The sequence below is a fragment of the Burkholderia sp. IO2 genome, assembly GCF_029522185.1.
GTDB classification, from domain to species: domain Bacteria; phylum Pseudomonadota; class Gammaproteobacteria; order Burkholderiales; family Burkholderiaceae; genus Burkholderia; species Burkholderia cenocepacia.
Map to the genome: position 1 here is coordinate 1 of NZ_JAKWFH010000008.1, position 112,183 is coordinate 112,183.

Below are 112,183 nucleotides of genomic sequence, written 5' to 3' on the forward strand. Positions count from 1 at the left end.
GCCGCTCGCGGCCACCGCCGCGTGGCCGACCGCGAGCGCGGCGCGCACGACGGGGCCCGTGCGACGCCGCTCGGCGGACGGCAGCCCGGCGGGCGGCGGCAGTTCGGTGCGGGCGGCCGCGTAGGGCGCGCGGCCCGCGAGCACGTCGGCCGCGTGCGGCCAGTCGGTCAATCCCGGCCCGACGAGGCCGATGCTCTCGATGAACGCGGTGAGTGTCATGGCGGGCCTCAACGGCGGGCGCGACCGGCCACGTGCCGGGCGCGGCCGAGGATCAGGCTGCAATTCGTGCCGCCGAAGCCGAACGAATTGGAGAGGACGGCGCGCACGCGCGTGTCGCGGCTCGCGAGCACGTAGTCGGCGACGAGCGCCGGGTCGGGCTGCGTCGTGTTGACGCCGGCCGGCACGAACTGCTCCTGCAGCGCGAGCGCGGCGACGATCGCCTCCAGCGCACCGGCCGCGCCCAGCGTGTGGCCGGTCGCGCCCTTCGTCGAGCTGCACGGCGTGCGGGCGAACAGCGCGCCGAGCGCGCGGCTTTCCGCTGCATCGTTGCTCGGGGTCGCGGTGCCGTGCAGGTTCACGTAGTCGATATCGTGCGCGCCGAGGCCGGCGGATGCGAGCGCCTGCTCGATCGCGGCGCGCGCGCCGAGCCCTTCCGGATGCGGCGACGACATGTGATGCGCATCGCTCGATTCGCCGATGCCGAGCAGCAGGATCGCGTCGTCGTCGAGCGCAGCGGGCGGGTCGGGCACACGTTCGACGAGCGCGAACGCGGCGGCCTCGCCGATCGAGATGCCGTCGCGTGCCGTGTCGAACGGCCGGCATGGCCGGCGCGACAGCAGTTCGAGCGAATTGAAGCCGTACAGCGTCGTCAGGCACAGCGAATCGACGCCGCCGACGACGGCCGCGTCGATCAGCCCGGCCTCGATCATGCGGCGCGCGGAGCCGAACGCCTTCGCGCCGGACGAACACGCGGACGAGATCGCCATCGCCGGCCCGCGCAGCGCGAAATACGCGCGCACGAACGCGGCCGGCGAATACGGGTTGTGCGTGTGCGCATAGCGGAAATCGGCCGGCAGCGCGCCGCTCGCCGGATCGCGGCGCTGGTACGCACGTTCGGTTTCGAGGATGCCGGCCGTGCTCGTGCCGACGAATACGCCGATGCGTGCGGCGCCGTAGCGCGCGGCGGCCGCCGCGACGCGGGCGTCGAAGCCGTCCTGCGTCAGGCCGAGTTGCGCGAGGCGGTTGTTGCGGCATTCGAAGTCGGCGAGATCGGCGCGCACGGGGTGCGCATCGACGCCGTCCACCGCGCCGATCCACGTGTCGAGATCCGCGCGCTCGAAGTTGCACGGCACGAGCCCGCCGCGGGCGCGGCGCAGCGCATCGAGGGTCGCGTCGAGGCCGCGGCCGATGCAGCTGGTGGCGGTGAAGTGCGAGAGCAGGAGAGGGTTCACGAGGGTCGCATCCGGTGGCCGGAACGGGCGCCGCAGCAGAGCTGGCAGGCGCGCCGTTCGCGGTCAGATTTTATCAAACGGGGGTGCCGGCACGCGCGGCTGGCCGGGCGGTTCGGGCGGTTCAGGCGCGAGCGCCGCGCGCAACGTGGTCCAGTGCAACTGCGCGTCGGCGGCCGCGCGCAGCACCGCGTGCAGCACGTCGAGCACGACCGGTTCGCCGCGCGCATCGCGTGCGGCATGACCGTCGTGGACCAGCAGGATGTCGCGCGCCTCGAGGCCGTGCAGCAGGCGGCGCGTGACGGTCGCGGCGTCGCGCGCCCGCGTGTCGAAGCCGCGCCGCGTCCAGCTCGCCAGTTGCAGCCCGAATTCGCACAGCACCGGTTCGAGAAACGGATTGCGCAGGCCGGCCGGCGCGCGGAAGAACAGCGGGCGCGTGCCGGCGATGTCGGTCAGCGTCTGCTGCGCGGCCGCGATCTCGCGCCGCAGCGCGGCCGGCCCCGACAGCGAGAACGTATGGCGGTGCCGCTGACTGTGGTTCTCCACCGCGTGACCACGCGCGACGATCGCCTCGATCCACCGCGGATGGCGGCGCGCGAGATCGCCGATGCAGAAGAACGTCGCACGCGCGTCGTAACGGTCGAGCAGGTCGAGCACGCGCGGTGTGACGTCCGGGTCCGGGCCGTCGTCGATCGTCAGCGCGATGCGGCGGCCCGCGCCGGCCGGCAGGCGCGTCCAGTTCGGGCCGAGCAGCGTGCTGCGCGGCCACAGGCCCGCCGCGGTCAGCGCGAGATGCGATGCGACCGCGCCACCGACGGCCCACGGCCACGTGGCCGGTTGCGCGACCACGGCGGCGGCCGCGCCCGCGTGCAGTGCCGCGGCGCCCGCGATCAGCGGCGTCGGCTTCCAGCGGCGTGCGTCGCCGGCGTGGCGCGGCGGCATGGACGACGACGCGTTCATGCGCGGCCTCCGCGTTCGCCATGACCGATCGTCGCCGCGGCGCGCGGCGCGAGAATCGCCGCGAACGCGAGCGCGAGCATCGCGCCGGGGCCGACGGTCAGCCCGAAGGTTTCGAGCAGCGGCACGCGCGACAGCGCGAGCAGCCCGAAGCCGGCGACCGTCGCGAGGTTCGCGATCAGCAGCGATACCAGCGTGTACGGCGTGACGGGCTGCGCATCCGCGCGCCGGCAGAAGAACAGCGCGTAGTTCGAGCCGACCGCGACGATCAGCAGCATCCCGACCAGGTGCAGGATCGTCAGTTGCACGCCGGCGAGCGCGAAGCCGGCCGTCACGACCAGCACGGCCGCGACGAGTGGCGCAAGGGCGCGCGCGGCGCGGCGCGGCGAGCGCAGCGCGATCAGCAGCAGCACGGCGATCGCGGCGAACCCCGCGAGCGACAGCCGGATGTCCTCGTGCACGTAGCTCACGTACAGGCGATCGGCTTCGGCCTTCATGTCGACGAACAGCGCATCGGGCACGCCCGCGCGCGCGACGGCGGCGCGAATCGGCGTCGCATCGAGGCTCGACGCCGGTTGCGCGGTGCGTGCGGCGTCCGGCGCACGCAGCGGCAGCATCGCGCTCCAGCGGCCGTCGCGTTCGGTCAGCAGCGCGTCGACGGCGAGCGCCATCGACGTGCCGTGCAGGTCCGCGCGCGTCAGCAGCGGCGCGTGACGCGCGGCGTCGACGTCGGTGAGGAACGGCGCGAACAGGTCGGGCTTCACCGCGATCGGCTGGTGCGCGACGGCATCACGCATCCGCGCGGCAAGCGTGTTCGCATCCGGCAGGCTCGCCTGGCGGGCGCGCTGCGCGGCGTCGCTCGGCAGGTAGCGGGCCGGATTGTCGAAACCGCCGAGCGTGCCGCGCTCGACGAGCGGCTGCAATTGCGCGGCCACTTTTTCCGCGCCTTCTAGTGCGGCCTGTTCGGTCGGCGCGGTAATCACGACGAGGTAGCGCACGTCGGGCGCGCCGACGTCGGCGCGCAGCCGGGCGTCGAGCGCCTGCGCCGGTGCCGGTACGGGGCTGAGCGCGGCGAGCTCGCGGCTCCACAGGCCGTCGCGATGCAGCGCGAGCGTCGCGCAGGCGGCGACCACGAGCACCGCGAGCGGCCAGCGCAGCCGCGGCGCGGCGTCGGCCGCGCGCGCGAGCACGGCGCCGACGCGCGAGACGTCGCGGATCGCGACATGCTCGCCGCGCAGGTGCGGCAGCACGAAGCGCGTGACGAGCGCGGCGGCCGTCAGGCCGACGATCGAATACAGCCCGAGCTGCACGAGGCCCGGGAAGCCGGAGAACAGCATCGACGCGAACCCGCACACCGACGTCAGCACGCCGAGCCGGATCGTCGGCCAGTACGCGGCGACCCACGCGCGCGTCGCGTCGGCCGGGTGTGCCGTGCCGCGCGTGCCGGCCTGCGCCGATTGCACGAACAGGTAGATCGAATAGTCGACGGCTTCGCCGATCAGCGTCGTACCGAACCCGAGCGTCAGCCCGTGGACCGTGCCGAACGCGATGCTGACCGCCGCGATCCCGGCCGCGACGCCCGTCAGCACCGGCAGCAGGCCGAGCGCGAGCGTGCGCGGCGACCGGTACAGCGTGAGCAGCAGCGCGACGATCAGCACGACGCTCGCCGTCGACAGCCGCTCGACGTCGTGCCGGATCGTGTCCCGCGTGTCGACCGAGAACACGCCGGGGCCGGTCATCGCGAGCGTGGTGCCGGCCGCATTCGGCACGGCCTGCGTCGCGGCCGCGAACGCGCGGCGCACGGCGTCGATCGCGCGGGCCTGCGCATCGGTATCGGAGCCGGCGGCGGCCGTCTGCACGACCAGCACCGCGCGCGTGCCGTCGCGCGACGCCCACACGCCGTCGCGGCTCGCCGGTTCGGCCGCGCTGTCGAGCCCGTCGACGAGCGCGGCGACTTCGCCGGTCGGGTCGCGCGGCAGCATCGCCTTCGCGACGAGGCCGGCCGACGAACTCAGCAGGTCGAGGCTGTCGCCGAGCGCCTGGTGCAGGCCGTCGGCGCTGAAGCGCTGCGGCGTGACGGCCGGGCTCAGCAGGTAGCGATGAGCGAAGACGAATTGCCGGTCGCGCGCGTCGTTCGCGGCTTCGCCGTTGTGCACGGCCGCGAACCGCGGATCGGTGCGCAGCGTGCCGGCGACGCGCCGCGACAGCGCGGCGCGCGTGCCGGCATCGCCGCCGTCGATCGCGACGAGGATCAGGCGCGACACGATGCCGTCGCGCAACTGGTCGACGAGCACGCGCTGCCCGGCGCTCGGCGCATTCGGCAGGAACGCGGACAGGTCGGCCGTGAACTGCGCGCGCCCGATCGCGACGCCGCACGCGACGAGCGCGAGCAGCCACACGAGCACCGCGCGCTGCCGCCACGCGGGTGGGCGACGCGTGACGGGCGAGGGGCGCGTACGATCGTCCATCAGTTCGCGTGCGCCGCGACGGGTTGCAGGCGCATCACCGAACGATCGCCGTCGGCCTGCCGGATCGCGACGCTGCGCAACACGTCGCGCGTGCCGTCGAGCGTGATCGTGCTGACGACCTTCAGCATCCGCGAGTCGAGCGGCGTGAGCGTCAGCGTCCAGTCGTCGCCGCGTCCGGCAAGGGCGACCTTGTACACCTGTTCGAGCGCGAAGCGGTTGCCGGCGAGCGTCGCGCGGATGCTGTCGATGAACGCGCCGAGTTCCGGATAGCGCGCGAGCGCGAGCGTGTATTTGCGGTTGTTGCGCTCGACGGTGAGCATGTCGCCGTCGACGACGAGGTGTTCGGGCGTCGGGCGCAGCGTGTGCTTTTCCAGATGATCCGGCGCGACGAACACCAGTTCGCCCGACGATTCGATCGGCTGCGTGGCGATCGACAGGGTCTTCGTCTCGGTGAAGGTCGCGCGGCCCGACTTGTGCTGCGCGAGCGTCGACATCAGCCGGTCGAGGGTCCAGGCCGTTCCGGTATCGGCCGCGTGCGCGGGCACGGCCAGCGCGATCGCGGCGGCGGTGGCGGCGACCACGCGGATAACACCGGCGATGCGGGGCGACGAAAACGGGAGCAGGCAGCGGCGAACGGCGGTCATGCGTCGGAATCCCTCGTGGCGGGCAGGTCGGCGCCGGCGTGCGCCGCCTCGCGGCGCGCGGTTGCGGCCACGGCATCGCCGCCTTGCCAGAAATCGAAATAGTTGAACCAGTTGTACGGCGCCGCGCGGCAGTACCGGTCGAGCAGCGCGACGTAGCGCGCGAGCGCCGCGTCGACCGCCGCCGCGCGCGCATCGCGCCGCACGTCGGAGAAATCGGCGAGCGTCTCGAAGTGCACATCGTAGCGGTTGCCGTCGCGATAGAGGCCCGTCATGAAGATCACCGGGCGCTTCAGCATCGCGGCCATGTAAAGCGGCCCGAGCGGGAACGCGGCCGGCGCGCCGAGCAGCGGCACGCGCCGCAGCGACGCGGCCGCGTCGTCGAGCAGCGTGCGGTCGGCGAGCATGCCGACCATGCAGTTCGCGTCGAGGCGCTCGCGTACCTTCAGCATCGAGTCGACCTGGCCGAGCGGAATCACCTCCGGCTGCGCGGCCGGGTTCACCGCCGCGAGCGTCGCGTTGATCTTGCGCGCGTTCTTCTCGTACATCGTGACGACCACGCGCAGGTCCGGATGCGTGCGGCCGATCGCGCGCACGACTTCGAAGCTGCCGAGATGCGCGCCCATCAGGAACGCGCCACGTCCGCCCGCGAGCGCATCGTCGACGAGCGTTTCGCCGTGCAGCCGGATGTCGAACAGGTCGAAGCGCCCGTTCATCAGATACACGCGATCGTGGATCGTCGCCGCGAACGTGAACACGTGCCGATAGACGTCGCGCCAGCGCGCGGGGCGCCCGAGCACGCGGCGCAGGTAGTCGCGCGACGCCGCGCACGCGGCCGGCGAGAACAGCACGAAATACGTCGCGATCAGGTGCAGCACGATACGCGCGCGCGGCCGGCCGAAGCGCAGCGAGATCCACGTCATCACGCGCAGCAAGCCCGCGTTGCTGCGCTCCTGGCGTTCGGCCCATGCGGTGCGCTTCATGGCTGCGCGCCATCCTGCACGGACGGTGGTGCTGACAGCACGCCGGTCGCGACCTCGCGCGACCCGGTGCGCACCGTGAAACGGATCGCGCCGCTGGCCGCCGCGTCGTACGCGAGATCGAGCGGTTCGCCGGGCGCGACCGGGCTCAGGAATTTCGCGGACCCGAGCCGCCACGCATGCAGCGGACGGTTCATCGCCGCGCCGATCATGTGGATCGCGTGATCGAGCAGCACGACGCCCGGCACGACCGGATGGCCGGGGAAGTGGCCGGGCAGCGCGGGGTGATCGGCGGCAATCGTGAACGCGAGCGCGGACGAGGGCGTGCGGGCCGGGCCGCGTCCGGCAGGCGGCGTGGGCGTCGCGCCCGCGGCACGCGCATGTTGCGCCACGAGCGCCGCCAGCACGTCGCGCGGCAGCTTGCCCGTTTCGTTGCGCGGCAGCGCATCGACGAACACGAGCGGGCGCGGCATGAACGCCGGATCGATCCGCTCGCGCAGCGCGCGTTGCAGATCGGCGGCCGAGAGCGTCGGCGCGACGACCAGCGCGACGAGCCGCGTGACCGGCTCGAGGGCGGTGTCGCCGTGCGCCGGCGCGGCTTCGTCCGGCATGAAGAACACGCCGTCGACCACCTCCGCGATCGCGTTGAGCTGATGGTTCAGGTACGCGAGCGACGTGCGCTTGCCGGCGATGTTGACGAGGTCGGCCTTGCGGCCGTGCAGCAGGAACCGGCCGTCGCCGAGCAGTTCGAGCGCATCGCCCATCGGCACGGGCGCCTCGACGTGCCCGCCCGATACCCACACGGTCGGCCCGCTGTCGTCGCCGTCCGGTGCGTCGCGGGCATCGAGCCGGATGTCCGGGAACCGTTCCCACGCCGCGCCTTGCGACGTGCGACGGGTCGCGATCTGACCGGTCTCGGTGCTGCCGTAGATCTCGACGAGCGGCGCGTCGAGCGCGGCCTCGGCTTCGCACGCGAGCTTTTCCGACAGCGGCGCGGTGGCCGACAGCACCAGCGCCGCGCGCGGCAGCGCATGGCCGGCGGACAGCAGCGCGCGCAGGTGGATCGGCGACGTGACGAGCACGCGCGGCTGCGGGAGCGCGTCGAGTTCGTCGCGAATGTCGCTCGGGTAGAACGGCTGGCGGTTGCTGAACGCGAGGCCGCCGATCAGCGCGAGCAGCACCGTCGACTCGAAACCGTACATGTGTTGCGCGGGCACCGTGCCGATCAGCGTCGCCGCACGGCCGTCGAGCAGCCCGAGCCGCTCGGCCGCCGCGCGCACGCAGCCGACCAGGAAGCCCCAGGTCTTGCGGTGCGGCACCGGCGCGCCGGTCGAGCCGGACGTGAACACGTAGGCCATGATCCGCGCCGCGTCGATTTGCGGGACGGCGAACGGCGCATCGGCCGCCGGTTCGCCCGGCGCGGCGTCGGGATACGCGAAGCGCGGCAGGTCGATCGCGCAGTCGGGCGCATCGTGCAGGCAGAACGCATCGGGCGCGAACGACGCGAGCTGGCGGACCATTTCCGGCGTGTGCGTCGACGGCAGCAGGCTGATCTTGCCGGCGACGAGCGCCGCGCACAGGCTGACCGCGAAGCGATAGCGGTCGCGGCACACGTTGAACACGTGGCCGCCGGCGGGCAGCGCGGCGGCCACGCGCGCGACGTCGGCGACGAACGCGCGCACGGTGACGGGCGAGCCGTCGCGCCAGGCAATCGTCTGGTCGGGCGAGGAATGGAATACCAGCGGGTGAGTCGGCATAAATCGGTCAAGACGGGAACGAAGGCCGGCGCGGCCATGGAGCCGCGCCGGTCATGAATTCATCGCGAGGCCTGCGATGCGTGGGTCGACGCGCGATACGCGCGCACCGCGTCGACCATTCGCGGCCGCGGCTCGTGCGGCAGCGCGACACGTCGGCACGCATGCTCGGCGGCGAACATCACGGCGACGAGCGGCAGCGACAGGTAGTTCGCGAAAGTCGACCACGTGACGATCGGCGCGGTCGCGAACAGCAGCGTCGACACGGCGGCGGTCGCGACGAAGAACAGCGTCCACGCGAGCGTGATCCGGCGCGTGTAGCGCGCGACGGCCGGCGTGACGGTGCCGTGGATCATCGCGGCGAAGCGGGTGCACAGCGGCACGTCGCCGGCCACGAGCGTGCGGCCGAACAGCAGCGCCATCGCGACGTTGAAGCTCGCGTGCTCAAGATACAGGCCCCATTCGAAGTGCTGAGCGAGCGGCGCGCGCGCGGCCCACAACGCGGCGGCGGCCAGCAGCCATGCCGGCACGAGCCACGCGCGCCGCGGCGAGCGCAGCGCCACGCCGAGCGCGAGCAGCAGCGGCGGCACGAGCGCCATCGCGAGGCCGACGCCGTGCGCGCCCGGTGTCGCGCTCGCGTAGTGCGCGCCAATCTGGTACGCGGCCACGGCGCCGACCGCTGCGACGCCGCGCACGACGGGCAGCAGCCGGCTCATCGACGGCCTCCGGGCGCACGGCGCGCGCACCGGCCGGCGGCCGGGCTGCGGCGGCTGACGGGCGGGCGAACCGGAACGGGGCGCAAGGGCGGACGCGGCATCACTGGAAACATCGGGCGGATCGTGGCCGGACGCGGGGTCGGGCCGTCAAACATCATATGAATGGCGGCCGGGACGCGAGTCCGGGCCGATGGTCGGGCACGCTCATTTTAGGGCCGCGGCGGGGCGGCTTCGGGCCGCCCGCGACCGGGTTTTGTAACCGATTGTATGGCACCGGGCGAACGGTTTCGCGGGGTCGGTCCATTTCCACCCAAAGCGGCTCAAGCGTCTCGTCCATTCCCGTGCGCAACGGGCCGCGGCGCCGGCTAGCGAGTCTGTAACCATTCGCGGTATACGACCCGATACCCATCGTCTAGAATCCGCGTAACTTTTACAAACGATCCCCACATGACGCAGGCGGGGAAGCCGGCAGACGCCGGAGGGACGGAGATTTGCACGCGCCGGGCGTGCACGACGGTTGCCGTTTCCGGGCGCCTCCCGCTGCCATGGGCCGCCTGCCCGCACGCATGATGAACGCACTGGAACAAGAGCTCGCCACGCTGATCATCGGCGAACTGAATCTCGAAGACGTCCCGCTCGAAACAGTGACGGCCGACACCCCGCTGTATGGCGAAGGTTTCGGGCTCGACTCCATCGACATCCTGGAAATCGCGCTGCTGATCTCGAAGAAATACGGCTTCGAACTGCGCTCGGACAATCCGGACAACCAGACGATCTTTGCGACGCTCGGTGCGCTGGCTGCCTACGTCGCCGCGCATCGCACGAAGTGACGGCGTCGCTCGGCGGACGATGCGCGACGGCATCGATCGAGGGGAAAACGCGATGAACGGAGCAAGGCGATGCGGGCGCTCGTGACGGGCGGCAGCGGTGTGCTGGGGCAGGCGATCTGCACGGCGCTCGCGCAGGCCGGCCATGAAGTGTGGGTGCATGCGAACCGCCATCTCGCGCAGGCGGAGGCGGTCGCGCAGCAGATCGTCGCGGCCGGCGGCGCCGCGCACGCGATCGCGTTCGACGTGACCGACGCCGACGCGACGCTCGCCGCGCTGCAGCCGTTCATCGACGATGCGCCGGTGCAGATCCTCGTCAACAACGCTGGCATCCACGACGACGCGCCGATGGCCGGCATGTCGCGCCGGCAATGGCACAGCGTGATCGACGTGACGCTCAACGGCTTTTTCAACGTCACGCAGCCGTTGCTGCTGCCGATGATCCGCACGCGGCGCGGACGGATCGTCAACATCGCATCGGTGGCCGGCGTGACGGGCAATCGCGGGCAGGCCAACTACGCGGCCGCGAAGGCGGGGCTGATCGGCGCGACGAAGTCGCTGTCGCTGGAGCTCGCGTCGCGCGGCATCACCGTGAACGCGGTGGCGCCGGGCATCATCGCGTCGCCGATGGCCGAACAGGCGTTTCCCGCCGAACGCATCAAGCAGCTCGTGCCCGCGCAGCGCGCGGGCCGGCCCGACGAAGTCGCGGCGATGGTCGCGTATCTCGTGTCCGACGCCGCGGCCTATGTGACGGGGCAGGTGTTGTCCGTCAACGGCGGGCTCGCATGACGAAGCGCGCCGCGTGGGCCTGACGTAACGCAACGCGGTGCAGGGCCGCGTGATCGCGCGGCCCGTGCCGCATCGTGAGGAAATCGAAGTGTCCGTGCATCCAGTCGACGCCGAACGGCGTCCGTGTCCGATGTTGCCCGCCGCCGCGCCTGCGGCCGCGCCGTTCGCGCACGGCGGCGGCCGCGCGCTGCGGCTCGTCCAGGCGAGCCATGCGAGGCTCGTCGCGCTGCTGCACGATGCGCGCGGCCGGGATGACGGATTCGATCGCGTGTTTCCCGGCGCGCTGGGCGCGGTGTGCATCGGCGCGGCGGGAACACCGGACGCATCGCGCGCGGCCGCCATGGCGCGGATGCTGACCGATGCCGCGCCCGGCCTGCCGGTCGCACCGGTACAGATGGCGCTGCTCGGCGCCGACGTCGCACCGGACGATGCGGTCTGCGAAGTGTGGCAATGCGATGCGCACGACCTGCGCAGCGAACGGCGCGGTGCGCTGCATTACCGCTACAGCGAAGCGGCGGGGCTCGTGTTCGGCAGCCTCGTCGTGCACGAGACGGATGCGGCGGACGACGCGCCGCGCGACGGCGGCACGCCGCTCGAACGCGCGACGTTCGACGCGTACCGCGCGCTGTTCGAGCTGCTCGATACGCTGGGCATGCCGCATCCGCTGCGGATCTGGAACACCGTGCCGGCAATCAATGCGGTGCAGTTCGGGATCGAGCGCTATCGTCAGTTCAATATCGGCCGTCAGCAGGCGTTCGACGCGTGCCGCCGCGCACTGACGGGCGGCGTGCCGGCCGCGTGCGCGCTCGGCTCGGTCGTGCCGGTCGCCGGCGATGCGTCGCCGGCCGCGCCGCTCGCGATCCATTTCCTCGCGAGCCGCACGCCGGCCGATTCCATCGAGAATCCGCGCCAGGTGAGCGCCTATCACTATCCGGCGCAGTACGGCCCGCGCGCGCCGACGTTCGCGCGCGCCGCCGCGTGGGCCGACGGCGACGCGACGCCGGTGCTGTTCGTCTCGGGCACCGCGAGCATCGTCGGGCACCGCACCGTGCATCGCGGCGACGTCGTCGCGCAGACGCGCGAGACGGTCGCGAACCTCGCGGCGGTGCTCGAGCAGGCCGCGCGGCAGGGGCACGGCCCGTTCTCGCTCGCGGACCTCGGCTATCGCGTCTACGTGCGCGATGCAGGCGACCCCGCGGCGCTGGCCGCGATCGGCCGCGTGCTGCGCGAGGCCGCCGGTCCTCACGTGCGGCCGCTGTTCGTGCATGCGGACGTGTGCCGCGACGACCTGCTGGTCGAGATCGAGGCCAGCGCCGGTCATGCGATGGAGTGGCTGTCATGAAGCGCGAGAGCCTCACGATCCGGCCACCGGTCGGGCAGGCGGCCGGGGTCGACGAAGCGTGCCGGCGTTCGTCGGCCGGTCATACACTTTTGTCAGGATCCCCGTCTTCGTCATCGGCTGTTTCCATGTTCAAGCTGCACGCGTCGCCCACTCATCTCGTCCTGATTCCGAGCTACAACCCGGGCGCCAAGGTCGACACGACCGTGCGCCATGCGCGCGCGCAGTGGAACCCGGTGTGGGTCGTCGTCGACGGCAGCACCGACGGCAGCGCCGAACGGCTGCAGGCGATGGCCGAGCGCGATCCCGGCTTGCGCGTGATCGTGCTGCCGGAGAATCGCGGCAAGGGCGCCGCGGTGCTCGCGGGGCTCGACGCGGCGGCCGCGAGCGGCTTCACGCACGTGCTGACGATGGATTCCGACGGCCAGCATCCGGCCGACCTGATTCCCGCCTTCATGGCGGCATCGCAGGCCGCGCCCGATGCGATGGTGCTCGGCGTGCCGAAGTTCGACGCGAGCGCGCCGCAGTTGCGCGTGCAGGGGCGCCGGCTGTCGAACGCGTGGGCCGACCTCGAGACGCTGTGGGCCGGGATCGGCGATTCGCTGTACGGTTTTCGCGTGTATCCGGTCGCGCCGCTGGCGGCGATCATGCGGCGCCAGCCGTGGATGCGCGGCTTCGACTTCGATCCCGAAGCCGCCGTGCGGCTGTGCTGGGCCGGCGTGCGGCCGATCCGCATCGACGCGCCGGTGCGCTATTTCGGCCGGGACGAAGGCGGCGTGTCGCACTTTCACTACGGCCGCGACAACGCGCTGCTCGCGTGGATGCACCTGCGCCTGTTCGCCGGCTTCGCGATGCGGCTGCCGATGCTGGTCGCCCGGCGTCTGACGCGGCGGCACGACCAGACGGCCTGAGCGAAGAGCCGGCCGTTTCCTTCGCGGTCGCCGCCCCGCGTGCGGCGATTACCCTGCTTTTCGTCGCCAATCCGGTGCCGGATCGCCGCGTCATGTCAATCCACCGAGTAATGAACGTGTCATCCGATGTAAACATCTGGTAATTTTCTGCCGGATTATGCAAAATCGCCGCTCCCAAATACAACTATCGAGGGATTCCGGGATGCAACTCAAGAAAGCGGTGGCGGCGTGTGGCGTGGCGTTTCTGTTGAGCGCATGCGGCGGGGTACAGAGCCTTGACGCGAACAGCCTGACGTCGGCGGGGACCAACCTGTACAAGGCAGCGACGCTGTCGGACAGCGACATCGCCGCGCTGTCGAACGAATCGTGCAAGTCGAGCGACGCCGAATCGAAGATCGCGCCGGCGAACAGCGCCTACGCGAAGCGCCTGACGAAGGTGATGAAGGGCTTCGGCGACATGACGCTGAACGGCCAGAAGATCAACTACAAGGTCTACCTGACCAAGGACGTCAACGCGTGGGCGATGGGCAACGGCTGCGTGCGCGTGTACAGCGGCCTGATGGACATGATGAACGACGACGAGCTGCGCGGCGTGATCGGCCATGAAATGGGCCACGTCGCACTCGGCCACTCGAAGAAGGCGATGCAGACCGCATACGCGGTGAGCGCGGCGCGCAGCGCGGCCGGCGCGGCCTCGCCGGGCGTGGCGGCACTGTCGAGCTCGCAGCTCGGCGACATCACCGAGAAGTTCATCAACGCGCAGTTCTCGCAGTCGCAGGAAAGCGCGGCCGACGACTACTCGTTCGACCTGATGAAGCAGAAGGGCATGAGCCAGAAGGGCCTCGTCACCGGCTTCCAGAAGCTCGCGCAGATGGACGGCGGCCAGAGCTCGATGATGAGCTCGCACCCGTCGTCGGCGAGCCGCGCGCAGCACATCCAGGATCGCATCGCGAAGGGCAGCTGATCGCGCGGCGGAGCGCCGGCCGTTCGCGCCGGCGATCGGCAAGCGACATGAAAAACCCCACGCTCGTGGTTCGGGCGTGGGGTTTTGTTTCGGGCCGTGCCTGCGCGCCGCTTACGGCACCATCCCCGGCAGCACGTACGCCTGCACGAGCGTGATCAGCCCGACGATCACCGCGAACAGCAGGCTGTGCCGCACCGTGAAGCGGAACAGCTCGGATTCCTTGCCGACGAGGCCCGTCGCCGCGCACGCGACCGCGATCGATTGCGGCGAGATCATCTTCGCGGTCACGCCGCCCGTCGTGTTCGCGGCGACCGCGAGCGTCTCCGGCACGCCGAGCTGATGGGCGGTGGCCTGCTGCAGCGAGCAGAACAGCGCGTTCGACGACGTGTCCGAGCCGGTCAGGAACACGCCGAGCCAGCCGAGGAACGGCGAGAAGAACGGGAACGCGGCGCCGGTCCCGGCTAGCATCAGCGCGAGCGTCGACGACATCCCCGAGTAGTTCGCGACGAACGCGAACGCGAGCACGAGGCCGATCGACAGGATCGGGCGCGTCAGTTCCTTCAGCGTCTCGCCGAACGTGACGCAGGCGTCGCGCGGCTTCATCCGCAACAGCGCCATCGAGATCAGCGCGGTCACGAGAATCGCGCTGCCGACCGCCGACACGAGATCGATCTTCAGCACCGCGTCGAGCGCCTTCGGCGTCGCGGCGATCGGCGCGGTCTTCACGACGAGCTGGTCGAGCCCGGCCACGTGAAATTTCAGCACGGTCGACGCGAGCGCGCCGTGCGCGGCGAACAGCGCCTTGAACGGTGCGATGCTCCACACGGTGACGACGGCCGTCAGGATCAGGAACGGCGACCACGCGCGCACGGTCTGCGCGAGCGTGTACGGCGACGGCTGGCGGCTCGTGCCGGAGCCGTTGCCGCCTGTACCGAACCCCGCGAGCGCCGCACCGCCGCCGGACGCGACGATGCCGCCCGCCGTCTGCTTCGCGCGGCTCGGCTGCCAGACCTTCAGGAACGCGGCGAGCGCGACGAGGCTGACGAGCGACGACGTGATGTCCGGCAGCTCGGGCCCGATGTGGTTCGACGTGAAGTACTGCGTCACCGCGAAGCTGCCGCCCGCCACGAGCGCGGCCGGCCAGGTCTGCCGCACGCCGCGCAGCCCGTCCATCATGAACACGAGCCAGAACGGCACCGCGAGCGACAGCAGCGGCAACTGGCGGCCGGCCATCGCGCCGATGTGGAACGCATCGATGCCCGTCACCTGCCCGGCGACGATGATCGGGATGCCCATCGCGCCGAACGCGACCGGCGCGGTGTTCGCGATCAGGCACAGCCCGGCCGCGTGCAGCGGCTTGAAGCCGAGGCCGACGAGCAGCGCGGCGGTGATCGCGACGGGCGCGCCGAAGCCGGCCGCGCCTTCGAGGAACGCGCCGAACGAGAAGCCGATCAGCAGCATTTGCAGGCGCTGGTCGTCGGTGATCGACAGCACGGACGCGCGGATGATGTCGAACTGGCCGGTCTTCACGACGATCTTGTACAGGAACACGGCCGCGACGATGATCCACGCGATCGGCCACAGGCCGTACGCGAAGCCGAAGCCGGCGGCCGCGAGCGCCTGCGGCACGGGCATCCCGTACGCGAGAATCGCGACGCCGAGCGACAGCAGCAGCGTGATCGCGGCCGCGACGTGGCCCTTCATCCGCAGCGCGGCCAGCGCGACGAAAAAGAAGATGATCGGAATCGCGGCGACGAACGCCGACAGCCCGAGGCTGCCGAGCGGGGTGTAGATCTGGTGCCAAACCTGCATGGGTGTCTCCTCCATGGATTTATCGGGGTACGGGTTTGAAAGCGGGTGCTATTCGGGCTGGCCGCGTGCGCGCAGCAGGTCGGACAGGCTGCGCGGCGCCGGTTCGAGCGGCGTGCGGTGCTGCGTCCAGCCCATCTGTTTCGCGGGCGTCAGCGCGCGCAGGCGCGTCGCGGTCCAGCGGAAGGCGCGGTACGCACGCGGATGCGCGAACGCACCCGACCAGAAGCGCCACACGAGTTCTTCCGCGCGGTGGTAGTTCGCGCCCTGGCCGCGCAACGGATGCGCGACCGGCTCGTCGGGCTTGCGGTTCGCTTCGGTGCGCAGCCGCACGAGCAGTTGCGGGATCGGGATCCGCACCGGGCACACCTCGCCGCAGGCGCCGCACAGCGTCGACGCGGTCGGCAGGTCGGCCGTCGCGTCGAGGCCGAGCAGGTGCGGCGAGATGATCTTGCCGATCGGGCCCGGGTAGGTCGTGCCATACGCGTGGCCGCCGATGCGCGTATAGACGGGGCAGTGATTCATGCACGCGCCGCAGCGGATGCACTGCAGCGTCGCGCGCAGTTGTTCGTCCGCGTACGCCTGCGTGCGGCCGTTGTCGAGCAGCACGAGATGCAGCTCGCGCGGGCCGTCGCGTTCGCCGTCGCGGCGCGGGCCGGAGATCAGGTTGAAGTAGGTCGTGATCGCCTGGCCGGTGGCCGAGCGCGTGAGCAGGCTCGACAGCGGCACGATGTGCTCGAGCTTCTCGACGACCTTCTCGATTCCCATGATCGCCACGTGCGTGTCGGGCACCGTCGTCGACAGGCGGCCGTTGCCTTCGTTCTCGACGAGCCACAGCGTGCCCGTGTCGGCGGCCGCGAAGTTCACGCCCGACAGGCCGATGTCGGCTTCGGCGAACGCACGGCGCAGCGCGCGCCGGCCGGTCTGGATCAGTTCGTCGACGTCTTCCGTGTAGCGCGTGCCGGGCAGGTGCGCCGCGAACAGTTCGGCGATGTCGCCGCGGGTCTTGTGGATCGCCGGCATCACGATATGCGACGGCTTTTCGCCCGCGAGCTGCACGATGAATTCGCCCATGTCGGATTCGATGCAGTCGACGCCGTGCTCCGCGAGGTAATGGTTCAGCTCGATTTCCTCGCTCGCCATCGACTTGCCCTTGATCACGCGGCGCGCCTTCTTTGCCTGCGCGATGCCGAGCACGATCGCGTTCGCGTCGGCGGCGGTCTCGGCCCAGTGCACGTGCACGCCGGCTTCGGTGAGCTTCGTCTCCAGCCGTTCGAGCAGCACGGGCAGTTGCGCGAGCGCATGCTGCCGCACGGCTTCGCCGAGATCGCGCAACCGTTGCAGCTCGGTGTCGTCGGGGAACTGCGTCGCACGCTTGCCCTGCAGGAAGTCCATCGCGCCGCGAAAGCTCTGGCGCAGCGCCGGATCGTCGAGCGCGGCGCGCGCACGGGTCTTGAAGTCGCCGGGGGCGACGAATTGCAGCGGGTGGTTGCTCATCGCGGCAGGTCCTCGCAGGCGGGGGCGGCCGGCGGCGCGGCCGAATCGGTGACGATCACGACCCACAGGCGGCGCGGGCCGTGTGCGCCATAGGCGAGCGTCTGCTGGATGTCGGACGTCTTCGACGGGCCCGATACCAGCACGAGATTGGTCGGCATGCCGGCTTGCCAGCGTTCCGCGTGCACGGCGGCGTGCAGGTCCGCATGCACCGTGTTCGCGTGAACGAGCGCGATGTGCAGCGGCGGCACCAGCGACACCGTGCGCGGCGTGCCGGCATCGGGCGCGAGCACGACGGTGCCGGTGGCCGCGATGCCCGAGCGCGCGACGGTGAAGCCGGCGTCGATCGTGTCGAACAGTTCGGCCTTCCATGCGTCGATCGGCCGGTCGAACGGTACGGGTGCGACCGTCTCGGGCAGCGCGCGGGCGAGCGCCGCGGATTCGGCGCGGGCCGGGTCGAGCAGCAGGCGGCGCACGCCGGCGTCGGCGAGCCGCGCGGCCAGCTGCGCGGGCCATGCGTCGGCGCTCGCGCACCAGACGTCCGCGTGCGAGGCGGCGAGCGCGGTCTGCATCGTCTGCGCGAGTGCCAGAGGATCGGGCGCGACCCGCGTACGCCGTGCCGCGTAGTGTGTGTCGATGCGCGCGTCGAGTGCAGCGGCCGCGTTCGTCGCGACATCCGGGGCGGCCGCGCGCAGCCGCGCGAGGATCGCGTCGCGCGCGCTCATTGCGATTCTCCGCGCAGCGAGCCGGCGCCGGCCGTGCGGCGCCACAGGAAGCTCGCGAGATGTTCGACCGGCAGCGGCGCGCCGGCCTTGGCCGCGGCGTGGCCGATGTTCAGCAGGCAGCCGCAGTCGGCGGACACGAGCCGGTCGCAGCCGGTCGCGCAGGCCGACGCGACCTTGTCGCGCACCATCGCGCCGGAGATGTCCGGATGCTTCAGCGAGAACGTGCCGCCGAAGCCGCAGCATTCGGATTCGCGTTCGTGTTCGATGCGCGTCACACCCGGCAGCGCGTCGACGAGCGCGACGCCGTGCACGCGCGTGCCCATCTCGCGCCGCGCCGCGCACGACGTGTGCAGCACGACGCGTTCGTCGGGCCCGGCGCCGGCCGCGATCGCGTCGAGCCGTACGTCGAGCACGTGGACGAGGAATTCGGCGAGTTCGTAGGTCCGCTCCGCGATCGCGCGCGCCTTCGGGCCGTGAACGGGATCGTCGGCGAACAGCGCCGGCCAGTGGTGCCGGATCATGCCCGCGCACGAGCCGGACGGCACGATCACCGGCCACGGTTGCGCGAACAGGTCGAGCTGCGCGGCCGCGACGCGGCGCGCTTCGTCGGGGTTGCCGCTGCTGTAGGCCGGTTGCCCGCAGCAGCTCTGGCCGCGTGGATAGTGGACCGTCAGGCCCTCGCGTTCCAGCAGGCGGACCGCGTCGAGTCCCGCTTCGGGGACGAACAGGTCGACCAGGCAGGTCGCGAACAGATAGACGTGCGCGGGGGCGGTGGGGTACGGCCTTGGGTTCATGTCTCGCTCCAAAGGCGACGGCCCGGCATGCGGAGCGTCGATTTCGCTGCATAATTCCCGCGTCCGCGCCGTAGCTCAAATTGGTTGGGCCAATCGGCGCGGCACGCATTCCGCGGGGAGACGCGACGATGGCAGCGATGACGGCACGGGGCCGGACCGAAGTGGTGATGCGCAAGATCGAGACGGCGCTGCTCGACGGCACGTGGCCGGCCGGCGCGCGGCTGCCGGCCGAGCGCGTGCTCGCGCAGCAGTACGGCGTCGCGCGCAATACGGTGCGCGAGGCGACCCAGCGGCTCGTCGCGCGCGGGCTGCTGCAGAGCCGGCGCGGCGCGGGCGTCTACGCGACGGACCAGTTGCGCGCCGGCATCGCGTCGCCGTGGGGCCAGCTGGTCGCCGATCATCCGGCGCTGCGCGACGACATCCTCGAATTCCGCCGCGTGCTGGAAGGGGCGACCGCCTATTTCGCCGCGCTGCGGGCCGATGCGAACGACCGGCGCCGGATCCGCGCGCTGCTGCGCGAGCTCGAAACCGCGCACGCGAACGACGACGCGGCCGTCGAGGCCGCGACCGACGCGAAGCTGCACGAGGCGATCGCGCTCGCGTCGCACAACACGATGTTCCTGCACCTGCATACGAGCGTGATCGGAATGTTGCGCGAGCACATTTCGATCAACGTGGCCGGGATGACGATGGAGGACGAGCAGGCATCCGAGTTGCTCTTGCTGCAGCACCGGGTCGTGTGCGAGGCGATCTGCGCGCAGCGGCCCGAGGAGGCGCGCACCGCGATGCAGACGCATATCGACTATGTGCGCAGCCATTTCGAACGCAGCGGCGATACGTCGTGAGATTGGTCGGACCAGTGACGGCGGCAGCCCGCGCGGCGGCCGGTCGCGCATCGCGCGCCACCCTGCCCGGCGCGCGGTGCGGCTGCGCGGCCCGCGCGATTGACCGGTTCGTCGGGCGCCTACTAGAATCGACCGGAACCGCTTGTCAGCCGCGCGCCGCGGCGATGACGTGCCCATTGATCCGACTGTCGAGGAAGCTTCCGTGCTCACGTCCTTGATCCGGCGCGCACCGGTCGCGCTGTCGTGGCGCGCCGCCTGCCGCCAGGCCCGCGCGCTGGTCGTCTGCGCGCTGCTGCCGCTCGCTGCGTGCGCGACGCATCCGCCCGCCACCTCGCTCGATCGCCCGGTCTCCCACGCGTTGTCCGCCGATACCGCGACGCCGCTGCGCGATGCGCTGGCCGCGCCGGAAGCCGCGCATCCGGGGCAGTCGGGCTTCCGGCTGCTGGCCGACGGCGCCATCGCGTTGCAGATGCGCATCGCGCTCGCGCGAGCGGCGACGAAGACGCTCGACATGCAGTACTACATCGCGACCGAGGATACGACCGGCAAGCTGCTGCTCGGCGCCGCGCTGTACGCGGCCGATCGCGGCGTACGCGTGCGGATGCTGGTCGACGACCTGAACTTCGACGATATCGACCGCGTGATGGCCGCGCTGAATACGCACCGGAACATCGAGATCCGCGTGTTCAACCCGTTCGGCGCGTCGCAGCGCGGCATGGTCGAGCGCACGACCAACTTCTTCACGCGGATCGACAGCTTCACGCGCCGGATGCACAACAAGGCGATGATCGCCGACAACCAGATCGCGATCGTCGGCGGCCGCAATCTCGGCGACGAATACTTCAGCGCGAGCCCGACGCTGCAGTTCCGCGATCTCGACGTGCTCGCGGCCGGCCCGGTGACGAACGACATCTCGAAGAGCTTCGACGACTACTGGGCGAGCGCGAGCAGCTATCCGTTGCGCGTGCTCAATCATCAGACGTTCGATCCGAAGGATCTCGACGCGATGCGCGACGAGCTGCGCGACCACTGGCGCAAGAACGCCGATCCGTACAACGCGAAACCGCTGAACGCGACGCCGCTCGCCCGGCAGATCGCGCGCGACGAACTCGAGCTCGTGTGGGCGCCGGCCGAATTCGAGGTCGATGCGCCGGACAAGGTCGCGCGGCCGACCGGCACCTACGTGAGCCCGCCGATGCAGCGCCTGGCCGAGCTGACGCGCGGCGCGCAGAAGGAATTCCTCGCGTTCTCGCCGTACTTCGTGCCGCACGACGCCGGCGTGAAGATCCTCGGCGACACGACCGCGCGCGGCGTGCGCGTCGCGATCGTCACGAATTCGCTCGCGGCGACCGACGCGGTCGCGGTGCAGGCCGGCTATGCGCCGTATCGCATGCCGTTGCTGCAGCGCGGCGTCGAGCTGTACGAGTTCAAGTCGCAGCCGGACCAGCAGCCCGCGCGGCTGTTCGGTTCGCGCTCGCGCGCGAGCCTGCATGCGAAGGCGTACGTGATCGACCGGCAAATCCTCGTGATCGGCTCGCTGAACCTCGACCCGCGTTCCGCGTACCTGAACACCGAGCTCGCGCTCGTGATCCACAGCCCGGTGCTCGCGCAGCAGGCCGCGGCGATCTTCGCGCGCGTGACGCAGCCGGACGAAAGCTACCGCGTCACGCTCGCGAAGCGGACCGACGGCAGCCCGCCCGCGCTCGAATGGACGGGCACCGACGGCGGCCAGCCCACCACCTATCACGTCGACCCGCATGCGGGGCTGCTGCGCAACGTGATGACGGGCATCTTCACGCTGCTGCCGGTCGACGACCAGTTGTAAGGGCGGGAACGGCTCCGGCAAAACCCGCGATACCGGTGCGCGGGGAAAGGTGATATGGTTGTGCGCGCAACGATATGTGAATCGTGAGGGCGCCGCCGGTCCGCTCGCACCATGCGGGCCGGAACGCGCCGAACGGCGTGCCGCCGCACGGGCGTGTACGCACCGCGCGCGCCGGCACACGATGGACGATGCGCGCCGCCATTCGCCCGGGGCCGCGCGCCCTCGCAACCGGAGTTCCTCATGCTACGTGTACCGAACCAGCCGTTCACGCGTCCCGCGCGCTTCTCCGAAGCCGAATGGCAGGCGCGGGTGCAGCTCGCGGCCGCCTACCGCATCTTCGATCATCTGGGCTGGACCGAGCTGATCTATAACCACATCTCGTTGCGCGTGCCCGGCGAGGACGGTCATTTCCTGATCAACCCGTTCGGGCTCCATTACCGCGAGGTATGCGCGTCGAATCTCGTGAAGATCGACATCGACGGCAACGTGATCGGTCATTCCGACTGGCCGATCAATCCGGCCGGCTTCACGTTCCACAGCGCGATCCATGCGGCGCTGCCCGATGCGCACTGCGTGATGCACGTGCACACGACGCCGACGATGGCCGTGTGCTGTTCGCGCGACGGGCTGTCGTTCTCGAATTTCTATTCGGCGCAGCTGTACGGGAAGATCGCGTATCACGACTTCGAAGGCATCACCGTGCATCTCGAGGAAGGCCGGCGCATCGTCGGGAGTGCGGGCGGGCGGCCCGTGCTGCTGTTGCGCAACCACGGACCGGTGACGATCGGTGCGACGCTCGCGCAGACGTTTTCGCTGATGTGGCTGCTCAACCGCGCATGCGAGGTGCAGGTCGCGACGCATGCGATCGGCGACGCATTGCCGATCGCGCCGCCAGTGCTCGAAGGGTGCGTGCGCGATTCGCTGAATTTCGATCCGAAGCATGGCGCGGGACAGGACGCGTTCGACGCGCTGCAGCGTATCGTCGACCGGATCGATCCGGGCTACCGCGCGTGACGCGGGCGGTAGCCTGATGAGGGTGCCGGGCTAGAACCGGTAGCCGACGCCGGCCTGGATCACGTCGGTGTCGCGGTCGTAGCGCGTGACCACGCGGTTCCAGGTGACGCGCGTGAGCCAGCGGTCGGAGATCCGGTAACTGGCCGAGATCGACACGATGCCGGAGAACCGGCCGTCACCCGGGCCCGGCTGGCCTTCGCGGTTGCGCTGGTTGACGGTGAAATACGCGCCGGCGCCGGCCGACAGCGTGACCTTGTCGTTCAGGAACGCGCGCGTGAGCCACAGCTCGGACGCGATGCCGTTGCGGCGAACCGACTGCTTCGCGCCTTCGTACATCCACGTCGCGGTCCAGTCGAGCGAACGCGTGAGGCCGCGCCGGTATTCGATGCTGCCGCCGAGCGTCGACGGCGACGAGCGGCTGTTCAGAATCGTCTCGCCGAGCATCGCCGTGACTTCGTTGTGCGTGACCTTGCGCGTGCGCGGCAACGCGGTGTCGCGCGGGCCCGGCGTGTCGGGCGCATCGAGCTGATAGCCGACGCCGAACATCACCGACGTCGTGTCGGGCCCGCCGAACACCTGCGCGCGGTTGACCTGAAGCTGCGCGATCCAGCGGTGCGACGTGTAGTACGCGGCGCGCACGCTCATCAGCACGCCCCAGCCATGCGTATTCGAGTAGCCGCGGCCTTCGGCGGCCGGCACCGTGTCGAAGTAGCGATACGGGCCCGCGCCGGCCGACAGCACCAGGCGGCGGTTCGCGAGCGGCACGCGGCCCCAGAACTGCACTGCCTGGCCGTCGCGGTGATGATTCGGAATGTGCCCTTCGTTGTACCACGTGAAGCCGAGCGCGGTATGCGGGCTCAAGCCTTCCTGGTAATCGAACGCCCAGGAATACGTGCGTTGGCCGCCGCCCCACAGCGGGCCGGTGAACAGCGCGAATTCCTGTGCGTCGACGGGCGCGCCGTAGAGCGCGGCGACGGAGCAGAGACCGGCCACCAGCGGGCGGACACGGGCGGGGCGGGTCGGGCAGGACATCGGGAGACGGGCCGGCACGGTTCACTTCTTTCCAGTCACGACAACACGCGGTCATTGTCCTGCGCACGAAAACACGTGTCGACCCGGCTGCGCGCAATAACGTATTACGCACATCGGGACAACATGCGGGTTGCGGTAGTGGTCGACACGCGTTTCGATCGCGACGTGTGCGCGACGAAGCATGATTCGTCCTGCTTGATGATAAGCAGGGCCAAAACGCGGCGTTCGCGCGCGGCATTCCGCTTGCCGTTCGAGACACGCAAAAAAAACGCGACCGGGGTGGCCGCGTGAATACTCGCAGACTCCTTCGGACGAAGGAAACAAGCAACTGTGAAACGAAGTGTAGCGAAAGCCCGTGCACGGATTCAGGGGCCGTGCTGCAAAGGTCTCTTCCAGGTTTCGGCAGGCTGCCGGAGCGGGCGCCGATCGACTACCATCACGGGTGACGCCGCCGCCCGGGCGGCGTACCACGTCGTACAAGGAGAATCCATGCTCAAGCTGCGTTTGCTCCAGGTCGCGTTATGCGCGGGCGTGCTGGCGGCCGGCAGCGCCGCTGCCGAAACGGTGCGCCTGTCCGCCAGCCTGCAGCCGTCGAGCGAAGTGCCGCCGACGGCGACCAAGGGCTCGGGCGCCGTCGCCGCCACCTACGACACGGCCACCCACATGCTGCAGTGGACGGTCACTTACGAACACCTCACGGGGCCGGCCACGGCCGCGCATTTCCACGGGCCCGCGCCGGTCGGCCAGAACGCCGGCGTGCAGGTGCCGATTCCGAAGGACGAGCTGGCGAGCCCGATCAAGGGTTCGAAGGCGCTCACCGACGCGCAGGTCACCGACCTGATGGGCGGCAAGTGGTACTTCAACATTCATACGAAGGAACACCCGTCCGGCGAGATCCGCGGCCAGGTGATGCCGGCGAACTGAGCGCCGGCGTTTGATATAGAGGCACCTGTCGAGCGACGCGGGAGCGTTCGCACGTACCATCGTCACACTGCGATGACGGAGTGCGTCCGATGAGTTGGCAAAGCAAGTTCGCCTGCTGGCTGCTGCGCTGGCAGTTTCGTCCGGAAACCATGCGCGAGGTGCTCGACCCCGCGCGTGCCCGGCGCTTCACCGACCTGCGGATGTTCGTGCCGCGCCGCCCGCCGTCGGGCTACCGGCTGCGGCAGTGCTATGGCGCCGGGGACGCGCCGCTGCGCGGCGAATGGCTCGAGCGCACCGACACGGGCGCGGGCCGCGGGCCCGGCCGTACGCTGCTGTATTTCCACGGCGGCGGTTACTACTTCTGTTCGACGAAGACCCACCGACCACTGGTGTTCGGCCTGACGAAGCGCGCGGGCGTCCGTTCGTTCTCGCTCGACTACCGGCTCGCACCCGAAAACCGTTTCCCCGCCGCGCTCGACGATGCGCTCGCCGCCTATCGGCAACTGCTGGCGCTCGGCACGCCGCCCGAATCGATCGTGCTCGGCGGCGATTCGGCGGGCGGCGGCCTCGCGCTCGCGACGCTCGTCGCGCTGCGTGATCGCGGCGAGCCGCTGCCGGCCGGCGCGATCCTGTTCTCGCCGTGGACCGACCTGGCCGGCACTGGCGGCACGATGCGCAGCAACGACGGCGTCGATCCGATGTTCGCGGCCGCGGCGCTGCCGAAGGCGGCGAAGCTGTATCTCGGCGACGAGCCCGCGACGAATCCGTACGCATCGCCGCTCTACGCGGACTTCACGGGCCTGCCGCCGCTGTACATCCAGGCCGGCAGCACAGAAGTGCTGCTCGACGATTCACGCCGCGTCGCCGAGAAGGCAAAGGCGGCCGGCGTTCAGGTCGAAATCGAGGTGTGGCCCGACATGCCGCACGTGTGGCAGCTGTACGCACCGATGGTGCCGGAAGCGCGCGACGCGCTCGATCGCGCGGCCGCGTTCCTGCGCCGCGTCGCGGTCGAGCGCGCGGTTCAGCGCGTGGGCGAGGCGTCGATCGCCTGATAGGCGGCCTTGACGGCCACCGAGCCGTACTTGCGTTCGAGCCGGCGCACGGTGAAGTGGCCGTGCGCCATCTGCTGGAAGTGGTCGATGAACAGCGTGTTGACGGTCGCGCCGAGCACGGCGCCGATCGCCGGGATCGACTTCGCGGCCATCTGTTCGGTCACCTGCACCGAGAAGCGCGAGGCCACCGTCTGCACGAGCTTGAACACGGCCGCCGAGCTGTGCGCGGCGATGCCTTTCGCCGTGATGTCCGACGACGCCTTCGAGATCGCCTGCGCGAGCGCGCCGCGCAGCACGAAATAGCCGAGATCGGCGTCTTCCTCCTGCTTGTCCGGGTTGCCGCCCATGCCGAGCACGGCCAGGCACTGCAACTGCGTATCGACCGACGTCAGGTCCTCGCCCTCGCTGCGCGCGATGTCGCACACCGAGCGGAAGATCAGCGTGGTCGTCACCGGCAGCTCGACCGGCAGCGCGAGAAAACCGAACGCGCCGCCCGCCGCGCCGGTCGTCGCGACCGCGAGCTTGTGCAGCAGGTTACTGGGTTTCTCGGGCTCCGCGTCCGGCGCCTGCGGCTTGCCGAGCGTGCGCAGCGCGATGTTCAGGCACTTGCGCAGCGCGAGCTGCGTCGCGTCGTTGATCTTGCCGGTCGCGAAGTCCGGCAGCCGCGCGATCATCTTCTCGACCGGCGCGCCGAGCACGCCCGTCAGCTTCATCGTCAGCGACGGGCTTTCCAGCACCTGTTTCGCGCGCCGCAGCGCGTCCCGATCCTCCGGCGACAGCGCCGTCGCGGGGGTGATTGAAATCGGTTCCATCTTTCTCCTTGGCCTGAGCGGGCCCTGAACCATCGCCAGCCTAGATTACTCCGGCATGCTAGAATTTTGAGATTCTTTGACTCGGCAAAAGTTGCGTCGACAAAAAATGGCCGTTCACACCGCCGCCCACCATTCGAGCGGGCAAGTCCTGCCGTTCCGCGAGTCGCTGCTGGCGATGATCGGGATCTCGTTCGTCACCATGCTGGTCGCGCTGGACCAGACGGTCGTCGGCACGGCGCTGCCGACCATCGTCGCCGAACTCCGCGGCTTCGACCTGTACGCGTGGGTCGCGACCTCGTACCTGCTCAGTTCCGTGATCACGGTGCCGATCTTCGGCCGGCTCGGCGACTATTACGGCCGCAAGCCGTTCGTGATCGCGTCGATCGTCGTGTTCACCGGCGCGTCGGTGCTGTGCGGGATGGCCAACGACATGCTGACCCTCGTGCTCGCGCGCGGACTGCAGGGAATCGGCGGCGGGATGCTGGTCGGCACCGCGTTCGCGTGCATTCCCGATCTGTTCCCCGATTCCGTCGTGCGGCTGCGCTGGCAGGTGCTGATGAGTTCCGCGTTCGGCATCGCGAACGCGGTCGGCCCGTCGCTCGGCGGGTTCCTGACCCAGTCGTTCGGCTGGCGCTCGGTGTTCTACGTCAACCTGCCGATCGGCATCCTGTCGCTGATTTTCGTGTGGCGCTACCTGCCGCACCTGCGCCACGTCGAACACGATCGCAAGATGCGGCTCGACTGGCCGGGCGCGCTCTTGATCGCGCTGTCGCTCGGTGCGCTGCAACTGTTCGTCGAATGGCTGCCGAAGTACGGCGTCATGAGCTGGGCGTCGCTGCTGCTCGTCGTCTCGGTCGCGGCGGGCGTCGGCCTGTGGCACTGGGAGAAACGCTGCGCGCAACCGATTTTGCCGTTCGACATGTTCGGCAACCGTGCGCTGTCGGCGCTGTTCGTGCTCGCGATCCTCGCCGGTTTCTCGATGTTCTCGCTGCTGTTCTACGCGCCGCTGCTGTTCCAGGGCGGCTTCGGGATGTCGCCGAAGGAGGCCGGGCTCGTGATCACGCCGCTCGTCGTGTTCATCACGATCGGCAGCATCATGAACGGCCGCGTCGTCACGCGCATCCGCAACCCGAACGCAATGCTGCACGTCGGCTTCGTGCTGTTCGCCGTCGCGTGCGCGGGCATCGTCGTGGCGACCCACACGACGCCGGCCTGGATGCTGATGGCGCTGATGGTCGCAGGCGGCATCGGGCTCGGTTTCGTGTTGCCGAACCTCACCGTGTTCGCGCAGCAGACGGCCGGCCGCGAGCATCTCGGCATCGCGACGGCGCTCTTGCAGTCGCTGCGGATGGTCGGCGGGATGCTGGGCACCGCGCTGACGGGCACGCTCGTCAACCAGATGTATTCGAGCGGTGTGCGCAACGCGCTGTCGGCCGACCACGCGATGCAGTGGCACGCGCGGCTCGCCGATCCGCAGATCCTGATCGATCGCGCGGCGCAGGGCGGTCTCGTCGCGGAGTTGACGCGTGCCGGGCATAATGGCGCGCTGCTGCTGGAAGCGGCCCGCGAATCGCTGGTCGGCGCGATTCACCTGGGGGTCGCGATGGCGGCCGTCGTCGCCGTGGTGTCGGTGTGGCAGTGCCGTCGCGTGCCGCCGATCGCGCTGCGGCGCAAGATCGAACCGCACGTCGCGGCCGACTGACCGGTCAGGCGATCGAGCGATTCGACGACTCAACGATTCACCGGAACGAAATCAGCGCATGGAAGAACAGGACCGCGTCGCGATCTTGCAGCAATTCGGACGCACGTATCGCGCCTTCATGACCGCGTTCGAAGCGCACGTCGGGCAGCCGATGCCGCGCTGGCGCATCATGGTCGCGCTGCACACGATGGACGGGCATGCGTCGCAGAAGAAGCTCGTCGAAGTGCTGCGCATCGATCCGGGCGCGCTCACGCGCCAGTTGAAGTCGCTCGACGCGCTCGGCTGGATCGAGCGCGAATCGGACGCACGGGACAACCGCGTGACCAACGTCACGCTGACGGAAGCCGGCCGCGCGGCGTTCGACGCGTGCCTGCCGCGCCGCAAGGCGTTTCTCGACCAGACGATGGCGCAGTTGCCGGACGATGTGCTGAATGCGCTGTCGGGTGCGCTCGCGATGCTGGAATCGCGGATCGCGGACGTCGGGTCGACGCCGGTCGCGCGTTGATGCGCGGGGCCGGCGGTACTTGAGCGCCGCCGGCCGCCGCTTCATTTCATTCTGATCAGGTAACGGTTTACAGCTCGATGCGCGTGCCGAGCAACGCGAGGAACTGCGCGAGCCAGGCCGGATGCGCAGGCCACGCGGGCGCGGTGACGAACGGCGCGTCGGTCACGGCCGCGTCGACCGGGATGTCCGCGTATTCGCCGCCCGCGAGCTTCACTTCCGGCGCGCAGGCCGGGTAGGCCGAAATGCGCTTGCCGCGGATCACGTCGGCGGCCGCGAGCAGTTGCGCCGCGTGGCAGATCGCCGCGATCGGCTTGCCGGCCTCGGCGAACTCGCGCACGAGCGAGATCACCTTCGGATCGAGTCGCAGGTATTCGGGCGCACGGCCGCCCGCGATCGCGAGCGCGTCGTAGCGCGCCGCATCGACGTCGTCGAATGCCGCATTCAACGTGAACTGGTGGCCGGGCTTCTCGGTGTAGGTCTGGTCGCCTTCGAAATCGTGGATCGCGGTCTTGATCTTGTCGCCCGCGCGCTTGCCCGGGCAGACTGCATCGACGTGGTGGCCGACGGCCTGCAGCGCCTGGAACGGCACCATCGTTTCGTAGTCTTCGGCGAAATCGCCGGTCAGGAACAGGATCTTCTTCGCGGCCATGGCTTTCTCCAGTGAAGCAGCGTTGAAGGCCCGGTCGCGCCGTGCATGACGGCGGCGACGGGCCCCGAGGACGAAAGCGCAGTGTACTCCGGCAGATTGAAGCGCGCGTGACGGCCGCCCCGCGCGAGCGGCAGGGCGGCGCCGCGCGCGGCGTGCGTCAGAAGAAGGTCTCGACGACTTCCGTCACGCGGAACTGCGGATCGAGCACGAGCACCTGGCGCCACTTGTCGAACGTCAGGCACGGGTGCGAGATGTCGAACGCGACCATGTCGCCGACCTTCACGTCCGCGCCCGGCGGGATCTGCAGGTATGCGTGCTGGTCCATCATCCCGGTGACGGCCCAGCCTTCGGTGGCGGCGACGTCGCGCGGCGCGCTGTCGCGGCCCGGGCGGAAGTGGCGCGCCGGCTCGGGCAGGCCCGCGTCGAACGCCGCATCGCGCTTGCCGAGCGCGACGATCGCGCGATCGGGCTCCGGCACCGACTGCACGTACGCCCACAGCTGCAGCGCCGGCAGCAGCCCTTCGCCCATCGAGCGGGCGATCGGGTTGCGCGCGAACACGTCACTCTGCGCCTTCTTGTAGATGCCGACGTCGTGCGTCAGGTAGCAGCCCGGACGCAGCACGACTTCCGCGAAGCCCGCGTCGGACGCCTTCCGGAATTCTTCCGCGACCACGTCGTACCACGCCGAACCGGCGCCGGACAGGATCGCCGGCGTGCGCGCGAAGCGGCCGGCTTCGGCCAGCTCGCGCGTGAGCGCGACCGCCTGCTGCAGGAACGCGCGGATCTCGCCTTCCTCTTTCAGCACGCCTTCATAGAGCTCGATGCCGGCCAGCTTCAGCGTGTCCGGATAGCGCGCGATCGCGGCCAGCACGGCCTCGCGCTGCGCGGCATCGCGCACGCCCGCGCGGCCGCCCGGCACGCCGAGCTCGATCAGCACGTTCAGCGACTTCTGCGCGGCGCCGAAGAAGCGGCCGAGCTGGTCGACGCTCTCCGCGGAATCGACGAGACAGAAGAACTCGAAATCGGGATCGGACAGCAGCCCCGCGATGATCGTCATGTTCTGGCGGCCGACCAGCTGGTTCGCGAGCAGCACGCGCCGCACGCCGCCGTGATACGCGGCCTGCGTCTGGTGCGCGGTCGCGAGCGTGATGCCCCACGCGCCGGCGTCGAGCTGGCGGCGGAACAGTTGCGGCGCCATCGTCGTCTTGCCGTGCGGCGCGAACTTGACGCCGTATTTCTGCACGAACGCCTGCATCCAGTTCAGGTTGTGCTCGACGCGATCCTCGTAAAGCACGGCGGCCGGCAGGCTGACGTCTTCCGCGAGCAGGTTCCATTCGAGCCGGCCCGCGTCGCCGAGCGGCACGCTCGCGCTCGGCAGATTGCCCAGGCCCTTGCCGAACGGATCGATCGTCGCTTCCTGATAGTTTGTAACTTTCATGTCATCCCGCTCCATCATCACTATGCATTGCACTGAAGTTGACATGCAGATGGTACAGAAAGTAGCATCGGCGCGGTGATGTTATTTAATAACATCCGGCCTCGCACCCTTTTCCGCAGATGAATACGCCCGCTTCCCCGTCCGCTCCGCCAGCCGCCGAGCCCTATCCGGCTCAGGCCGCTCCGCCGGTCCTCGACATCGTCGCGCGGATCGCCGAATGCGCGCCCGAGTTGCGCGAGGCCGAGCGCAAGGTCGCCGCGTTCATCCTCGCCGATCTGGCCCGCGCCGCGCATGCGAGCATCGGGGCGCTCGCGCGCGACGCGGAGGTCAGCGTCGCGACGGTCACGCGTTTCGCGAAGGCCGTCGGCTGTCGCGACGTGCGCGAACTGAAGGTGCTCGTCGCGCAGGCGGCGGCCGTCGGCCAGCGCTTCCTGGTGCCGTCCGACGACACGCCGGCCGACGACGCGAGTCCCGCGTCGATGGTCTACGACGAGATCCGCGTGGCGCTCGCCCACAATCACCAGCTGTTGCGCAACACGTCGTTCGACGCGGCGGCCGACCTGCTCGCCGGCGCGAAGATGACGTACGTGTACGGGCAGGGCGGCGGCTCGACCGCGCTCGCCGACGAGCTGCGCTTCCGGCTCGTGCGCTTCGGCCGGCCGGTCGCGAGCTACCAGGACAGCCTGCTGCAGCGGATGGTGGCCGCGACGCTGTCGGGCGACACCGTCGTCGTCGCGTTGTCGGTGAGCGGGCGCGTGCCCGAGCTGCTCGAGAGCTGCCGGCTCGCGAAGCGCTACGGCGCGAAGCTGATCGCGATCACCGCGCCGGCGTCGCCGCTCGCGAAGCTCGCCGACCACCTGATCCCGGTCGTCGCGTTCGAAACCGATTTCATTTACAAGCCGTCGACCTCGCGCTACGCGATGATGATGGCGATCGACGTGCTCGTCACCGGCGTCGCATTGCGGCTCGGCGATGCGGGCCGGGAATCGCTGCGCCGCATCAAACACGCGCTTGACGCGCACCGCGGCGGCGGCGACCGTCAACCGGTAGGAGACTGACCATGCATTCGCATCCCGAAGCGGCCGATACGCTGATCGTCGGCGCGCAACTGTACGACGGCACCGGCGCGCCGCCCGTCACGCGCGACGTCGCGATCCGCAACGGCCTGATCGCGGCGATCGGCAACCTGTCGAACTGGCTCGCGGAGCACGTCGTCGACGCGAACGGCCGGGCGCTCGCGCCGGGTTTCGTCGACGTGCATACCCACGACGACACGCACGTGATCCGTGCGCCGGAGATGATCCCGAAGATCTCGCAGGGCGTGACGACCGTGATCGTCGGCAACTGCGGGATCAGCGCATCGCCGGTGACGCTCGCGGGCGACCCGCCCGACCCGATGAACCTGCTCGGCGAGCGCGGCGCGTTCCAGTACCCGACCTTCGCCGCTTACGTCGCGGCCGTGAACGACGCGCGCCCGGCCGTGAACGTCGCGGCGCTCGTCGGCCACACGGCGCTGCGCAACAACCAGATGGACCGCCTCGACCGCGCGGCGACCGACGGCGAGATCGCCGGCATGCGCGCGCAGCTCGAGGAGGCGCTCGCGAACGGCGCGCTCGGCCTGTCGTCGGGTCTCGCGTACGGTTCCGCGTTCGCGGCGCCGACCGAGGAAGTGATGGCGCTCGCCGAGCCGCTCGCCCGCTCCGGTGCGCTGTACACGACGCACATGCGCACCGAGTTCGACGCGATCCTCGACGCGATGGACGAAGCCTATCGCGTCGGCCGTCACGCGCAGGTGCCGGTCGTGATCTCGCACCTGAAATGCGCGGGCCCGTCGAACTGGGGGCGCAGCACCGAGGTGCTCGCGTCGCTCGAAGGCGCGCGCCGCTACCAGCCGGTCGGCTGCGACTGCTATCCGTACAGCCGCAGTTCGTCGACGCTCGACCTGAAGCAGGTGACGGGCGACATCGACATCACGATCACGTGGTCGGAGCCGCACCCGGAAGTCGCGGGCAAGCTGCTGAAGGCGATCGCGGCCGACTGGGGCGTGACCGAGCAGGAAGCCGCGCAGCGCATCCGTCCGGCCGGCGCCGTGTACCACAACATGTCCGAGGACGACGTGCGCCGGATCCTGTCGCATCCGGCGACGATGGTCGGCTCGGATGGCCTGCCGAACGATCCGCTGCCGCATCCGCGGCTGTGGGGCGCGTTTCCGCGCGTGCTCGGCCATTACGTGCGCGACACCAACCTGCTGCCGCTCGAGGAGGCGATCCGCAAGATGACGTCGCTGTCCGCGCGTCGCTATGGCATCCCGAAGCGCGGCGAGGTGCATGTCGGCTATCACGCGGACCTGGTGCTGTTCGATCCGGCGAGCGTGATCGACGCCGCGACGTTCGAGAAGCCGCAGCAGCCCGCGCACGGGATCGACGCCGTGTGGGTGAACGGCGTGCTGACCTATGAAAACGGCCAACCGACCGGCGAGCGCGCCGGCGGTTTCGTCGCGCGCGGCGAGCGCGTGCCGGCCAGTGCCGATGCGGCGTTCTGAACGCACGCATTCCGATCTTCCGTGCGCGCCGCAGCAGCCGGCGCGTGCATCCGTAACCGAAATGTGAGGAGTGAAACGATGAAGCGATATGGCGTAGGCGAAGCGAAGGGCACCGGCGGCCAGGTGATGCCGTTTGCACGGGCGGTCGAGGCCGACGGCTGGCTGTACGTGTCGGGCCAGACGCCGATGGTGAACGGCGAGGTCGTCGAAGGCGGGATCGTCACGCAGTCGAAGCAGGCGATCGAGAACGTGATCGCGATCCTGAAGGAAGCCGGCTACGGCCTCGAGCACGTCGTGCGCTGCGGCGTATGGCTCGACGACGCACGCGATTTCGCGTCGTTCAACAAGGTGTTCATTTCGTACTTCGGCGAGAACCCGCCGGCGCGCGCGTGCGTGCAGTCGAGCATGGTCATCGACTGCAAGGTCGAGGTCGATTGCATCGCTTACAAGGCGCCGGCGAAGTAACGCGGCCACGCTTCCCCGCGCACAGTGAAACAGCCCGGTCGGTTGAAGCCGACCGGGCTGTTTCGTTTGACGCGCGTGGCCGTTACTGCCGCGCGGTCCGCGCGTTGTCCGGCATCGGCTGGTTGTAGTTGGTGCGGAACGGGTTGATGTCGAGCCCGCCGCGGCGCGTATAGCGCGCGTACACCGCGAGCTTCACCGGTTTGCACGCATGCAGGATGTCGAGGAAGATCCGCTCGACGCACTGCTCGTGAAAGCCCGTGTGATTGCGGAACGAGATGATGTAGCGCAGCAGCCCCGCGTGGTCGATCTGCGGCCCGACGTAGTGGATCTGCACGCTGCCCCAGTCGGGCTGGCCCGTGACCGGGCAGTTCGAGCGCAGCAGGTCGGACACGAGCGTCTCCTCGACCGGTGCTTCGTCCTCGCCGTCGGCCGCCGACAGTAGCGACGGATCGGGTTCGTACACATCGGCGTCGAGGTCGAGCCGGTCGAGCGACAGCCCGTCGAGCTCGTCCATCTCCAGCTTGCGGAAATCGTGCGCCGACACCAGCTGGACCGACACGCTCGCGCCGCACGCGGCCGACACGTCGCGCTTCAGCACGTCGCGCACCGCGTCGACCGAGTCGAACTTCGACTGTGCGAACGAGCCGAGATACAGCTTGAACGACTTCGATTCGACGATGTTCGGCGATTCGGCCGGCACGTAGAACGTCGCGATCGCGACCTGCGGCTTGCCGCGCGCGTTGAGCCACGACAGTTCGTACGCGTTCCAGATGTCGGTGCCGAAGAACGGCAGCGCCGACGTGATGCCGAGCTGCTCGCGCGCGCCGGCGCGCGGGATCGGGAACAGCAGCGACGCATCGTACTGCGCCGCGTAGACGGTGGCCTTGCCGAGCGGGGATTGTTCGGGATTCATTGCACGCAGCCTTTACGACAGGAAGAGGCGGTAAGCCGGGTTGGCGCTCTCTTCGACATACGGATAGCCGAGCGCCGCGAGGAAGCGTTCGAATTCGGCGCGATCGGCCTGCGGCACCTGCAGCCCGACGAGGATCGAGCTGTAGTCCGCGCCCTGGTTACGGTAGTGGAACAGGCTGATGTTCCAGTCCGGCGCCATCGACGACAGGAACTTCATCAGCGCGCCCGGCCGTTCCGGGAATTCGAAGCGGAACAGGCGCTCGTCGAGCGCGAGCGGCGAGCGGCCGCCGACCATGTAGCGGATGTGTTCCTTCGACAGCTCGTCGTGCGTCAGGTCGACGCTCTTGAAACCGTGCGACTCGAAGTTCGCGGCGATCTCCGCCGATTCGCCGCGACGGCGGATCTGCACGCCGACGAAGATGTGCGCGGACTTCTCGTCGGCGATCCGGTAGTTGAACTCGGTGACGTTGCGATCGCCGACCAGCGAGCAGAAGCGCTTGAAGCTGCCGCGTTCCTCGGGGATCGTAACCGCGAACACCGCTTCGCGCGCTTCGCCGACCTCGGCGCGCTCGGCGACGAAGCGCATCCGGTCGAAGTTCATGTTCGCGCCGGACGTGACCGCGACGAGCGTCTGGTTCTCGATGCCTTCGCGTTCCGCGTACAGCTTCGCGCCCGCGACCGCGAGCGCGCCCGACGGTTCGAGCACGCTGCGCGTGTCCTGGAACACGTCCTTGATCGCCGCGCACAGCGCGTCGGTGTTGACCGTCACGACGCCGTCGAGGAATTCGCGGCACAGCCGGAAGGTTTCCTCGCCGACGAGCTTCACCGCGGTGCCGTCCGCGAACAGGCCGACCTCGCTCAGCTCGATGCGCTCGCCCGCGTCCAGCGACTGCTTCATCGCGCACGAGTCCTCGGCCTGCACGCCGATCACCTTGATCTCCGGACGCACCGCCTTCACGTACGCGGCGACGCCGGACGCGAGCCCGCCGCCGCCGATCGGCACGAAGATCGCATGGATCGGGCCCTGGTGCTGACGCAGGATCTCCATCGCGATCGTGCCCTGGCCGGCGATCACGTACGGATCGTCGAACGGGTGAACGAACGTGAGGTCGCGCTCCTGCTGGACCTTCACCGCGTGCGCGTATGCATCGCTGTACGATTCGCCCGCCTGGATCACCTCGACGCTCGGGCCGCCGTGCGCGCGCACCGCGTCGACCTTCACCTGTGGCGTCGTGACCGGCACGACGATCACGGCCTTGATGCCCATCCGGGCCGCCGAGAACGCGACACCCTGCGCGTGGTTGCCGGCCGACGCCGTAATCACGCCGCGCGCGAGCGCATCCGTCGGAATGTGCGCCATCTTGTTGTACGCGCCGCGCAGCTTGAACGAGAACACCGGCTGGTTGTCCTCGCGCTTCAGGTAAACGGCGTTGCGCAGCCGGGCCGACAGGTTGCGGGCGGGTTCGAGTTCCGTCTCGATCGCGACGTCGTAGACGCGCGCGGTGAGGATTTTCTTCAGGTAATCGTGGGATGCCATGGGCGCTCGCGTGCAGTGCGGATGCAGACGGTAAAGGGTCAATGATAGCGCCAAGGGTCCGCCCGTACGCAAGCGGCATGCCGGGCGGCCGGCTGCGGGCGGCCGGGTGGGCGTGCCGGCAGGGGAGGCACGCCGCCGGGCGCCGCTTTTTATCGGCTTAACCGCGTGGTTACCGACCGGACGGACGGCGAATGATCGCATGAAACCGCGCCGAGCCCCGCCCGGCGCGGCTCGCGGCGATAGCCCCACGACCTGTCCGGCGTGTCACGGACCGCCCGATCATGGGTTAGAATTCCGTTTTGAATCAAGGATTCGGAAGATGCAGAGGCACCCTCGGATCGCACCGTTGAAGCCGACGCCGCGCGCAGCCAGCCCCGCGGCCGAACGGCATGCGCGCCGCGCGCGATCGTGCTGATGATCCTGAGTGCCGCCAGGCCCTGTCGCCGGCCAGGAGGGGCGAGTCGCCCGCTCCGGCCCCATGAAGGACAGCCGCGCGCCTGGTAACAGAACAGATTTCCCCAAGATTGCGCCCACGCGCTTGCCGACGCCCGTGCACGGTGTATCGGCCCTCCGAGTCGTCCGAACATGAACGCACCACAAGTTTTCGATCCGCATGGCGCGGCCGCCGCCGTCGCCGCCGACCCCGCGCCCCGCTTGCGCGAGATTCCCTACAACTACACGTCCTTCTCGGATCGCGAGATCGTGATCCGCCTGCTCGGCGAAGAGGCGTGGTCGGTGCTCGACGAGCTGCGCGCCGAGCGCCGTACGGGCCGCTCGGCGCGGATGCTGTATGAAGTGCTCGGCGACATCTGGGTCGTGCGTCGCAACCCGTACCTGCAGGACGACCTGCTCGACAACCCGAAGCGCCGCGCGCTGCTGATCGAGGCGCTGAACCACCGTCTGACCGAGATCGGCAAGCGCCGCAGCGCGGATCTCACCGAGCATCGCGACGACGCGGGCCGCGAGCGCGCGTCGCGCGTGGAGATGCTCGAGACCGCCGCGCAGCGTGCGGTCAACGAGTTCGCGGACGAATTCGACAAGATGGCCGAGCTGCGCCGCCGCGCGACCAAGGCGCTCGGCCGCTGCACGCAGAAGGACAACATCCGCTTCGACGGGCTGTCGCGCGTGTCGCACGTGACCGACGCGACCGACTGGCGCGTCGAATACCCGTTCGTCGTGCTGACGCCCGATACCGAAGCCGAGATCGCCGGCCTGATCAAGGCGTGCTTCGAGCTCGGCCTGACCGTGATCCCGCGTGGCGGCGGCACTGGCTACACGGGCGGCGCGGTGCCGCTCACGCCGTTCTCCGCGGTGATCAACACCGAAAAGCTCGAACAACTGGGCGCGGTCGAGCTGACCGAGCTGCCCGGCGTCGCGCACAAGGTGCCGACGATCTTCTCCGGCGCGGGCGTCGTCACGCGTCGCGTGACGGAAGCGGCCGAGGCGGCCGGCTACGTGTTCGCGGTCGATCCGACGTCGCTCGACGCCTCGTGCATCGGCGGCAACGTCGCGATGAACGCGGGCGGCAAGAAGGCCGTGCTGTGGGGCACCGCGCTCGACAACCTCGCCTGGTGGCGGATGGTCGACCCGGACGGCAACTGGCTCGAAGTCACGCGCCACGAGCACAACCAGGGCAAGATCCACGACATCGCGGTCGCGCGCTTCGAGCTGAAGTGGTTCGACGGCGCGTATGCGCCGGGCGAGAAGCTGCTCAAGAGCGAGATGCTCGAGATCGAAGGCCGCCGGTTCCGCAAGGAAGGGCTCGGCAAGGACGTGACCGACAAGTTCCTTGCCGGCCTGCCGGGCGTGCAGAAGGAAGGCTGCGACGGGCTCATCACGTCCGCGCGCTGGGTGCTGCACAAGATGCCCGCGCACACGCGCACCGTCTGCCTCGAATTCTTCGGCCAGGCGCGCGAGGCGATCCCGAGCATCGTCGAGATCAAGGATTACCTGTTCGAGACGTCGAAGCAGGGCGGCGCGATCCTCGCGGGCCTCGAGCACCTCGACGAGCGCTACCTGCGCGCGGTCGGCTACGCGACCAAGAGCAAGCGCAACGCATTCCCGAAGATGGTGCTGATCGGCGACATCGTCGGCGACGACGCCGACGCGGTCGCGCACGCGACGTCCGAAGTGATCCGGATGGCGAACGGCAAGAGCGGCGAAGGCTTCGTCGCGGTCAGCGCGGAGGCGCGCAAGCGCTTCTGGCTCGACCGCAGCCGCACGGCCGCGATCGCGAAGCACACGAACGCGTTCAAGATCAACGAGGACGTCGTCATCCCGCTGAACCGGATGGGCGAGTACACCGACGGCATCGAGCGGATCAACATCGAGCTGTCGCTGAAGAACAAGCTGCAGCTGGTCGATGCGCTCGAAGCGTTCTTCCGCGGCGGCAACCTGCCGCTCGGCAAGACCGACGACGCGAACGAGATCCCGAGCGCGGAACTGCTCGAGGATCGCGTCCAGCAGGCGCTGGAACTGCTCAAGCGCGTGCGTGCGCGCTGGGAATTCGTGCGCGACCGGCTCGACCAGCCGCTGCGCGAGGCGCAGCACTACCTGGTGCAGCTCGGCTACGAGGCGCTCGCCGAGAAGTTCGCGGATCGTGCGGACGAACAGCCGGGCGCGACCGTGTTCCACATCACGCAGGACCGCACGGTCCGCATCTCGTGGAAGCAGGAAATCCGCGCGGAATTGCGCGCGATCTTCAACGGCGGCGCATTCAAGCAGATCCTCGACGAGGCGCAGGCGATCCACAAGCGCGTGCTGCGCGGCCGCGTGTTCGTCGCACTGCACATGCACGCGGGCGACGGCAACGTCCACACCAACATCCCGGTCAACTCCGACAACTACGAGATGCTGCAGGACGCGCACGCGTCGGTCGCCCGCATCATGACGCTCGCGCGCTCGCTCGACGGCGTGATTTCCGGCGAACACGGGATCGGCATCACGAAGCTCGAATTCCTGACCGACGACGAGATCGCCGAATTCCGCGCATACAAGCAGCGCGTCGACCCGAACGGCCGCTTCAACAAGGGCAAGCTGCTCGACGGCGCCGACCTGCGCAACGCGTACACGCCGAGCTTCGGGCTGATGGGCTACGAATCGCTGATCATGCAGCAGTCCGACATCGGCGCGATCGCCGATTCGGTGAAGGACTGCCTGCGCTGCGGCAAGTGCAAGCCGGTGTGCGCGACCCACGTGCCGCGCGCGAACCTGCTGTACAGCCCGCGCAACAAGATCCTCGCGACGTCGCTCTTAGTCGAGGCGTTCCTGTACGAAGAACAGACGCGCCGCGGCGTGTCGATCAAGCACTGGGACGAGTTCAACGACGTGGCCGACCACTGCACGGTGTGCCACAAGTGCGCGACGCCGTGCCCGGTGAAGATCGATTTCGGCGACGTCACGATGAACATGCGCAACCTGTTGCGCAAGATGGGCAAGAAGAAGTTCAACGCCGGCAACGCGGCGGGCATGTTCTTCCTGAACGCGACCAATCCGCAGACGATCAACGTCGCGCGCGGCGTGATGATGGGCGTCGGCTACAAGGTGCAGCGCTTCGCGAACGACATGCTGAAGAAGGTCGTGACGAAGCAGACGCAGCACCCGCCCGCGACGACCGGCAAGCCGCCGGTGGTCGAGCAGGTGATCCACTTCGTCAACAAGAAGATGCCGGGCAACCTGCCGAAGAAGACGGCGCGCGCGCTGCTGGACATCGAGGACAACAAGATCGTGCCGATCATCCGCAACCCGAAGTCGACGACCGTCGATTCGGAGGCGGTGTTCTACTTCCCGGGCTGCGGCTCCGAGCGCCTGTTCTCGCAGGTCGGGCTGGCCACGCAGGCGATGCTGTGGGAAGCGGGCGTGCAGACGGTGCTGCCGCCGGGCTACCTGTGCTGCGGCTATCCGCAGCGCGGTTCGGGCCAGTACGACAAGGCCGAGAAGATCGTCACGGACAACCGCGTGCTGTTCCACCGCGTCGCGAACACGCTGAACTACCTCGACATCAAGACGGTCGTCGTGTCGTGCGGCACCTGCTACGACCAGCTCGCGGGTTACGAATTCGACAAGATCTTCCCGGGCTGCCGGATCATCGACATCCACGAGTTCCTGCTCGAGAAGGGGATGAAGCTCGACGGCGTGACGGGCACGCGCTACATGTATCACGACCCGTGCCACACGCCGATCAAGACGATCGACCCGGTGAAGCTCGTCAACGAGCTGATGGGCGCCGAGAAGGACGGCTACAAGATCGAGAAGAACGATCGCTGCTGCGGCGAATCGGGCACGCTGGCGGTCACGCGGCCGGACATCTCGACGCAGGTCCGCTTCCGCAAGGAGGAAGAGATCCGCAAGGGCGCCGCGAAGCTGCGCGCGATTCCGGTGGTCGCGGGCGACGCGCCGGCGCCGGCGCCGGCCGCCGCGGCCGCGGCCGCGAACGGCCCGGACGTGAAGATCCTGACGAGCTGCCCGTCGTGCCTGCAGGGCCTGTCGCGCTACAGCGAGGACGCGAACCTCGAAGCCGACTACATCGTGGTCGAAATCGCGCGTCAGGTGCTCGGCGAGAACTGGATGGCCGATTATGTCGCACGCGCGAACCATGGCGGGATCGAGCGCGTGCTGGTCTAATGCGGGCATGACGAGCGCCCGACCGGGCCGGGAATGAGCGGGCGCCGGCGCGGCATGCCGGCGCCCGTCCACATGGGAGCGACGATGGAATGCGTGTTTTGCCGTGAAGACGGCGGCGAGGTGCTCTGGCAGGACGATGCGCTGCGCGTCGTGCTTGCCACCGGCGAGCACGAGTATCCGGGCTTCTGCCGGGTCATCTGGGGCGCGCACGTGGCCGAGTTCTCCGATCTCGGCGAGCCCGAGCGGGCACATCTGATGCGCGTGGTCTACGCGGTCGAGCGGGCCGTGCGCCGCGTGATGCAGCCGAACAAGGTGAATCTCGCGAGCCTCGGCAACATGGTCCCGCACGTGCACTGGCACGTGATTCCGCGCTTTTCCAACGACGCCCATTTTCCGCAGCCCGTGTGGGCGCCGCGCCAGCGCAGCGTGTCCGAGGCGCTGCTGCGTTCGCGCGCGGCGCAGGCCTCGCTGCTGCACAATGCGGTGCGCGAGGAAATTCAACGCATGACCGATTCGAGGCAAGCATGAGCGGTTTGACTTCCACGACGCCGATTCCGTCCGGCGTCGTCGTGCACGCGGTGTCGCGCGTGCTCGAATTGCAGTACCCGAACGGCGAGAGTTACCGGATTCCGTTCGAGCTGATGCGCGTCTATTCGCCGTCGGCCGAGGTGCGCGGCCACGGGCCCGGCCAGGAAACGTTGCAGACCGGCAAGCGCGAAGTGACGATCACCGCGCTCGAGGGCGTCGGCAACTACGCGCTGCAGCCGACGTTCTCCGACGGCCATTCGACCGGCATCTACTCGTGGGACCTGCTGTACGAGCTGGCGACGCAGCAGGACGCGCTGTGGCGCGACTATTTCGACAAACTGAAGGCGGCGGGCGTCGAGCGCGACGCGCCGATGCAGGCGGCCGGCGCGCCGCACGGCCACTGCCACTGAAATCGACGGCGCCCGCTCGGCGCCGTCTTGCCATTTACTGAGGATCAACGCGATGAGCAAAACCCACTTCGGCTTCGAGAGCGTCGAGGAAAACGAAAAAGCGAAGAAAGTGGCGGGCGTGTTTCATTCGGTCGCGAGCAACTACGATCTGATGAACGACCTGATGTCGGCGGGCATGCACCGCGCGTGGAAGGCGTTCACGATCGCGCAGGCGAACGTGCGCCCCGGCTTCAAGGTGCTCGACATCGCGGCCGGCACCGGCGACCTGACGAAGTCGTTCGCGAAGGCGGCCGGGCCGACGGGCGAGGTCTGGCATACCGACATCAACGAATCGATGCTGCGCGTGGGCCGCGACCGGCTGCTCGACAAGGGCGTCGTGACGCCGTCGCTGCTGTGCGACGCCGAGAAAATTCCCTTTCCGGACAACTACTTCGACGTGGTCACGGTCGCGTTCGGGCTGCGCAACATGACGCACAAGGATGCCGCGCTGGCCGAGATGCGCCGCGTGACGAAGCCCGGCGGTCGCGTGATGGTGCTGGAATTCTCGAAAGTCTGGGATCCGCTGAAAAAAGCGTACGATCTGTATTCTTTCAAAGTATTACCGTGGCTTGGCGACAAGTTCGCGAAAGATGCTGAAAGTTATCGGTATCTTGCTGAATCTATCCGGATGCACCCCGATCAGGACACGCTGAAGACGATGATGGAACAAGCGGGCCTCGACGCCGTCAAATATTACAATTTGTCAGGTGGCGTGGTAGCTTTACACCTAGGGACCAAGTACTAAGGGGTTCTTTCCCTACATTCGTCTTACATTCGGAGAAGCTGATGTCTGAATCGCGTTCGTTGTTCAACCGTAGCAAACCGTCGAAGCCGTGGGCTCGACGGGTCGGCACGCTGCTGATGGTCGGCCTGCTCACGGCCGGCACGTTCGCATCGCTCGACGCTGAAGCCAAGCGCATGGGCGGCGGGCGCAGCATCGGCCGCCAGAATTCCACCGTCACGCAGCGCCAGGCCACGCCGCCCGCGCAGCAGCCGATGCAGCAGGCCGCACCGTCGCAGGCGCAGCGCACGAACCCGGCTGCCCCCACGCCGGCCGCGCAGCCCAACCGCTCGCGCTGGCTCGGGCCGATCGCCGGCCTCGCGGCCGGTCTCGGTATCGCGGCGCTGCTGTCGCACTTCGGTCTCGGCGGCGCATTCGCGAGCATGATGGCGAACGTCATCGTGATTGCGTTGCTCGCGATGGTCGGCATCTGGCTGATCCGCAAGTTCATGAACCGCCGTCGCCCGCAGGAGCCGGCGTATTCGGTTGGTGGCGCCGCATCGTCGTCGGGCGGCTACTCGCAAAGCCCGTCGTTCCAGCAAGGCAATGCCGGCAGCAACTACGCGGGCAGCGGCAGCAGCTATGCGAACGAAGCGCAGGGCGTGTTCGGCGGCGGTGCGGCGGCCGCCGGCGCGGCTGCGACGGCAGCGGCGCCCCTGCAGGTGCCGGCCGGCTTCGACACCGAAGCGTTCCTGCGCAGCGCGAAAGTCTATTTCGTGCGCCTGCAGGCCGCGTGGGACCAGGGCAACCTGGCCGACATCCGCGAGTTCACGACGCCCGAAATGTTCGCCGAGATCAAGATCGACCTCGATTCGCGCGGCAACGACGCGAACCAGACCGACGTCGTACAGCTCGACGCGGAACTGGTCGCGATCGAGGATCGCGGCATCGAGCAGTCGGCGAGCGTGCGCTTCCACGGCCTGATCCGCGAATCGGCGAATACGTCGGCGGCGCCGTTCGACGAGGTGTGGAACCTGTCGAAGTCGGGCAGCCAGGGCTGGCTGCTCGCGGGTATCCAGCAGATCAACACGCACTGAGCGTGGCCGGCGGCCCGCGCCGCCGGGCACCCGGGCGACGGCCGCCGCACTGCGACCGCTTGCCGCCCGGGTGTACGGTCAGGCACGGTCCGCCATCGATCCGACGTTACAATAGAAACCCGCGTGGGCGCCCGGCCTGCGCGGGTTTTTTCTTTCCCAGCCCGATGACCTTTGCCGCCAAGCCTTTTGCTGCTGCCGTCAATCACCTGCTCGCGCGCGAATCGTGGGCACGCGACCGCCTGATTCCCTATGCGGGCAAGACTGCCCGGATCGACGTGCCTCCCGTCACGCTCACGCTGCTGGTGCAGCCCGACGGTTATCTGTCGGCCGTCGACGCGCACGATGCGCAACAGGTCGACGTGTCGATCGCGCTCGCCGGCGACACGGTCGCCGCGTTCCTGCAGGGCGGCCAGGCGGCCGTGATGAAGCACGTGAAGATCGAAGGCGACGCGGAATTCGCGACGCAGATCGCGAAGCTGGCCGAGCATCTGCGCTGGGAACCGGAAGAAGATCTCGCGAAGCTGGTCGGCGACGCGGCGGCGTACCGGATCGCGACGGTCGTGCGCGACGCCGGCGCGCGCGCACGCCGCACCGGCCGCAACGTGCTCGATTCCGTCGCCGAATACTGGCTCGACGAGAACCCGCAGGTCGTCCGGCGCGCGTCGCTCGGCGGCTTCGACGCCGAGCTGGCGCGCGCACGCGATGCGCTCGCGCGGGTCGAAAAGCGGGTCGAGCGACTCGAACAAAAAATCGGCGCGCGCACGGGCTCCGGCCCGCGCGGCGCGCACTGAGGGCCGCAGGGCATGCGCATTTTCCGTTTCATCAAGATTGTCTACACCGTCATCCGCTTTGGCCTCGACGAAGTGATGCTGTCCCGGATCGACGACCGGCGGGTGAAGCTGCTGCTGCGGATCACGACGATCGGTCGCCGCTTCTCCGATCCGCCGGCCGTGCGGTTGCGTCACGCGCTCGAAAGCCTGGGCCCGATCTTCGTGAAGTTCGGCCAGGTGCTGTCGACGCGCCGCGACCTGCTGTCGGTCGATTTCGCGAACGAACTCGCGAAGCTGCAGGACCAGGTGCCGCCGTTCGATTCGGCCGTCGCGATCGCGATCATCGAGAAGTCGCTCGGCGCGCCGGTCGACGAGCTGTTCGACGAATTCGAGCGCGAGCCGATCGCGAGCGCGTCGATCGCGCAGGTGCACTTCGCGAAGCTGAAGCAGGGCGTGCACGCGGGCAAGGCCGTCGCCGTCAAGGTGCTGCGCCCGAACATGCTGCCGGTGATCGATTCCGACCTCGCGCTGATGCGCGACATCGCGACGTGGACGGAACGCATGTGGGCCGACGGCCGGCGCCTGAAGCCACGCGAGGTCGTCGCCGAATTCGACAAGTACCTGCACGACGAGCTCGACCTGATGCGCGAGGCCGCCAACGGCAGCCAGCTGCGCCGCAACTTCGCGGGCCTCGACCTGCTGCTCGTGCCCGAGATGTTCTGGGATTTCTCGACGTCGCAGGTGCTCGTGATGGAGCGCATGACCGGCGTGCCGATCAGCCAGGTCGAGACGCTGCGCTCGGCCGGCGTCGACATCAAGAAGCTCGCGCGCGAAGGCGTCGAGATCTTCTTCACGCAGGTGTTCCGCGACGGCTTCTTCCACGCGGACATGCACCCCGGCAACATCCAGGTGAGCCTCGACCCGAACACGTTCGGCCGCTATATCGCGCTCGATTTCGGGATTGTCGGCGCGCTGTCCGATTTCGACAAGAACTACCTCGCGCAGAACTTCCTCGCGTTCTTCAAGCGCGACTACCACCGTGTCGCGACGCTCCACCTCGAATCGGGCTGGGTGCCGCCCGAGACGCGCGTCGAGGAGCTCGAAAGCGCGATCCGCGCGGTGTGCGAGCCGTATTTCGACCGCGCGCTGAAGGACATCTCGCTCGGCCAGGTGCTGATGCGCCTGTTCTCGACGTCGCGCCGCTTCAACGTCGAGATCCAGCCGCAGCTCGTGCTGCTGCAGAAGACGATGCTGAACGTCGAAGGGCTCGGCCGCTCGCTCGATCCCGAACTCGACCTGTGGAAGACCGCGAAGCCGTATCTCGAGCGCTGGATGACCGAGCAGATCGGCCTGCGCGGCTGGTACGAGCGGTTCAAGGTCGAGGCGCCGCAGTGGAGCAAGACGCTGCCGCAACTGCCGCGCCTCATCCACCATGCGCTGGCCGCGCGCCACGATGCGCCGCGCGCCGCGAGCGAGGAACTGATGCGTCAGGTCCTCGTCGAGCAGAAGCGGACGAACCGGCTGCTGCAGGCGTTGCTGATCTTCGGCCTGGCCGTCGGCGTCGGGGCGCTCGTCGCGCGCGTGCTGCTCGCGCTCGCGTACGGCGCTTGATCGAAAGGAGCACGGCGATGTCCGATCCGAAGCAACCGGCCGCACCGTCGGCCACCGATTTCGCGACACGCGACCCGGGCAGCGCGTCGTTCTGGAACGAGCGCTTCGAGCGCGGCGTGACGCCGTGGGAATTCGGCGGCGTGCCGGACGGCTTTCGCGTGTTCGCGCAGCGGCTGGCGCCCCGCGCGGTGCTGATTCCCGGCTGCGGCAGCGCGCAGGAGGCCGGCTGGCTCGCGCAGGCCGGCTGGCCGGTGCGGGCGATCGATTTCGCCGCGCAGGCAGTCGCTGCGGCGAAGGCGCAGCTCGGCGCGCATGCGGACGTCGTCGAGCAGGCCGATTTTTTCCAGTACCGGCCGCCGTTCGACGTGCAGTGGGTGTACGAGCGTGCGTTCCTGTGCGCGTTGCCGCCGAGCCTGCGTGCCGATTATGCGGCGCGGATGGCCGAGCTGCTGCCCGCGGGCGGATTGCTAGCCGGCTATTTCTTCGTGGTGGCGAAACCGAAGGGGCCGCCGTTCGGGATCGAGCGCGCGGAACTCGATGCGCTGCTCGCGCCGCACTTCGAGCTGGTCGAGGATTTGCCCGTGACCGATTCGCTGGCCGTGTTCGACGGGCACGAGCGCTGGCTCACGTGGCGTCGCCGCTGATGCGCGGGCGTCGCGGCCATTGCCGGAGCGCGCCAGGGTTTCGGCTATAATTCAAGGTTTTGCAAGCCGTTTCCAGTTTCTGCGGGAAAAATATCATGCCGATCTACGCCTATCGATGCGAAGCGTGCGGTTTCGCGAAGGACGTGCTCCAGAAGATGAGCGACGCGCCGCTGTCGCAATGCCCTGAATGCGGGAAGGATGCTTTTCGCAAACAGGTGACCGCCGCCGGTTTCCAGCTGAAGGGCTCGGGGTGGTATGTCACCGATTTCCGCGGCGGCTCGGGCGGTACCAGCGCGCCGGCGACGGCGTCGGGCGACGCGGCGCCGGCCGCACCGGCGGCTGAAGCCGCACCCGCCGCGGCCGCGCCGGCTGCGGCGAGCAGTTCGGGCAGTACCTCGACGACGAGCGCCGCGCCGGCTCCGGCCGCAGCGCCCGCCGCCGGTAGTTGACCGTCGCGGCCCGTCCGGGTCGCGACCAACCCGCGCCGCCGGCGCGGTTCATTGACGGCAGATGATGAAAAAGACGACCCTGAAAACGGTGTTCCTGACCGGCCTGCTGGTTCTCGTCCCGCTCGCGATCACGCTGTGGGTGCTCGGCCTCATCATCGGCACGATGGACCAGACGCTGCTCCTGCTGCCCGAATCTTGGCAGCCCGAGCGGATGCTCGGCTTCCATCTGCCGGGGATCGGCGCGGTGCTGACGCTCGCGTTCATCTTCGTCGTCGGGCTGGCCACGCAGAACTTCATCGGCCAGAAGCTCGTCACGTGGTGGAACGCGGTCGTGCGTCACATCCCGGTCGTCGGGCCGATCTACACGAGCGTCAAGCAGGTGTCCGACACGCTGCTGTCGAGCAGCGGCAATGCGTTCCGCAAGGCGCTGCTGATCGAATACCCGCGCCGCGGCTCGTATACGATCGCGTTTCTGACCGGCACGCCCGGCGGCGACGTGGTCAACCATCTGACGGAAGAGTACGTGAGCGTGTACGTGCCCACGACGCCGAACCCGACGTCGGGCTTCTTCCTGATGCTGCCGAAGAGCGAAGTCATCGAACTCGACATGTCGGTCGATGCCGCGCTCAAGTACATCGTCTCGATGGGCGTCGTGGCGCCTTCGGCGCCGGCTCCGGCGCCCGCCCGCCGTCCCGTCGAGCCGCCGCTGTAAGTAAAGAATCATCGCCCGGGCCGCGCGTTGCGGCGCCCGTTGATCAAACCGAACGAAAGCAAACATCATGTCGATGCGTACTGAATACTGCGGTCTCGTGACCGAACACCTGCTGGGCCAAACCGTGTCGCTGTGCGGCTGGGTGCAGCGCCGCCGCGATCACGGCGGTGTGATCTTCATCGACCTGCGCGATCGTGAAGGCCTCGTGCAAGTGGTGTGCGACCCGGATCGCGCCGAGATGTTCGCGACCGCCGAAGGCGTGCGCAACGAGTTCTGCGTGCAGATCAAGGGCCTCGTGCGCAACCGTCCGGAAGGCACGGTCAACGCCGGCCTGAAGAGCGGCAAGATCGAAGTGCTGTGCCACGAACTGAACGTGCTGAACGCGTCGGTCACGCCGCCGTTCCAGCTCGACGACGACAACCTGTCGGAAACGACGCGTCTCACGCACCGCGTGCTCGACCTGCGCCGCCCGCAGATGCAGCACAACCTGCGCCTGCGCTACCGCGTCGCGATCGAGGCGCGCAAGTACCTCGACGAGCAGGGCTTCATCGACATCGAGACGCCGATGCTGACGAAGAGCACGCCGGAAGGCGCGCGCGACTACCTCGTGCCGTCGCGCGTGAACGCGGGCCAGTTCTTCGCGCTGCCGCAGTCGCCGCAGCTGTTCAAGCAGCTGCTGATGGTCGCGAACTTCGACCGTTACTACCAGATCACCAAGTGCTTCCGCGACGAAGACCTCCGCGCGGACCGTCAGCCGGAATTCACGCAGATCGACTGCGAGACGTCGTTCCTCGGCGAGCAGGAAATCCGTGACCTGTTCGAAGACATGATCCGTCACATCTTCAAGACGACGATCGACGTCGAGCTCGACGCGAAATTCCCGGTGATGCCGTACTCGGAAGCGATGGCGCGTTTCGGTTCGGACAAGCCGGACCTGCGCGTGCAGCTCGAATTCACCGAATTGACCGACGCGATGAAGGATGTCGACTTCAAGGTGTTCAGCACGCCGGCCAACGCGAAGGACGGCCGGGTTGCGGCGCTGCGCGTGCCGAAGGGCGGCGAGCTGTCGCGCGGCGACATCGACGGCTACACGGAATTCGTGCGCATCTACGGCGCGAAGGGCCTCGCGTGGATCAAGGTCAACGAGAAGGCGAAGGGCCGCGACGGCCTGCAGAGCCCGATCGTCAAGAACCTGCACGATGCATCGATCGCGGCGATCCTCGAGCGCACCGGCGCCGAAGACGGCGACATCATCTTCTTCGCGGCCGATCGCGCGAAGGTCGTCAACGACAGCCTCGGCGCGCTGCGCCTGAAGATCGGCCATTCGGAATTCGGCAAGGCGAACGGTCTCGTCCAGGCCGGCTGGAAGCCGCTGTGGGTCGTCGACTTCCCGATGTTCGAATACGACGACGAAGATGCACGCTACGTCGCCGCGCACCATCCGTTCACGAGCCCGAAGGACGAGCACCTCGAGTACCTCGAGACCGACCCGGGCCGCTGCCTCGCGAAGGCGTACGACATGGTGCTGAACGGCTGGGAAATCGGCGGCGGCTCGGTGCGTATCCACCGCGAGGAAGTCCAGAGCAAGGTGTTCCGCGCGCTGAAGATCGGCGCGGAAGAAGCGCAGGCGAAGTTCGGCTTCCTGCTGGACGCGCTGCAGTACGGCGCGCCGCCGCACGGCGGTATCGCGTTCGGTCTCGACCGCATCGTCACGATGATGGCCGGCGCCGATTCGATCCGCGACGTGATCGCGTTCCCGAAGACGCAGCGTGCGCAGGATCTGCTCACGCAGGCGCCGAGCCCGGTCGACGAGCGTCAGCTGCGCGAGTTGCACATCCGTCTGCGTCAGCCGGAGCAGCCGAAGGCGTAACGCGCTTCTCGCCCCGGTCGTGTGCGTGGTCACGCGCACACGACGCCCATGAAAAAGGCGCAGTGATGCGCCTTTTTCATTTTTTGCGGTACAGTCGCAGCACTTGCCGCACGTTCGGGCGCAGGCCCGGCGCACGGCCCTGTGCCGCATGAAACAAAGATGACGAAGCCGCCGAAAATCCCCGAATCCGTTCTCGTCGTGATCTACACGCCCGACCTCGATGTGCTCGTGATCAAGCGTGCCGACCAGCCCGATTTCTGGCAATCGGTCACCGGCTCGAAGGACGCGCTCGACGAGCCGCTCGCGCTCACCGCCGCGCGCGAAGTGGCCGAGGAAACCGGCATCGCGGTCGGCACGCCGGACGTGCCGGCCAGCGCGCTCGTCGACTGGCACCACCGGATCGAATACACGATCTATCCGCAATACCTGCATCGCTATGCGCCGGGCGTCACGCGCAACGTCGAGCACTGGTTCGGCCTGTGCGTGCCGCATCGCGTCGACGTGACGCTGTCGCCGCGCGAGCATGTCGACCATGCGTGGCTGCCGTTCCGCGAGGCGGCCGCTCGCTGCTTCTCGCCGTCGAACGCCGAGGCGATCCTGCAATTGCCCGCGCGCGTGGCCCTCGCGCGTGCGCCGCACGGCTCGTCCGCATGAATGCGGAGACCCGCAAGCGCTTCGCGCAATTGCGGCAGATGTTTCTGCAGGAGCGCGGCTCCGCGTCGCGGCTCGCGTTTACGGCCGGCAACACGGTGCGGCTGTGCGAAACCGGCGGCGAATTCTTCCACGCGCTGATCGAGCGGATCGACGCCGCCCGCGAGCAGGTGATGCTCGAAACCTACATCTTCTGCGACGACGCGGCCGGCCGCCCGGTGTCGGACGCGCTGATCCGCGCGGCGCAGCGCGGCGTGCGCGTGCGGGTGATCACCGACGGTATCGGCACCGCACGCCTGCCGCTGTTCGACACGTGGGCCGAGTCCGGCGTCGAGCACTGCATCTACAACCGTTTCCTGTTCGGCCGCTTCGGCTTCTCGCGCACGCACCGCAAGCTCGCGGTGATCGATCATGCGGTCGCGTTCTGCGGCGGCATCAACATCGTCGACGACTACACGCAGGGCAGCGCGACGCTGCCGTTCCCGCGCTGGGATTTCGCGGTCGAGATGGCCGGGCCCGCGGTGTCCGACGTGCGTGCCGCGTTCGAGCTGCAGTGGCACCGGATCCAGTTCGGCCACAAGCCGTACGCGCAGTACGCGGCCGGGCTGCACGGCGGCGAAGCGTTCCCGGACATGTTCCGGCGCTGGATGCGCAGCCACCGGTGGATCAAGGCCGGCGCGCTGCGGGTCGTGACGGAGCCGAGCGTCGCGTTCGTCGCGCGCGACAACGTCGTGAACCGCCGCGCGATCGAGAAGGCCTATCTCGCGGCAATCGGCCAGGCGCGCCAGCGGATCCTGCTCGCGAATCCGTATTTCATGCCGGGCCGCAAGCTGCGTCGCGCGCTGACGGGCGCGGCGCGGCGGGGCGTCGACGTGCAGGTGCTGATCGGCCGCAAGGAATTCGCGGCGCTCGATACGGCCGTACCGTTCCTCTATCACACGCTGCTGCGCGCGGGCGTGCGCGTCGCCGAATACGACAAGACGATCCTGCACGGCAAGGTCGCCGTGATCGACGACAACTGGGCGACGGTCGGCTCGTCGAATCTGGACGCGCTGAGCCTGATGCTGAACAATGAAGCGAACGTCGTGCTGGTGCGCTACGATGCAGTGACGAACCAGTTGCGCGACGCGATCGCCACCGCGTTCGCCGAAGGCCGGGAGATCGATGCCGCGCACTACGCGGCGCGCCCGCGCGTCGAGCGGCTGCTGAACTGGCTCGCGTACACGACCTACCGTGTCGTGATGAAGGCGCTGACGGTCGGCGGTTACGACTGACGCCGACTAAGTATTCGCTTCAAAAAATCTGTCCGCACGTTCGTGCGGAAAAGCCGCTCCGGTCCCGCCGGAATCGCGCAAAATAGCGGCTCGGTTAGACACCGGTTTCTAATAATTTCCTTGTTTCGCGAGCGGCCGCACTCAATAATAGTACGGCCGTTCGATTTTATTCGAATCCCCGAACGGTTACAGAAATAGCTATGCGAAAAGGCGAACAGACGCGTGCCGCGATACTTGAAGCTGCTTTGGACCTCGCCAGCCGTGACGGGCTGGAGGGGCTGACGATCGGCCTGCTGGCCGAGCGCATGCAGATGAGCAAGAGCGGCGTGTTCGCGCACTTCGGATCGCGCGAAGACCTGCAGGTCGAGGTCGTCCGCGAGTACCACCATCGTTTCGAAAACGAGGTGTTCTTTCCGAGCCTGCGCGAGTCGCGCGGTCTGCCGCGTCTTCGGGCGATGCTGGCGCGCTGGATCGAGAAGCGCATCCAGGAGGTGACGACCGGGTGCATCTACATCAGCGGCGCAGTGGAGTACGACGACCGGCCGGACAGCCCCGTGCGCGAGCAGTTGATCGCGAGCGTGACCGCCTGGCGTGCCGCGTTGCTGCGCGCCATTTCGCAGGCGATGGAAGAAGGGCATCTGCGCACGGACACGGATCCGGAACTGATGCTCTTCGAGTTGTACAGCTTCACGCTCGGCCTGCATCACGACGCACGCTTCCTGCATTCGCCGGACGCCGTGCGCCTCACGTGGGCCGCGCTGGAAAAGACGATTGTTTCGTATCAGAGCGAGAGCCGTTAGCGGCGCGTGACCCGCCCGCCAGGAGCTCGAGCCGTTTTGCCCACCTTTGGAGAGAGTCATGGGACAGTACGCCGCGCCGCTGCGCGACATGCAATTCGTGTTGCACGAGCTTCTGAACGTCGAAGCCGAAGTCAAGCAAATGCCCAAGCATGCGGACCTCGACGCCGACACGATCAACCAGGTCCTCGAGGAAGCGGGCAAGTTCTGCTCCGAGGTACTGTTCCCGCTGAACCAGGTCGGCGACCGCGAAGGCTGCACGTATGAAGGCGACGGCGTCGTGAAGACCCCGACCGGCTTCAAGGAAGCGTATCAGCAATACGTCGAGGCCGGCTGGCCGGCGCTCGGCTGCGATCCGGACTACGGCGGCCAGGGCCTGCCCGCGTTCGTGAACAACGCACTCTACGAAATGCTGAACTCGGCGAACCAGGCCTGGACGATGTATCCGGGCCTGTCGCACGGCGCGTACGAATGCCTGCACGCGCACGGCGCGCCGGAACTGCAGCAGCAATATCTGCCGAAGCTCGTGTCGGGCGAATGGACGGGTACGATGTGCCTGACCGAGCCGCACTGCGGCACCGACCTCGGCATCCTGCGCACCAAGGCCGAACCGAACGGCGACGGCTCGTACTCGATCAGCGGCACGAAGATCTTCATCTCGAGCGGCGAGCACGACATGTCGAAGAACATCATCCACCTCGTGCTCGCGCGCCTGCCGGACGCGCCGCAAGGCACGAAGGGGATCTCGCTGTTCATCGTGCCGAAGTTCATTCCGGACGCTGCGGGCGAGCCGGGCGAGCGCAACGGCATCAAGTGCGGCTCGATCGAACACAAGATGGGCATCCACGGCAACTCGACGTGCGTGATGAACCTCGACGGCGCGAAGGGCTGGATGGTCGGCGAGCCGAACAAGGGCTTGAACGCGATGTTCGTGATGATGAACGCCGCGCGCCTCGGCGTCGGCATGCAGGGCCTCGGCCTCACGGAAGTCGCGTACCAGAACTCGCTGACGTACGCGAAGGAACGCCTGCAAATGCGTTCGCTGACGGGCCCGAAGGCACCGGACAAGCCGGCCGACCCGATCATCGTGCACCCGGACGTGCGCCGCATGCTGCTCACGCAGAAGGCTTACGCGGAAGGCGCGCGCGCGTTCACGTACTGGTCCGCGCTGCAGATCGACAAGGAGCTGTCGCACGCCGACGAAGCGGTGCGCAAGGAAGCGGCCGACCTCGTCGCGCTGCTCACGCCGATCATCAAGGCGTTCCTGACCGACAACGCGTTCGAGTCGACCAACCACGCGATGCAGATCTACGGCGGCCACGGCTTCATCTCCGAGTGGGGCATGGAGCAATACGTGCGCGACGCGCGGATCAACATGATCTACGAAGGCACGAACTCGATCCAGTCGCTCGACCTGCTGGGCCGCAAGGTGCTCGGCGACATGGGCGCGAAGCTGAAGAAGTTCGGCAAGCTCGTCACCGAATTCGCGGAAGCCGAAGGCGTGAAGCCGGAGATGGCCGAGTTCATCAACCCGCTCGCCGACATCGGTGAAAAGGTGCAGAAGCTGACGATGGAAATCGGCATGAAGGCGATGCAGAACCCCGACGAAGTCGGCGCGGCCGCCGTGCCGTACCTGCGCACCGTCGGCCACCTGGTGTTCTCGTACTTCTGGGCGCGCATGGCGCGTCTCGCACTCGACAAGGAAGCGTCGGGCGATCCGTTCTACAAGTCGAAGCTCGCCACCGCCCGCTTCTACTTCGCGCGTCTGCTGCCTGAAACGGCATCGACGATCCGCGCCGCGCGCGCCGGTTCGAAGACGCTGATGGAAGTCGACGAATCGCTGTTCTGACGCGATTCAGGGCGGTGCGCGCCGCGCGCCGCCCGGACGCAACGGTTCCTGGTACTCACTTCGCCGTGCAGCCCTCACATTTCGCGCTGCACGACACTATCCGGAGACATCCCGTGAGCAATTTCCTGATTCGCAAGGTCGCCGTGCTGGGCGCCGGCGTGATGGGCGCGCAAATCGCCGCGCATCTCATCAACGCGCGCGTGCCGGTGCTGCTGTTCGACCTGCCGGCCAAGGAAGGCCCGAAAAACGCGATCGCGCTGAAGGCGATCGAGAACCTGAAGAAGCTGTCGCCCGCGCCGTTCGGCGTGAAGGACGATGCGAAGTACCTCGAAGCGGCGAACTACGAGGACGACATCGCGAAGCTGGCCGAATGCGACGTCGTGATCGAGGCGATCGCCGAGCGGATGGACTGGAAGCACGACCTGTACAAGAAGGTCGCGCCGCACATCGCTTCGCACGCGATCTTCGCGACCAACACGTCGGGCCTGTCGATCACGAAGCTGTCCGAAGGTTTCTCGGACGAGCTGAAGTCGCGCTTCTGCGGCGTGCACTTCTTCAACCCGCCGCGCTACATGCACCTCGTCGAGCTGATCCCGACCGCGCATACGCGCCCGGAGATCCTCGACCAGCTCGAGACCTTCCTGACGAGCGTCGTCGGCAAGGGCGTCGTCCGCGCGAAGGACACGCCGAACTTCATCGCGAACCGCGTCGGCATCTTCTCGATCCTCGCGGTGATCACCGAGGCCGCGAAGTTCGGCCTGCGCTTCGACGAAGTCGACGACCTGACGGGCAGCCGCCTCGGCCGCGCGAAGTCGGCGACGTTCCGCACCGCGGACGTGGTCGGCCTCGACACGATGGCGCACGTGATCAAGACGATGCAGGACAACCTCGCCGACGATCCGTTCTTCCCGGTCTACCAGACGCCTGCCGTGCTCGCCGAGCTGGTGAAGCAGGGCGCGCTCGGCCAGAAGACGGGCGGCGGCTTCTACAAGAAGGAAGGCAAGGCGATCAAGGTGCTCGACGCGAAGACGGGCACCTACGTCGATTCGGGCGCGAAGGCGGACGAAACGGTCGGCCGCATCCTGAAGCGTCCGCCGGCGGAACGCCTGAAGCTGCTGCGCGAGACGGATCATCCGCACGCCCAGTTCCTGTGGTCGATCTTCCGCGACGTGTTCCATTACATCGGCGTGCATCTCGAGTCGATCGCCGACAACGCGCGCGACGTCGACCTCGCGATCCGCTGGGGCTTCGGCTGGAACGAAGGTCCGTTCGAAGGCTGGCAGGCCGCCGGCTGGAAGCAGGTCGCCGAGTGGGTGCAGGAAGACATCGCGGCCGGCAAGGCGCTCGCGAACGTGCCGCTGCCGTCGTGGGTGCTCGAAGGCCCGGTCGCCGAGAAGGGCGGCGTGCACACGGCCGAAGGCTCGTGGGCGCCGGCCGCGAAGCGCTTCGTGCCGCGCTCGGACCTCGCGGTCTACGGCAAGCAGGTGTTCCGTGCGCCGCTGCTCGGCGAAGCGGGTGCCGATCCGAAGACGTACGGCAAGACGCTGTTCGAGACCGACGCGGTGCGCGCATGGGTCGACGACCGCGCCGGTGAAGACGACGTCGTGATCGTGTCGTTCAAGTCGAAGATGAACACGATCGGACCGAGCGTGATCGACGGCCTCGTGCAGGCGATCGAACTCGCGGAGAAGGACTACAAGGGCGTGGTGATCTGGCAGCCGACGTCGCTGAAGCTCGGCACGCCGGGCGGCCCGTTCTCGGCCGGCGCGAATCTCGAGGAGGCGATGCCCGCGTTCATGATGGGCGGCGCGAAGGGCATCGAGCCGTTCGTGAAGAAGTTCCAGGAAGGCATGCTGCGCGTGAAGTACGCGAACGTGCCGGTCGTCGCGGCCGTGTCGGGCATCGCGCTCGGCGGCGGGTGCGAGCTGATGCTGCACAGCGCGAAGCGCGTCGTGCACGTCGAGAGCTACATCGGTCTCGTCGAAGTGGGCGTCGGCCTCGTGCCGGCGGGCGGCGGCCTGAAGGAAGCGGCGCTGCGCGCGGCAGACGCCGCGACGGCCGCGAACGCGACCACCGACATCCTGAAGTTCGTCACGAAGTCGTTCGAGAACGCGGCGATGGCGAAGGTGTCGGCGTCCGCGCACGACGCCCGTGCGATGGGCTACGTGAAGCCGTCCGACACGATCGTCTTCAACGTGTTCGAACTGCTCGACACCGCGAAGAAGGAAGCGCGTGCGCTGGCCGACACCGGCTACCGCGCACCGCTGCGTGCGAAGGACGTGCCGGTTGCAGGCCGTTCGGCGATCGCGACGATCAAGGCATCGCTCGTCAACATGCGTGACGGCCGCTTCATCAGCGACCACGACTACCTGATCGCGAGCCGCATCGCAGAAGCCGTGTGCGGCGGCGACGTCGAAGCCGGCAGCCTGGTCGACGAAGAATGGCTGCTTGCGCTGGAGCGTCGCGCATTCGTCGAGCTGCTCGGCACGCAGAAGACGCAGGAACGGATCATGGGCATGTTGCAGACCGGCAAGCCGGTGCGTAACTGAGCGAGCGGATAACTTTGTATGGGGCCCGGGCCGGCGCTGAAGCGCCCGCTCGGGTCGACAGGAGTCTGAAATGAGCAAACAACTGCAAGACGCATACATCGTCGCCGCCAGCCGCACGCCGATCGGCAAGGCCCCGCGCGGTGTCTTCAAGAACACGCGGCCGGACGAGCTGCTGGTCCACGCGATCAAGTCGGCGGTCGCGCAGGTGCCCGGCCTCGACACGAAGGTGATCGAGGACGCGATCATCGGCTGCGCGATTCCGGAAGCGGAGCAGGGCCTGAACGTCGCGCGCATGGGCGCGCTGCTCGCCGGCCTGCCGCAGACGGTCGGCGGCGTGACGGTCAACCGCTTCTGCGCGTCGGGCATCACCGCGCTGGCGATGGCGGCCGACCGCATCCGCGTCGGCGAATCGGACGCGATCTTCGCGGGCGGCTGCGAATCGATGAGCATGGTGCCGATGATGGGCAACAAGCCGTCGATGTCGCCGCACATCTTCGATCGCAATGAAGATTTCGGCATTGCATACGGGATGGGCCTGACCGCCGAGCGCGTCGCCGAGCAGTGGAAGGTGAGCCGCGAAGACCAGGACGCGTTCTCGGTCGAGTCGCACCGCAAGGCGCTCGCCGCGCAGCAGGCCGGCGAGTTCAACGACGAGATCGCCGCCTACACGATCAGCGAGCGTTTCCCGAATCTCGCGACGGGCGAAATCGACGTGAAGACGCGCGAGATCAAGCTCGACGAAGGTCCGCGCGCGGATACGTCGCTCGAAGGCCTCGCGAAGCTGCGCACGGTATTCGCGAACAAGGGCTCGGTCACGGCCGGCAACAGTTCGCAGACGTCGGACGGCGCGGGCGCGCTGCTCGTCGTGTCGGAGAAGGTGCTCAAGGAATTCAACCTGACGCCGCTCGCGCGCTTCGTGAGCTTCGCGGTGCGTGGCGTGCCGCCGGAAATCATGGGCATCGGTCCGAAGGAAGCGATTCCGGCCGCGCTGAAGGCCGCCGGCCTGAAGCAGGACGATCTCGACTGGATCGAGCTGAACGAAGCGTTCGCCGCGCAATCGCTGGCGGTGATGCGCGACCTCGGCCTCGATCCGTCGAAGGTCAACCCGATGGGCGGCGCGATCGCGCTGGGCCACCCGCTCGGCGCGACCGGCGCGATCCGCGCGGCGACCGTCGTGCACGGCCTGCGCCGCCGCAACCTGAAGTACGGGATGGTCACGATGTGCGTCGGCACCGGCATGGGTGCGGCGGGCATCATCGAACGCCTGTAAGCGGGACGCGACGACAAGCGATGACGGTGCGCGGGCCACGAGCTCGCGCACCGTTTTTTCATTCCGGTAGGTCAAAGGAGACGGTTGTGGCCGACATTCAAGTGGAACGCGCCGACGGCGTGATGACGATCACGATCGCGCGCCCGGCGAAGAAGAATGCGCTGACGGCGGCGATGTACCAGACGATGGCCGATGCGCTCGCCGATGCGCAGGAAGACAAGGCGGTTCGCGTGATCCTGCTGCGCGGCAGCGACGGCAATTTCAGCGCGGGGAACGATCTCGAGGATTTCCTGAAGTCGCCGCCGAAGGACGACACCGCGTCGGTCTTCCAGTTCCTGGCGCGGATCAGCAGCGCGAGCAAGCCGGTCGTGGCGGCGGTGCCGGGCATCGCGGTCGGCGTCGGCGTGACGATGCTGCTGCACTGCGATCTGGTCTACGCGGCCGATACCGCGACGTTCTCGCTGCCGTTCGTGCAGCTCGGGCTGTGCCCGGAGGCCGCATCCAGCGCGCTGCTGCCGCGTCTGGCCGGCCATCAGGTCGCGGCCGAGAAGCTGCTGCTGGGCGAGCCGTTCGACGCGCTGGAAGCGCACCGGATCGGCGTCGTCAACCGCGTGCTGCCGGCGGCCGAACTCGACGCGTTCGCGGCGAAGCAGGCGGCGAAGCTGGCGGCATTGCCGGCGGCATCGCTGCGTGTGACGAAGGCGCTGCTGAAGGAGACGGGCGGCGTGGCGACGCCCGCGCGGATGGCCGAGGAAGCGCGCCACTTCGCGACGATGCTGCGCGCGCCGGAAGCGCGCGAGGCGATGACGGCGTTCTTCGAGAAGCGCAAGCCGGATTTCCGTCAGTTCGACTGACGGAGCGGGCCGCGCCGGCGGCGGAGCGCCGGCGCGATCCGTTGATTGCGGTCAGGCCGTGCCGTAGTCGACGTGGCCGGTTTCGCGGCAGAAGCTGACGAGCCGCAGGCCAGCCGCCTTCGCGATCTCGATCGCGAGCGACGACGGCGCGGAGATGGTCGCGACCAGCGGGATGCCGACCCGCGCGGCCTTGCGTACGAGCTCGTAGCTCGCGCGGCTCGACAGGAACACGAAACCGTCGGTGGTATCGGCGCGCGACAGCACGAGCGAGCCGATCAGCTTGTCGAGCGCATTGTGGCGGCCGACATCCTCGAATGCCGCGCGGATCGCGCCTGTTGCGTCGCACCACGCGGCCGCGTGCAGGCCGCCGGTCAGTTTCGTGAGCGCCTGATGCGCCGGCAGCGCATGCGCGGCGCGCGCCAGTGCGTCGGGCGCGAGGCGCGCGAGAAAGCCGGTATCGGGCACGCGTTCGGGCGCAAGGTCGAGCAGGTCGATGCTCTCGATGCCGCAGACGCCGCAGCCCGTGCGCCCCGCGAGTGCGCGGCGCCGGTCCTTCAGCGCGGCGAACGCCTGCTGGACCACGTCCAGATGGACTTTCGCATGCGGCAGCGGCGCGTCGGCGTGCAGGATCACCTCGATGTCCTTGATGTCGCTGCCGCGCGCGACGATCCCTTCCGAGATCGCGAAGCCGACCGCGAACGCTTCGAGGTCGCATGGCGTACACATCATCACCGCGTGCGAGATGCCGTTGAAGACGAGTGCGACCGGCCATTCCTGGCCGACGAAGTCGTGCGCGGTGTCGACCGCGCCGCCGCGCGTACGGCTGACGGGCAGCTCGATCGCGCCGCGCGGTTCGTCGCGAAGTTCGTCTGATTGGGTCGGATTCACGAGCACTCCCGTTGATTCGAAGCACGGCCGGCGACGATCGTGCCGCCGCCCGCGCGCAGAGGTTCTAAAATACCCCAGGCAAGCCGGCCGCGCCGGCATCCGCCACGTCAGGTAACGACCATGGGACTCAGCGACGCTCCGTTGCTCTTCAACTTCGAACACGATTCGTCGGAAAACTTCACGTACATCCCGATGATCGTGCGTTTCAATCTCGACCGCTTCGGCCTGCGGATTTCGCTCGACCAGTGGCAACTGCTGCCGCTCGAGGACCGCAAGCTGCTCGCGCGCTTTCCTGCCGACGACGACACCGCGATCGAGCCCAATTTCGATCATGCGCTGTTCGAAATGCTGCGCACGCACGCCGATCTGGAGCCGTCATGGTTCCAGCCGGACGAGCAGCCGGCCTGGCGCGCGGTCGACACGGTGCCGGAGTCGCTCGTGCAGCAGAGCGCGCTGGCCGGGCTGCCGGCGCCCGCGCTCGCGCAGTGGCAGCGGCTCGCGCCGTTCCAGCGCTACGTGCTGGTCAAGCTGTCGCGCAAGCCGACGCTGAATCACGATTTCCTGCCCGCGATGCGGGAGTTCGGGCTGACGGCCACGCACTGACGGCCATCTGCCGCGCGGTGGCGCGGCGCGTGCCCGTCAGAGCGGCGGCAGTTGCCGCGGCTTGCGGTCCGGGCCGGTCGCGACGTACGTGAGCGTCGCTTCGGTGACCTTCACGACTTCGCCCATCAGGCGCATGCGCTGCGCGTATACCTCGACGTCGACCGTGATCGACGTGTTGCCGGTGCGCATGATCGTGGCGTAGAAGCTCAGCAGATCGCCGACGAATACCGGCTGCTTGAACACGAACGAATTGACCGCGACCGTCGCGACGCGGCCGTTCGCGCGCTGGCTCGCGGGGATCGAGCCGGCGATGTCGACCTGCGACATGATCCAGCCGCCGAACACGTCGCCGTGGACGTTCGCGTCGTGCGGTTGCGGGACGACGCGCAGCGCGGGCTGCTTCTGCGGAAGTTCGAGGGTCGAATCGGTCATGGCGGGGGCTTTCATCCTGTAATAAATGGACCGCCGCGCGCAGGCGGGCCGGCGAGGGCGCCGGCAGCGGCGCGAAGCGGCTTCTGCGACAATACAACGTTCACAAATTGTACGAGAAAGCGCGCGAGCCGGCCGTCGGAAAACGGATCCGGCATCGCCGCGCAATCCTTCCCCCATGCGCCGATTTCCCGCTTCCGGCGAGCCCGCGCCGGCTTCGACCGGGCCACGCAACGACTGGCAGACCGTCCGGTCGCTGCTGCCGTACCTGACCACCTACAAATGGCGCGTCGCGCTGGCGCTCGGCTGCCTGATCGGGGCGAAGGTCGCGAACCTCGGCGTGCCGGTCGTGATGAAGCGCATCGTCGACCACCTGTCCTACGTGCAGCAGCTCACCGCGCTCGGCCGTGCCGAACAGTCGGCCGGCATCGTGCTCGCGGGCGGCGTCGGGCTGCTGGTCGTCGCGTATGCGCTCGTGCGGCTGTCGACGTCGCTGTTCACCGAGCTGCGCGAAATCCTGTTCTCGAAGGTCACCGAGAGCGCGGTGCGCCAGCTCGCGCTGCAGGTGTTCCGGCATCTGCACGGGCTGTCGCTGCGGTTTCATCTCGAACGCCAGACGGGCGGCATGTCGCGCGACATCGAGCGCGGCACGCGCGGCATCCAGCAGCTGATTTCGTATTCGCTGTACAGCATCCTGCCGACGCTCGTCGAGGTCGGGCTCGTGCTCGGCTTCTTCGTCGTCAAGTACGAGGCCTACTACGCGTACGTGACGTTCGCGGCGCTCATCACGTACATCGTGTTCACCGTGAAGGTCACCAACTGGCGCACGCATTTCCGCCGCACGATGAACGAGCTCGATTCGCGCGCGAACTCGCGGGCGATCGATTCGCTGATCAACTACGAGACGGTCAAGTACTTCGGCAACGAGGAATGGGAAGCGCAGCGCTACGACGAGAACCTGAAGCGCTACCGGAAGGCCGCGATCCGCTCGCAGAACTCGCTGTCGGTGCTGAACTTCGGCCAGCAGGCGATCATCGGCACGGGGCTGGTGTTCATCCTGTGGCGCGCGACGCAGGGCGTGCTCGCGGGCAAGCTGACGCTCGGCGATCTCGTGCTGATCAACACGTTCATGCTGCAGCTGTACATTCCGCTGAATTTCCTCGGCGTCGTCTATCGCGAGCTGAAGCAGAGCCTGACCGACATGGACCGGATGTTCGGGCTGCTGTCCGCGCCGAAGGAAGTGGCCGACCGGCCCGATGCGCCGCCGCTCGCGGTGACCGGCGCGCAGGTGCGCTTCGAGCACGTGAACTTCGCGTACGAGCCGTCGCGGCCGATCCTGCACGACGTGACGTTTACGATCGAGGCCGGCACGACGACTGCGGTGGTCGGCCACAGCGGGTCGGGGAAATCGACGCTGTCGCGGCTGCTGTTCCGTTTCTACGATCTCGACCGGCAGGCGGGCGGCGCGATCCGGATCGACGGCCAGGACATCCGCGACGTCACGCAGGAATCGCTGCGCGCATCGATCGGGATCGTGCCGCAGGACACCGTGCTGTTCAACGACTCGATCTACTACAACATCGCGTACGGGCGACCGACCGCGACCCGCGACGAGGTGGTCGCGGCCGCGCGCGCCGCGCACATCCACGACTTCATCGAAAGTCTGCCGAAGGGCTATGACACGCCGGTCGGCGAGCGCGGGCTGAAGCTGTCGGGCGGCGAGAAGCAGCGCGTCGCGATCGCGCGCACGCTGCTGAAGGACCCGCCGGTGCTGCTGTTCGACGAAGCGACGTCGGCGCTCGATTCGCGCTCGGAACGCGCGATCCAGCACGAACTCGACCAGATCGCGCGGCATCGCACGACGCTCGTGATCGCGCACCGGCTGTCGACGGTCGTGCACGCGCAGCAGATCCTCGTGATGGACCACGGGCGGATCGTCGAGCGCGGCACGCACGACGAACTTGTGCGCGCCGACGGGTTGTATGCGCAAATGTGGGCGCTGCAGCAGCAGCGCGCGGCGGCTGGCGGGGAAGAGGCCGAGGCCGCGTGAGCGCGCAGGCGCCGCGCGACACGGCGGGCGGCGGGAATGGATGGTGGGCGTCCGTCCGGTAGCGGGCGGTGTAGCGGCGTCCCGGTCGGGTGACCGGGCGGATGCCCGCGGGCACGTGATCCGGGCTCGGCCGGGCATTCATTGGCCCGTCAGGCCATCGGCGCCGCGCCGGCTACCCGACGACCGGCGCCCGGCCACGAGACGATCAGCCCGCGGCGGCGCGCAGCCGCGCGTCGAGCTCGCCGAGCTGCGCGGGCGTGCCGACGTTCTCCCAGATGCCTTCGTACAGTTCGCCGCTCGCGTGGCCGGCTTCGATCGCCGCGCGATAGTACGGCGTCAGCGCGCGCCGCGTGCCGGGCGCGAGGTCGCGGAACATCCGCGTGTCGTACAGGCCGATGTTGCCGAACGTGAAGCGCGCGGCGCCGTCGAGCGCCAGACGGCCATCGTCGCCGAGCGCGAAGTCGCCGGCCGGGTGGAACGGCGGGTTCGGCACCATCACGAGGTGCATCGCCGGCGTGTCGAGCGCGGCCATCCGGGCCGCGCGCGGCGCGAGCGTCCGGTAGTCGAACGCGCAATACACATCGCCGCTGACCGCCGCGAACACGGCCGGCTGCCCGTCGCGCTCCAGCAGCGGCAGCGCCTGCGCGATGCCGCCGGCGGTTTCCAGTGCGTCGCCCTCGGCCGAATAGGCGATCCGCACGCCCCAGCGCGAACCGTCGCCGAGCGCGGCCTCGAGCTGCTCGCCGAGCCATGCGTGGTTGATCACGATGGTCTCGATGCCCGCCCGCGCGAGCGCCTCGATCTGCCACACGATCAGCGGCTTGCCGCCGGCTTCGAGCAGCGGCTTCGGGCGGGTGTCGGTCAGCGGGCGCATCCGTTCGCCGCGTCCGGCGGCGAAGATCATCGCCGTGGTCAGGGTAGTGCTCATGTTCGACTGGGTGTGGGGACGGTCAGAACGTATAGCCGACGTCGGCCGGCGCGTTGCCCTCGAGCTCGTCGAGCAGCTTCGCGAACGGCACGAGCGGGCGATAGCGCAGCGCGACCTTGCGCGCATAGGTCAGGAAGCGCGGCAGGTCGTTCAGGTAATGCGGCTTGCCGTCGCGATAGTTGATGCGCGCGAACAGGCCGAGGATCTTGATATGGCGCTGCAGCCCCATCCATTCGAGCTGGCGGTAGAACTCGCCGAAATCCGGATCGACCGGCAGGCCGGCCTTTTTCGCCTTTTCCCAGTAGTACGCGAAGCAGTCGAGCTCGAACTCCTCGTCCCAGCTGATGAACGCGTCGCGCAGCAGCGACACGACGTCGTACGTCAGCGGCCCGTACACGGCGTCCTGGAAGTCGAGCACGCCCGGATTCGGCTCGCAGACCATCAGGTTGCGCGGCATGAAGTCGCGCAGCATGAAGCCTTGCGGCTGCGCGTGCGCGCTCGCGACCAGCAGCGCGAAGGTGCGCTCGAGCGTGCCGCGCATCGCGTCGGTGACCGGCTTGCCGAGGTGGCGGCCGACGAACCATTCGGGCAGCAGCTCCATTTCGCGGCGCAGGAACGCTTCGTCGAACGGCGGCAGCACGTCGGGCTTCGACGTGAGCTGGAAGCGGATCAGCGCATCGAGCGCGGCGCGCATCAGCGGACGTGCGGCGGCCGGGTCGGCCGGGTCGAGCACCGAGATGTACGACGTGCGGCCGAGGTCGGTCACGAGCATGAAGCCTGCGTCGAAATCGTGAGCCAGCACGTCGGGCACGTGGTCGCCGGCCGCGGCGAGCAGCTGCGCGACCTGGACGAACTCGCGGCATTTCTCGGGCGGCGGCGCATCGACGGCGATCAGCGTGCCGCCGGCACTGGTGGCCGACGCGACCCGGAAATAGCGGCGGAAACTGGCGTCCGACGACGCGGGCGCGAGGGTCGACAGATCGAGGGCGTAGCGCCCGGCGAGCGGGTGCAGCCACGCGGTGAGCGCTTCGAGGCGGGCGTCGGGCTGGGATGCGGCGGATGGGGGCGTCATGAAACTCGGCGGAGGGGGGAACGTCTTGCCATATAATACCCCACGACTTTTTTGACGCGCCCCCGCGTCAGCTTCCGCCGTGCAGGCCCGCCGCCTGTCGCGCCGTCCGCCCGATCGCCTCCCCGGTTTGCGAAGAGCCGCAGTCGCGGCTCGACGGCGCGGCCCGCCGCGCGCGAAGGTGCCGTGCAGGCGCGGTTGACAAGGGGCGATTCGCCAAACGATAGATGCCGCCCAAACCGCTATTCCCGAATGTTTTCCCCGGTGACGGGGCGCCGCGCAAACGGCGGCTCGCGCTCGCGCTCCTGGCCGTGCCCGGCCTCGTGCCGGCCGTGTCGTACGCGCAGCTGTCGGGCGCGGCTGCGCAGCCGCAGCCGCTCGACTCGCCGTGGGATCTGCGTCTCGCACCCCAGCTCGAGGATCATCCGCTGAAGGACGGCGCGAAGCCGGCCGCCTTCGTGATCGCCGACCACACGAGCGGCACCGCCGAGCAGGATCTCGCCGCGAAGGGCTCCGCCGAGCTGCGGCGCGGCGACGCCGTCGTGAAGGCCGACGCGATCCACTACGATCAGGATACCGACATGGCCGATGCGTACGGCCAGGTCAAGGTGGTCAATGGCGGGATGTCGTTCGCGGGCCCCGAGGCGCACATGAAGATCGAGGCGAGCCAGGGCTTCATGACCGCGCCGAAGTATCACTTCAACGTGACGGGCGGGTCGGGTAGCGCGGAGCGCGTCGACATGGTCGACAACGAGCGCTCGGTGTTCGTCAACGGCACGTATACGGCGTGCCAGTGCTCGACGAACCCCGCGTGGTACATCAAGGGCAGCCGCTTCGACTTCGATACGGGCGCCGACGAAGGCACCGCGCGCAACGGCGTGCTGTTCTTCCAGGGCGTGCCGATCTTCGCGAGCCCGTGGATGACGTTCCCGCTGTCGGGCGAGCGGCGCAGCGGCCTGCTGCCGCCGACGTTCTCGATGAACTCGAACAACGGCTTCGAGCTGTCGCTGCCGTACTACTTCAACATCGCGCCGAACCGCGACCTGACGCTCACGCCGCGCATCATCTCGCGGCGCGGCGTGATGACCGAGGCGACGTTCCGCTACCTGTCGCCGTCGTATTCGGGCACGTTTACGGCCAATTACCTGCCGGATGACCGGCTCGCGCACCGCAACCGCTATGCGATCTACTGGCAGCACCAGCAGAATTTCGGCGGCGGTTTCGGCGGCTACGTCTACTTCAACAAGGTCTCGGACAACACGTATCCGGAAGACCTCGGGTCGACGAACCAGTTCGTCAACGGGACGCAGACGCTGTACCAGCAGGAAGCCGGCCTCACGTACAACAACGGCCCGTGGTCGGTGCTCGCGCGCTACCAGCACTGGCAGACGCTGCCGCCGTCGATCGCGCCGTACAGCCGCGAGCCGCAGTTGAACGTGAAGTACACGAAGTACAACGTCGGCGGTTTCGACTTCGGCGCGGAAGCCGACTATTCGCGGTTCCGCATCACGACCGCCGATGCGACCCAGGGCGACCGGATCGTCTTCAACCCGTACATCTCGTACGGCGTGTACGGCCCCGGCTACTTCGTCGTGCCGAAGGTCCAGTATCACTTCGCGTCGTACGACCTGGGCTACCTGTCGTCGACCACGCCGAACAACCCGAAGCGCTTCACCGAGTCGATCCCGACCGTGAGCGTCGATTCGGGCCTGATCTTCGACCGTTCGGTGCGCCTGTTCGGCCAGGACTTCATCCAGACCCTCGAGCCGCGCCTGTACTACGTGTACACGCCGTATCGCGACCAGTCGAACGCGCCGCTGTTCGACACCGCGGAATCGGACTTCGGCCTCGCGGAGATCTACCAGCCGAACACGTTCGTCGGTAACGACCGGATCGCCGATGCGAACCGGATCACGGCCGGCCTGACGTCGCGCTTCATCGATCCGCGCACCGGCGACGAGCGCGCGCGCTTCGTGATCGCGCAGCAGTACTACTTCGCCGATCAGCGCGTCACGCTGACGCCGGGGCAGAGCGCCGTGCTGGCGCGCCACTCGGACCTGATCGTCGGCGCCGCGCTGAAGCTCGGCTCGGGCTTCATGTCGGAAACGGCGTTCCAGTACAACCAGAACAACAACCAGCTCGTGAAGTCGAGCGTCGGTTTCGGCTACAGCCCGGGCGAGCGCCGCGTGATCAACGTCGGCTACCGCTATACGCGCGCGAACACCACGCTCGACAACCAGCCGATCAACCAGTTCCTGGTGTCCGCGCAATGGCCGCTTACGCGCCGCCTGTATGCGATCGGCCGTTTCAACTACGACCTCGCCGGAGATCGCGTGGTCGACGGTCTGGTCGGCTTACAATACGACGCGGACTGCTGGGCGCTCGGGGTCGGGGTCCAGCGATTTGCGAACGGCATCAATACGTCGGGACAGCAGAACTCGTCGACGCGATTCATGATGCAGCTGACGCTCAAGGGCCTGTCGACCGTCGACAACGGCCTCGTGTCCGCGTTCCGCGCCGGGGTGCCGGGCTACACGCCGCTGCCGCCGCCGCCGCCGCCGATGTCCCGCTTCAGCAACTACGAGTAACGCCGGCATGTCTGCACCGGTCAGCACGATTTCAATGGAGTTTCAGTGGCAATGAAGAAAACCCTTCGTTTCGCGGCAGTCGTGTCCAGCCTTGCCGCGTCCGCCGCGCTGCTCGCCGCCGCGCCGGCCGCGGCGCAGGCGCTCGGTTCGCAAGGTGCGCAGCTCGCCGACGAAGTCGTCGCGGTCGTCAACAACGACGTGATCACGGGCCGTGAACTCGACCAGCGTGTCGGCTTGATCGCGCGCCGGCTGCAGCAGCAGAACGCGCCGGTGCCGCCGGCCGACCAGCTGCGCGGGCAGGTGCTGAACCAGATGGTGCTCGAACGTATCCAGGTGCAGAAGGCCAAGGATGACGGGATCCGTGTCGACGACGCGACCGTGCAGGCCACGCTGCAGCGTCTCGCGCAGGCGAACGGGATGACGCTCGACCAGTACCGCGCGCGTCTCGAGGCGCAAGGCGTGCCCTGGAGCATTTTCACGAACGACGCGCGCACTGAGCTGACGCTGTCGAAGCTGCGCGAGCGCGAGGTCGACGGCAAGATCACGGTGTCGGACGCCGAGGTCGCGAACTACATCGCGAGCCAGCGCGGGCCGAACGCGTCGCAGCAGCAGGACCTGCGCTTCCAGCACATCTTCATCAAGGCGCCCACCAACGCGCCGCAGGCCGACATCGAAGCCGCGCAGAAGAAGGCGGAAGCGCTGCTGCAGCAGGCGAAGTCGGGCGCCGATTTCGAGCGGCTCGCGAAGAACAACTCCGAAGCGAACGACGCGAAGAAGGGCGGCGATCTCGGCTTCAAGTCGCCGAGCGCGCTGCCGGCCGACGTCGTCGAGGCCGCGTCGAAGCTGCGCCCGGGCCAGGTCAACCCGACGCTGATCCGCGTGCCGGACGGCTTCGAGATCGTGCGCCTCGTCGATCGCCGCCAGAGCCAGGGCGCGAGCGCCGCGGCGCCGAAGATCGTCCAGACGCACGTGCGCCACATCCTGCTGCGCGTCGGCGAAGGCAAGTCGGAAGGCCAGGCGCGTCAGCAACTCGTTGACATCCGCAACCAGGTCGAGGCCGGCGGCGATTTCGCGAAGTTCGCGCGCACCTACTCGCAGGACGGGTCGGCGTCGCAGGGCGGCGATCTCGGCTGGATCAGCCCGGGCGAGACCGTGCCGGAATTCGAGCGTGCGATGAACAACCTGCAGGACGGCCAGATCAGCCAGCCGATTCGTACCGAGTACGGCTACCACCTGATCCAGGTGCTGAACCGCCGCGAAGCGGAAGGGTCGGTGCAGCAGCAGATGGACATCGCCCGCCAGGCGATCGGCCAGCGCAAGGCCGAACAGGCCTACGCCGACTGGCTGCGCGAGCTGCGCGATTCTTCGTACGTGCAGTACAAGATCGGCGGCGTCGGCCCGGCGAACTGAGCGAGCATCGAATGACCACGCCCGCGCTGCAGATCGCGATCACGACCGGCGAACCCGCGGGAGTCGGCCCGGAGCTGACCGTGCAGGCGCTGCGTGACGCCGCGCAGCGTTGGCCCGACGCGCATTTCACCGTGCTCGGCGATGCGGCGTTGCTCGACGCGCGGGCCGCGGCGGTCGGCATCGACCCGGCCACGCTGGCCGGCGGCGCGCAGGTGTCGGTCGCGCATCGCGCGCTGGCCGTGCCCGCGCAGGCGGGCAAGCTCGACGCGGCGAACGGCCGCTACGTGCTCGGGCTGCTCGACGCGGCGATCGACGGCGCGCTGGCGGGCCGGTACGACGCGATCGTCACCGCGCCGCTGCAGAAAAGCACGATCAACGATGCGGGCGTGCCGTTCACCGGCCATACCGAATACCTGGCCGAGCGCACGCATACGCCGCGCGTCGTGATGATGCTGGCCGGCACCGGCCAGCGGCCGCTACGTGTCGCGCTCGCGACCACCCACTTGCCGCTGAAGGACGTATCGGCCGCGCTGACGATCGACGGGCTCGTCGAGACGCTCGCGATCATCGATCGCGACCTGCGGCGCGACTTCGGTCTCGCCACGCCGCGCATCCTCGTGACGGGCCTGAACCCGCACGCGGGCGAGAACGGTTATCTCGGCCGCGAGGAGATCGACGTGATCTCGCCGGCGCTGGCCCGTGCGCATGCGCAACACATCGATGCGCGCGGCCCGTATCCGGCCGACACGCTGTTCCAGCCGCGCCATCTGGCCGATGCCGATTGCGTGCTGGCGATGTTCCATGACCAGGGCCTGCCCGTGCTGAAGTACGCGACGTTCGGCGAGGGCATCAACGTGACGCTCGGGCTGCCGATCATCCGCACGTCGGTCGATCACGGCACCGCGCTCGATCTGGCCGGCACGGGCCGCGCCGATCCGGGCAGCATGATCGCCGCGCTCGATACGGCCGTCACGATGGCGCGCCATCGCCGCGCAGCCTGACGCTGCCGGTTTACCCCATTCGTCGTATTTTTCGTTTTACTCAGTCGATGTCGAACAGCAGACAGCACCAAGGCCATTTCGCGCGCAAGCGCTTCGGGCAGAACTTCCTCGTCGATCACGGCGTGATCGATTCGATCGTCGCGACGATCGGCCCCGCGCGCGGCCAGCGGATGGTCGAGATCGGGCCCGGGCTCGGCGCGCTGACCGAGCCGCTGATCGAGCGTCTCGCGACGCCCGAGTCGCCGCTGCACGCGGTCGAGCTCGACCGCGACCTGATCGGGCGCCTGCAGCAACGCTTCGGCGCGCTGCTGGAACTGCACGCGGGCGATGCGCTCGCATTCGACTTCCGCTCGCTCGCGGCGCCCGGCGACAAGCCGTCGCTGCGGATCGTCGGCAACTTGCCGTACAACATTTCCAGCCCGCTGCTGTTTCATCTGATGACGTTCGCCGATGCGGTCGTCGACCAGCATTTCATGCTGCAGAACGAAGTCGTCGAGCGGATGGTCGCGGAGCCGGGCACGAAGGCGTTTTCGCGGCTGTCGGTGATGCTGCAGTACCGCTACGTGATGGAAAAGATGCTCGACGTGCCGCCGGAGTCGTTCCAGCCGCCGCCGAAGGTCGATTCGGCGATCGTCCGGATGATTCCGTACGAGCCGCACGAACTGCCGGACGTCGATCCCGTGCTGCTCGGCGAAATCGTCACCGCCGCGTTCTCGCAGCGCCGCAAGATGCTGCGCAATACGCTCGGCGACTACCGCGAGACGATCGATTTCGACGCGCTCGGCTTCGATCTCGCGCGCCGTGCGGAGGACGTGAGCGTGGCGGAGTACGTCGGCGTCGCGCAGGCGCTTGCGGCGGTGCGCAAGGCCGGATGACGCGGGTCGCGCGCGCCCACCGGCTGTATCGAAGAGGCTGCCTGACCGGCGGCCTTTTTTATTGCCCGCGCATCTCGCGTCGGTCGTCACGCCCGCCGGCGCGGCGGCGCGTTGACGAGCGCGATGCCGGTCAGCACGAGCGCGGCCGCGGACATGAAGCGCCAGCCGACCGATTCGCCGAGCAGCAACACGCCGAACGCGACGCCGAACAGCGGCGACAGAAACGTGAACACGGACAGCCGGGACGCGCTGTAGCGTGTCAGCAGCCAGAACCACGACAGGTAGCTGACGAACGCGACGATCACCGACTGGTACGCGAGGCTCGCCAGCGCGACCGGCGTCACGTGCGCGAACGACATCTGGCCGGACAGCGCGGCGAGCGCGACCAGCACGACCGCCGATACCGCGAGCTGGTAGAACAGCGTCTTGCTCGCGCTGGCCCGCGCGAGCGCCGTCGAGCGCACGACGACCGTCGTCGCGGCCCACATCGCGCCGCCGAGGATCCCGAGCGCGTCGCCGGCGAGCCCGGCCAGCACGGATGCGCCGGCCGCGCGCGGCTTCAGGAAGCCGTCCGCGAACGCGAGCGCGATGCCGGCGAAGGCGAGACCGACGCCGGCCCATTGCGTGCGCTGCAGCCGCTCGCCCGGGGCGAACAGGTGCAGGCCGAGCGCGGTGAAGCACGGCGCCGTGTACAGGAAGATCGCCATGTGCGACGCGCTCGTCAGCGTCAGTCCGAAGAACACGCAGATGAATTCGCCGGCGAACAGCGCGCCGGCGGCGAGCCCCGCGCCGAACGTGCCGTCCGCCTGGAACAGCGGCGTGCCGCGCGTGCGGGCCCAGCCCCATAGCAGCACCGCCGCGATCACCGAGCGCAGCCCGGCCTGGAACATCGGTGCGATCGCGGCGTTCGTGCTCTTGATCGCGACCTGCTGGAAGCCCCAGATCGCGCACAGCAGCAGCATCAGGCCGACCGCGCGCGTATCGAGCGCGCGGCGCACGGGGGCGGCGGCAAGCGCGGTCATCGGCGCGCCTCGCGGGTCCGGTATGACGGCGGCGAGGTCAGGCGGGCGGCGCGTCCGGCGCGCTCGAATCGGCGGTTTCGCACGGCAGTGTGGGGTAGGGAAGAGTGGGTGGTCGCGGTCGGGCGGCGGGACGCATGCCCGCTTTTGGTGCGAAGTGGAAGGATGTTACCCGATCGGCGCGGTGGCCGGGCGGGCCGGAGTGTGACGTTTTCTGCCGTTGCGCTTGCGTCGGGTCAACCGATGTGCCGCCTCGGCCGTGCGCCGGGCGGGGCGCCCCCGGCGAAATTCACCCGTCTCCGGTAGAATTTCCGGTTCTGGAAAGTCCCCACAGGAGTACAACACATGCGTTTGCTGCATACGATGCTGCGAGTCGGCGATCTCGACCGCTCGATCAAGTTCTACACCGAATTGCTCGGCATGAAGCTGCTGCGTCGCGAGGATTATCCGGAAGGCAAGTTCACGCTCGCGTTCGTCGGCTACGAAGACGAGAGCACGGGCACCGTGATCGAACTCACCCATAACTGGGAGACGCCGTCCTACGATCTCGGCAACGGCTTCGGCCATCTGGCGGTAGCGGTCGACGATGCGTACGCGGCCTGCGAGAAGATCAAGGCGCAAGGCGGCAAGGTCACGCGCGAGGCAGGCCCGATGAAGCACGGCACGACCGTGATCGCGTTCGTCGAGGATCCGGACGGCTACAAGATCGAGTTCATCCAGAAGAAGTAAGCGCGGGATGAACCGGGCCGCGGCGTGCGATGTGCGCCGCGGCAGCGAAAAAGGGCGATGCGGGGTAATCCGCATCGCCCTTTTTCGTTGGAGCCGAAGCCGCGCGCGTCAAAGCGACGGCAGCAACTCGGGCGGATGATGCTTGAGCGTATGCCGCGCTTCGCGGAACTCGGGGAAGATCGATTCGACGGTCTGCCAGAAGGCCGGGCTGTGGTTCATCTCGCGCAGGTGCGACAGCTCGTGCGCGACGACGTAGTCGATGATCGACATCGGGAAATGGATCAGCCGCCAGTTCAGGCGGATCTTGCCGTCGCTCGAGCAACTGCCCCAGCGCGTCGCGGCCGACGACAGCGCATACATCGAATACGTGACGCCGAGCTTTTCCGCGTAGACGACGAGGCGTTCGCCGAAGATGCGTTTCGCTTCGCCCTGCAGCCAGCCCTGCACGCGATCCTTGATCTGCTGCATGTCGGCCTGCACGGGCAGCGGCAGCGACAGCCGCAGCGCATCGGCATCGAACGCGACGGCGCCCGCGCCGAGCGCGATCGTCACCGTCTTGCCGAGATACGGCAGCTGCGCGCCGTCGCGCCAGTCGATCTGCGGCAGCGCGCGCTGCTCGGTGCGCGTCTTCCACTCCGCGAGCTTCGCGAAGATCCAGCGTTGTTTCTCCGCGATCGCCGCTTCGATGTCGGCGAGCGTGACCCAGCGCGGCGCGGTGATCGACAGCCCGCTGCCGTCGATCGTGAAGCCGATCGTACGGCGCGCCGAGCGCTTCAGCCGGTATTCGAGCACGCGGCTGTCGAGCGCGAACGTGCGCACGCGCGAGCGATCGGGCGCCGGGCCCGGATCGAGCGGTGCGGCGGGTGCGACTTCAGGCGGCGCCGGCGGGGCGGCGGGCGCCGACGGCGCCGCGGCCGGCCCGTCGAAGAGCGGCAGATCCATCTGGCGATGATCGAGGGCCACGACGGCAGGCCGTGGCCGCGGACGCTGTTTCATCAGTTCGCTTCTTTTTGTCGTACGCAACGGCTGCAATCCGGGGCTTCAGGCGCGCGCGGCATCGCGTGTGCCGGCGTTGCCCGCCTGACGATACGCATCGGGATCGATGCGGCGCATTTCCGCTTCGATCCATGCTTCGACCTGCGAGTTCAATGCATCGGGCGTCAGCCCTTCGCTCGCGATCGGCTTGCCGATCGACACCGTGACGACGCCCGGGAATTTCGTGAACGAGTTACGCGGCCACACCCGCCCTGCATTGTGCGCGATCGGCACGACCGGCGTGCCGGTTTCGATCGCGAAGCGCGCGCCACCCGTCTTGTACTTGCCCTGCTTGCCGACCGGCGTACGCGTGCCTTCGGGGAACATGATCATCCATGCGCCTTCCGACAGGCGCTTCTTGCCCTGGCGGATCACCGAATTGAACGCGTTCTTGCCTTCCTTGCGGTTGATGTTGACCATGTGCAGCAGCCCGAGCGCCCAGCCGAAGAACGGCACGTACAGCAGCTCGCGCTTGAACACGTAGCAGAGCGGCTTGGGCATCAGCGCCGGGAACGCGAGCGTCTCCCACGCGGACTGGTGCTTCGACAGCAGCACGGCCGGGCCGTCGGGCAGGTTTTCCATCCCTTCGATCCGGTAGCGGATGCCGTTCAGCCAGCGCACGACCCACAGCGTCGACTTGCACCAGCCGGCCGCCATCCAGTAGCGCGCGTCGGGGCGCATGAACGGAAACGCGATGAAGCACGCGGTGGCGTACGGCACCGTGTACAGGATGAAGTAGATCAGCAGCAGCAGGGAGCGGACGAAGCGCATCGGCGTGAGTCTGGCGTTGGGGAGGATGCGCGCGGCAGCCGCATCACTCGTGTTCGTGTGAAAGAAAATCGAGCGCAAACGCGCGCAGGTCGTCGTGGACCTTCGTGCCGGGCGGCAGATTGCCCGCGGCGAGCGTTTTCTTGCCCTTGCCGGTCAGCACGAGGTGCGGCTGGAAGCCGACCGCGACGCCGGCCTGCAGGTCGCGCAGCGAATCGCCGACGACCGGCGTGTGATCGGGATCGATCTCGAAGCGCTCGGCGATCATCTGCATCATGCCGGGTTTCGGCTTGCGGCAGTCGCAATGATCCTCGGCCGTATGCGGGCAGAAGAACACCGCGTCGATGCGCGCGCCGACCGCGGCCGCCGCGCGATGCATTTTCAGGTGCATCTCGTTGAGCGCGGCCATGTCGAACAGCCCGCGACCGATGCCGGACTGGTTGGTCGCGACGACCACGCGGTAGCCCGCGTGGTTGAGCCGGGCGATCGCCTCGAAGCTGCCGGGCAGCGCGATCCATTCGTCGGGCGTCTTGATGAACGCGTCCGAATCGACGTTGATCACGCCGTCCCGGTCGAGGACGACGAGCTTGCGGTTGGGGCTGGTCGGCATCGGGCGGCCCTTATGCGGCGAGCTTCGAGATGTCGGCGACGCAGTTCATCTGCTGGTGCAGCGCGGACAGCAGCGCGAGACGGTTCGCGCGCAGGGCCGGATCTTCCGCGTTGACCATCACGTCGTTGAAGAACGTGTCGACCGGCGCGCGCAGCGCGGCGAGCGCCGACAGCGCGCCCGTGTATGCACGCGCCTCGAGCTGCGACTGCACGTGCGGCGTGACGGCCGCGAGCTGTTCGTGCAGCGCCTTCTCGGCGGCCTCGACGAGCAGCGTCGGCTGCACCGCGCCGTTCGCGCCGCCTTCCGACTTCTTCAGGATGTTCGAGATCCGCTTGTTCGCGGCCGCGAGCGCTTCGGCTTCCGCGAGGCGCGTGAATTCGCGCACCGCGTCGAGACGCGCGACGAGATCGTCGAGGCGCGTCGGGTTCAGGCTCAGCACCGCGTCGATTTCGCCGGCCGAATAGCCGCGCTCGCGCAGCAGGCCGCGCAGGCGATCCATGAAGAACGCGAAGATCGCGTCGGTCGATTCGGCAACGCCCGGCACGCCGTTAAAGCGTGCATGGGCCGTGCGCAGCAGCGAGACGAGATCGAGCGGCAGCTGCTTTTCGAGCAGCAGGCGCAGCACGCCGAGCGCGTGGCGGCGCAGCGCGAACGGATCCTTCTCGCCGGTCGGCGCGAGGCCGATGCCCCAGATGCCGACGATCGTTTCGAGCTTGTCCGCGAGCGCGACGGCGGTCGACACCGGCGTGGTCGGCAGTGCGTCGCCGGAAAAGCGCGGCTGGTAGTGCTCGGCGCATGCGAGCGCGACGTCGTCGGCTTCGCCGTCGTGGCGCGCGTAGTACGTGCCCATCGTGCCCTGCAGTTCCGGGAACTCGCCGACCATGTCGGTCAGCAGGTCGGCCTTCGCGAGGCGCGCGGCGCGCTTCGCGTGCGCGGTGTCGGCGCCGATCGCCGGGGCGATTTCGCCGGCCAGCGCCTCGAGGCGCTCGACGCGGGCGAGCGCCGAACCGAGCTTGTTGTGATAGACGACGTTCGCGAGTTGCGGCACGCGGTCGGCGAGCGGCTTCTTCTTGTCCTGCTCGAAGAAGAACTTCGCATCGGCGAGGCGCGGGCGCACGACGCGCTCGTTGCCTTCGATGATCTCGCCCGGCGTCTTCGTCTCGATGTTCGACACGATCAGGAAGCGCGAGCGCAGCTTGCCGGCGACGTCGGTCAGCGCGAAATACTTCTGGTTCGTCTGCATCGTGAGGATCAGGCATTCCTGCGGCACCTGCAGGAATTCGTCCTCGAAGCGGCACGGGTAGACGACCGGCCATTCGACCAGCGACGTGACTTCGTCGAGCAGCGATTCGGGCATCACGACCGTGTCGCCGTTCGCATGTTCGTTCAGCTGCGTGCGGATCGTTTCGCGGCGATCGGCGAAGTGCGCGATCACGCGGCCCTTGTCGCGCAGCGTGTCGGCGTACGCGCGGGCGTGCTGGATCGCGACCAGGCCGTCGGACAGGAAGCGGTGGCCGAGCGTCGTGTCGCCGGCGTCGACGCCGAACGCGGTGACGGGCACGATGCGGTCGTCGTGCAGCACCGTCAGGCGATGCACCGGGCGCACGAACTTCACGTCCGAGCCGTCCGGGCGCTGGTACGTCATGAATTTCGGGATCGGCAGCTTCGCGAGCGCCTCGTCGAGCGCGGCCTGCAGGCCGTCGGCGAGCGTGGCGCCGGCCGCCGAGTAATTGATGAAGAACGCTTCGGCCTTGCCGTCCTGCGCGCGCTCGAGATCGGCGATCGACAGGTTCGGGTGGCCGAGCGCCGCGAGCTTCTTCGCGAGCGGGGCCGTCGGCTTGCCTTCGGCGTCGAGCGCGACCGACACGGGCAGGACCTTTTCGCGGACCTGCCGGTCAGGCGCGACGGCGCGCACGTTCTGCACGACGACCGCGAGGCGGCGCGGCGTGGCGTAGCGTTCGAACACGAGTTCGCCTTCGACGAGGTCGCGCGCCGCGAGGCGTTGCGCGAGACCTTCGGCGAATGCGTCGCCGAGGCGCGCGAGGGCCTTCGGCGGCAGCTCTTCGGTCAGCAGTTCGACGAGCAGGGGGGCGGGATGATTGTGCGTCATGGTTGGATTGAATCTCGTCTCGTCAGACCTGATCGATCTTGCGTTCGACCTTGAGCGGCGGCGCCCATGCCGGCTGGGCGGCGTCCTGGGCGTCGGTGGTGAGGCCCGGCACGCCCGGCGGGTTGCCGAGCATCGGGAAGCCGAGCTTCTCGCGCGAGTCGTAGTAAGCCTGCGCGACGAGACGCGACAGTGCGCGGATGCGGCCGATGTACGCGGCCCGCTCGGTCACCGAGATCGCGCCGCGCGCGTCGAGCAGGTTGAACGTGTGGCCGGCCTTCAGCACGAGTTCGTACGCGGGCAGCGCGAGCTGCGCGTCGATCATCTTCTTCGCTTCCGCTTCGTAGCTGTTGAAGAACGTGAACAGCAGGTCGACGTTCGCGTGCTCGAAGTTGTAGGTCGACTGCTCGACCTCGTTCTGGTGGTACACGTCGCCGTACGACAGGCGGCGCAGCTCGGGGCCGTTCGGGCCTTGCTCTTCCCACTCGGTCCACACGAGGTCGTACACGTTCTCGACCTTCTGCAGATACATCGCGAGGCGCTCGAGGCCGTACGTGATCTCGCCGAGCACCGGCTTGCATTCGAGCCCGCCGACTTCCTGGAAATACGTGAACTGCGTGACTTCCATCCCGTTCAGCCACACTTCCCAGCCGAGGCCCCACGCGCCGAGCGTCGGGTTCTCCCAGTCGTCCTCGACGAAGCGCACGTCGTTCTGCTTCAGGTCGAAGCCGAGCGCCTCGAGCGAGCCGAGGTACAGGTCGAGGATGTTTTCCGGCGCCGGCTTGAGCACGACCTGGTACTGGTAGTAGTGCTGCAGGCGGTTCGGGTTTTCGCCATAGCGGCCGTCCTTCGGGCGGCGCGACGGCTGCACGTACGCGGCGCGCCACGGCTCGGGGCCGACCGCGCGCAGGAACGTGTGGACGTGCGACGTGCCCGCGCCGACTTCCATGTCGATGGGCTGGAGCAGGGCGCAACCCTGCTTGTCCCAGTAGGACTGCAGCGTCAGGATGATTTGCTGAAACGTAAGCATGAAGAGCCTTCGTGGCGCTGGCGCTCCGTTGCGGACGGCGCTCCGGGCGGGCCCGGAGGGTCGGCTCGCGCGGCGGCGCGGCTTGTTAGTGTGCTGAAACGCGTAATTTTACCGGATCGGCGACCGGATGCGGCCGGAACGCCGATGCGGGCATCGCCGCACCGCTCCCGCGGCCTGCGCGCACGCGCGCGGCGCCCCTGCCGCGGCGCGGCGCGCGGGCGGTAAGATGCGCGTATTGCGGCGCGCCACGCGTGCCGCGTCACCGCTTGCCGATGCCGATTGCATGGACGAACCGACCGACATTCTGATTCCGCTGCTTCCGCCGTTCCTCGCGCTGCTCGGGCAGGCCGCCGACGCGCAGGCGCGCGGCGAGCGCCCCGCGCACGAGCTGTGGCTGGCCGCCGCCGCCCATCTGCATGCGGTCGATGCCGACGCGCTCGTGCGGCTCACGACGGCGCTCGTCGCGCGGCAGCGCACGGCCGACGCGCTCGCGCTCGCCGAATGCGCGGTGCGCGTGCAGCCGGGCGCGGCCACACACTTCAACCATGGCTATGCGCTGCAGATGGCCGGCCGTCACGCGGACGCGGTCGCGCCGTACCGCGCGGCGCTCGCGATCGATGCCGGCTGGCCGTCGCTGCGCAACAACCTCGCGATCGCGCTGCGCTTGTCGGGCGCCGATCGCGCGGAAGAGATCGCGTTGCTCGACGCGGCCGTGCAGCACGATCCGCGGGACGTGCAGGCATGGATCAACCTCGTCGTCGCGCGGATCGCGACGCACGACCTGGACGGTGCGCTCGCGTGCGCCGCGCGGCTCGTCGAGCTCGCGCCCGACAACGCGCTCGCGATGAACAACGTCGCGATGGCGATGAAGGAGGCGCAGCGCTGGGACGAGGCCGAGCGCCATGCGGCGCGCGCCTGCGAACTCGCGCCCGACGATGCGTCGTTCCGCTTCAATCTCGCGATCATCCAGCTGGTGCGTGGCAACCACGCGGCCGGTTGGCGTGGCCACGAGGCGCGCTGGGACGGCGCGGGCGAGTTGCGCGGCCGCCGGCCGGCGCTGCCGGGCCCGCGCTGGCAGGGCGAGCCGCTCGCCGGCAAGACGCTGCTGGTGTGGGGCGAGCAGGGGCTCGGCGACGTGCTGCAGTTCTGCCGCTTCGTCGTGCCGCTCGCCGAACGCGTGCATCGCGAAGGCGGCCGGCTCGCGTGGAATACGTTTCCGGCGCTCGGCACGCTGATGCAGCGCAGTCTCGGCGCGCACGCGGACGTGTTCGGCGCGGGCGGCGGCATCGACGCGCTGCCGGCATTCGATTACGAAGTGCCGCTGATCGGCCTGCCGCTGATGCTCGGGATGGAGGCGTCGACGCTCGCCGCGTCGGTGCCTTACCTGCGGGCCGAACCACGCGCACGTGATGCATGGCGCGCGCGGCTCGCGGGCGATGGCCGGCTGAAGGTCGGGCTCGTGTGGACGGGCAGCGCGGGCCATCAGCGCAATCCGTTCCGGCGCGTCGGGCTCGAGCGCTATGCCGACGCGTTTCGCGGCATCGACGGCGTCGCGTTCTATTCGCTGCAGCCGGGTGCGGATGCGGATGTCGCCGCCGCGCGCGCGGCGGGCTTTGCGATCGACGACTACACGGCCGAGTTGAAGAGCTTCGACGATACGGCCGCGTTCATCGGCGCGCTCGATCTCGTGATCACCGTGTGCACGTCGGTCGCGCACCTGGCCGGCGCGCTCGGTGCGCGCACCTGGGTGCTGCTCGACGTGAATCCGCACTGGCCGTGGCTGCTCGATCGCGCGGACAGCCCGTGGTATCCGACCGCGACGTTGTACCGGCAGCCGACGTTCGGCGCGTGGGCGCCGGTGATGGAGGAAGTGAGCCGCGATCTGCGCGGCCTTGCCGCGCAGCCGGCGCAACAGGATCGATCGAACTGATCGTCCCGGCCCGCCTGAGCGGCCGGCCGGTTCGTGGTCACGGGCCGCCGCGCGCGGCAGCGGCCCGCTGCATCATGCCGCTTCGTCGTCGCCGGGCTTGCGGCCGTTGCGTCGCCGCAGCCCGGGCCCGAACGTGAAGCCGAACGCGAGCAACACGAGCGACACCGCGAGCACGATATTGTTGCCGCTCGTCACGTACGGCGTGAAGCCGCTCGTGCCTTCGATCCGCACGTCGAGCGAGCCGATCGTGAACGGCTTCAACTGGCCGAGCACGCGGCCGTGCGCGTCGATCGCGGCCGTCATCCCGGTGTTGGTCGAGCGCAGCATCGGCCGGCCCGTTTCGAGCGAGCGCATCCGGGCGATCTGCAGGTGCTGGTCGAGCGCGATCGTGTCGCCGAACCACGCGAGGTTCGTGACGTTGACGAGCACGCCCGGCGGCTGCGGGTTGTCGCGGATCGTCGCGGCGATTTCCTCGCCGAACAAGTCCTCGTAGCAGATGTCGGCCATCACCGGCTGGTTGTGCACGAGGAACGGCTTCTGCACGGGCGCGCCGCGCGCGAAGTCGCCGAGCGGCATCTTCATCAGGTCGACGAACCACCGGAAGCCCCACGGAATGAACTCGCCGAAGGGCACGAGGTGGTGCTTGTCGTAGTGATAGATGTCGCGCGAGTTCGGCGTCACGCCGTACAGGCTGTTCGTGTAGTCGACGTAGTGGCCGTCCTCGGTCACCGACGCGCCGACCGCGCCGAACAGCACGGCCGAGCCGGTCGTGTCGCTGAACTTGCGGATCGCGACCGCGAACGGCTCGGGCAGCTCCTGGATCATCACCGCGATCGCGGTCTCGGGCGTGACGATCAGGTCGGCCGGCTTCTCGACGATCATCTGCTGATACATCTTGATCGCTGCGTCGATGCCTTCCTGCTCGAACTTGATGTCCTGCTTCACGTTGCCCTGCAGCAGCCGCACGGTGAGCGGCGCGTTCGCGGGCACGGTCCAGGTGACCTGCGACAGTCCGAGGCCGGCCGCGACGAGCGCGACGGCGATGCCGGCCGGCGCGGCGACGCGCACGCGGGCGTTGCCGCCGGATGCGCCGGCTCCGTTGTCACGCACCGGCGACGGACGCGCGGCGACGAGCGCCTGCACGACCAGTGCGGCGAACAGCGCGAGCACCCACGCGATCCCGTACACGCCGACCACCGGCGCAAAGCCGGCGAACGGGCCGTCGACCTGCGGGTAGCCGCTGCCGAGCCACGGAAAGCCGGTGAACACGGTGCCGCGCAGCCATTCGCCGAGCGCCCACGCGCTCGCGAACGCAAACGCGCCGTGCCAGGTCGGCGAGAACGGCCGCGGGTCGGGCGCGCGGCGATGCCACGCATGGCCGGCGCAGAACGACCACAGCCCGGCCGAGAATGCCGGGTATAGCGACAGGTACAGCGAGAACAGCACGAGCGCGCCGCCCGCGAGCGGCGCGGCCATCTCGCCGTACACGTGCATGCTGATGTAGAGCCACCAGACGCCGCTGATGAAGTTGCCGAAGCCGAACGCGCCGCCGGTGAGCGCGGCACCGCGCCAGCTCGACGTGCGCGTCAGCTGTGCGAAAAACCAGACGAATACGACGAGCTGCAGCCAGCCGCCGTGCGGCGTGGGCGCGAAGCTGAGCGTATTGGCGGCGCCGGCGAGCAGCGCGGCCGGATAATGCCAGCGCGGCAGCGCGCGGCCGGGGGCCGGCGCGAGAAGGCCGCCAGCCGGGCGGGACGGGATCGGATCGTCCATGTGAAGCGGAAGTGGGCGAGCGGTTGAAGGAGGCGCGGCTGGCGCGGAACGGTCAGTCTTCGTGCGAGGTTTCGGCGCGACGGCTGGCGAGCGGGTTGCGGCGCACCAGCAGCACATGAACCTGGCGCGCATCGCCGCGCTGGATTTCGAACGCGAGGTTGCCGAGCTGCAGCTTCTCGCCGCGGTGCGGCACGCGTCCGAAATGATGGGTGATCAGCCCGCCGATCGTGTCGACTTCGTCGTCGGGGAAATCGGTGCCGAACACCTCGTTGAACTGTTCGATCTCGGTGAGCGCACGCACGCGGTAGCGGCCGTCCGGCCCCGCGATGATGTTGCCGGCTTCCTCGTCGAAGTCGTATTCGTCCTCGATGTCGCCGACGATCTGTTCGAGCACGTCCTCGATCGTGATCAGGCCCGCGACGCCGCCGTATTCGTCGACGACGATCGCCAGGTGGTTGCGGTTCACGCGGAAGTCGTGCAGCAGCACGTTCAGGCGCTTCGATTCCGGAATGAACACGGCCGGGCGCAGCATCCCGCGCACGTCGAACTCTTCCTCGGCGTAGAAGCGCAGCAGGTCCTTCGCGAGCAGCACGCCGATCACGTTGTCGCGGTTCTCCTCGTACACGGGGTAGCGCGAGTGCGCCTTTTCGAGGACGAACGGGATGAAATCCTCGGGCTTGTCGGCGATGTTGATCGCGTCCATCTGCGCGCGCGGCACCATGATGTCGCGGGCGCACAGATCGGATACCTGGAACACGCCTTCGATCATCGACAGCGAATCGGCGTCGATCAGGTTGCGTTCGTGGGCGTCCTGGAGGATTTCCAGCAGCTCGCCGCGGGATTCGGGCTCGGGCGAGATGAAGTCGGTCAGGCGCTCGAGCAGCGAGCGCTTTTCTTGCGGTTTGTCGGTTGACTTACGACTGGGATACGAATCGTTCATGGTGGTGCGCCCGGGTCATGCCGGGGCGCGCGGTCACGGAGTAGGCAAGGATACACCAAGGGCACGACGCGACCGTGTCAACCCGGCCGCACGGCCAGGATGGGCGGCTCGCGCGGGCCCGCTCGCGGACGGCCGCGCCCGGCGCGACGTCGTCCTCGGGTCCATCCTAGCGCAGAAAGAGCCGGCGGGGCGCGGCGGCAAAAAAACGGCGGCGGCAAGGGCGGCGCGGCCCGACGCGGGACATCGGTCGTGAGCGCGGCATTCTGCCGCAGGCGGGCGCCGCCGGCGCGCGGTTCAGAACCGCATGCCGGCCGAGCAGCCGCCGGCGGCCGCGCCGTTGGTCGCGGCGCCGCCGCAGCCGAGGATTCCGCAGCCGGACAGCGCGACGCCCGCGGCGACGAGCAGCGCGGCGATCCTGCCGCGCGACCAGTTTGACGGTTTCATCGGGGATGTCCTCGTTCGGATGCGCGGGCGGCGTGGTGTCGCATCACCGGCATCGCGCCAGCAGCCCTTCCAGCGCGCGGTCGGGGATGCCGCTCGCGCGCAGCGCGTCGACCGTGCGGCTCACGTAGTCGAGCGTCGTGCCGTAGCGGCCGGCCGCGCAACTGAACACTTCCTTCACGACGGGATCGGTCAGCTTGCCCGTATAGGTCGGTGCATCACGGCGCATCACGAACGCGAGCGCGTTCACGCGTTCGCCGGTCTCGAGCGAGCACGGCAGCCACGCGGGCCGGTACGAGCCCATCGGCATCTCGCGCTTCCACAGCGTCTCGAGATGCGGCTGCGCGGTCGGGCCGGAGAGCCGGAACGCGATGCCCGAGCACGAGCCGCCGCGATCGAGCGCGAGCACGAGGCCCGGCCGTTCGGGGGTGCCGCGGTTCACGCGCGACCACAGGTAGAGCCCGCGGTGATAGCCGTGCACCTTGCCGCGTACGGCGGCGACGGTCGGCAGCCCGGGGTTCCAGATCAGCGAGCCATAGCCGAACAGCCACAGATCCTGCCGGCCGTCCCAGTCGCGCATCGTATGCGCGAGCGACGCCGCGAGCTCGTCTTCCGTCAGCAGACGGCCTTCGCCGATCGACGGCGGGTAGGCGGGCGGCAGCATCGCGGCGTTACGCATCGGGCGGACGGCTTACTGGTACGGGTTCGGGAAACCCAGTTTAGCGAGGATGTCGACTTCGAGCGCTTCCATTTCGGCCGCGTCCTCGTCGCTGGTCTCGTGGTCGTAGCCCTGCGCGTGCAGCGCGCCGTGCACCAGCAGGTGCGCGTAATGGGCCATGAGCGGCTTGCCCTGGTCGTGCGCTTCCTTCTCGACCACCGGGCAGCACAGCACCAGGTCGCCGATCACGGTGCCGTCGGGCGCCGCGTCGTACGCGAAGGTCAGCACGTTGGTCGGATAGTCCTTGTGGCGGTAGCCGGCGTTCAGCGTACGGCCTTCGTTCTCGCCGACGAAGCGCACGGTGAGCTGCGCGCTCGCGAACAGCGCCGGCTCGAGCCATTCGGCGATCAGCTTGCGCTTGGGGAGCGTCTTGCGCACGTCGCTCGTGATCTCGTCGCCGTACTGCACCGACAGGTCGAGTTCCAGCGCGCGCGGCTCGTCTTCCGGATCGTCCTCGCGCGGCGCGAACTCGGCGCCGACGTGCAGCGTCACGCTGTCGTAATGCTCGGGTTGCAGCGCGAGCTTCGCGCGCATCGCCGGATCGTTGTGCTGCGCGACGATCGCGACGGCCGCGTCGCCCGAGCTGCCCGACAGGTCGAACATCAGGCTGCGGCCGTCCGGGAAGTCGATCCGCAGCCCTTGCGCGTTGACGGTGCGGGCTTTGCCCTTCGCGTCGAACAGCGAAAGGCGGGGGGATTCGGACGCGGCGGACTGGGCGCGACCGGACTTGCGGGAACGGGAGGATTTCATGACGCGTGCGGCGATTGGGACGCGTTGAGGATACACCAAACGGCCGATCGCGCCCGAATTCGGCCGGGCTGCGCGCGGGTGAAAAAAAGCCCGGCGCGCCATGACGGCGGGCCGGGCCGGCAGGCCTGGGGCAGCGCACGGGCGCCGCCGCTCAGCCGTCCTGGTGCTGCGCGTGGAATTCGTCGTACGCCTCGACGATGCGCGCGACGAGCGGATGGCGCACCACGTCCGCGCTCGTGAAGCGGGTGAGCGCGATGCCGCGCACGCCGCCGAGCACCTGCTGCGCCTCGACGAGGCCGCTCTTGTGGCCGCGCGGCAGGTCGACCTGGCTCGTATCGCCGGTCACGACCGCCTTCGAGCCGAAGCCGATCCGCGTGAGGAACATCTTCATCTGCTCGGGCGTCGTGTTCTGCGCCTCGTCGAGGATGATGAACGCGTGGTTCAGCGTGCGGCCGCGCATGTACGCGAGCGGCGCGATCTCGATCATCTGGCGCTCGAACATCTTGGCCGTCTTGTCGAAGCCGAGCAGGTCGTACAGCGCGTCGTACAGCGGACGCAGGTACGGGTCGACCTTCTGCGCGAGATCGCCGGGCAGGAAGCCGAGCCGCTCGCCGGCCTCGACGGCCGGGCGCGTCAGCACGATCCGCTTGACCTGGTCGCGCTCGAGCGCGTCGACCGCGCACGCGACCGCGAGGTAGGTCTTGCCGGTGCCGGCCGGCCCGATGCCGAACGTCACGTCGTGCGACAGGATCTGCTTCAGGTATTCGCGCTGAGCGGGCGTGCGGCCGCGCAGGTCGGCGCGCCGCGTGTAGAGCTTCGGCGCCGGCTCTTCGTCCGGCTCGTCCGCGTCGAGCTGCACGACCGGTTCGTCGAACGGATGATCGGGGTCGCCGCGAAAGCGCACGTCGAGCGTGTCCTGGCGGCCGTTGCCGGCCGTGTGGCGCACCTCGACCAGCGCGAGCTGGATGTCGTCGACCGACAGCGGATCGCGCGCGCGGTTGTAGAAGTTTTCGAGCGCGGCGAGCGCGAGCTTGGCGCCGCGCCCGCGGATCGTGATCCGGTGGCCGCGCCGCGCGAGCGTGACGTCGAGCGCCTGTTCGATCTGCCGCAGGTTCTCGTCGAGCGGGCCGCAGAGGTTGGCGAGGCGCGCGTTGTCGTCGCGCGGGGCGGTGAATTCCAGTGCTTGGACGGTCTTCAAAGTAGCGTCGGGCTCCTGTCGGGCGTCAATCAGTGGGTGGCCGCGCTCGCGTCGTCGCTGACGATCACGAGCTCGCCGCGCAGCGAGTGCGGGTACGCATGGTTGATCTTCACGTCGATCATCTGGCCGATCAGGCGCGGGTGCGACGCGAGCGGCGCCGGGAAATTCACGACCCGGTTGTTCTCGGTGCGGCCCGCGAGTTCGTTCGGGTCCTTGCGCGACGGGCCCTCGACGAGGATCCGCTCGACCTTCCCGACCATCGACTGGCTGATGCGCGCGACGTTCTCCTCGATCGTCGCCTGCAGATGTTGCAGGCGTTTGAGCTTCACGTCGCGCGGCGTGTCGTCGGCGAGGTTCGCGGCCGGCGTGCCGGGGCGCGGGCTGTAGATGAACGAGAAGCTGGTGTCGTAGCCCATCTCGTGCACGAGCGCCATCATCTTGTCGAAATCGTCCTCGGTCTCGCCGGGGAAGCCGACGATCATGTCGGTCGACAGCGACAGGTCGGGGCGGATCGCGCGCAGCTTGCGGATCACCGACTTGTATTCGAGCACCGTGTAGCCGCGCTTCATCGCCATCAGGATGCGGTCGGAACCGTGCTGGACCGGCAGGTGCAGGTGGTTCACGAGCTTCGGCACCTTCGCGTAGGTGTCGATCAGGCGCTGCGTGAATTCCTTCGGATGCGACGTCGTGTAGCGGATCCGCTCGATGCCGGGGATGTCGGCGACGTATTCGATCAGCGTCGCGAAATCGGCGATCTCGGACGAGCCGGCCGCCAGCGCGCCGCGGTAGGCGTTCACGTTCTGGCCGAGCAGCGTGACTTCGCGCACGCCCTGGTCGGCGAGGCCGGCCACTTCGGTCAGCACGTCGTCGAGCGGGCGCGACACTTCATCGCCGCGCGTGTACGGCACCACGCAGTAGCTGCAGTACTTCGAGCAGCCTTCCATGATCGACACGAACGCGCTCGGCCCCTCGACGCGCGCGGGCGGCAGGTGGTCGAACTTCTCGATTTCGGGGAACGTGATGTCGACCTGCGCGCGGCCGCTCACGCGGCGCGCGTCGATCATCTGCGGCAGGCGGTGCAGGGTCTGCGGGCCGAACACGAGGTCGACGTACGGCGCGCGCGACACGATCGACGCGCCTTCCTGGCTCGCGACGCAGCCGCCGACGCCGATCAGCAGGCCGGGCTTCGCTTCCTTCAGCTCGCGCACGCGGCCGAGATCGGAGAACACCTTTTCCTGCGCCTTTTCACGCACCGAGCACGTGTTGAACAGGATGATGTCCGCGTCTTCCGGCGTGTCGGTCTTTTCGAGGCCTTCGGCCGCGTTGAGCACGTCCACCATCTTGTCCGAGTCGTACTCGTTCATCTGGCAGCCGAAGGTCTTTACGTAAACTTTCTTGGTCATGGGGATTCGCCGTTCGCAGTGGTTGACCTGGGGGCGTCGTCAAGGGTGAGTCGGGACGGCCGTGCGCGGCACGCGAATCGCGCGCACGGACAGGAAAGGCCGTCGGGAAAGCCTTCCATTATAGCTTTTCATGCCAAGACGGACGGGCGGCCGGTTGCGGACGCGCGACGCCGGTTTTTCGCGTTCCGACCCCGGAGTGGTGGTGGCCCGGCCGTCAGCGACACGCGTTCAGCAGGTCGTCGAGCGCGGCTTCCTCACGGGCGAAGCGCTCGGCGAGAAAGTCGAGCAGCACGCGCACGCGCGGCGCCATGTAGCGCTTGCTGTGATAGATCGCGTGCAGCGGCGCGTCCTGGTGGCGCCAGTCGGGCAGCAGCACGCGCAGCCGGCCCGCGCGGACGTCGTCGGCGATGTCCCACAGCGACTTCAGCGCGATGCCGTGGCCGCGCAGCGTCCATTCGCGCGTGAGGCCGCCGTCGTTGGTCTCGAACGCGGTCGACACCGGCACCGTGTGGATCTGCACTTCGTCGCCGCGCGTGAAATGCCAGGTGTTCATCGGACCGGACGCGATCGTGATCACGTTGCACGGAAAGCGGGCCAGATCGTGCGGATCGGCCGGCACGCCATGGCGCTCGACGAACGACGGCGCCGCGCACAGCACGCGCCGGTTGGTCGCGAGCCGGCGGGCGATCAGCGCGCCGTCGGGCGGCGCGGCGAAGCGGATCGCGAGGTCGATCTCGTCCTGCCACAGGTTCGACGACGAATCGGACGCCGTCAGCGAGAACGTGACGCCCGGATGCAGCGTCGTGAATTCGTGGAGCCAGTCGAGCAACTGATGGCGGCCGAAATCGGACGTCGACGACAGCCGCACCTTGCCGCTCACGACATTGCGGCCTTCCTGCAGCATCGCGTCCGCGTCGTCGAGCGCCTGCAGCGCCTGGCGGCAGCAGTTCAGGTACAGCTTGCCTTCGTCGGTGAGCCGCAATTGCCGCGTCGAGCGTTCGAACAGCCGCGTCGCGATCTTCGCCTCGAGCTTCGCGAGCCGCGCGCTCGCGGCGGCCGGCGTGAGGTTCAGCTTGCGCCCGGCGGCGGACAGGCTGCCCAGCTCCGCCGCCTCGACGAACAGCCGGATGTCGCCCAGTCGGTCCATGCGATTTTCCAGAAATATTTGAAAATGGTTCAAATGCCACGCCAATTATCAAATATAGGCGTCTTCGGGACAATGCGCGCACACCCCGCTTTTTTGTGCGGTGCGGCACCGATCGGGCGCCGCGGCCGCCGCCTTCCGGAGAACGTCATGCCCATTCCGTTACTGGCGCTCGCGATCAGCGCCTTCGCCATCGGCACCACCGAATTCATCATCATGGGCTTGCTGCCCGAAGTCGCGCACGACCTGGCCGTGTCGCTGCCGTCGGCCGGCCTGCTCGTCACCGGCTACGCGCTCGGCGTCGCGGTCGGCGCGCCGCTGCTCGCGGTGCTGACGAGCCGCATGCCGCGCAAGGCCGCGCTGCAGTTGCTGATGGCGATCTTCATCGTCGGCAACGTGCTGTGCGCGACCGCGTCCGGCTACGCGATGCTGATGGTCGCGCGCGTCGTCACGTCGTTCGCGCACGGTTCGTTCTTCGGCATCGGTGCGGTGGTCGCCGCGTCGCTCGTGCCGGCCGACAAGCGCGCGAGCGCGATCGCGCTGATGTTTACCGGACTCACGCTGTCGAACGTGCTCGGCGTGCCGTTCGGCACGTTCGTCGGCCAGTTGCTCGGCTGGCGCGCGTCGTTCTGGATCGTCGCCGCGCTCGGCGTGCTGGCGCTCGGCGGCGTGGCCGCGCTGGTGCCGAACCGCCACGACAGCGGGCCGGTCGGCCTCGGCCACGAAGTGCGCGTGCTGAAGGAGCCGCAGGTGTGGCTCGCGCTGCTGATGACCGTGCTCGGCTTCGGCGGCGTGTTCGTGGTGTTCACGTACATCGCGCCGATTCTCGAGACCGTGTCGGGCTACTCGCCGCGCGCGGTCGCGCTGATCCTCGTGCTGTTCGGCGCGGGGCTGACGATCGGCAATACGATCGGCGGCAAGCTCGCCGACCGCGCGCTGATGCCGTCGCTGATCGCGATCCTCGTCGCGCTGATGGCCGTGATGGCCGTGTTCGCGAAGACGAGCCACCTGCCGGTCGCGGCGGCCGTCACCGTATTCGTCTGGGGGATCGCCGCGTTCGCGACGGTGCCGCCGCTGCAGGCGCGCGTGGTCGAGAAGGCCGCGAGCGCGCCGCATCTCGCGTCGACGCTGAACATCGGCGCGTTCAACGTCGGCAATGCGGGCGGTGCGTGGCTCGGCGGCCTCGCGCTGGAACACGGCTTCGCGCTCGATGCGCTGCCGTGGGTCGCGGTCGCGGTGACGTTCGCGGCGCTGATCGTCACGTGGCTCGCGATGCGGCTCGACGCGCGCGGCCCGGCCCGCGGCGCCGCGCCGGCGGCGCAGTGAGCGTCGGCCCCGGCGCGCCGACGGCGACGCCATAGCGGCAGGAAAAGGTTCGCGAGAAACGCATTCCTCCGCGATGCTGATAACGGTGTGAAGATAACTTCGTTTGCCCGTGCCAGGCCGGGTGATAGCGTCTCGATACGCGCCAATGACCGGCGCAACCCGATTCCGATTCCGGCTTATCCCCTACGCAGGGCCGCGCGGCGGCCCGGAGGCAATGCTATGTCTTCATCCCTGGCGCTCGTGCGCGACGTGTCTTCCTTCGAGTCCGGCCATGCCGCCGACCTGCGCGCGTCCGCGTCGCTCGACGTGCTCGAGCAGGTCGTCGGCGTGAACCTCGCGCGCTTGCGCGCCGAGCGGCAACTGTCGCTCGATGCGCTCGCGCGGCTGTCCGGCGTGTCGCGCGCGATGCTCGCGCAGATCGAATCGGCGCGCAGCGTGCCGTCGATCAAGGTGCTCTGCAAGATCGCCGCGGCGCTGAAGGTATCGGTCGCCGCGTTCCTGCGGCGCCACGCGGTGAACGGTTTCGAGCACCTGGCGGCCGAGCGCGCATCGCGCGTCGTCAGCTCGAACGGCCGTTTCTCGGCGCGTGCGCTGTATCCGGAAGGCGAGCCGGCCGCGGCCGAATTCCACGAGCTGCGCATCGCGCCGCTGCATACGGAGCCCGGCGCGCGTCGCGCCCCCGGCACGACGGTCAACCTCGTCGTCAGCGAAGGCACGCTCGAAGTCAGCGTGCACGATCGCCGCCAGTTGCTCGCGACCGGCGACGCGATCGTGTTCGATGCCGACCAGCCGTACAGCCTGCGCAACCCGGGCGACAGCGAAGCGCGGGCGTTTCGCGTGACGGTGAGCCCCGAGGTGCCGCCGCGCTGGCTTGTGCCCGACGCGGCGCACACGGCGGCCGCCAACTGATCGCGCGGGTGCGCGCGGCGCGACTGCGCTCCCGGATTCTCGCGGGATCGCGGGCGGGTGCGTCGGCCGTTCGGACGATGCCGTTAGACAGGGTCGTCAGTAAGGTTTTACCGGTAGTGGGCTGCGCGTCGCGCGCGGCTGTTGTATGCTTGGCCCGCCGGTGACGGGGCGTTCCCGTCCGGCAATCAGTGCGTCTTCAGGGCGGGGCGAAATTCCCCACCGGCGGTAGGCTGGCGTAAGCCGGCGAGCCCGCGAGCGCCCGCGCATCCGCGCGGGGTCAGCAGATCTGGTCGAATGCCAGAGCCGACGGTCACAGTCCGGATGAGAGAAGATGTGCAGATAGTCATGTCCGTCAGGGCCGCTTCGCGCTGCGTGCGAAGCGGGTTGTCGTTCTGTCTGTTTGCAATGCCCTGAAACGTTTTTCGCCCAAATCGTATTTGCGAGGAGCGTTTCACATGTCCTTGATGTCCGTTTCGTCGGCGCCTGCCGACGCCTTTGCCGATCTCCCGTTGCTGGATTCCGAACCGGTGCCGCCCCGCATCGCCGCTGCGCTCGACGCGATGCGCGCAGGCCGCGCGGTCGTGCTGCAGGACGACCACGACCGCGAGAACGAAGCCGACCTGATCGTCGCCGCCGAGCGCATCACGCCCGAGACGATGGCGCTGTTGATCCGCGAGTGCAGCGGCATCGTCTGCCTGTGCCTGACCGACGACACGGTGCGCGCGCTCGAGCTGCCGCCGATGGTGCAGACCAACGAAAGCCGCAACGGCACCGCGTTCACCGTCTCGATCGAGGCGCGCGAAGGCGTGCATACCGGGGTGTCGGCCGCCGATCGCGTGACGACGATCCGCGCGGCGATCGCCGACGGCGCGAAGCCGCACGACATCGTGCGCCCCGGCCACGTGTTTCCGTTGCGTGCGCAACCGGGCGGCGTGCTGGCGCGCCGCGGTCATACCGAAGGCACGGTCGACCTGTCGATCCTCGCGGGCCTGAAGCCGGCCGGCGTACTGTGCGAGCTGATGAATCCGGACGGCACGATGACGCGCGGCGACGATGTCGAGCGCTTCGCGCAGCGGCACGGGCTGCCGATGCTGACGATCGCGGAACTCGTCGAGTTCCGCGAGGCGCTGGCCGCGGCGCGCGAACGCTGCTGCGAGCCGGCCTGAGCGAAGGAAGGCGGGCGCGTACGCGCGCCCGCGGCATGGCCGGATCGACCCGGTCCGGCCCGAATGACGATCAGGACTGCACGTCGCCGAATTCGCCGCGCATGCCGGCTTCGACGAGCGCCGGCAGTTCGTCCATCCGGCGCATGATCCGCGTGATGCCCATCGCGCGCAGCGCGTCCGCGTAGTTGTCGGGGATGTGGCTCGCGCCGACGAACGCGATCGTCTTCATCCCGGCCGCCCGCGCGGCATTCAGCCCCGAGATGCTGTCCTCGACGACGACGCAGCGCGCCGGCTCGACGCCGAGCGTGTGCGCCGCATGCAGGTAGACGTCGGGGTAGGGCTTCGGCCGCGCGACCTGTTCGGAACTGAACACGCGCTCACCGAAGATCTCGGTGAGCGACGCGCGCTTCAGCGAATTGCGCACGCGCACGAGCCGGCTGTTCGACACGACGGCGGCCGGCAGCGTGACCTTCAGCAATGCGTCGCGCACGCCGCTGATCGGTGCGAGCGATTGCGCGAGCGCGATTTCGATGTTGTGCTCGATGGTTTCGATGAAGTTGGCGGGCATCTCGATGCCGAAGCGGGATTCGATGCCGGTGAGGAAGCGCGACGTCTGCTGGCCGAATGCCGACTTCGCGGCGGCTTCGAAATCGAGGTTGGGGAACGTGGCGGACAGCGTGTCGAGCAGCACGCGGTCGGCGATGACTTCGCTGTCGACGAGCACGCCGTCGCAGTCGCAGATGAGGTGATCGAGCATGGTGATGAAAACGCGGGATATCGGCGACGCCGATCGATTCGCCATCATACGTGCTTTCATGCGCCTGCCGCGCGACGTGGCGGCAAATTTGCCCGATGCGGCCGTGCTACTGCGGCAACGCGTGCCCGAGTGCCGCCGGTCGTGCGGCTGCGGCGACCCGGTTGCGCGGGCCGCCGCCGTTCACGGCGTCACAGCGCGATCACGCGCCCCGTTTTCCACGACGTCATCGCGGCTTCGGCCAGCTCGAGCGCGGCGAGCCCGTCGTCGATCGTCGTCCGGACCGGCGTGCCGTCGCGCAGCGCGTCGACGAAGTGCGCGATCTCGGCCGCGTACGCGTGCCGGTAGCGTTCGAGGAAGAACGGCTCCGGCACGTCCGTCGCGATGCCGCCCGCGAGCCAGGCGCTCACCTCGGTCGGCCGCACGTTGCCGGCCTGCAGCATCCCTTGGCTGCCGAGCAGCTCGAAGCGCTGGTCGTAACCGTAGGCCGCGCGCCGCGACGTGTTGATCTGGCACAGCAACCCGCGCCGCGTGCGGATCGTCACGGCGGTCGAATCGATGTCGCCCGCGTCGTGCACGGCCGGATCGGTCAGGCAACTGCCCGTCGCGTGCAGCGTCTGCGCTTCGTCGCCGAGGATCCAGCGGAACACGTCGAAGTCGTGGATCAGCATGTCCTTGAAAATGCCGCCCGAGCTGCGAATGTAGTCGGCGGGCGGCGCGCCCGGATCGCGGCTCGTGACGACCAGCATTTCCGGCGCGCCGATCTCGCCGCGCTCGACGCGCGCCTTCAGCGCCGCGAAGGTCGGGTCGAAGCGGCGCTGAAAGCCGATCATGCAGGTCACGCCGGCGCGCCGCACGACGTCCGCGCATGCACGCGAGCGTTCGACGGTGAGGTCGACCGGTTTCTCGCAGAACACCGCCTTGCCCGCGTTCGCGGCGGCGACGATGAGATCCGCGTGCGTGTCGGTGCTCGACGCGATCACGACAGCCTGCACCGACGCGTCGCCGAGCGCGCGCTCGATGTCGGCGACCTGCGCGCCGTGCGTGCGGGCGAGCGCTTCCGCCGACGGCGCGTGCCGGTCGATCACGTATGTCAGTTTCGCGCCCGGCTGGCGCGCGAGATTCGCCGCGTGGATCTTGCCGATGCGGCCCGCGCCGAACAAAGCGAATTCGATCATTCCGTTCTCCGGTGGATTGCGTTGTTTTGCCGATGTGCTCAGCGATCCGCCAGTGCGCCGCGCACGTAGTTGATGCTCGCCCGCAGCCGGTCTTCGATGTCGTTGGCTTCGGCGATCTCGCTCGCGAACGGCTCGAACGACAGCGCGCCGCGGTAGCCGCGCGCGAGCAGTTCGCGCAGTTGCGGGATGTTGCCGAGCCGGTCGGCGCCGCCGACCAGCACGCGGTGGCCGTCGCGCATCCGCTCGATCGGCAGGTCGGCTTCCTCGACGCCCGAGATGTGCACGAGGCCCGTCAGGTTCGGGAAGAAGATGTCCTCGCCGGCGAGATGATGGTGGAACGTGTCGTGCACGAGCCGGAACACCGGCTCGCCCGCCGCCGCGTAGATGCCCTTTACCGCGTCCGACTTGCGGCGCAGCGCGCATTCCTCGAAACCGAGCGGCTCGATGAAGCCGAGCAGGCCGCGGGCCGCGAGGATCGGCTTCAGCGCCTGCAGCGCCGTCACGAGATCCGCGTGGCGGGCGTCCGCGCTGCGCGTGTCGGCGCGGCTGTTGGTCGGGCACAGCACCAGCGCACGCGCGCCGCATTGCGCCGCGTAGTCGGCCAGCGCGGTCGCCTCGTCCGCGCGCTCGGCGTTCCACTGCTCGAAGCGCTGCAGCGCGTTGATCGTCAGGATCGTCACGCCGCCGGCCTCGGCGGTTGCGCGCACGGCGGCGGCCGGCGTGCCGTCGGCGAGCTCGACGCCGTCGAGATCGTTGCGGATCTCGATCGTGTCGACACCGAGGCGCCGGCACAGCGCGACGTAGCGGTCGAACGGCAAGCGCGGCGCGCTCATCCGGTTCAGCGAAAAGTGGCAGGCTTGCGTCATCGTTCTGTCCTTGGAGCTTGAGTGGGGCGTGGGGGCGAATCAGGTGCCGGCATGCGCGGCGAATGCTTGCCACGTGTCGCGCAGCCATTGCGCGCACGCGACGTTGTTGTCGAAGATCGAATAGCGTGCGCCGCCGCCGTAGTCGGGAAACGGGATGAACTCGCAGCTGATCTGCTCGAGTCGTGCCGGCTGCGCGGGAGCGGGAGCGTGAACCTCGGCCTGCGCTTGCGCGTGCAGCAACTGGCGCAGCGCGGCTTTCCACGGATCGAGCGACGCCGCACGCCATTCGCCGTGATAGGCGCCCGGCGCGGGTTCGACGAACGGGTACTGGATACCGCGCCCGGGCCGGCCGTCCGCGCGGCGCATCCAGCGGTTGGCGGGATTGTTCGGCGTCACGCTGCGCGCATGCGCATGCCGGACCCAGCCGCGCGCGATCCAGTCGGTGTAGATCGCGGCGGGCGACGCCGGGTCGAGCATCGCGCAGCCGCCGTCGGCCGATTCGCGCAGCCCCGACGCGTCGAGCTCGGCGCGGTTGCCGATCTTGAACAGCAGGTGCGAATGATCGAGCGTGATCCGGAACGGCGCGCCGGCCTCCTCGACCAGCCGCGCGACGCGCGCCACGCGGGCGACATCCTCGCTCCACATGTCGACGTGCACTTCGAGGCTCGGCAGGCAGCCGACCGGCTCGCCCGATGCGTAGGCGCGCAGGTAGAAATCGGCGACTTCGCGGTCCGACAGCGGATGGCCGTCCGCGTGATGCGCGAACAGCTGGCAGTTGAGCACCGTGCTGCCGAAGCGCGCGCCCGCCGCGACGATCTCGGCGACATGCGCTTCGTCGCGGCCGGCGCACCAGATGCCGCCGATCACGCGAATCGGCAGCGCGTGGCGGTCGACCAGCGCGAAATACGGCGACAGGTCCTCGCCGCGTACCGGGTTCTTTTCGATGTAATCGAACACGCCGGCGCCGGCGATCATCCGAAAGCGTTCGGCGGGCGTTGGCGCCGGCAGCCCGTCGTGTTCGAGCACGCCGTCGAGGTTCACGCCGATGAGGATCGGTTCAGCCATCGTCTCCTGTCCGTTGTCGGTTATCGATGGCTGACCAATGTACGGAGGCGCGGCGCGACCCGCATGACAAACGTTGGCGAAAAATCGCCAACGCGACGGTCGATTTTTTCGCCGCGAGCACGCGGCCCGCCGCGCGGCGCGATTCACGGCTGCAGGTACGCGCTCGTCCTCACGTTCGCCGGACAGAACACGCGGAATTCGACCGGATCGTCCGGCGGCGGTTGTTCGACGATGCCGCATGCATGCAGCACGTGCTGCAGCGCGGAAATCGCCTGTCCGTCCGGATCCTGGTCGATCGCGAGATCCATCGCGCCGGCTTCGATGAAGGCGCGATGCTGGTCGATCATCTCGTGGCCGATCCACACGACGCGCCCGATCGCGCCGGCCTTGCGCAGCGCCGCTTCGATGCCGGCCGAACCCGCGCCGCTGTTGTAGATCGCGACCACGTCGTCGTGCGCCTGCAGCGCCTTCGACACCGCGCGGTAGCAGCGGTCGTCCTGGTCGAGCGTCTCGACCGGCGCGTCGTCGCAGCGCACGGCGGCGAACGCGTCGGCGAGCTGGTCGCGGCAGCCGGCCATCCGGTCGACGTGCGCGCGGTAGCCCATGCGCCCGCCGAGCAGCAGCACGCGGCCGGGGCGCGCCGCGAGGCGGCCGATGTAGTAGCCGGCCGTGCGCCCGGCGCGATAGTTGTCGATGCCGGCGAAGTGCGTGCGGTCGATGCCGCCGATGTCGGTGACCATCGTGACGACGGTCTCGCCCCGCGCGATCGCGCCGGCCAGCGCGTCGCGCACGCGGGCCGTGTCGTGCGCGGTGACGATCAGCGCCGCGCGCCGGTACGCGGGCCGTTCGATCAGCGTCGCGGCGCGCACGTCGTCCGCGGCGGGCAGGATCGTCCGGTGCACGACCACGCGCCGGTCGAGCATCTGCAGCGAGCGCTGCAGCGCCTGCTGCAAGCGTCGGAAGAATGGCGCGTCGGTGTCCGGCAGCAGCACGTCGACGTGGATCAGCCCGTGCCGCGTGTCGGGCAGCTGCCGCGGCACGCCGAGCTGCCGCGCGGCCGCCACCACGCGTTCGCGCGCCTGCGCGGAGACGCTGCCGCGCTCGTTCAGCACGCGGTCGACGGTGGTCGTGCTGACGCCGGCGAGCGCCGCGATCTCGTCGAAGCGCGCGGTGCGCTTGCGCCAGCGCGGCCCGGATTCACCTGCCATGGTCGTCTCCATCGTGAGGGTCGCCATCGATCGCGTGGCGTTGTCGGGAACGCTAAAGCGGTGGCGAAATTTCGTCAACGTTTCGATTGAGGCGGGGCGGCCGCTCGCCTAATTTCGTTCCTATGGCGAAGCGCTTGCCGCGCTTCCCCCGCACAAGAACCCCAGGAGACAGACGTGGCCCAACCCGACGACCCGGCACGCGAACCCACGGCGGCGCGCCGTCAGGCATACCGAATGATTGGCGGCGCCGGCGAGCGCGCGCACGCGGCCGGGCTCGTCAACGCCGCGTGGTACCGCTGCGCGGTGCCGCGGCCGCTGATGAAGCAGTTGATGCAGCGCGGCGATGCGCGTGCGATTCGCGACACGCTGATCTGGTACGCGGCGATTGCAATCAGCGGCGTGCTCGCGTGGCTGGCGTGGCGCGCGCATTCGACGTGGGCGATCCCCGCATTCTTCGTGTACGGCACGCTGTACTGCAGCCCGGCCGATTCGCGCTGGCACGAATGCGGGCACGGCACCGCGTTCCGCACGCGCTGGATGAACGACGTGCTGTACCAGGTCGCGTCGTTCCAGGTGTTCCGCCGCGCGACTGCCTGGCGCTGGAGCCATGCGCGCCATCACACCGATACGCTGATCGTCGGGCGCGATCCGGAAATCGCCGCGCCGAAGCCGACCGACTGGCTCACGCTCGCGCTGAACGTCGTCGCGCTGAAGCACGTGGCCGGCGAACTGCGCAAGATGATCGCAGTGTCGTTCACCGGCCGGCTCGACGACGAGGAACGCACCTACGTACCTGCATCGGAATGGCCGAAGGTCGTGCGCGAGTCGCGCATCCATCTCGCGATCTACGCACTCGTGACGGGCGCGGCGCTCTACTGGCACACGATCCTGCCGCTGCTCTACATCGGGCTGCCGAGCCTCTACGGCGCGTGGCTGTACCTGTATTTCGGCCTCACGCAGCACGCGGGCATGCCGGAGAACGTGCTCGATCACCGGCGCAATTGCCGGACCGTGATGATGAATCCGGTGTTCCGCTTCCTGTACTGGAACATGAACTATCACGTCGAGCACCACATGTTCCCGATGGTGCCGTTCCATGCGTTGCCGAAGCTGCATGAAGCCGTGAAGGCCGACATGCCGCCGCCGTACCGCAGCACGCTGGCCGCGTACGCGGAGATCGTGCCGGCGCTGGTCCGGCAGACGCGCGACCCGTCCGCTTGCGTCGTGCGGCCGGTGCCCGATGCCGCGCGCGCCTAGCCGTTATCCAATATCCCGACGAAGGAGACACACACCATGACGCAATGGATCGACACCGGCGCGCTCGACGATATCGACGATGAAGACGTCGCACGCTTCGACCACGGCGGCCGCACGTACGCGATCTACCGGATCGACGGCCACGTGTATGCGAGCGATGGCCTGTGCACGCACGAGCAGGTGCATCTCGCGGACGGGCTCGTGATGGATCACGTGATCGAATGCCCGAAGCACAACGGCCGCTTCGACGTGCGCGACGGCCGGCCGCTGTCGGCGCCCGCGTGCGAGAAGCTGCGCACGTACCGCGCGAAGATCGAAGACGGCCGCATCCTGATCGAGGTATGACGCAATGAACAGCGACCGGGTGATGGCGATCGTCGGTGCGGGCCATGCGGGCGGCCGCGCGGCGCAGGAGCTGCGCGCGTGCGGCTGGCGCGGGCGCATCGTGCTGATCGGCGCGGAGCCGCATCCGCCGTACGAGCGGCCGCCGTTGTCGAAGGGCGTGCTGACGGGCGAGCGCAGCGCGGCGCAATGCCGGTTGCGCGATGCGCAAGCCTGGGCGGCCGATCGCATCGAACGGATCGTCGCGACCGTCGAGCGCATCGAACCGCACGCACGCGAAGTGCGGGTGTCCGGCGGGCACGTGTTCGGCTACGACGCGCTGCTGCTGGCCACGGGCGGCCGTGCGCGTCGCCTGGCCATCCCGGGCGCGGCGCTCGACGGGGTATTCGCATTGCGCACGCTCGACGATGCGGCGGTGCTCGGCGCGCGGCTCGTGCCCGACGCGCGGATCGTGCTGATCGGCGGCGGCTTCATCGGTCTCGAAGTCGCGGCGTCGGCGCGGCAGCGCGGCTGCCGCGTGACCGTGCTCGATGCGGCGCCGCGGCTGCTCGGCCGCGCCGTGCCGGCAGCCATCGCGACGCGCGTGCATGCGCTGCACGACGAGCAGGGCGTGGCGATTCGTCTGAACCGGACGCCGGTGGCGATCGAGCGGACCGCGGGCGGGGCGCTGGCCGTCGTGCTCGACGATGGCGACACGCTGATCGCCGACACGGTCGTGGCCGGCATCGGCATCGAACCGGCCGACGAGCTGGCGCGCGACGCGGGCCTCGCGGTCGAGCGCGGGATCGTCGTGAATGCGCAGCTCGAGACGTCGGCGCGCGGCATCTACGCGGCCGGCGACGTCGCGGTGTTTCCGAGCGCGCTATCGGGCCAGCCGGTTCGGCAGGAGACGTGGCACGGCGCGGAGACGCAGGCGCACGTCGCCGCCCGCAACATGCTAGGTGCGGGCGAGCCGTATCGCGATACGCCGTGGTTCTGGTCCGATCAATACGATGCGCAGTTGCAGGTGGCCGGGGAGCCGGCGCTCGGCACGCAATCGGTCGCGCGCGTGCTCGGCGACGATGCGGAAATCCATTTCCATTTCGACGCGCGCGCGCGGCTCGTCGCGGCGAGCGGCTTCGGCCGTGCAGCGGGATTCGTGAAGGACATGCGCGTGGCGAGAATGCTGGTCGAGCGCGGGACCGACGTGACGCCGGCGGCGGTCGCGGACGTCGACGTGAAGCTGAAATCGCTGGTGACGGCCGTGAATGACCGGTAGAACGACGCAGGGGCGTGAAGCGCGCGGCAGTGCAGGCCGCGCGCTTCGTTCAAACCGCGATCAGATCGTGGTGTGCAGGTGCAGATACAGGCCGGCCGCCGCGGCGCCGCCCAGCAGCGGGCCGACGACCGGCACCCATGCATAGCGCCAGTCGCTGTCGCGCTTGCCGGGAATCGGCAGCAGCGCATGCATGATGCGCGGCGACAGGTCGCGCGCGGGGCTCATCGCATAGCCGGTCGGGCCGCCGAGCGAGATGCCGATGCCGAGCACCAGCAGGCCGACGGGCAGCGCGTCGAGTGCGCCGAGGCCGACCTGCGGCGACGCGAGATACAGCACGCCGAGGATCAGCACGAACGTGCAGATCGCTTCGGTCAGCACGTTGTGCGTTACGCTGCGGATCGCCGGCGCCGTGCAGAACACCGCGAGCTTCAGGTCCGCATCGGCTTCCTTCGCGAAGTGCTGGCGATACGCGAGCCACACGAGCAACGCGCCGGCCATCCCGCCGAGCATCTGCGCGAGGACGTAGCCGCCGACTTTCGACCACGCGAACTTGCCCGCGAGCGCGAGGCTGATCGTGACGATCGGGTTCAGGTGCGCGCCGCTGAACGACGCGGTCACGTAGACCGCGACGAATACCGCCATCGCCCAGCCCATCACGATCACGATCAGGTCCGCGCCTTTGCCCTTGGTCTTTGCAAGCAGCACGTTTGCGACCGCGCCGTTGCCGAGCAGCACGAGGATCGCCGTGCCGATGAATTCTGCAATGTAAGGTGACATGATTGTCTCTCGTATGTCACGGCGGACTCGCGCGTCGCGCGGTCCGCCGGTGTTGTTGTATGTCGTCCGGACTGATTCGGATTACTGGGCGTCGTCGGCCCATGCCTTCGCGGCGCGCACCGCCCGCTGCCAGCCGGCCATGCGCTGCTCGACCTGCTCCTTCGGCATCGACGGTGCGAAGCGGCGATCGAGCTGCCACTGGTCGCGCACTTCGTCGAGGTTCTTCCAGTAGCCGATCGCGAGGCCCGCGAGGTAGGCCGCGCCGAGCGCGGTCGTCTCGGTAATCTGCGGGCGCACGGCATCGACGCCGAGCAGGTCGGCCTGGAACTGCATCAGCAGGTCGTTCGCGCTCGCGCCGCCGTCCACCCGCAGCTCGCCGATGCTGATGCCCGAATCGGCTTCCATCGCGGCCAGCACGTCGAGCGACTGGTACGCGATCGCATCGAGCGCCGCGCGCGCCAGATGCGCGGCGCTCGTGCCGCGCGTGACGCCGAACACCGAGCCGCGCGCCCGCGCGTTCCAGTGCGGCGCGCCGAGGCCGGCGAAGGCCGGCACGAGATACACGCCGTCGGTATGCGGCACGCTGGCGGCGAGCGCCTCGATTTCCGCGGCCGTCTTGATGAGGCCGACGCCGTCGCGCAGCCACTGCACGACCGCGCCCGCGATGAAGATGCTGCCTTCGAGCGCGTACTGTACGTCGTCGCCGATCTGCCAGGCGATCGTCGTGACGAGGTTGTTCTTCGATTCGATCGGCTTGTCGCCGGTGTTCATCATCAGGAAGCAGCCGGTGCCGTAGGTGTTCTTCACCATGCCCGACGTCGTGCACATCTGGCCGAACAGCGCCGCATGCTGGTCGCCGGCGATGCCCGCGAGCGGAATCTTCGATGCGAACACGGTGGTCTTCGTGTGGCCGTAGATTTCCGATGACGCCTTCACTTCGGGCAGCATGCTGCGCGGGATGTCGAGCAGTTCGAGCAGCTCGCTGTCCCACTCGCGCGTATGGATGTTGAACAGCATCGTGCGCGACGCGTTGGTCACGTCGGTCACGTGCAGCTCATGCTTCGTGAAGTTCCACACGAGCCAGCTGTCGACGGTGCCGAACGCGAGCTTGCCCTGGCGCGCCTTGTCGCGCGCGCCCGGCACGTTGTCGAGGATCCAGCGGATCTTCGTCGCGGAGAAGTACGAGTCGATCGGCAGGCCGGTCTTCGCGCGCACCTTCGCTTCGAGGCCCTGCTTCTTCAGCGAGTCGCAGAAGTCGGCCGTGCGGCGATCCTGCCAGACGATCGCGTTGTAGACGGGCTGGCCCGTCTCGCGATCCCAGACGATCGTGGTTTCGCGCTGGTTCGTGATGCCGATCGCGGCGATCGACGTGCCGTTCAGGCCCGTGCGCGTGACGGCTTCCGCGGCGACGCCGGCTTGCGTCGACCAGATTTCCTGCGGGTCGTGCTCGACCCAGCCGGGTTGCGGGTAGATCTGTTCGAATTCCTTCTGGGCGATCGATACGATATTGCCCTGGCGATCGAACAGCATCGCGCGGGAACTCGTGGTGCCCTGGTCAAGCGCGAGGATGTACTGGTCCTGCATGTCTCTCATCTCCATCCGTGGATTGGCTTAGTTGTGATGCGCGCCGCATGTGAGCGGCGCGTCGGTGAGTCAACGTCGGTCAGGCAACTGCAACTGCATTCGGATCAGGCGTGCGGCGCATGCGCGGCGGCGAACCATGCGTCGACCGCGGCGGTCACGGCGTCGAGCGTGCCGGGCGCGACGTGCAGCCCGAGCTTCGAGCGGCGCCACAGCACGTCCTGCGCGCAGGTCGCCCATTCGGCGTCGCGCAGGTAGCGGAGTTCGGCATCGTGGATGCCCGGCGCGATTTCGGCGCCGAGATCGGCGAGCGACTTCGCGTCCGCCACCACGCGCTCCGCACGCGTGCCGTACGCCCGTGCATAGCGGCGCGCGAGCGCGGCGGGCAGCCACGGGTGGCGTTTCGCGAACGCGCTGGCGAACCCGTCGAACTTCGCGTCCGCGATGTCGCCGCCCGGCAGCGCGACGCCGGCCGTCCAGGTCTTCGCGTCGCGGCCGAGCGCGCGGCACAGCATGTCGCCGGCTTCTTCCGCGAGCTTGCGGAACGTCGTGATCTTGCCGCCGAACACCGACAGCAGCGGCGCGCCCGCGCCGTCGTCGAGTTCAAGGCGATAGTCGCGCGTGACGGCCGATGCGTTCGCCGCGTTCTCGTCTTCCAGCAGCGGGCGCACGCCCGAATAGGTCCAGTGCACGTCTGCCGGCGAGATCTTGCGCTTGAAATAGCGGTTGATCGAATCGCACAGGTACTGCGTCTCGTCGCGATCGATCGCGACCTTCGCCGGATCGCTCGTGTATTCGACGTCGGTCGTGCCGATCAGCGTGAAGTCGTGCTCGTACGGAATAGCGAAGATGATCCGCTTGTCCGGGTTCTGGAAGATGTACGCGTGATCGTGATCGAACAGGCGGCGCGTGATGATGTGGCTGCCCTTCACGAGCCGCACGCTGTGATGCGCGCCGCGGCCGAGCGCGCCGTGCAGCACGTCGCCGACCCACGGGCCGGCCGCGTTTGCGATCGCGCGCGCCTGCACGACGCGGATCGAACCGTCGGCCTGCTGCAGCCGCGCTTCCCATTCGTCGCCGCGGCGTTCGGCGGACACGAGCTTCGTGCGCGTCAGGATCTCGGCGCCGCGCTCCTTCGCGTCCATCGCGTTCAGCACGACGAGGCGGGCGTCGTCGACCCAGCCGTCGGAATACACGAAGCCGCGCTTGATGGAGTCGATCAGCGGCGCGCCGGCCGCATGGCGGCGCATGTCGATGCCGCGCGAGCCGGGCAGCAGCTCGCGTTTCGCGAGGTGATCGTAGAGGAACAGGCCGATGCGGATCAGCCAGGCCGGGCGCAGGTTCGGCATGTGCGGCATCACGAAGCGCAGCGGCCACATGATGTGCGGCGCCGCGCGCAGCAGCGTTTCGCGCTCCTGCAGCGCCTTGCGCACCAGTCCGAACTCGTTGTACTCGAGGTAACGCAGGCCGCCGTGAATCAGCTTCGTGCTGGACGACGACGTATGCGACGCGAGGTCGTCCTGCTCGCAGAGCATGACCGACAGGCCGCGGCCGGCCGCATCGCGCGCGATCCCCGCGCCGTTGATGCCGCCGCCGACGACGAGCAGATCGTAGCGATTCGGTTGGGTCACCTGCTGTCCTTATCGTCTGTTGAAATGGGGCGAACATGAAATGTTCGAATTCGAAATTTAACGAACGGAATCGAAAAAGTAAAGTTCGAAAAAGCGGGGCCAGTAGCGCGCGACACGATCCCGGACGATACTGGCGGAATCGACCGTTTCGCGAGGTGAATCATGCGTATTGGGATGTGGGTCGGCGTGTGCGCCGTCCTTCTGGCGGGGTGCGGCGCGGGTATGCCGCCGCTCGCCGGCAACTGGCGGGCGCCGTCGTTCGTCGACCTGCAGACGTCGTGCGGCGGCGCGGCGCGCGACTGGGGCGCGGACGCGCAGCCGGTCTACTCGACGCTGTACGACGCGTACGTGGCGAAACGGTATCGCGGGCTGACCGAAGCGAACTATTGTGCGTTCGTAAACGAACTTTCGACCCACTATGTGGCGCCTGACGCGGCGGCACGCGCCGGCTGGATCGCGTATTTCAACGGGGCGCGTGCGCAGGCCATCAGCTGGCGGGCGGCGGTCGATCCGACGCTGCGCGGCGGTTGAGGCCGACGGCGACGAACGGGCAGGCGGGAGGCAGGAACGACCGCGCGGCCGATTCCGGCCGCGCGAGCAGGTTCAGGTCAGGGAACGGCGGAGCTTACGAATAGCGGTATTTGATGGATCGCAGCGCGGCGTCGCCGGTCTCGGTCACGCAGTATTTGCGCCCCGAGCCGAGCCCTTCCAGGCGGACGAGCTGTTGTTCGAGCAGGATGTCCAGTTCATCCCGATCCATGTCGCGCTGATCAGGCGCGTCCTTCACAAGCAATAGCGTGGCGAATTCATGCGGACTCAGCATCGTTTCTCTCCATGGCAATCGGACTGCCCGCGCGGCCGGCGCACCGCCGACGCGCGATACCCCGCGGGGTATGGCTTGGGGGGAAAGCTGTCTTCGCCGGCCCTGCGATTCGCACCGCCCTGGCACAGGCGGATCGGCGAACGGGCCGGGGAACTGGAGTCTAGTCGAGCGCGCAGGCAACGACAAATCGTGCCCCGTTAATTTTCCGTTTGACAGAAGGACCCGCCACAAGCGGTTTGCGCGCGGCGCCAACTTCTTGATTTCACTTGAAGTTTCAGGTGCGGTGCAGCATCGCAACGGTCATTCCGCGACGTACACCTGGGTGCCGGCGGCCGCCACCGTATCGGCCATTTCGGGCGGCAGCGGCTTGTCGGTGAAGAGCGCATGCACCTGGCTCAGATGGCCCTGGCGCACCAGCGCCGGGCGGCCGACCTTCGAATGGTCGGTCACGAGGTAGACCGTGCGCGCATGCTGCATGATCGCCTCGGCGACGCGCACCTCGCGCGTGTCGAAATCGCGCAGCGTGCCGTCGGCCTCGATCGCCGACGTGCCGATGATCGCGTAGTCGACCTTGAACTGGCGGATGAAGTCGATCGCGAGCTCGCCGACGATGCCCTTGTCCCACGGCCGCACGATGCCGCCCGTGATCAGCACCTCGCAGTCGGGGTAGCCGCTCATCATCGACGCGACGTTCAGGTTGTTCGTGATCACGTGCAGCCCGTGATGGCGGTTCAGCGCGCGCGCGACTTCCTCGGTCGTCGTGCCGAGGTTGATGAACAGCGACGCCTGGTCGGGGATGTGCGACGCCGCGAGCGCCGCGATGCGCCGCTTCTCGTCGTGGAACATCCGCTGGCGCGCGGTGTACGACACGTTCTCCGAGCTGGTCGGCAGGCTCGCGCCGCCGTGGTAGCGGCGCAGCAGGTTCAGGTCGGCGAGCCAGTTCACGTCGCGGCGAATCGTCTGCGGCGTCACCGCGAAGTGCGCGGCGAGATCGTCGACGGTCACGAAGCCGTCGCGCTGCACCCATTCGAGCAATTCCTGCTGGCGCGCGTTGAGGGTGAGGCGGGGATCTCGGGTCATGGCTCGATGGTCGTGTCGTGAGACGGAGCGGGTATTGTAAGGGCGGCAACGGCGTTCGGCCGGCCTGCGGAACATCGCCGCGCGCGATTCATGTAGAAAACGCATGGATTCATTTGACAAATGAATTTGTGCGATCGCGCGGATCGCGCTGCAATGGCGGATTGCCCGTTCACGCGGGGCACGTTCATTCAGCTTTCGACGAGGTGGTATCGATGAGTGGCTTCAACTGGCACAACCCGTATCCGACGACCCGCATTCCGGTGTTCGCGCGCAACGTCGTGTCGACGTCGCACCCGCTGGCCGCGCAGGCCGGGTTGCGGATGCTGTGGAAGGGCGGCAACGCGGTGGACGCGGCGCTGGCCGCCGCCGCCGCGATCACGGTCGTCGAGCCCGTGTCGTGCGGGCTCGGCGGCGATGCATTCGCGCTCGTGTGGGACGGCGAGCGGCTGTCCGGGCTGAACGCATCGGGCGTGGCGCCGGCCGCCTGGAACGTCGACTACTTTCGCAAGCGCCACGGTGAGGACGCGCACGGCATCGCGAACAAGCCGACGCGCGGCTGGGACACCGTCACGGTGCCGGGCGTGATCGCGGGCTGGGAAGCGCTGCACGCGAAGTTCGGTTCGCTGCCGTTCGCGGACCTGCTCGAGCCGGCGATCGAGATCGCGGAGCGCGGCTATTCGGTGCCGCCGATCGTCGCGCACAAGTGGGCGGCGGCCGTTCCCGAACTGCAGGGCCTGCCGGGCTTCGCGGACACCTTCATGCCGCGCGGCCGCGCACCGCTCGTCGGCGAACGCGTGTGCCTGCCCGGTCATGCGCAGACGCTGCGCACGCTCGCGAAGGACGGCGCCCGTGCGTTCTACGAAGGGGCGCTCGCCGAGCGTATCGCCGCGTTCGCGCGCGAAGGCGGCGGCTCGCTGACGGAAGCCGACCTGCGCGCGTACCGGCCGGAATGGGTCGAGCCGATCGGCAAGCGCTTCGGCCGCCACACGATTCACGAGATTCCGCCGAACGGGCAGGGTATCGCCGCGCTGATCGCGCTCGGCATCGCCGAGCATGCGGGCGTGACCGAATGGCCGGTCGACTCGGTCGATTCGCAGCATCTGCAGATCGAGGCGATGAAGCTTGCGTTCGCGGACGTCTATCGCTACGTCGCCGATCCGCGCGCGATGGAGGTCACGCCCGAACAGATGCTCGACGATGCGTATCTCGCCGAACGCGCGAAGCTGATCGATCGCGCGCGGGCGACGCACTTCGCCGCCGGCCGTCCGCATTCGGGCGGCACGATCTACCTGTCGGCGGCCGACGAGCGCGGGATGATGGTGAGCTTCATCCAGTCGAACTACATGGGCTTCGGTTCGGGGCTCGTCGTCCCCGGCACGGGCATTGCGCTGCAGAACCGCGGGCACGGCTTCTCGATGGACCCGGCTTCGCCGAACGTCGTCGCGGGCGGCAAGCGGCCGTTCCACACGATCATCCCGGCGTTCGTCACCGAGGAAGCCAATGGCCGCACCGAGGCGGTGATGAGCTTCGGCGTGATGGGCGGCGACATGCAGCCGCAAGGCCACCTGCAGACCATCGTGCGGATGCTCGGCTATGGCCAGCAACCGCAGGCCGCGTGTTGCGCGCCGCGCTGGAAGGTCAACCGCGACTTCACGCTCGACGTCGAGGCGACGATGAACCGCGCGACGGTCGACGCGCTGGCCGCGCGCGGCCATACGATCAAGTCGATCGACGATCCTTACATGGATTTCGGCTCGGGGCAGTTCGTCTGGCGCCTCGATCCCGACGATCCGGAGCGCGGCTACGTGGCCGCGAGCGACAGCCGGCGCGACGGGCTGGCGGCCGGTTTCTGACGGATCGCTTCCAGCTTGCTTGGCAGTGTCCCGGCATGACGGGCGGCCCGACGGCCGCCCGTTTTCATTTGGCGCGGCGCCTGCCATCGAGCACGCGCAAGCGGTTTGAAGGACTCGTCTAACGCACGGCAACAGACGCCGTGGAACTGCGCTCGTCGGGTATGGTCAGTGCTCTGGAGCACGAACATCAAAGTCCGGCTAAGATGCCAAGATGGTTCGGCCGGACCGATTCACTATAAACGCAAGTAAAACGCCGCCTGCGGATCGGCTGGCGCCTGTGCCCCAGGCACGGGCCGGCCTCCGCGCGACGACTGGGAGCGCACTACCATGGACACCAAAACGACGCATGTGATGCCGTGGCGTATCGAGGACATCGACCTGAACCGGATCGATCGTCAGCGTGCCGCCGCGAACGAGGATCTGCTGCTGCTGCTGTGCGCGTCGTCGTTCATCGAGAGCGGCTCGGATCTCTATACGAGCAATCTGAGCGAATTCTTCAATGACGATCCGGAAGTCTCCGCATGGCTCAACAATGCATGGGAGCACGAAGAATTGCAGCACGGCCGCGCGCTGAAGGCGTACATCGCGCACGTGTGGCCCGAGTTCGACTGGGATACCGCGTTCGCGAATTTCTTTGCCGAGTATTCGAAGACCTGCTCGGTCGAGGCGTTCGAAAAAACCCGCGCGCTCGAAATGGTCGCACGCTGCGTCGTCGAGACGGGCACGGCCACGCTCTATCGCGCGATCAACGAATGCTCGGACGAGCCGGTGCTGAAGGAAATCACCGACAACATCCGCACGGACGAAGTGCGTCACTACAAGCACTTCTTCAAGTTCTTCAAGAAGTACAACCAGGTCGAAGGCAACGGCCGGCTCGCGGTGCTCGGCGCGCTCGCGCGCCGCGTGATGGAAATCAAGAACGAGGATTCCGAGATCGCGCTGCGCCACGTGTTCGCGATCCGCTATCCGGATCGCGTCGGCGACAGCCAGTACAACCGCGAGCGCGCCGCGCGCATCAATTCGCTCGTCCGGCGCAACCTGTCGGCCGACATGTGCGTGAAGATGCTGCTCAAGCCGCTCGACCTGCCCGCGAAGATCCAGCCGGGCGTCCACTATCCGCTTACGAAGATCACGCGGCACGTTTTCCTGCGCTGATCGCCGCGGCACGGCCCGCCGCGCGTATGCTGGCGCATCCTCATCCGATCCGCACCGGGGCCACGCCATCATGACCGATACCCATCGCCACGCGCTCGAACAATGGACGTTCGACGCGTGGCCGCCCACCGTCGTGTCGCGGTTCGACGGCACCGCACTCGAGCGTCATGCCGACATGGCCGCATCGCTGATCGTCGCGACCGACGACGGCCAGTTGCGCACGACGCTGCTCGGCGTCGGCGAGATCTATGCACGCGATGCGCGCACGCTGCTGATCGCGCTCTGGCCGCAGTCGCGGGCGGCGCGCGCGATCGCGCAGCGGCGCACGGCCGCGTTGACGCTCGTCGCGGACGGTGCGTTCTTTCAGGCGCAACTGGAGATGGCGCCGCTCGAAGGAGACTTCGGCGGACTGGCCGGATTCGCTGCGACGATCGCGCACGGCGATGCGCAGCGGGTCGGCTATGCGCGTCTCGCGACAGGCGTCACGTTCACGCTGGAAGGGGAGCGCGCCGCGGTGCTCGCACGCTGGCAACGCCAGGTCGAGCACCTGCGGCGCGCGGCCGCGCGGCTTCAGTGACCGCGCTGGCCGCTGCGCGACGAACGGTTGCGGTTCGCGTGCGCGGCGTTGCCGTTCGCCGGGCGGGCGCCGTTGCCGCCGCCCGCCGGACGTCCGCCGCCGTTACCACCGGCGCCGGCACCGCCTTGCGTGCGCGGCTTCGCGGCCTTCTGCTGCGCGGCCTTCGGTTGCGCGTGGCCGTCGCGTTTTGCGGCCGGCTGGCCTGAGCCGCCGGCGCGCGGCTGGCGATTGCCGCCGCCGCCACCGCCACGCGGTTGCTGCTGCCCGCGGCGCTGCTGGATCGGCTCCGGCTTCGCGTTCGGATCGGGTTCGAAGCCCGCGATCACTTCCTGCGGGATCTCGCGCTTGATCAGCCGCTCGATGTCGCGCAGCAACTGCTTCTCGTCGACGCACACGAGCGACACGGCTTCGCCGGTCGCCCCCGCGCGGCCCGTGCGGCCGATCCGGTGCACGTAATCCTCGGGCACGTTCGGTAGGTCGAAGTTGACGACGTGCGGCAACTGGTCGATGTCGATCCCGCGCGCGGCGATATCGGTCGCGACGAGCACCTGCAGCGTGCTGTTCTTGAACTCGGCCAGCGCGCGCGTGCGGGCCGACTGGCTCTTGTTGCCGTGGATCGCCATCGCGCTGATGCCGTCCTTCGTCAGCTGCTCGGCAAGCCGGTTCGCGCCGTGCTTGGTGCGCGTGAACACGAGCACCTGGAACCAGTTGTGTTCGCGGATCAGGTGCGTGAGCAGCTCGCGCTTGCGGTCGCGATCGACCGGGTGGATCTTCTGCGCGACGCTCTCGGCGGTCGTGTTGCGGCGCGCGACTTCGATCAGGGCGGGCGAGTCGAGCAGGCTGTCGGCGAGCGCCTTGATTTCATCGGAGAAGGTGGCCGAGAACAGCAGGTTCTGACGCTGCGGCGGCAGCTTCGCGAGCACGCGCTTGATGTCGTGGATGAAGCCCATGTCGAGCATCCGGTCGGCTTCGTCGAGCACGAGGATGTCGAGATCCGACAAGTCGATGGTCTTCTGCTGCATGTGATCGAGCAGGCGGCCTGGCGTCGCGACGACGATGTCGACGCCGCGCTTGAGCGCATCGATCTGCGGATTGATGCTGACGCCGCCGAACATCACGGTCGAGCGCAGCTTCAGGTACTTGCTGTACGCACGGACGCTTTCCTCGACCTGGGCGGCGAGTTCGCGCGTCGGCGTGAGGATCAGCGCGCGCACCGCGCGCTTCGCGCCACGGTGCTCGGCGTAGAACGTGTGCAGGCGTTGCAGGATCGGCAGCGTGAAGCCGGCGGTCTTGCCGGTGCCGGTCTGTGCGCCGGCAAGCAGGTCGCCGCCGCCGAGGACGGCCGGGATCGCCTGCTGCTGGATCGGGGTCGGCGACGTGTAGCCGAGCTCGTTGACCGCCTTGACCAGCGGTTCGGCCAGGCCGAGAGATTCGAAAGACATAGATACCACTCTTGAGTTTTATGATCGGCGATGCGTCGCGCGGCCCGCGCGGCAAACCTGCATCGCAAAACAGCCAAAAAGCAAAAGGGCGCGGCCGCGGTTTCCCGCAGCCGCGCCCCGTTTGTGTGAGCCGCTTCTTAGTCGAGCGGCGCGGAACGCAGGTCGCTCACCTGTTGCGGCGAGATCGGCGTACCGTTGTTACCCCAAGACATCCGGATATACGTGACGACCGCCGCGACTTCCTGGTTCGACAGCGACTGTGCGAACGGCGGCATCCCGTACGGACGCGGATTCTTGAACGTGCTCGGCGGATAGCCGCCATTCAGCACCATGCGGATCGGGTTGACGGCCGATTCCATCATGATCGAGTGGTTGCCCGCGAGCGGCGGATAGGCCGGCGGCTTGCCGGCGCCGGTTTCGGCGTGGCAGGTCGCGCAGTTGTCCGCGTAGATCTTCTTGCCCTGGTCGAACAGCGCGTTGCCGAACTGCTTCGACGGCTCGTACTGCATGTTCTTCGGCGCTTCAGCCTTCTGCGGGATCGACTTCAGGTACGTCGACATCGCGCGCGTATCTTCGTCGGTCATGTACTGCAGGCTGTTGTGGACCACGTCCGCCATCGGGCCGAATACCGCACCCTTCTGCGACACGCCGGCCTGCAGCAGGTCGGACAGCTCCTGCACGTGCCAGTCGCCGAGGCCGAGTTCCTTGTCGTTCGTCAGGGACGGCGCATACCAGTTCTGCAGCGGGATCAGGCCGCCGGCGAACGCCGACGAGCTCACCGGGCCGCCCATCATGTTGATCGACGTGTGGCACATCGAGCAATGGCCGAGGCCTTCGACGAGATATGCGCCGCGGTTCCATTCGACCGACTTCGTCGGGTCCGGCTTGTATTCGCCTTCCTTGAAGAACAGCGTGCGCCAGCCGATCAGCAGGTTGCGGTTGTTGAACGGGAACTTCAGTTCGTGCGGACGGCTCGGCACCGACACCGGCGGGACCGAACGCAGGTACGCGTAGATCGCGTCCGAATCGGCGCGCGTGACCTTCGTGTAGCTCGCGAACGGGAAGCCCGGGTACAGCAGGCTGCCGTCCTTCGAGCGGCCCGTGTGCATCGCGCGGTAGAAGTCGTCCGACGTCCACTTGCCGATACCGTTCTGATCGTCCGGCGTGATGTTCGGCGTGTACATCGTGCCGAACGGCGTCGCCATCGGCAGGCCGCCCGCGAACGACTTGCCGCCGCGCACGGTGTGGCACGCGATACAGTCGCCGACGCGCGCGAGGTATTCGCCCTTCTTGATCAGCGCGGCCTGGTCGGCCGGCGTGGCCGCGACGGCGGCAGCGCCGTGCAGTGTGTCGTTGCCCGGCCACAGGACCGGCACGAGGGCGGCAGCCGCGACGATCGCGACGGCCGAGAGTGCAAACAGGGACTTGCGTTTCATTGTGTCTGTCTCCCTTGCCTTATTGCGGTTCGCTGCCGCAGGCGAGCGGAGTCTTCATCGAACGCGCCGGGGCCGGCACGGGGTTGGCGGGCGCCGGTTGCGCGGCGAGCCATGCGGTCACGGCCGTCACGTCTTCGTCGGAAAGCTTCGCGGCGATGTCGTGCATGCAATCGGGTGCCTTCGCGTGGCGGTTGCCCGAGCGCCATGCGCCGAGCTGCGCGCTCAGGTAATCGGCGTGCAGGCCGACGAGGCCCGGGATCGCCGGCTGCATGCCGGTCAGCCCTGCGCCGTGGCAGGCTACGCAAGCCGGCAGCTTGCGGGACGGGTCGCCCTGCGTGACGAGCTGCTTGCCGCGTGCGAGCGTCGCGGCCGGCAGCGTCGGCTTCGCCGGCGTCGGGTACGGCGGACGTTCGGCCGAGAAATGCTCGGCGATTTCGCGCAGGTAGTCGTCGCTCAGATACGTCAGCAGGTAGTT

The 112,183-nt window shown here is 68.6% G+C and carries 99 protein-coding genes, 1 pseudogene and 1 riboswitch (1 of these 101 cut by a window edge); of the genes and pseudogenes, 51 read left to right on the forward strand and 49 right to left on the reverse strand.

Going from position 1 to position 112,183, the window contains the following annotated elements:
* The 8 genes and pseudogenes from MMB92_RS06775 to MMB92_RS06810 form a co-directional block, all read right to left on the reverse strand.
* A pseudogene (locus MMB92_RS06775) lies at nt 1–219 on the reverse strand (3-oxoacyl-ACP synthase); the annotation flags it as partial.
* Nucleotides 220–227: 8 nt separating this feature from the next.
* Nucleotides 228–1,451 carry a beta-ketoacyl-[acyl-carrier-protein] synthase family protein gene (locus tag MMB92_RS06780; RefSeq protein WP_006497414.1) on the reverse strand — a complete coding sequence of 408 codons (1,224 nt, stop codon included), beginning with the start codon at nt 1,449–1,451 and terminating at the stop codon, nt 228–230.
* A 63-nt stretch (nt 1,452–1,514) separates the two neighbouring features.
* A complete protein-coding gene (locus tag MMB92_RS06785) occupies nt 1,515–2,408 on the reverse strand; it encodes a polysaccharide deacetylase family protein (RefSeq protein ID WP_006497413.1) in 894 nt (297 codons plus the stop codon).
* Nucleotides 2,405–4,873 carry an MMPL family transporter gene (locus tag MMB92_RS06790; protein ID WP_212136527.1) on the reverse strand — a complete coding sequence of 823 codons (2,469 nt, stop codon included), beginning with the start codon at nt 4,871–4,873 and terminating at the stop codon, nt 2,405–2,407. The genes MMB92_RS06785 and MMB92_RS06790 overlap by 4 nt, the downstream gene beginning before the upstream one ends.
* Complete coding sequence (locus MMB92_RS06795) at nt 4,873–5,517, reverse strand: outer membrane lipoprotein carrier protein LolA (protein WP_034201364.1); 645 nt, start codon at nt 5,515–5,517, stop codon at nt 4,873–4,875. Before MMB92_RS06795 ends, MMB92_RS06790 begins: the two co-directional genes overlap by 1 nt.
* The gene (locus MMB92_RS06800; protein WP_006497410.1) at nt 5,514–6,497 is read right to left on the reverse strand and encodes an acyl-CoA synthetase; all 984 of its coding nucleotides are present in this window, start codon (nt 6,495–6,497) and stop codon (nt 5,514–5,516) included. The genes MMB92_RS06795 and MMB92_RS06800 overlap by 4 nt, the downstream gene beginning before the upstream one ends.
* Nucleotides 6,494–8,251 carry an acyl-CoA synthetase family protein gene (locus MMB92_RS06805; RefSeq protein WP_277562611.1) on the reverse strand — a complete coding sequence of 586 codons (1,758 nt, stop codon included), beginning with the start codon at nt 8,249–8,251 and terminating at the stop codon, nt 6,494–6,496. Before MMB92_RS06805 ends, MMB92_RS06800 begins: the two co-directional genes overlap by 4 nt.
* 59 nt (nt 8,252–8,310) lie before the next feature.
* Complete coding sequence (locus MMB92_RS06810) at nt 8,311–8,964, reverse strand: hypothetical protein (protein ID WP_212126196.1); 654 nt, start codon at nt 8,962–8,964, stop codon at nt 8,311–8,313.
* 545 nt (nt 8,965–9,509) lie between these two features.
* Between MMB92_RS06810 and MMB92_RS06815 the strand changes: the two genes are divergently transcribed.
* The 5 genes from MMB92_RS06815 to MMB92_RS06835 all read left to right on the forward strand — a co-directional run bounded on the left by MMB92_RS06815 (nt 9,510) and on the right by MMB92_RS06835 (nt 13,794).
* Nucleotides 9,510–9,794: a phosphopantetheine-binding protein gene (locus MMB92_RS06815; RefSeq protein ID WP_006490634.1), complete on the forward strand. Its 285-nt coding sequence runs from the start codon at nt 9,510–9,512 to the stop codon at nt 9,792–9,794.
* Between the two features lie 69 nt (nt 9,795–9,863).
* Nucleotides 9,864–10,580, forward strand: coding sequence for a 3-oxoacyl-ACP reductase FabG (gene fabG / locus MMB92_RS06820; protein ID WP_006497407.1), 717 nt, complete (start codon nt 9,864–9,866; stop codon nt 10,578–10,580).
* Nucleotides 10,581–10,617: 37 nt separating this feature from the next.
* Nucleotides 10,618–11,922 (forward strand): endoribonuclease L-PSP, encoded by a 1,305-nt coding sequence (locus tag MMB92_RS06825; RefSeq protein WP_205672598.1) that lies wholly within the window; start codon nt 10,618–10,620, stop codon nt 11,920–11,922.
* Nucleotides 11,923–12,047: 125 nt separating this feature from the next.
* Nucleotides 12,048–12,830 carry a glycosyltransferase family 2 protein gene (locus MMB92_RS06830; RefSeq protein ID WP_059720728.1) on the forward strand — a complete coding sequence of 261 codons (783 nt, stop codon included), beginning with the start codon at nt 12,048–12,050 and terminating at the stop codon, nt 12,828–12,830.
* 202 nt (nt 12,831–13,032) lie between these two features.
* Nucleotides 13,033–13,794: a M48 family metalloprotease gene (locus tag MMB92_RS06835; protein ID WP_006477817.1), complete on the forward strand. Its 762-nt coding sequence runs from the start codon at nt 13,033–13,035 to the stop codon at nt 13,792–13,794.
* A gap of 111 nt (nt 13,795–13,905) precedes the next feature.
* Here the strand turns inward: MMB92_RS06835 and MMB92_RS06840 are convergent, their stop codons facing one another.
* The 4 genes from MMB92_RS06840 to MMB92_RS06855 are packed head-to-tail and all read right to left on the reverse strand — an operon-like array spanning nt 13,906 to nt 18,616.
* A complete protein-coding gene (locus tag MMB92_RS06840; RefSeq protein ID WP_006488730.1) occupies nt 13,906–15,606 on the reverse strand; it encodes a lactate permease LctP family transporter in 1,701 nt (566 codons plus the stop codon).
* Between the two features lie 48 nt (nt 15,607–15,654).
* Nucleotides 15,655–17,100 (reverse strand): LutB/LldF family L-lactate oxidation iron-sulfur protein, encoded by a 1,446-nt coding sequence (locus MMB92_RS06845; protein WP_006488727.1) that lies wholly within the window; start codon nt 17,098–17,100, stop codon nt 15,655–15,657.
* Nucleotides 17,097–17,822 carry a lactate utilization protein C gene (locus tag MMB92_RS06850; protein WP_124675356.1) on the reverse strand — a complete coding sequence of 242 codons (726 nt, stop codon included), beginning with the start codon at nt 17,820–17,822 and terminating at the stop codon, nt 17,097–17,099. Before MMB92_RS06850 ends, MMB92_RS06845 begins: the two co-directional genes overlap by 4 nt.
* On the reverse strand, nt 17,819–18,616 hold the full coding sequence (locus MMB92_RS06855) for a (Fe-S)-binding protein (RefSeq protein WP_059720727.1): 798 nt from the start codon (nt 18,614–18,616) through the stop codon (nt 17,819–17,821). Before MMB92_RS06855 ends, MMB92_RS06850 begins: the two co-directional genes overlap by 4 nt.
* A 128-nt stretch (nt 18,617–18,744) precedes the next feature.
* Between MMB92_RS06855 and MMB92_RS06860 the strand changes: the two genes are divergently transcribed.
* The 3 genes from MMB92_RS06860 to MMB92_RS06870 all read left to right on the forward strand — a co-directional run bounded on the left by MMB92_RS06860 (nt 18,745) and on the right by MMB92_RS06870 (nt 22,300).
* Nucleotides 18,745–19,461 carry a FadR/GntR family transcriptional regulator gene (locus MMB92_RS06860; RefSeq protein WP_012492411.1) on the forward strand — a complete coding sequence of 239 codons (717 nt, stop codon included), beginning with the start codon at nt 18,745–18,747 and terminating at the stop codon, nt 19,459–19,461.
* Between the two features lie 202 nt (nt 19,462–19,663).
* Complete coding sequence (locus tag MMB92_RS06865) at nt 19,664–21,286, forward strand: phospholipase D family protein (protein WP_060263657.1); 1,623 nt, start codon at nt 19,664–19,666, stop codon at nt 21,284–21,286.
* Nucleotides 21,287–21,526: 240 nt separating this feature from the next.
* Nucleotides 21,527–22,300: a class II aldolase/adducin family protein gene (locus MMB92_RS06870; protein ID WP_060214814.1), complete on the forward strand. Its 774-nt coding sequence runs from the start codon at nt 21,527–21,529 to the stop codon at nt 22,298–22,300.
* 30 nt (nt 22,301–22,330) lie between these two features.
* Here the strand turns inward: MMB92_RS06870 and MMB92_RS06875 are convergent, their stop codons facing one another.
* Entirely contained in the window at nt 22,331–23,332 is a 1,002-nt protein-coding gene (locus tag MMB92_RS06875; RefSeq protein ID WP_080323518.1) for a hypothetical protein, read from the reverse strand.
* 489 nt (nt 23,333–23,821) lie between these two features.
* Here MMB92_RS06875 and MMB92_RS06880 point away from each other — a divergent pair, with 489 nt between their 5' ends.
* Nucleotides 23,822–24,256 carry a CHRD domain-containing protein gene (locus MMB92_RS06880; protein ID WP_006487921.1) on the forward strand — a complete coding sequence of 145 codons (435 nt, stop codon included), beginning with the start codon at nt 23,822–23,824 and terminating at the stop codon, nt 24,254–24,256.
* 89 nt (nt 24,257–24,345) lie between these two features.
* Nucleotides 24,346–25,308 (forward strand): alpha/beta hydrolase, encoded by a 963-nt coding sequence (locus tag MMB92_RS06885; protein ID WP_006497395.1) that lies wholly within the window; start codon nt 24,346–24,348, stop codon nt 25,306–25,308.
* Here MMB92_RS06885 and MMB92_RS06890 read toward each other — a convergent pair.
* Entirely contained in the window at nt 25,278–26,120 is an 843-nt protein-coding gene (locus MMB92_RS06890; protein ID WP_006497394.1) for an EcsC family protein, read from the reverse strand. The genes MMB92_RS06885 and MMB92_RS06890 overlap by 31 nt on opposite strands.
* A gap of 106 nt (nt 26,121–26,226) precedes the next feature.
* Here MMB92_RS06890 and MMB92_RS06895 point away from each other — a divergent pair, with 106 nt between their 5' ends.
* Both MMB92_RS06895 and MMB92_RS06900 read left to right on the forward strand, forming a co-directional pair.
* Nucleotides 26,227–27,822 (forward strand): MDR family MFS transporter, encoded by a 1,596-nt coding sequence (locus tag MMB92_RS06895; RefSeq protein WP_006497393.1) that lies wholly within the window; start codon nt 26,227–26,229, stop codon nt 27,820–27,822.
* A gap of 58 nt (nt 27,823–27,880) precedes the next feature.
* A complete protein-coding gene (locus tag MMB92_RS06900) occupies nt 27,881–28,327 on the forward strand; it encodes a MarR family transcriptional regulator (RefSeq protein WP_006487928.1) in 447 nt (148 codons plus the stop codon).
* Nucleotides 28,328–28,394: 67 nt separating this feature from the next.
* On the opposite strand, the gene MMB92_RS06905 is transcribed toward MMB92_RS06900, so the two are convergent.
* Nucleotides 28,395–28,976, reverse strand: coding sequence for a DJ-1/PfpI family protein (locus tag MMB92_RS06905; protein WP_006487930.1), 582 nt, complete (start codon nt 28,974–28,976; stop codon nt 28,395–28,397).
* A 157-nt stretch (nt 28,977–29,133) separates the two neighbouring features.
* Nucleotides 29,134–30,414, reverse strand: coding sequence for an amino acid deaminase (locus MMB92_RS06910; protein WP_020979402.1), 1,281 nt, complete (start codon nt 30,412–30,414; stop codon nt 29,134–29,136).
* 119 nt (nt 30,415–30,533) lie between these two features.
* On the opposite strand from MMB92_RS06910, the gene MMB92_RS06915 reads away from it, so the two are divergent.
* The 3 genes from MMB92_RS06915 to MMB92_RS06925 all read left to right on the forward strand — a co-directional run bounded on the left by MMB92_RS06915 (nt 30,534) and on the right by MMB92_RS06925 (nt 33,421).
* Complete coding sequence (locus MMB92_RS06915) at nt 30,534–31,472, forward strand: MurR/RpiR family transcriptional regulator (protein WP_006487897.1); 939 nt, start codon at nt 30,534–30,536, stop codon at nt 31,470–31,472.
* 2 nt (nt 31,473–31,474) lie between these two features.
* Complete coding sequence (locus MMB92_RS06920; protein ID WP_034201376.1) at nt 31,475–32,956, forward strand: D-aminoacylase; 1,482 nt, start codon at nt 31,475–31,477, stop codon at nt 32,954–32,956.
* Between the two features lie 78 nt (nt 32,957–33,034).
* Nucleotides 33,035–33,421, forward strand: coding sequence for a RidA family protein (locus MMB92_RS06925; RefSeq protein ID WP_006497391.1), 387 nt, complete (start codon nt 33,035–33,037; stop codon nt 33,419–33,421).
* Nucleotides 33,422–33,503: 82 nt separating this feature from the next.
* On the opposite strand, the gene queF is transcribed toward MMB92_RS06925, so the two are convergent.
* Together queF and ilvA are read right to left on the reverse strand one after the other, a co-directional pair.
* On the reverse strand, nt 33,504–34,334 hold the full coding sequence (gene queF / locus MMB92_RS06930) for an NADPH-dependent 7-cyano-7-deazaguanine reductase QueF (protein ID WP_048987453.1): 831 nt from the start codon (nt 34,332–34,334) through the stop codon (nt 33,504–33,506).
* 12 nt (nt 34,335–34,346) lie between these two features.
* Nucleotides 34,347–35,870, reverse strand: a complete 1,524-nt coding sequence (gene ilvA / locus MMB92_RS06935) for a threonine ammonia-lyase, biosynthetic (RefSeq protein WP_006487895.1) — start codon at nt 35,868–35,870, stop codon at nt 34,347–34,349.
* A gap of 585 nt (nt 35,871–36,455) precedes the next feature.
* Here ilvA and MMB92_RS06940 point away from each other — a divergent pair.
* The 18 genes from MMB92_RS06940 (at nt 36,456) to MMB92_RS07025 (ending at nt 58,588) form a co-directional block, all read left to right on the forward strand.
* Complete coding sequence (locus MMB92_RS06940; RefSeq protein WP_277562612.1) at nt 36,456–40,493, forward strand: DUF3683 domain-containing protein; 4,038 nt, start codon at nt 36,456–36,458, stop codon at nt 40,491–40,493.
* Nucleotides 40,494–40,577: 84 nt separating this feature from the next.
* A complete protein-coding gene (locus MMB92_RS06945; RefSeq protein WP_006497388.1) occupies nt 40,578–41,021 on the forward strand; it encodes an HIT family protein in 444 nt (147 codons plus the stop codon).
* Nucleotides 41,018–41,431, forward strand: a complete 414-nt coding sequence (locus MMB92_RS06950) for a DUF971 domain-containing protein (protein ID WP_006487879.1) — start codon at nt 41,018–41,020, stop codon at nt 41,429–41,431. The genes MMB92_RS06945 and MMB92_RS06950 overlap by 4 nt, the downstream gene beginning before the upstream one ends.
* Nucleotides 41,432–41,483: 52 nt before the next feature.
* Complete coding sequence (gene ubiE / locus MMB92_RS06955) at nt 41,484–42,215, forward strand: bifunctional demethylmenaquinone methyltransferase/2-methoxy-6-polyprenyl-1,4-benzoquinol methylase UbiE (RefSeq protein WP_006477837.1); 732 nt, start codon at nt 41,484–41,486, stop codon at nt 42,213–42,215.
* A 41-nt stretch (nt 42,216–42,256) separates the two neighbouring features.
* Nucleotides 42,257–43,288 carry a TIM44-like domain-containing protein gene (locus MMB92_RS06960; protein WP_034201378.1) on the forward strand — a complete coding sequence of 344 codons (1,032 nt, stop codon included), beginning with the start codon at nt 42,257–42,259 and terminating at the stop codon, nt 43,286–43,288.
* Between the two features lie 164 nt (nt 43,289–43,452).
* Nucleotides 43,453–44,079: an SCP2 sterol-binding domain-containing protein gene (locus tag MMB92_RS06965; protein ID WP_006487883.1), complete on the forward strand. Its 627-nt coding sequence runs from the start codon at nt 43,453–43,455 to the stop codon at nt 44,077–44,079.
* 12 nt (nt 44,080–44,091) lie between these two features.
* Nucleotides 44,092–45,669, forward strand: a complete 1,578-nt coding sequence (gene ubiB / locus MMB92_RS06970; protein ID WP_006487907.1) for a ubiquinone biosynthesis regulatory protein kinase UbiB — start codon at nt 44,092–44,094, stop codon at nt 45,667–45,669.
* Nucleotides 45,670–45,686: 17 nt separating this feature from the next.
* Nucleotides 45,687–46,313, forward strand: coding sequence for an SAM-dependent methyltransferase (locus MMB92_RS06975; RefSeq protein ID WP_006487899.1), 627 nt, complete (start codon nt 45,687–45,689; stop codon nt 46,311–46,313).
* Between the two features lie 95 nt (nt 46,314–46,408).
* Entirely contained in the window at nt 46,409–46,762 is a 354-nt protein-coding gene (locus tag MMB92_RS06980) for an FmdB family zinc ribbon protein (RefSeq protein ID WP_006497387.1), read from the forward strand.
* A gap of 61 nt (nt 46,763–46,823) precedes the next feature.
* Nucleotides 46,824–47,474, forward strand: a complete 651-nt coding sequence (locus MMB92_RS06985) for a DUF502 domain-containing protein (RefSeq protein ID WP_006477842.1) — start codon at nt 46,824–46,826, stop codon at nt 47,472–47,474.
* A gap of 67 nt (nt 47,475–47,541) precedes the next feature.
* Nucleotides 47,542–49,344, forward strand: a complete 1,803-nt coding sequence (gene aspS, locus MMB92_RS06990) for an aspartate--tRNA ligase (protein WP_006485737.1) — start codon at nt 47,542–47,544, stop codon at nt 49,342–49,344.
* Nucleotides 49,345–49,503: 159 nt separating this feature from the next.
* Nucleotides 49,504–49,998, forward strand: coding sequence for a dihydroneopterin triphosphate diphosphatase (nudB, locus tag MMB92_RS06995; protein WP_006485748.1), 495 nt, complete (start codon nt 49,504–49,506; stop codon nt 49,996–49,998).
* The gene (gene clsB / locus MMB92_RS07000; RefSeq protein ID WP_006485739.1) at nt 49,995–51,269 is read left to right on the forward strand and encodes a cardiolipin synthase ClsB; all 1,275 of its coding nucleotides are present in this window, start codon (nt 49,995–49,997) and stop codon (nt 51,267–51,269) included. The genes nudB and clsB overlap by 4 nt, the downstream gene beginning before the upstream one ends.
* Nucleotides 51,270–51,469: 200 nt before the next feature.
* Entirely contained in the window at nt 51,470–52,069 is a 600-nt protein-coding gene (locus tag MMB92_RS07005; RefSeq protein ID WP_006485742.1) for a TetR/AcrR family transcriptional regulator, read from the forward strand.
* A 58-nt stretch (nt 52,070–52,127) separates the two neighbouring features.
* On the forward strand, nt 52,128–53,915 hold the full coding sequence (locus MMB92_RS07010) for an acyl-CoA dehydrogenase C-terminal domain-containing protein (protein WP_006485746.1): 1,788 nt from the start codon (nt 52,128–52,130) through the stop codon (nt 53,913–53,915).
* 113 nt (nt 53,916–54,028) lie between these two features.
* Entirely contained in the window at nt 54,029–56,464 is a 2,436-nt protein-coding gene (locus MMB92_RS07015; protein ID WP_006497386.1) for a 3-hydroxyacyl-CoA dehydrogenase/enoyl-CoA hydratase family protein, read from the forward strand.
* Nucleotides 56,465–56,534: 70 nt separating this feature from the next.
* Entirely contained in the window at nt 56,535–57,734 is a 1,200-nt protein-coding gene (locus MMB92_RS07020; protein WP_006485733.1) for an acetyl-CoA C-acyltransferase, read from the forward strand.
* 86 nt (nt 57,735–57,820) lie between these two features.
* Complete coding sequence (locus MMB92_RS07025) at nt 57,821–58,588, forward strand: enoyl-CoA hydratase (protein WP_277562613.1); 768 nt, start codon at nt 57,821–57,823, stop codon at nt 58,586–58,588.
* 51 nt (nt 58,589–58,639) lie between these two features.
* Here MMB92_RS07025 and fdhD read toward each other — a convergent pair whose 3' ends face one another.
* Nucleotides 58,640–59,476 carry a formate dehydrogenase accessory sulfurtransferase FdhD gene (gene fdhD / locus MMB92_RS07030; RefSeq protein WP_277562614.1) on the reverse strand — a complete coding sequence of 279 codons (837 nt, stop codon included), beginning with the start codon at nt 59,474–59,476 and terminating at the stop codon, nt 58,640–58,642.
* A gap of 120 nt (nt 59,477–59,596) precedes the next feature.
* Between fdhD and MMB92_RS07035 the strand changes: the two genes are divergently transcribed.
* A complete protein-coding gene (locus MMB92_RS07035) occupies nt 59,597–60,079 on the forward strand; it encodes a nitrate reductase associated protein (protein WP_012492415.1) in 483 nt (160 codons plus the stop codon).
* Between the two features lie 36 nt (nt 60,080–60,115).
* Here MMB92_RS07035 and MMB92_RS07040 read toward each other — a convergent pair whose 3' ends face one another.
* Nucleotides 60,116–60,511: an acyl-CoA thioesterase gene (locus MMB92_RS07040; protein WP_006485741.1), complete on the reverse strand. Its 396-nt coding sequence runs from the start codon at nt 60,509–60,511 to the stop codon at nt 60,116–60,118.
* 175 nt (nt 60,512–60,686) lie between these two features.
* Here MMB92_RS07040 and MMB92_RS07045 point away from each other — a divergent pair, with 175 nt between their 5' ends.
* Complete coding sequence (locus MMB92_RS07045) at nt 60,687–62,558, forward strand: ABC transporter ATP-binding protein/permease (protein ID WP_277562615.1); 1,872 nt, start codon at nt 60,687–60,689, stop codon at nt 62,556–62,558.
* 205 nt (nt 62,559–62,763) lie between these two features.
* Here MMB92_RS07045 and murU read toward each other — a convergent pair whose 3' ends face one another.
* Nucleotides 62,764–63,486: an N-acetylmuramate alpha-1-phosphate uridylyltransferase MurU gene (gene murU / locus MMB92_RS07050; protein WP_012492416.1), complete on the reverse strand. Its 723-nt coding sequence runs from the start codon at nt 63,484–63,486 to the stop codon at nt 62,764–62,766.
* A gap of 22 nt (nt 63,487–63,508) precedes the next feature.
* Nucleotides 63,509–64,558 carry a phosphotransferase gene (locus MMB92_RS07055; RefSeq protein WP_034201384.1) on the reverse strand — a complete coding sequence of 350 codons (1,050 nt, stop codon included), beginning with the start codon at nt 64,556–64,558 and terminating at the stop codon, nt 63,509–63,511.
* 224 nt (nt 64,559–64,782) lie between these two features.
* On the opposite strand from MMB92_RS07055, the gene MMB92_RS07060 reads away from it, so the two are divergent.
* Genes MMB92_RS07060 through rsmA form a run of 4 tightly spaced genes read left to right on the forward strand, consistent with a single transcriptional unit; the run spans nt 64,783 to nt 70,429 of the window.
* Complete coding sequence (locus MMB92_RS07060; RefSeq protein ID WP_006485743.1) at nt 64,783–67,143, forward strand: LPS-assembly protein LptD; 2,361 nt, start codon at nt 64,783–64,785, stop codon at nt 67,141–67,143.
* Between the two features lie 51 nt (nt 67,144–67,194).
* Nucleotides 67,195–68,553 carry a peptidylprolyl isomerase gene (locus tag MMB92_RS07065; protein ID WP_034178516.1) on the forward strand — a complete coding sequence of 453 codons (1,359 nt, stop codon included), beginning with the start codon at nt 67,195–67,197 and terminating at the stop codon, nt 68,551–68,553.
* An 11-nt stretch (nt 68,554–68,564) separates the two neighbouring features.
* On the forward strand, nt 68,565–69,554 hold the full coding sequence (gene pdxA, locus MMB92_RS07070) for a 4-hydroxythreonine-4-phosphate dehydrogenase PdxA (protein ID WP_006491615.1): 990 nt from the start codon (nt 68,565–68,567) through the stop codon (nt 69,552–69,554).
* Between the two features lie 47 nt (nt 69,555–69,601).
* Nucleotides 69,602–70,429, forward strand: coding sequence for a 16S rRNA (adenine(1518)-N(6)/adenine(1519)-N(6))-dimethyltransferase RsmA (rsmA, locus tag MMB92_RS07075; protein WP_058901797.1), 828 nt, complete (start codon nt 69,602–69,604; stop codon nt 70,427–70,429).
* Between the two features lie 86 nt (nt 70,430–70,515).
* On the opposite strand, the gene MMB92_RS07080 is transcribed toward rsmA, so the two are convergent.
* Complete coding sequence (locus tag MMB92_RS07080; RefSeq protein ID WP_058901796.1) at nt 70,516–71,451, reverse strand: DMT family transporter; 936 nt, start codon at nt 71,449–71,451, stop codon at nt 70,516–70,518.
* A gap of 342 nt (nt 71,452–71,793) precedes the next feature.
* On the opposite strand from MMB92_RS07080, the gene gloA reads away from it, so the two are divergent.
* A complete protein-coding gene (gloA, locus tag MMB92_RS07085; RefSeq protein ID WP_006477863.1) occupies nt 71,794–72,177 on the forward strand; it encodes a lactoylglutathione lyase in 384 nt (127 codons plus the stop codon).
* A 108-nt stretch (nt 72,178–72,285) separates the two neighbouring features.
* Here the strand turns inward: gloA and MMB92_RS07090 are convergent, their stop codons facing one another.
* The 5 genes from MMB92_RS07090 to glyQ are packed head-to-tail and all read right to left on the reverse strand — an operon-like array spanning nt 72,286 to nt 77,727.
* Complete coding sequence (locus MMB92_RS07090; protein WP_034201389.1) at nt 72,286–73,173, reverse strand: SprT family zinc-dependent metalloprotease; 888 nt, start codon at nt 73,171–73,173, stop codon at nt 72,286–72,288.
* A gap of 45 nt (nt 73,174–73,218) precedes the next feature.
* Complete coding sequence (locus MMB92_RS07095) at nt 73,219–73,983, reverse strand: lysophospholipid acyltransferase family protein (protein WP_006488592.1); 765 nt, start codon at nt 73,981–73,983, stop codon at nt 73,219–73,221.
* Between the two features lie 43 nt (nt 73,984–74,026).
* A complete protein-coding gene (gene gmhB, locus MMB92_RS07100; protein ID WP_006488591.1) occupies nt 74,027–74,590 on the reverse strand; it encodes a D-glycero-beta-D-manno-heptose 1,7-bisphosphate 7-phosphatase in 564 nt (187 codons plus the stop codon).
* A gap of 10 nt (nt 74,591–74,600) precedes the next feature.
* A complete protein-coding gene (gene glyS / locus MMB92_RS07105) occupies nt 74,601–76,700 on the reverse strand; it encodes a glycine--tRNA ligase subunit beta (protein ID WP_058901794.1) in 2,100 nt (699 codons plus the stop codon).
* A gap of 22 nt (nt 76,701–76,722) precedes the next feature.
* Nucleotides 76,723–77,727, reverse strand: coding sequence for a glycine--tRNA ligase subunit alpha (gene glyQ / locus MMB92_RS07110; RefSeq protein ID WP_006488593.1), 1,005 nt, complete (start codon nt 77,725–77,727; stop codon nt 76,723–76,725).
* A gap of 283 nt (nt 77,728–78,010) precedes the next feature.
* Here glyQ and MMB92_RS07115 point away from each other — a divergent pair, with 283 nt between their 5' ends.
* Nucleotides 78,011–79,657, forward strand: coding sequence for a hypothetical protein (locus tag MMB92_RS07115; RefSeq protein ID WP_080330698.1), 1,647 nt, complete (start codon nt 78,011–78,013; stop codon nt 79,655–79,657).
* Between the two features lie 72 nt (nt 79,658–79,729).
* On the opposite strand, the gene lnt is transcribed toward MMB92_RS07115, so the two are convergent.
* From lnt to MMB92_RS07155, 8 genes are all read right to left on the reverse strand, one after another.
* Nucleotides 79,730–81,430, reverse strand: coding sequence for an apolipoprotein N-acyltransferase (lnt, locus tag MMB92_RS07120; protein ID WP_006497374.1), 1,701 nt, complete (start codon nt 81,428–81,430; stop codon nt 79,730–79,732).
* Nucleotides 81,431–81,482: 52 nt separating this feature from the next.
* Complete coding sequence (locus MMB92_RS07125; RefSeq protein WP_006487531.1) at nt 81,483–82,370, reverse strand: transporter associated domain-containing protein; 888 nt, start codon at nt 82,368–82,370, stop codon at nt 81,483–81,485.
* A gap of 294 nt (nt 82,371–82,664) precedes the next feature.
* The gene (locus MMB92_RS07130; RefSeq protein WP_020979429.1) at nt 82,665–82,814 is read right to left on the reverse strand and encodes a hypothetical protein; all 150 of its coding nucleotides are present in this window, start codon (nt 82,812–82,814) and stop codon (nt 82,665–82,667) included.
* 43 nt (nt 82,815–82,857) lie between these two features.
* The gene (locus MMB92_RS07135; RefSeq protein WP_006486595.1) at nt 82,858–83,490 is read right to left on the reverse strand and encodes a gamma-glutamylcyclotransferase; all 633 of its coding nucleotides are present in this window, start codon (nt 83,488–83,490) and stop codon (nt 82,858–82,860) included.
* A gap of 12 nt (nt 83,491–83,502) precedes the next feature.
* Nucleotides 83,503–84,279, reverse strand: a complete 777-nt coding sequence (ybeY, locus tag MMB92_RS07140; protein WP_006497372.1) for an rRNA maturation RNase YbeY — start codon at nt 84,277–84,279, stop codon at nt 83,503–83,505.
* 151 nt (nt 84,280–84,430) lie between these two features.
* A complete protein-coding gene (locus tag MMB92_RS07145) occupies nt 84,431–85,477 on the reverse strand; it encodes a PhoH family protein (protein ID WP_006486600.1) in 1,047 nt (348 codons plus the stop codon).
* A gap of 29 nt (nt 85,478–85,506) precedes the next feature.
* Nucleotides 85,507–86,880 carry a tRNA (N6-isopentenyl adenosine(37)-C2)-methylthiotransferase MiaB gene (gene miaB, locus MMB92_RS07150; RefSeq protein WP_277562616.1) on the reverse strand — a complete coding sequence of 458 codons (1,374 nt, stop codon included), beginning with the start codon at nt 86,878–86,880 and terminating at the stop codon, nt 85,507–85,509.
* 214 nt (nt 86,881–87,094) lie between these two features.
* Nucleotides 87,095–88,027, reverse strand: coding sequence for a LysR family transcriptional regulator (locus MMB92_RS07155; protein WP_059504496.1), 933 nt, complete (start codon nt 88,025–88,027; stop codon nt 87,095–87,097).
* Nucleotides 88,028–88,174: 147 nt separating this feature from the next.
* On the opposite strand from MMB92_RS07155, the gene MMB92_RS07160 reads away from it, so the two are divergent.
* The 3 genes from MMB92_RS07160 to ribB all read left to right on the forward strand — a co-directional run bounded on the left by MMB92_RS07160 (nt 88,175) and on the right by ribB (nt 91,425).
* Complete coding sequence (locus tag MMB92_RS07160) at nt 88,175–89,350, forward strand: MFS transporter (protein WP_006497370.1); 1,176 nt, start codon at nt 88,175–88,177, stop codon at nt 89,348–89,350.
* A 219-nt stretch (nt 89,351–89,569) separates the two neighbouring features.
* Nucleotides 89,570–90,259, forward strand: coding sequence for an XRE family transcriptional regulator (locus MMB92_RS07165; RefSeq protein ID WP_006489265.1), 690 nt, complete (start codon nt 89,570–89,572; stop codon nt 90,257–90,259).
* 188 nt (nt 90,260–90,447) lie between these two features.
* Nucleotides 90,448–90,596, forward strand: a riboswitch (FMN riboswitch).
* Nucleotides 90,597–90,714: 118 nt separating this feature from the next.
* Nucleotides 90,715–91,425, forward strand: a complete 711-nt coding sequence (gene ribB, locus MMB92_RS07170) for a 3,4-dihydroxy-2-butanone-4-phosphate synthase (RefSeq protein ID WP_006489272.1) — start codon at nt 90,715–90,717, stop codon at nt 91,423–91,425.
* Nucleotides 91,426–91,495: 70 nt separating this feature from the next.
* On the opposite strand, the gene MMB92_RS07175 is transcribed toward ribB, so the two are convergent.
* The 5 genes from MMB92_RS07175 to MMB92_RS07195 form a co-directional block, all read right to left on the reverse strand.
* Entirely contained in the window at nt 91,496–92,182 is a 687-nt protein-coding gene (locus tag MMB92_RS07175; protein ID WP_034178337.1) for an HAD family hydrolase, read from the reverse strand.
* 188 nt (nt 92,183–92,370) lie between these two features.
* Nucleotides 92,371–93,357, reverse strand: a complete 987-nt coding sequence (gene iolG / locus MMB92_RS07180; protein ID WP_034201393.1) for an inositol 2-dehydrogenase — start codon at nt 93,355–93,357, stop codon at nt 92,371–92,373.
* A 38-nt stretch (nt 93,358–93,395) separates the two neighbouring features.
* Nucleotides 93,396–94,223, reverse strand: a complete 828-nt coding sequence (locus MMB92_RS07185; RefSeq protein WP_080323169.1) for a TIM barrel protein — start codon at nt 94,221–94,223, stop codon at nt 93,396–93,398.
* Nucleotides 94,224–94,262: 39 nt separating this feature from the next.
* A complete protein-coding gene (locus MMB92_RS07190) occupies nt 94,263–95,288 on the reverse strand; it encodes a hypothetical protein (protein WP_060263645.1) in 1,026 nt (341 codons plus the stop codon).
* A 143-nt stretch (nt 95,289–95,431) separates the two neighbouring features.
* Nucleotides 95,432–96,496, reverse strand: coding sequence for a LacI family DNA-binding transcriptional regulator (locus MMB92_RS07195; RefSeq protein ID WP_006497363.1), 1,065 nt, complete (start codon nt 96,494–96,496; stop codon nt 95,432–95,434).
* Nucleotides 96,497–96,670: 174 nt separating this feature from the next.
* Between MMB92_RS07195 and MMB92_RS07200 the strand changes: the two genes are divergently transcribed.
* From MMB92_RS07200 to MMB92_RS07210, 3 genes are read left to right on the forward strand one after another with little or no spacing between them, the layout of a single operon-like run.
* Nucleotides 96,671–97,753, forward strand: coding sequence for a fatty acid desaturase family protein (locus tag MMB92_RS07200; RefSeq protein WP_080323170.1), 1,083 nt, complete (start codon nt 96,671–96,673; stop codon nt 97,751–97,753).
* A gap of 36 nt (nt 97,754–97,789) precedes the next feature.
* Nucleotides 97,790–98,098 (forward strand): non-heme iron oxygenase ferredoxin subunit, encoded by a 309-nt coding sequence (locus MMB92_RS07205; protein ID WP_006491266.1) that lies wholly within the window; start codon nt 97,790–97,792, stop codon nt 98,096–98,098.
* A 4-nt stretch (nt 98,099–98,102) separates the two neighbouring features.
* The gene (locus MMB92_RS07210) at nt 98,103–99,353 is read left to right on the forward strand and encodes an FAD-dependent oxidoreductase (protein WP_277562617.1); all 1,251 of its coding nucleotides are present in this window, start codon (nt 98,103–98,105) and stop codon (nt 99,351–99,353) included.
* A 60-nt stretch (nt 99,354–99,413) separates the two neighbouring features.
* Here MMB92_RS07210 and MMB92_RS07215 read toward each other — a convergent pair whose 3' ends face one another.
* The 3 genes from MMB92_RS07215 to glpD form a co-directional block, all read right to left on the reverse strand.
* Complete coding sequence (locus MMB92_RS07215) at nt 99,414–100,130, reverse strand: MIP/aquaporin family protein (protein WP_006484467.1); 717 nt, start codon at nt 100,128–100,130, stop codon at nt 99,414–99,416.
* An 81-nt stretch (nt 100,131–100,211) separates the two neighbouring features.
* Nucleotides 100,212–101,714, reverse strand: a complete 1,503-nt coding sequence (gene glpK / locus MMB92_RS07220; protein WP_006497360.1) for a glycerol kinase GlpK — start codon at nt 101,712–101,714, stop codon at nt 100,212–100,214.
* A gap of 104 nt (nt 101,715–101,818) precedes the next feature.
* Entirely contained in the window at nt 101,819–103,342 is a 1,524-nt protein-coding gene (gene glpD, locus MMB92_RS07225) for a glycerol-3-phosphate dehydrogenase (protein ID WP_124675366.1), read from the reverse strand.
* Nucleotides 103,343–103,504: 162 nt separating this feature from the next.
* On the opposite strand from glpD, the gene MMB92_RS07230 reads away from it, so the two are divergent.
* Nucleotides 103,505–103,873, forward strand: coding sequence for a hypothetical protein (locus MMB92_RS07230; RefSeq protein WP_012492423.1), 369 nt, complete (start codon nt 103,505–103,507; stop codon nt 103,871–103,873).
* Nucleotides 103,874–103,967: 94 nt separating this feature from the next.
* Here MMB92_RS07230 and MMB92_RS07235 read toward each other — a convergent pair whose 3' ends face one another.
* Together MMB92_RS07235 and MMB92_RS07240 are read right to left on the reverse strand one after the other, a co-directional pair.
* Nucleotides 103,968–104,165 (reverse strand): hypothetical protein, encoded by a 198-nt coding sequence (locus MMB92_RS07235; protein WP_006477892.1) that lies wholly within the window; start codon nt 104,163–104,165, stop codon nt 103,968–103,970.
* Nucleotides 104,166–104,465: 300 nt separating this feature from the next.
* Nucleotides 104,466–105,245: a DeoR/GlpR family DNA-binding transcription regulator gene (locus MMB92_RS07240; protein WP_006493999.1), complete on the reverse strand. Its 780-nt coding sequence runs from the start codon at nt 105,243–105,245 to the stop codon at nt 104,466–104,468.
* Between the two features lie 212 nt (nt 105,246–105,457).
* On the opposite strand from MMB92_RS07240, the gene MMB92_RS07245 reads away from it, so the two are divergent.
* From MMB92_RS07245 to MMB92_RS07255, 3 genes are all read left to right on the forward strand, one after another.
* The gene (locus tag MMB92_RS07245) at nt 105,458–107,098 is read left to right on the forward strand and encodes a gamma-glutamyltransferase family protein (protein WP_060263457.1); all 1,641 of its coding nucleotides are present in this window, start codon (nt 105,458–105,460) and stop codon (nt 107,096–107,098) included.
* Nucleotides 107,099–107,425: 327 nt separating this feature from the next.
* The gene (locus tag MMB92_RS07250) at nt 107,426–108,253 is read left to right on the forward strand and encodes a ferritin-like domain-containing protein (protein ID WP_006484464.1); all 828 of its coding nucleotides are present in this window, start codon (nt 107,426–107,428) and stop codon (nt 108,251–108,253) included.
* A 70-nt stretch (nt 108,254–108,323) separates the two neighbouring features.
* Entirely contained in the window at nt 108,324–108,830 is a 507-nt protein-coding gene (locus tag MMB92_RS07255; protein WP_006484466.1) for a hypothetical protein, read from the forward strand.
* Here the strand turns inward: MMB92_RS07255 and MMB92_RS07260 are convergent.
* The 3 genes from MMB92_RS07260 to MMB92_RS07270 form a co-directional block, all read right to left on the reverse strand.
* Entirely contained in the window at nt 108,824–110,272 is a 1,449-nt protein-coding gene (locus MMB92_RS07260; protein ID WP_034201401.1) for a DEAD/DEAH box helicase, read from the reverse strand. The two genes, MMB92_RS07255 and MMB92_RS07260, sit on opposite strands and share 7 nt — an antisense overlap.
* Before the next feature lie 137 nt (nt 110,273–110,409).
* The gene (locus MMB92_RS07265; RefSeq protein ID WP_006477897.1) at nt 110,410–111,708 is read right to left on the reverse strand and encodes a cytochrome c; all 1,299 of its coding nucleotides are present in this window, start codon (nt 111,706–111,708) and stop codon (nt 110,410–110,412) included.
* Between the two features lie 19 nt (nt 111,709–111,727).
* A protein-coding gene (locus MMB92_RS07270; protein WP_006483254.1) for a c-type cytochrome crosses the window boundary here: on the reverse strand, nt 111,728–112,183 show its 3' portion. Its footprint extends 309 nt past the window's final position; 456 of the gene's 765 nt are visible here — the last part of the coding sequence; the start codon falls outside the window, past its right edge; it ends in the stop codon at nt 111,728–111,730.

What these genes read in the sequence shown, in the direction of transcription:
- nudB (WP_006485748.1), top strand. Translation starts at nt 49,504, where the DNA reads ATGACGAAGCCGCCGAAAATCCCCGAATCCGTTCTCGTCGTGATCTAC.
- ubiE (WP_006477837.1), top strand. Translation starts at nt 41,484, where the DNA reads ATGAGCAAAACCCACTTCGGCTTCGAGAGCGTCGAGGAAAACGAAAAA.
- MMB92_RS07020 (WP_006485733.1), top strand. Translation starts at nt 56,535, where the DNA reads ATGAGCAAACAACTGCAAGACGCATACATCGTCGCCGCCAGCCGCACG.
- ybeY (WP_006497372.1), bottom strand. Translation starts at nt 84,279, where the DNA reads ATGAAATCCTCCCGTTCCCGCAAGTCCGGTCGCGCCCAGTCCGCCGCG.
- MMB92_RS07215 (WP_006484467.1), bottom strand. Translation starts at nt 100,130, where the DNA reads ATGTCACCTTACATTGCAGAATTCATCGGCACGGCGATCCTCGTGCTG.
- gloA (WP_006477863.1), top strand. Translation starts at nt 71,794, where the DNA reads ATGCGTTTGCTGCATACGATGCTGCGAGTCGGCGATCTCGACCGCTCG.
- MMB92_RS07060 (WP_006485743.1), top strand. Translation starts at nt 64,783, where the DNA reads ATGCCGCCCAAACCGCTATTCCCGAATGTTTTCCCCGGTGACGGGGCG.
- queF (WP_048987453.1), bottom strand. Translation starts at nt 34,334, where the DNA reads ATGAATCCCGAACAATCCCCGCTCGGCAAGGCCACCGTCTACGCGGCG.
- MMB92_RS06880 (WP_006487921.1), top strand. Translation starts at nt 23,822, where the DNA reads ATGCTCAAGCTGCGTTTGCTCCAGGTCGCGTTATGCGCGGGCGTGCTG.
- MMB92_RS06925 (WP_006497391.1), top strand. Translation starts at nt 33,035, where the DNA reads ATGAAGCGATATGGCGTAGGCGAAGCGAAGGGCACCGGCGGCCAGGTG.
- MMB92_RS06870 (WP_060214814.1), top strand. Translation starts at nt 21,527, where the DNA reads ATGCTACGTGTACCGAACCAGCCGTTCACGCGTCCCGCGCGCTTCTCC.
- MMB92_RS07205 (WP_006491266.1), top strand. Translation starts at nt 97,790, where the DNA reads ATGACGCAATGGATCGACACCGGCGCGCTCGACGATATCGACGATGAA.
- MMB92_RS06835 (WP_006477817.1), top strand. Translation starts at nt 13,033, where the DNA reads ATGCAACTCAAGAAAGCGGTGGCGGCGTGTGGCGTGGCGTTTCTGTTG.
- MMB92_RS06800 (WP_006497410.1), bottom strand. Translation starts at nt 6,497, where the DNA reads ATGAAGCGCACCGCATGGGCCGAACGCCAGGAGCGCAGCAACGCGGGC.
- MMB92_RS06855 (WP_059720727.1), bottom strand. Translation starts at nt 18,616, where the DNA reads ATGAACCCAAGGCCGTACCCCACCGCCCCCGCGCACGTCTATCTGTTC.
- MMB92_RS06920 (WP_034201376.1), top strand. Translation starts at nt 31,475, where the DNA reads ATGCATTCGCATCCCGAAGCGGCCGATACGCTGATCGTCGGCGCGCAA.
- MMB92_RS07005 (WP_006485742.1), top strand. Translation starts at nt 51,470, where the DNA reads ATGCGAAAAGGCGAACAGACGCGTGCCGCGATACTTGAAGCTGCTTTG.
- MMB92_RS07035 (WP_012492415.1), top strand. Translation starts at nt 59,597, where the DNA reads ATGGGACTCAGCGACGCTCCGTTGCTCTTCAACTTCGAACACGATTCG.
- murU (WP_012492416.1), bottom strand. Translation starts at nt 63,486, where the DNA reads ATGAGCACTACCCTGACCACGGCGATGATCTTCGCCGCCGGACGCGGC.
- MMB92_RS07245 (WP_060263457.1), top strand. Translation starts at nt 105,458, where the DNA reads ATGAGTGGCTTCAACTGGCACAACCCGTATCCGACGACCCGCATTCCG.
- lnt (WP_006497374.1), bottom strand. Translation starts at nt 81,430, where the DNA reads ATGGACGATCCGATCCCGTCCCGCCCGGCTGGCGGCCTTCTCGCGCCG.
- ubiB (WP_006487907.1), top strand. Translation starts at nt 44,092, where the DNA reads ATGCGCATTTTCCGTTTCATCAAGATTGTCTACACCGTCATCCGCTTT.
- glpK (WP_006497360.1), bottom strand. Translation starts at nt 101,714, where the DNA reads ATGCAGGACCAGTACATCCTCGCGCTTGACCAGGGCACCACGAGTTCC.
- aspS (WP_006485737.1), top strand. Translation starts at nt 47,542, where the DNA reads ATGTCGATGCGTACTGAATACTGCGGTCTCGTGACCGAACACCTGCTG.
- MMB92_RS06885 (WP_006497395.1), top strand. Translation starts at nt 24,346, where the DNA reads ATGAGTTGGCAAAGCAAGTTCGCCTGCTGGCTGCTGCGCTGGCAGTTT.
- MMB92_RS07130 (WP_020979429.1), bottom strand. Translation starts at nt 82,814, where the DNA reads ATGAAACCGTCAAACTGGTCGCGCGGCAGGATCGCCGCGCTGCTCGTC.
- MMB92_RS07195 (WP_006497363.1), bottom strand. Translation starts at nt 96,496, where the DNA reads ATGGCAGGTGAATCCGGGCCGCGCTGGCGCAAGCGCACCGCGCGCTTC.
- MMB92_RS06895 (WP_006497393.1), top strand. Translation starts at nt 26,227, where the DNA reads ATGGCCGTTCACACCGCCGCCCACCATTCGAGCGGGCAAGTCCTGCCG.
- MMB92_RS07250 (WP_006484464.1), top strand. Translation starts at nt 107,426, where the DNA reads ATGGACACCAAAACGACGCATGTGATGCCGTGGCGTATCGAGGACATC.
- MMB92_RS07010 (WP_006485746.1), top strand. Translation starts at nt 52,128, where the DNA reads ATGGGACAGTACGCCGCGCCGCTGCGCGACATGCAATTCGTGTTGCAC.
- MMB92_RS07260 (WP_034201401.1), bottom strand. Translation starts at nt 110,272, where the DNA reads ATGTCTTTCGAATCTCTCGGCCTGGCCGAACCGCTGGTCAAGGCGGTC.
- MMB92_RS06980 (WP_006497387.1), top strand. Translation starts at nt 46,409, where the DNA reads ATGCCGATCTACGCCTATCGATGCGAAGCGTGCGGTTTCGCGAAGGAC.
- MMB92_RS06845 (WP_006488727.1), bottom strand. Translation starts at nt 17,100, where the DNA reads ATGAGCAACCACCCGCTGCAATTCGTCGCCCCCGGCGACTTCAAGACC.
- pdxA (WP_006491615.1), top strand. Translation starts at nt 68,565, where the DNA reads ATGACCACGCCCGCGCTGCAGATCGCGATCACGACCGGCGAACCCGCG.
- MMB92_RS06945 (WP_006497388.1), top strand. Translation starts at nt 40,578, where the DNA reads ATGGAATGCGTGTTTTGCCGTGAAGACGGCGGCGAGGTGCTCTGGCAG.
- MMB92_RS07040 (WP_006485741.1), bottom strand. Translation starts at nt 60,511, where the DNA reads ATGACCGATTCGACCCTCGAACTTCCGCAGAAGCAGCCCGCGCTGCGC.
- MMB92_RS07095 (WP_006488592.1), bottom strand. Translation starts at nt 73,983, where the DNA reads ATGCGCTTCGTCCGCTCCCTGCTGCTGCTGATCTACTTCATCCTGTAC.
- MMB92_RS07080 (WP_058901796.1), bottom strand. Translation starts at nt 71,451, where the DNA reads ATGACCGCGCTTGCCGCCGCCCCCGTGCGCCGCGCGCTCGATACGCGC.
- MMB92_RS06805 (WP_277562611.1), bottom strand. Translation starts at nt 8,251, where the DNA reads ATGCCGACTCACCCGCTGGTATTCCATTCCTCGCCCGACCAGACGATT.
- gmhB (WP_006488591.1), bottom strand. Translation starts at nt 74,590, where the DNA reads ATGCCGACCAGCCCCAACCGCAAGCTCGTCGTCCTCGACCGGGACGGC.
- MMB92_RS06795 (WP_034201364.1), bottom strand. Translation starts at nt 5,517, where the DNA reads ATGACCGCCGTTCGCCGCTGCCTGCTCCCGTTTTCGTCGCCCCGCATC.
- MMB92_RS06840 (WP_006488730.1), bottom strand. Translation starts at nt 15,606, where the DNA reads ATGCAGGTTTGGCACCAGATCTACACCCCGCTCGGCAGCCTCGGGCTG.
- MMB92_RS07190 (WP_060263645.1), bottom strand. Translation starts at nt 95,288, where the DNA reads ATGGCTGAACCGATCCTCATCGGCGTGAACCTCGACGGCGTGCTCGAA.
- MMB92_RS07255 (WP_006484466.1), top strand. Translation starts at nt 108,324, where the DNA reads ATGACCGATACCCATCGCCACGCGCTCGAACAATGGACGTTCGACGCG.
- iolG (WP_034201393.1), bottom strand. Translation starts at nt 93,357, where the DNA reads ATGATCGAATTCGCTTTGTTCGGCGCGGGCCGCATCGGCAAGATCCAC.
- MMB92_RS07115 (WP_080330698.1), top strand. Translation starts at nt 78,011, where the DNA reads ATGGACGAACCGACCGACATTCTGATTCCGCTGCTTCCGCCGTTCCTC.
- MMB92_RS06940 (WP_277562612.1), top strand. Translation starts at nt 36,456, where the DNA reads ATGAACGCACCACAAGTTTTCGATCCGCATGGCGCGGCCGCCGCCGTC.
- glyS (WP_058901794.1), bottom strand. Translation starts at nt 76,700, where the DNA reads ATGACGCACAATCATCCCGCCCCCCTGCTCGTCGAACTGCTGACCGAA.
- MMB92_RS07240 (WP_006493999.1), bottom strand. Translation starts at nt 105,245, where the DNA reads ATGACCCGAGATCCCCGCCTCACCCTCAACGCGCGCCAGCAGGAATTG.
- MMB92_RS06785 (WP_006497413.1), bottom strand. Translation starts at nt 2,408, where the DNA reads ATGAACGCGTCGTCGTCCATGCCGCCGCGCCACGCCGGCGACGCACGC.
- clsB (WP_006485739.1), top strand. Translation starts at nt 49,995, where the DNA reads ATGAATGCGGAGACCCGCAAGCGCTTCGCGCAATTGCGGCAGATGTTT.
- MMB92_RS07155 (WP_059504496.1), bottom strand. Translation starts at nt 88,027, where the DNA reads ATGGACCGACTGGGCGACATCCGGCTGTTCGTCGAGGCGGCGGAGCTG.
- MMB92_RS06810 (WP_212126196.1), bottom strand. Translation starts at nt 8,964, where the DNA reads ATGAGCCGGCTGCTGCCCGTCGTGCGCGGCGTCGCAGCGGTCGGCGCC.
- MMB92_RS07055 (WP_034201384.1), bottom strand. Translation starts at nt 64,558, where the DNA reads ATGACGCCCCCATCCGCCGCATCCCAGCCCGACGCCCGCCTCGAAGCG.
- MMB92_RS06900 (WP_006487928.1), top strand. Translation starts at nt 27,881, where the DNA reads ATGGAAGAACAGGACCGCGTCGCGATCTTGCAGCAATTCGGACGCACG.
- MMB92_RS06965 (WP_006487883.1), top strand. Translation starts at nt 43,453, where the DNA reads ATGACCTTTGCCGCCAAGCCTTTTGCTGCTGCCGTCAATCACCTGCTC.
- MMB92_RS07135 (WP_006486595.1), bottom strand. Translation starts at nt 83,490, where the DNA reads ATGCGTAACGCCGCGATGCTGCCGCCCGCCTACCCGCCGTCGATCGGC.
- MMB92_RS07045 (WP_277562615.1), top strand. Translation starts at nt 60,687, where the DNA reads ATGCGCCGATTTCCCGCTTCCGGCGAGCCCGCGCCGGCTTCGACCGGG.
- MMB92_RS06790 (WP_212136527.1), bottom strand. Translation starts at nt 4,873, where the DNA reads ATGGACGATCGTACGCGCCCCTCGCCCGTCACGCGTCGCCCACCCGCG.
- MMB92_RS06960 (WP_034201378.1), top strand. Translation starts at nt 42,257, where the DNA reads ATGTCTGAATCGCGTTCGTTGTTCAACCGTAGCAAACCGTCGAAGCCG.
- MMB92_RS07175 (WP_034178337.1), bottom strand. Translation starts at nt 92,182, where the DNA reads ATGCTCGATCACCTCATCTGCGACTGCGACGGCGTGCTCGTCGACAGC.
- MMB92_RS07065 (WP_034178516.1), top strand. Translation starts at nt 67,195, where the DNA reads ATGAAGAAAACCCTTCGTTTCGCGGCAGTCGTGTCCAGCCTTGCCGCG.
- MMB92_RS07265 (WP_006477897.1), bottom strand. Translation starts at nt 111,708, where the DNA reads ATGAAACGCAAGTCCCTGTTTGCACTCTCGGCCGTCGCGATCGTCGCG.
- glyQ (WP_006488593.1), bottom strand. Translation starts at nt 77,727, where the DNA reads ATGCTTACGTTTCAGCAAATCATCCTGACGCTGCAGTCCTACTGGGAC.
- MMB92_RS07230 (WP_012492423.1), top strand. Translation starts at nt 103,505, where the DNA reads ATGCGTATTGGGATGTGGGTCGGCGTGTGCGCCGTCCTTCTGGCGGGG.
- MMB92_RS06950 (WP_006487879.1), top strand. Translation starts at nt 41,018, where the DNA reads ATGAGCGGTTTGACTTCCACGACGCCGATTCCGTCCGGCGTCGTCGTG.
- rsmA (WP_058901797.1), top strand. Translation starts at nt 69,602, where the DNA reads ATGTCGAACAGCAGACAGCACCAAGGCCATTTCGCGCGCAAGCGCTTC.
- MMB92_RS06850 (WP_124675356.1), bottom strand. Translation starts at nt 17,822, where the DNA reads ATGAGCGCGCGCGACGCGATCCTCGCGCGGCTGCGCGCGGCCGCCCCG.
- MMB92_RS06830 (WP_059720728.1), top strand. Translation starts at nt 12,048, where the DNA reads ATGTTCAAGCTGCACGCGTCGCCCACTCATCTCGTCCTGATTCCGAGC.
- MMB92_RS07160 (WP_006497370.1), top strand. Translation starts at nt 88,175, where the DNA reads ATGCCCATTCCGTTACTGGCGCTCGCGATCAGCGCCTTCGCCATCGGC.
- MMB92_RS06860 (WP_012492411.1), top strand. Translation starts at nt 18,745, where the DNA reads ATGGCAGCGATGACGGCACGGGGCCGGACCGAAGTGGTGATGCGCAAG.
- MMB92_RS07185 (WP_080323169.1), bottom strand. Translation starts at nt 94,223, where the DNA reads ATGACGCAAGCCTGCCACTTTTCGCTGAACCGGATGAGCGCGCCGCGC.
- MMB92_RS06905 (WP_006487930.1), bottom strand. Translation starts at nt 28,976, where the DNA reads ATGGCCGCGAAGAAGATCCTGTTCCTGACCGGCGATTTCGCCGAAGAC.
- MMB92_RS06910 (WP_020979402.1), bottom strand. Translation starts at nt 30,414, where the DNA reads ATGAAAGTTACAAACTATCAGGAAGCGACGATCGATCCGTTCGGCAAG.
- MMB92_RS06875 (WP_080323518.1), bottom strand. Translation starts at nt 23,332, where the DNA reads ATGTCCTGCCCGACCCGCCCCGCCCGTGTCCGCCCGCTGGTGGCCGGT.
- MMB92_RS06890 (WP_006497394.1), bottom strand. Translation starts at nt 26,120, where the DNA reads ATGGAACCGATTTCAATCACCCCCGCGACGGCGCTGTCGCCGGAGGAT.
- MMB92_RS07090 (WP_034201389.1), bottom strand. Translation starts at nt 73,173, where the DNA reads ATGAAACAGCGTCCGCGGCCACGGCCTGCCGTCGTGGCCCTCGATCAT.
- MMB92_RS06985 (WP_006477842.1), top strand. Translation starts at nt 46,824, where the DNA reads ATGATGAAAAAGACGACCCTGAAAACGGTGTTCCTGACCGGCCTGCTG.
- ilvA (WP_006487895.1), bottom strand. Translation starts at nt 35,870, where the DNA reads ATGGCATCCCACGATTACCTGAAGAAAATCCTCACCGCGCGCGTCTAC.
- MMB92_RS06815 (WP_006490634.1), top strand. Translation starts at nt 9,510, where the DNA reads ATGGGCCGCCTGCCCGCACGCATGATGAACGCACTGGAACAAGAGCTC.
- ribB (WP_006489272.1), top strand. Translation starts at nt 90,715, where the DNA reads ATGTCCTTGATGTCCGTTTCGTCGGCGCCTGCCGACGCCTTTGCCGAT.
- MMB92_RS07165 (WP_006489265.1), top strand. Translation starts at nt 89,570, where the DNA reads ATGTCTTCATCCCTGGCGCTCGTGCGCGACGTGTCTTCCTTCGAGTCC.
- MMB92_RS07210 (WP_277562617.1), top strand. Translation starts at nt 98,103, where the DNA reads ATGAACAGCGACCGGGTGATGGCGATCGTCGGTGCGGGCCATGCGGGC.
- fabG (WP_006497407.1), top strand. Translation starts at nt 9,864, where the DNA reads ATGCGGGCGCTCGTGACGGGCGGCAGCGGTGTGCTGGGGCAGGCGATC.
- miaB (WP_277562616.1), bottom strand. Translation starts at nt 86,880, where the DNA reads ATGACCAAGAAAGTTTACGTAAAGACCTTCGGCTGCCAGATGAACGAG.
- MMB92_RS07125 (WP_006487531.1), bottom strand. Translation starts at nt 82,370, where the DNA reads ATGAACGATTCGTATCCCAGTCGTAAGTCAACCGACAAACCGCAAGAA.
- MMB92_RS07235 (WP_006477892.1), bottom strand. Translation starts at nt 104,165, where the DNA reads ATGCTGAGTCCGCATGAATTCGCCACGCTATTGCTTGTGAAGGACGCG.
- MMB92_RS06915 (WP_006487897.1), top strand. Translation starts at nt 30,534, where the DNA reads ATGAATACGCCCGCTTCCCCGTCCGCTCCGCCAGCCGCCGAGCCCTAT.
- MMB92_RS06975 (WP_006487899.1), top strand. Translation starts at nt 45,687, where the DNA reads ATGTCCGATCCGAAGCAACCGGCCGCACCGTCGGCCACCGATTTCGCG.